A 115,343-nucleotide genomic window follows, 5' to 3' on the forward strand; every position below is an offset into this window, starting at 1 on the left:
TTTGGGGTCTGCATTCCACCTGTTTCATTACTTACTTGAGGCGTGACCGGACTCCGAAGAGTCTTTTCCATGAGGGCATGGGGTGTGAATCCCATGGGGGAGTCGGCTCCCCGTACTAAACGACCTTTTCAGGTCGCGCAAATTAGGTTCTTAGCAGTAGGGATGGGGGATGTAAACGCTTTATTTTGTTCTCAGTTCCCCGAAGAATTTTATCAAAAAGTCGAACAAAAGTTTTGGGTGCTGTGCAAACTTTTGTAAATGCTGCTTAAATCCTTATGGGGTAAAGGTTACAAGGATTTTTTTGTCTTGATACAGTGCCGTTTGTTTATGTCCGACCACTGATGAGCGATTAATCACTCAAAAGCATCATAGTCAAACGCCACTTTAATCTCTCTATTAATGAGGGAGACTCTGATGTGGTAAGGCGATCAAGAAATGGCTGCACCATCTTTTCTATATTTAGATTCTTGTTTTTAAGTTTTGATACTGTATAGTGGAAGATTTTAGGTCTGGCTGTACTAAAGCCCCACTTAGCCCACCTCTTCAAGTATTCGATTGAATTGAAGTTGTATTCCCGTGGTAGGATATAAAACCGTAAATCGCTTTTCCACAGAAGTTCTCTTAGAGAAGTTTGATCTGAAAAATATTGTTTTTGTTTATAAAAAGTAATTAGATCTTGGAAAAATTTAGTTAATTTCTCATCATTTTTGTATAGTAATACTCCACTGTTAATCTCGGCAAAAGCGTATGGTATTTGAGGTAAACTGGCTTTTGCCTGCAAAGCTTTGCGATAGCGCTCAACCCGGTTGTGTCCATGGCAAATAGCCAGATCAAATCTATTGAGAATATTAAAAATTTCCGATATATCGTCCAGGATATAGGTATCAGTATCTAGATAAAGTGTTTAATCGTAGGGCGTTTTAAGATAAGCTGATAACTTATCTGTCCTAATTTGATTTTTAGGGCTATTTGAATTTTCGATTTTCACAATATTGTCAAAAATATTGAACCTTGCCTCTTGAGGTGTATCCGTAAAAAGAGTTATATTTATTTCGGGGCAAAACCTTTTAACGCTTTTCGCCGATAGCTTAGCCTCGTCGATATATTTTTGCCCGACGGCTATATAAATTATGCCTTGTTTCATGGTTAAAAAACCTATTTTACAGTTTTAGCAAATTTAATAAATTGTTGTGTCAGCATATTTTAAAGACTTAATTTCATGATAATGTTCTTCTATGAAAGCCGCCAGAGATTTTTTCTCCTGAGAACTTAACATATCTTTCCAGCGACCATTACGGGTTTTATCTATCTTTATGGGGAATGAATGAGCGTAAGGGAATAGGTTAATTTGATTCTCAACTTTAGTCATTATCAAGTCCGGATTTTCTACAAACTTGCTATGCCATACCGAAACCGCAACATCAAAAATATTAGCATTTATCTCTATCGTTTGATACACTCTTAACCAGTAGTCAGCTAATACAGAAATATCTCCCCCAGGAAAAGTGCGGAATGCATTGTTTTAATCAGGATAGCCAGGGAAAATACAGCGCCAACATGACTGTGGCTCAGGAGGAAGGTAGTAATTAAGTCCATGCCTTGTATTATTGGCAATGAAAAGACGTTTAGTACTAGCTACTGTACTATAAATATCGCGACTTATGATAACTAAGTTTGCATCTGGAAATATGGCTTGCAAGAAAGGAAGCTTGTTCCAAAGATGAGGATTCTTATTGACAAAGCGCATATTTTTATTGCCCCCTTCTTCCACCAAAATTTTGGCAAATCCTTGCCTTACTTGCTCACAAATATTGTCTGTTGCATCACTGGACTTGAGGGGAGGACATTTGTGCCGTTTAGTAATTACGGCCGCCATATCGATTCCAGCCAAATCACACCATTCAGGCGTAAGTTCAAAATGTCTGTAGCGGGGATAAATTAAATTAGGATGCTCTCCCAAGCATTTAGCAAAAATACTAGTTCCACTACGAACAGTTCCTACAATAAAAACTGGACGCTTAAGAGGTGGCGCTTCGCGGAAATTCCAAGAAAACTTACGGAGTTTCCTGCTCAGTCTTTCTTTTAACTTATTCACCCGATTCGTGTTCATGATTTTTGTCACCTATTTTTGGGCATAATAATTAGTATAACTAAATTTTCTCTAGATCAGTCTGAGTCAACTTTTGAACAAGACTGCGATAAATTTATATAGCATTGATCAAAAATTTTCATGCTTTCCTCAATTAATTCGGAACTGATTTGTCGGTTTTGCGTTTGAGTGCTTTTCATAATTTTACCTGCTTTAATGTTAGATGATGGATCACCTACACCTCTACGACCTGTTGTCTTGAGCACCTCGTATTCTTCCGAAAAAGGGTGTTGTACATCAATAAAATCTTGTAATGCTTTAAATACCAACTCATTTTGACGACAAAGTTGATTATACGTGATAACTAGGTTGCGTTGTGTATTCCCGACCAATTGAGCATATTTTTCTAATGTTAATAAACGCTCAGTATAATAGTTGAATGCTGTTTTTTCAGGTATTTTGGGCAGTAGCTTAAGAATACTTGGTAGGGTATTTTGCGGTTCTCTAATTAAAAAAATTAAATAAACTTGGTCAGAACGCAAAATTTCGGGATTAATTATAAGATGATTGTGCAGGATTTTGTCTAAAATATATTTTTCAGAAATCTTAAATTTGCGAAGACTAAAATGGACTTCCGCTATTAACTCGTTAAAATTCTCTTCTGATGAATACTGAATCCAAGTCTCACCAAAACCTAAAATTTCAGGATTGGTATTTAGGATATGGGTGAGTAAGGATGAGCCAGAACGCATGTGACTCAACAGGAAAAGCTTGAGTGGAGGTTGTCTAACTGTCCATGAATAATAATGATATGCGACTCTTCTAGCAGATTTGCCGAGGAGAGTACGTAACCCTCCCAAATTACTGAATGTTTTTAATGGCGTATCACGGTTCACATAATTGCTGCTCTATTGAGATCTAAATTCTATTTCACTTGACCGAGGCAGATTCAGTCAATATATTTTAAAATATCTTTACATAGAACGTTTCAGTCTCTTGAATGAGGGATGAAACAGGAAAACATCTCTCTTCTTCTCCTATCCATTTTACAAATTGGTGTAAAAAAATTGATATCTATTCGATTTTACTCTCAACTGGAATTTTGATATGGATCAAAAAGGCTCTGGGCGAATAGATTCAATCTTACCATCCAAGGCAGCCGTCATCACCCGATACAAGCGGGCGACTTCATGATTCAGGTTAAATTCTGTTTCCACCTTTTCTCTTCCGGCGGCGCCGAATTGAGTGCGTAGCTGAGGCTCAGTGAGTAATGTTTTAATTCGGTTAGCCAAGGTGATAACATCTCCTGGAGGTACAATATAACCACTTACGCCATTCTCCACCAACTCACTCACCCCCGCAATTTGGGTGGTGACGACAGGAACACCCGCCGCCATAGCTTCCATCAGGGAAACGGGGACACCTTCGGCGAAGCTGGGGAGGACGAATACATCGGTTTCCTGCATGTATTCCCTGACTTCAGCTTGAGACTTATAGCCCACAAATTTTACAATATCATTCAATTCTAGCCCTGCTGTCATCTTTTCCAGTTCTTCCCGGTCTTCACCGTCGCCAACAACGGTTAAGATAATCTCAGGATGGGAAGATTTTAACGCCGCCAGACTTTCGAGGAGGATGGGTAAACCTTTAGCGGCGGAGAGTCGCCCCACATACAGCAGTCGTTTACCGGGTTGGTTATGGGACACTAGATTAAATAAAGCGGGGTCAACACCGCAGTGGACGATGTGCAGGCGATTCCAGGTGTCGGTAGGGGCAAACAGCATCCCTTGACTGCGACAGAAATGACTGATACAGATAACAAAGAGCGATCGCTTAATTTTCTCATCAATCCGCCAACGGTAGGGTTCAAAAAAGATGTAGGGACCATGCATGGTGAAGCTGAATGTAAAACCCCCCAGTTCCGCCGCTAGCATGGCTACGGTGCAGCAAGAATCAGCGATGTGGTTATGCAGGTGTTGAATTTGCTTTGCCTGAATCTGTCGTGCCAGAATACCGGCTTCGGCAAAGTAAAATAACTGATAGAGTGTACCGCGTAAACCCGGTTGGTTCGTAGACCATGCCAAGGCTAAGGCTTTCAAATAACGTCCGGGTGATGTAAATAGGAGAATTAAGTGCGACAACACCAAAGTGATGGGATTGGGCGGTAGAATATAGAACGTTTGTTCGCGTTCAGTCTTTTGTTCTGGACCAACGATATGTTCATCACCAGGGCGGCGAACCGAGAAGGTGTAGACCTCTATACCTTTTTGCCGCAAGACAGCGACTTCACGTTGAATAAATGTATCCGTTGCTCTTGGATACATTCCGGTTAAATAAGCGATTCGCATCAATTTAACTCCTCAATCACTGGGGGTGTCTGATGCGGTACAGTTCCTAATTCCATTGGGCTAAAACTGCGGTCAAGGGCGGTATCTAGGGAGTATCTAGGTGTCCAGTTTAACTGGTGTTTGGCGCGAGTATTACTATAGCGTAACGGCTTAAACCGAGCTTGGAGTTTAGCAGGGACTAAGATACCTGGGAGTTTGGCTTTTCCGTTGAGGAGATAGCTGTTAATCGCCCATGCGGTGTTGGCAATTAGCTGCATCACTGTCCAGTTTACCGGGATAGTTCGGGGCGGAGAGTCCATGCGTTTGATTAACTGATGGGCATAAGTTTGCTGGCTAGGTAAATCATCATCCACAATATTAATCGTTTCACCGATGACCTGATCCGACTGGGCAGCCGCGACAATCGCTTCAACACAGTTTTCTACATACGTCAAGGGGATTGTGGCATGATTACCAATCCGAAGCCAGAGCTTGTCGCCAAGTTGAGCGCCGAGATGGGCATTCCAGAGATTATCCCGTCCGTAAACCATACCGGGACGGAGAATCGTCACCTGTCCACCCTGGTTCTGGGCAAAATCGCGGTACAGTTGTTCTTGCATCAACTTCGTCTGAGCATAACCATCTCGCCGGGATGGATTCGACTCAATGGGAGACTCTTCATCAATTATGTCACCGGAATGGATATGTAGGTAGTCGAAAACCGAGAACGTGCTAATCCCAATCAGACGTCGCCGATTCGCCTTCACCATGGCTTCGAGTAAATTCTTTGTGGTTGATACCGTTCCCTCCAACTGCGTCTGGAAATCCCCAGCCTTCACCGCCGCCAGATGAATCACCCCATCTATCGTGTCTAGAACGTCAACCAGTCCCTGCTGTTGGCGTAAATCGACACCAACTAACTCTAGGGCTGGGTGATTCGACCAAGGCAGAGGGGTTTGGGTGCTGCTAGGTCGCACCACGGCACGGACGTGATGTCCCTGTCGTAAGGCTTGTGCTACGACATATTGTCCCAGAAAACCGGATGCACCGGTGACAAGTAACTTCATAGGTGGCTGTTGGTTCGTTCCGTTCGTAGTAGGGGCTTTAGCCTTAATTTTTCACTGGAATCTTCACTAGCTTAATCCAATTCAAGAATAACCTTAGGCAAGCCCCCGTCCACCAAACCGGGCGGGTTTAATCACATCTGGGTGCACTCTGAAAAGATAGTTGTGAAACTCGCCCCTACACAACCTCCTACTCTCCCACTCAAAACTTACCTGCCAATGCATCGCCGTTTATTTCGCCCAAGGCATCGGCGCCATCGGTGCAAAGGAGGATGAAATCTTATAAGCAGAACCTGTATCTAGAGCATTATGAATCGCCAGGACAATTTCATTCACATGCAGCGAAAATTGAGCCGATAGGCGACAGGGACGTTTTTCCCTGACAGCAGCAGCGAGTTCAGCCACGCCCCGACAAAAGTCCATTTGCTGGGAACCCCGATAGCGATATCGAGTGGCTTTCCCGACAAGAGGATACTTTCGTTTCCAAGGGCTGATGAACATCGTCCGCCTGATGCTGATTCTCCGTTTAATATAAACAGGAGAGCTATAGTACCAACAATCCTTGGTACAAAGTATGCCCTCATCCCCGACTATCTCCAAGGAGTGGTCATGAGGAGCAACGATACCACAGGTTAACCGAGCGACCACCCCTGAGGCAAATTTGATACAAGCCACGGAAAAATCCGGTGCTTCCACCGCTAAGGGGACATCCGTCTCTTTATCTGGGATTAAGCAGGATGAGAACGCTGTAACGGTTTGCGCTGGTCCAAAAAATGCGGCTAACCATGTGACATAATAACCCGCATGTTCTAACGTACAACCAACTTCAAACTCATCTTTATAGGGCCAAGGGATGCCCGATTCACTCGACCATTTTCTGTAGGGCATCTTGTGAACCAATCCATCGTCCATTTCCGCATACACTAATCGTACCCGTCCGATCGCCTTTTCTCGCAGGGCTTTCCAAATCGTTTGGGCGGTTTCTCCTAGGAGGTTACAGGGGGCTGAGGATATATACAAGCCCCGTTTCTCGGCTAAGTCTACCAGTTCCTCGGCTTGCGACAATTCCATTGCCAGAGGCTTTTCTGAATAGACGTGCTTCCCCGCCTCTAAACAAGCTTTTGATACGACAAAGTGGCTGCTGGGGTTGGTGAGATTAACCACTAACTCAACATTACTATCCTGAAGCAGTTCATCGAGGGTAGGATAGGTCGGCACGGAATGGTAAGCTGAAAATCGGGAAGCTCGGTCTTGATCCCGATCCATCACCCCCACCAGTTCCAGTTCAGGATGACCGGGAATGGTTTTCATATAATAATCGGCGACAAAGCCACATCCCACAATCGCGATTCGCATTAATTCTCTCCTCAATGCCTAAAGCCTAGTTAGCAGCCACAAGAACTCATAATCAATTGTAGGGGCAGGCGCGATCGCAGCAGCAGCAAGAGGAGGCGATTGAAATCGCTGCTACACAAATGTATGCGAAGCCTTCCCGAAGGGTAGTCCGCCAGGTAAGGACTGGGTTATAACGGGGGTAACTAATCCAGATTTAGTATCCTCATGCGTTTGTGACAACAAGACAATGCCAATTGAAACAGAAAGACGTTCCATAGATGTAACCATCTAATCACCTGTGCCTTGTCTCCTTAAACTGAATCGGTGTAATCAGTGGGACTAAAACCGCCACCCCCCCCAATCATTCCCATAAATCTGTGTAATCAGTGTTACTGACTTAAGCTTGGTGGGCAATGCCCACCCTACGGCATATAAATGGTTTTGGCGATCCAAAACGGCTTATTTCCCTGTTATTCTAACTAGGCTGGTGTTTTATATTCAATCAGCGTTGCTTGCTGACCCCGCCATCGTGTCAACCAGTATTTGATTTGTCCGATAACCTGGGGAAATTTAAACAGGACACAAAAAATAGCATACAGCCAAGCGTGGGAAGGTAGATCATCAAACTGGCTACGGCGATATCGATAGATGCGCCAGACTAAAACAAGATACCCCAGAAATAAGAGTAGACTCAGCCCCGATGTAAACCAGGCAAGTCCCAACGCCAACAGAGGCAGAAACAGTCCCCATATCCAACTACTCAAATTTTCCCGAATCATATACCGTTCCGGGGGATCACCATGCATCGCCGCACCTTCTGCTACTGCCCAGCCCCCACGCATAGAGCGCTTCCACCATTGACTAAACTTTAGCATTGCCGCATCATGAAGGGTCATATCGGCATCAATGCGGGCAATTTTCCAGCCCCGTTGACGCAGGCGGATACACATTTCCGGTTCTTCTCCGCCGATGAGGGATTCGTTGTAGCCGTTTACTTCTCGAATGGCACTAACCCGGATTAAGGCATCGCCGCCACAGGCTTTGGCTTCACCCACAGGCGTGTTCCATTCCATATCCGCGAGGCGGTTATAGATTGAGGCATCAGGGAATCGTTCCCGCCGTCGTCCACAGGCGATCGCTAATTTATGATCATTATCCAGGGTTTCGATGGCTTGTTCAATCCAACCGGGGATCAGTTCGCAGTCGCCGTCGATAAACTGGACATATTTGATATCGGGGAACTGTTCGATTAGGTATCTGAATCCCGTGTTGCGTCCCCGCGCCATGGTGAAGGGGCGTGACATGTCCAGGTTAATCACCTGAACACCTAGAGATTCAGCCGCTGCCACGCTGCCATCGGTGGAACCGGAGTCCACGTATATAATTGGTGTATCTTGGGGAAGGAGTGCGATCGCGGACTTCAAGCAGCGAATCAGTCGTTCTCCTTCATTTCTGCCAATGGTGACTACCCCTATGCGGGTCATACTTCTTAACTTCAGTAGCTTTTCAATTGACTTAATTAACTTCTATTCTAGAGGGGTAATTTGTCCTTTGGTGTTCCTTCGGCGTTCAAGAAATGTTTCGGTGTAAGGGCAAAATGATATCATCGTCCCCCCCGATAACGGCATTGGAACGAATCCTTATTCTTGAACTGTTCATGGAATTACAGGGAAAATAACCTCAATGAAAATTATTCCGACTAAAATTCCCGAAGTCTTGATTATCGAACCCCGCGTCTTTAGTGATGACCGTGGTTTTTTCTTGGAAAGCTACAATCACAAAGCTTTTGCGGCAACAGCCAACATCACGGCTGAGTTCGTCATGGATGGTCATTCCCGTTCTGGGCAAAACGTCCTACGAGGACTACATTATCAGATCCAGCAACCTCAGGGAAAGCTGGTGCGCGTGGTTGTTGGCGAAATACTGGATGTAGCCGCCGATATCCGCAAAGGTTCTCCTACCTTTGGACAATGGGTAAGCTGTTCATTGAGTGCTGAAAATAAGCGCCAGCTTTGGATACCAGAAGGATTTGCCCATGGATTCTACGTGGTGTCACAGGTAGCCGAGGTATTGTACAAAACTACCGATTACTACGCCCCGCAGCACGAGCGAACCTTACTCTGGAATGATCCCGACTTGGCAATTGACTGGCAACTCACTACTGAGCCAATGTTATCGGCAAAAGACCAAGCCGGTCAACCTTTGAAAACAGCAGAGGTTTACCCATGACACGCATCTTACTCACCGGTATGGCTGGACAACTGGGGAGTGAACTCCAACACACCTTAGCCCCCTTGGGGGAGGTGATTGGTGTTGACCGCCAGGGGTTGGATTTGACACAACCGGATCAAATTCGTCAGGTTATTGAGGACATTAAGCCTAATCTGATTGTAAATGCCGCCGCTTACACAGCCGTAGACAAAGCCGAAAGCGAACCTGAACTGGCAAATACGATTAATGGAACCGCTCCCACGATTATGGCAGAAACCGCCCAAAAGTTGGGATCTGGTTTAATTCACGTTTCTACCGATTATGTCTTTGATGGGCGCAAAAATACACCCTATACTGAAGCCGATACAGCCAATCCCTTAAACGCCTATGGGAAATCGAAGCTCTTAGGAGAAACCGGAGTACAACAGGCGTGCGATCGCGCTGTTATCATTAGAACAGCTTGGGTTTATGGGGTTCACGGTAAGGGTAACTTCGTTAAGACCATGTTAAGAGTCGGGGCACAACGGGAAGAACTGCGAGTGGTTGTGGATCAAGTGGGGACGCCAACCTGGACAGGGGACTTAGCCCGTGCGATCGCGCAGTTGGTTCCCCACCTCAACTCGAAGTCTGTGACAGGTATCTATCACTATACCAATAGTGGTGCGATTAGTTGGTATGATTTTGCTGTAGCTATATTTGAGGAAGCTCGACAACTGGGCTTTCCCTTAAACGTGCAGCAAGTTGTGCCGATTAATACCTCAGAATATCCCATCCCTACTCCCCGTCCCGCCTATACTGTACTCTCTAGCAAGAAAATATCCGCCATTTTAGGGACTCATCCCCCCCATTGGCGCACAGCATTGCGGCAAATGCTCAAACAACTCTACGCTCACCGATAATGTCTGATCAGCTTAATCCAACCCGTCGTGGCAATACAACCCAGTTGACAAAGGACAACTCACTCTTAAACTATGCTCTGATTACCGGTCCTGGACGTTCGGGGACAACGTGGCTAGGTCAGATGATGAACACCTACGACCATTGTGTGTATAAATATGAACCCTTTGGTCGCTCAAAACGGTACAAAGATTGGCGAAGTGATTTAGAGTCAGCCGACGTTGAGGAATTACGTCGCCGCTTTGCGTCTCTGTGTTCTAATTTTGACCATGACGTTGATTTACCCCCATTTACCGCCAAGAGTTTTCGCTGGCAAAATCCCCAACTTTTACATCTGCTGTATGGTTTGGGAAACCGTGTCGAAGCCCTGAAGCCTCTCTATCACTGGTATGGTCAAACTAAACTCACTTCAGAGACTCCCATCCTGATTAAGGATGTGAATTTCCCCACCCCCCTCTTACCCCGCCTGTGTGAGGTGCTACAACCTAAGTTGATTGGGATGATCCGTAATCCCTTTGGCAGAATTGCGTCTGCGCTTAAGGGGAAAGAACTCAGTCAGTTGAACCAGCGCTCCCAATCCGAGAAAATAGCAGGGATGCGGCGGTCAATTGATGCCGTTGGGGGTAATTTCTTGGCTGAGTATCGCGATCGCTTGCAGGAAATGTCAGATATTCAGTTAGATGCCGTGATCTGGCGTATCCAAGTTGAACCCTTGGTTGAGTATACTCGCTCTTATGACCAGGGATTAGTCGTTGTCTATGAAGATTTATGTAATGATCCCCAGGGCAAAATTACAGAAATCTTTGACTTCGTGGGCTGGGAACTCGGTCAATCCACTCGCGACTTCATCAATGAATCAACCGCTGGCGAACGCCAGTTATCTGATAAATCTAAGGCATATTTTAGTGTCTACCGCGATCCTCGCACCAGTATGTCCAAGTGGAAAACCCAGCTTACCGATGAACAACAAGCCGATATTGCTTCCGTGATTCGCGATTCACCCTTAAAAGAGCTTTGGTCAGATCTACCCCTTTGAACTGAGACTCTAAGGATATAATTTTAGGTGGAATGGCAATACAGTTCTTTCATTCGTTTGTAGTGGGCACTTTAGTGCCGCCAGCGCTTCAGCGCTGACTACAAACTGCGCTCACTTGGGGTTTAAGTTTCAGAAATTTATGTCCCGGCGATAATCCAGCCAATCTCAACAACTTCTAATGAAAGCACTAATTCTTTCCGGCGGAAAAGGAACGCGACTACGCCCCCTGACCTATACAGGGGCAAAACAACTCGTCCCCGTTGCAAATAAACCCATTTTGTGGTATGGAATTGAAGCAATCGTCGCCGCAGGGATTACCGATATTGGGATTATTATCAGCCCAGAAACCGGAGAAGAAGTGAAGACCAAAACCGGAACGGGCGATCGCTTTGGGGCTAAGATTACTTATATCCTCCAGGATAAACCAGCGGGATTGGCACATGCGGTCAAAATTGCTCAACCGTTTCTAGGAGATTCACCGTTTTTAATGTATCTGGGTGATAACCTGGTACAAAGTGACTTGAGCTTATTTATTGAACGCTTTCACGAACGACAGCTAGATGCCTTAATCCTGTTGTGTACCGTCCCTAATCCCACCGCATTTGGCGTGGCTAAGGTAGATGAGGAAGGGCGAGTCTTGCAGTTGGTGGAAAAGCCCAAGGTTCCGCCCTCGAATTTGGCACTGGTGGGGATTTATCTATTTTCTAACACAGTTCACCATGCGATCGCGAATATTAAACCCTCGGCTAGAGGAGAGTTGGAAATTACCGATGCGATCCAATATCTGATTGACCAACCGAAGCAGGTGGAGTCGTTCCAGTTACAGGGTTGGTGGCTGGATACAGGGAAAAAAGATGACTTGTTGGAAGCCAATCGGGTTATTTTGGATACCCTGTTAGAAACCGCTGTCCAAGGCGAGGTTGATGAAAATAGTCAGGTGATTGGGCGGGTCAAGATTGGTCAGGGTTCCCAGGTGGTTAACTGTACGATTCGTGGACCGGTGACGATTGGCAGTGATTGTCATCTGGAAAACTGTTTTATCGGTCCATACAGTAGTGTAGCTGACCAGGTGACGCTGGTTGATACGGACTTAGAGCATAGTGTGATTTTACAGGGGGCGAAGGTGATTGGCGTACAGCAGCGGATAGTCGATAGTGTGATTGGACAACGGGCAAAGTTGAGTGTAGCGCCACGGCGTCCCAAGGCGTTGCGGTTTATGATTGGCGATGACTCTCAAATAGAATTGGTTTGATAACCTTAGTCGCCCAAAAACACCTGGGGTGAACCTGTAGGGGCGACCTGACTTTTCACAAAGTCTAGAACCCTGATTCGGGGCGGGTTTAGTCACATATCTTGTGGAACCGAAAAGATAGTCGTGAAACCCGCCCCTACACACGAGAGGCGTCATGTCATTGAGGGAAGCTAAGGGTCAAAACTTACCTTCCTTCGTTGCACCACATACCTTCAAAAGTAAGGTAGGGGCGACCCGCTTGCACTAATTAACAACTCCAGCTACTGAATGGGTTCGGGTCGCCCTCTCCTCAACCCTCTGTGACAAAAAGTGTTTCTTAGGAGTCAAGGGTTAACAGTTGAGCTATTTATCCTCTAAAATTGGAAAGAGTATAGGATAGACTGGTTACCCTACCCGACTGTTAAGTGAATTGAGCTACAGCCTTCCACCATAAAGCCAACAGTGTAGTCATAACCCAACCCACCTTCAGCGTTCTATGTGTATTACTGCTCAAAGCAAATCCTGTTCATAAACGAAAGTCATCCGTAGGGGCGCACCGACGTGCGCCCTTCCCCATCCCCGGCAATTCATGTAAATAGGCTCTAATCTAAAAAATATTTATACAGATGATTGACTATCTTTCCAAAGTTTTATATGTCCTAACGGGAAGCCGAAAAAGCCTTGTATTCCTCTTACTAATATTTATCTTCACCTCAATTATCGAAGCCTTTGGTATCGGCTTAGTTGGACCATTCTTCAGCCTAGCGTCTAACCCAGAATCGATTCAGAGTATTACTGTACTCGACTGGGCTTATCGAAAGTCAGGAGTTGAATCGGCTCAACAATTTATTCCCATCGTCGGATTTATAATTATTGCAATTTTTTGTATTCAATCCATATTATATTTCCTTGCTCAAACCTATATCTATAGATACACACATCAACAAAAAAGCCGATTGATATCTCGGTTACTCAAAGCTTATTTAGATGCTCCCTATACATTTTACTTAAAACAAAATACAGCGAACATCATCAAAAATATTATTAGCGAAACGAATATGTTTACTCAAGGATGTTTGTTGGCGCTACTCCTTTTTATGACAAACGGCATTGTTGTCGGAGTTTTAGTGGGGTTAATGGCTTATAGCAGCCCCCTACTTCTAGTGATGATTTTGGCGATTTTAGTGCCGACATTTTTATTGTTCAATAAGTTGGGACATAGATTTAAACGGTGGGGAAAAACTCAATCGGAAACTCAGAGAGAAATGATTCGCACGATCAATCATGGTCTCGGCGGATTGAAAGAAACCAGGGTAATCGGGTGTGAAGTGTATTTTGAAAATCAAATAGACAGGCAAGCTCGTCAATATGCGAGGGCGGCTACTTTATCCCAAGCATCAAGTATATTACCGAACATTTTTATTAAAACCAGCTTAATTGTATTTGTCGTTCTCTTTGTTTCTCTGTTTCACATCTTTTTCACTGAGAGTGAGCAAGATTTGACTGCTGTAATGGGAGTATTTGCTGTGGCTGCAGTGCGCTTAATTCCAGCATCAAGTCAGTTCATTAGTTCAATGGCGCAAATGCGAACCTCTAGCCATGCGCTAGATATGCTCTACTTGGATCTCAAGGAGATAGAAAAACGAGAAGTCCACAATAGTTTAGAGAGTTTAAACGGTTTAACAGCGAAGGGATTAGTTGATCGGAGAAATAAAGATAGGAACCTGTTAAGTTTCGCGAATCAAATCGACCTGATTGATGTAACCTATCGTTATCCGGAGGCTTCCGATCCGTCTCTTGACCAGATTTCTTTTAAAATTAAGAAAGGGGAATCAATTGCCTTAATTGGTAAGTCGGGAGCGGGAAAGACGACGTTAGTGGATGTGATATTAGGGCTTTTGGAGCTAGAGAGTGGAGATATTAAAGTGGATGGTGTATCCATCTACGAGAATCTGCGCTCTTGGCAAAATCTTGTCGGCTATATTCCCCAGTCTATTTTTCTGACTGATGATACAATCGAACGGAATATTGCCTTTGGTGTCCCTGATGATCAGATTGACGAGGGGCGATTGTATAAGGCGATCGCAGCGGCACAGATTGAGGAATTGATTGAGCAGTTACCCGATGGGATAAAGACGGGGGTAGGTGAACGGGGGGTACGCTTATCCGGGGGACAACGCCAACGGATAGGGATTGCTAGGGCTATTTATCATGAACGGGAAATTTTGGTACTGGACGAAGCGACGGCGGCATTGGATAATGAAACAGAGAGTCGGGTGACAGCGGCGATTAACGCTCTGGCGGGGACGAAAACCCTGATTGTGATTGCTCATCGCCTGTCTACGGTTGAGAACTGCGATCGCGTTTATATGTTGGAGAAAGGAAGAGTGGTGAAGTCGGGTAGTTATCAGGAAGTGGTTTTGGAAACATAAAAAAGCAGTATGAATATTTATATTATTAGGACTAAATAGAATGCTGAATAATACGGGTAATATAATTTTTTATAGAGCCTATACTCAATATGAAAATCTGGGTGATATTATAATTCACAAGACACTGATAAGAAGACTAAGAAACTACGGTAGCCTTATTATAGATGATATTGGAGTGCCAGACTGGTATTGCCAAGAATTAGGTCTGGAATCTGAAGAACGTGCTAGCCAGTACGGTTACAATGGTACACAAGAAGAAGACTTTTGGCGCTTCATGTTGCTGGTAAACTTGAAGTCAATAATAAAATTGAATTTCAAGAAGATGTATTTTGTCCTGAGTCCTGGGAATGATGCTATGGGCTGGGGACGTTGGAAATCAGCTAAACGAGTATTGTATTCATTTTGGCTAGCCACTCTTGAAGTCCGCATCGTGCGATTTGGAGTTTCTATTGGTCCTTTTACACGCCAGAGAGAGCTTGTAGAGAAATTAAGCTCTAAGTTTATGTATTTTTATTCGGTTAGAGACAGCATTTCTAGGAATTATGCTAAATCAATTGGTATAAATAATGTGTATTTATTTCCTGACCTGGCTTGGCTCATGGAAAAACCAGCTAGCCATAATTTGATCAGGAATAGTGGAGAAGAAGATTATGTTATTTTTAGTTTTAGAAGCCTACCCATATCTAAAAAGGACTTAACAAAATCAGACTTTAGCACCCCGGAATCTTTATGCTCTGTATTGGATGAAATAGTTAAATTAGTGTGTGGTCAATGGTCAAAAAAGCTAATAATCTCTTATCAAGTAACTCGAGACCACGACTTTTGTAAAGAACTTGCTGATAGATATACCAATTTGGCTGATGTCGTTTTCATCGAAAAGCAAATAGATAGCCAATCCATGTATGATTTGTATTCCCGTGCGTTGATGGTTTTTAGTAATCGACTCCATGTGCTGATGTTTGCCATGGCTTGCGGTTCGCTACCTGTTGCGGTTGTGGATGCAGCGGTTCAACATAAAGTTACTGGTATATTTTCCGACGTTGGTTTAATGCAGTTAGTCATAGACATAGGCAAAGGAACCTCAGCAGTTGAGAGTTTACCAGGAATTGTGGATGAGGCTGATAAGATAAAAGAAAAGATGGCTTCATGTTATAAAAATAGACGTCAGGAGGGTGAAGATCTGCTACAGAAGGTTATGACAGGGAAAATTCAGTGAAGTTAGCCAACCAATAGGCATCTTCCTGTAAGGAGTTTGACAATTTATTTATAGTAACTGATAGGGAATATCGTTTGATGACACTGCCAAATTTTTTTATCATTGGTGCGCCAAGTTCAGGAACAACTTCGCTTTACTATTATATAAAGCAGCATCCTCAAGTTTTCATGTGTTCTGTTAAAGAACCTCATTTTTTATCCTTTGGTGATAAGGAATTTAAATTGATCGCAAGTGATGAGTATGAGCAGCGGAAATATAAAATAGATACATTAGAAAAGTATGAGGCACTTTTCCAGGAAGTGTCCGATGAAATAGCAATAGGGGAAGCCTCAACCTCTTATTTGTGGTACAGTTCGAGTATCCCAGCTCAGATAAAGCAGCTTGTACCTCATGCCAAAATAATTGCTCTACTACGAGATCCAGTTAGTAGAGCTTATTCAAATTATATAAGATCTCTAAAGGTCAACATCGAACCAATTACTAATTTTGCAGAGGCACTTAAACAAGAGCCTCTTCGGATTGAAAATAATTCCTCACCTAGTTGTATCTATAAAAGCAAAGGATTTTATTATGAGCATCTAAAGCATTATTTTGAAGTTTTTGATAAAGATAAGATAATGATATGCCTTTATGATGATTTAAAAGATAAACCTGAAAGATTAATGGAAAATATATTTAGATTTTTAGGTGTTGATAGTACATTTAATCCCAATATTTCCGAAAAGAAAAATGCTTCTTTCCTTCCCAAAAATAGTTTATTTAAAAAATTCATTGATACACCGAATCCATTGAAGTCAATTCTTAAGCCACTTATCCCTGAAAATATGCGAGAATTAGCTGTTACAAATTTAAGAAGGTGGAATAAAATAAAACCAAGCCTTGAGCCTGAAATTCATAAACAATTATTACAAGAGTATTACGAAGATATTTTAAAGTTGCAGTCTCTTATCGAGAGAGACTTGACTCCATGGTTAAAAAGCGACTAAATCTAGCTAGCTAGCAATCTAAAATCCATTATATGGTAGTAATAAAGAGCAATACAGCACTTTTCACGTTTATAGAATACAAAATTGTATCCGTTTGCATTTCAGCTCAATCATGGTCTGTAGTCTACTAACTTGAAAATCGTTGTAATTGGGTAACCTTTAGCGGCTTGTTCATTAGGCGAATCTGAATCAAACGATCTTTTTTTGTGTATGTCTCAACCCGTAGATTTACTCCTAATTACCTGGAACCGCCGGGAGTATGTGGAAAAAACCCTATCTAACCTGTTAGCTGACCCATCAGATTTTCGTTTGTATTGCTGGGACAATGCATCTCAGGATGGTACAGCCGATTTAATTGCTTCGATTAATGATCCGCGTGTCGTCAAACGCCACTTCAACCAGGAAAATGTTGCTCAGTATGAACCTTGTATTTGGTTCTTTGAAGCAGCAACCAGTGATGTCATTGGTAAGGTTGATGATGATATCCTCTTACCTGCTGGTTGGACAGAGCGAATCGCACCCATGATCCGCAAAGATCCACAATTTGGTATGCTAGGCTGCTGGATTTTCATGCCTGAAGACTGGAATGAGTTTCTTGCCCAGCAAAACATTGTTGAACTGTCAGGTGAACGGGTGTTCCGATGTGTCATGATTCAGGGACAGTCGTTTCTAGCTCGAAAGGATTACTTGCTGCGTTACCAGAACCAAGCCAAAACGGGTATCCCGATTAACCGAGTTGCCATGTCACTTGATGGTTTAGTCAGTGGATATCCTGTTCCCCTCCTCTATGCTCATAACATGGATGATCCGCGATCGCCCATGAATGTTAAAACCAAAGCGGGTCGTCTGGGAAGCGATTCAGCCCTAAGTGCCAGGGCGCTCAAGTTTGAGTCCGCTGAAGCGTTTGGGCAATGGATTGCCGCTGATGCCCTGCATCGTCAAACTGTTCCCTTTGAGCAGCAGATTAAGTGGATGCGGCTTAAGCAGGATAAGACTGTGATGGGAAAGATCAAATGTAAGCTATGGAAATTATTATTTAAGCCCAAAATAAAGCAGTAAGAACACTAAGCAGTATAGAACCCTCAACTAGGCTGGTTAAGATGCCAGTGACTTCACCCTTAGAGCTAGAGTAGAGGAAGTATTCCTGCTCTTGGTTCAACGTTCAATTACCGTTTCTCCAACGCTAGACCTTATGACTCCCCAAGCCCAACTAGCCATGCTTGCCTGGATACCTCTTGTCTTGTACCTGTTTATTCGGTTTCCAGTATACAAGGCAGTTGCAATTGGTTTCATTGGCGCTTGGTTATTTCTGCCTCAGAGAGCCGGATTTTCATTTCCCGGCTTCCCAGACTATGATCGGGTGTCAGCCGCGAGTTATTGCATTTTACTAGCTACTTGCATTTTTGATGTGGGACGCTTCCAGTCGTTTAAACTGGGTTGGCTTGACCTACCCATGCTCATCTGGTGTGTCTGCCCTCTCGCTTCATCCCTGAGCAATGGTTTAGGTCTTTATGATGGTCTTTCATCTACTCTTGCTGAAACTGTCAAGTGGGGATTTCCCTACTTTCTAGGGCGAATCTACTTTAACAACCTCAAAGGTTTGCGTCTATTGGCGATCGCCATCTTTGTGGGTGGGATAGTTTATGTTCCATTATGCCTGTATGAAATCCGCATGAGTCCCCAGTTACACATCATGGTATATGGCTACTTCCCCCATAGTTTTGCCCAAACTATGCGTTATGGAGGATTTAGACCGCAAGTGTTTATGCAGCATGGTTTGGCAGTGGGCGTATGGATGATGGCAGCGACTTTAGTCGGGATTTGGTTGTGGCAAACTGGGGTAATTAAGCAACTCTGGGGAATACCCATGCGTTGGCTTGTACCTGTGTTGCTGATTACTTTTATATTGTGTAAATCTACGGGAGCTTGGTTTCTAGGTGTTTTTGGGCTGATTATCTTGTTGGCTGCCAAATGGCTCCGCACTGCCCTGCCTTTGTTGCTCCTGATTGGGGGTATCTTCTTCTACCAATACTATGTGGCAACTGGACTGTTTACGACACAACAGCAGGATCAGATTATTTCCTTTATAACCGAAGTAACTAATGAAGAGCGAGCTGGCTCCTTAGAAACCCGATTTGACGCAGAACAACTTTTGGGAGAGCGGGCACGGCAACAGATAATTTTTGGCTGGGGTGGATGGAACCGAAACCGTGTGTATGAATATAACAGTTTTGGAGAACGTAGAGATGTCGCTCCCACCGACAGTTTATGGATTATCACATTTGGCACTAAGGGTTTAGTCGGAATATTCAGTTTAACTACAGCACTGTTACTACCTGTAGTAGTGTTATGCGGCTGGCGTTATCCGGCTTATTTGTGGTTTAATCCTAAAGTAGCACCAGCAGTGGCAGTAGGTTTAGTTATAACTCTGTATATGGCTGATAATCTGACCAATAACATGTTCAATCCAGTCTTTCCACTTGCTAGTGGAGGAATAGCTGGGCTGGTACTGCAAGGGACTGAAATTCCCACTAAGGTTAGGAGTTCTCGTGCATCAGCAACGAAGCGTACTCTGGCTAAATCCAGAAAACACCTGTATGATTAACCTGTTCAAAGTTTATTTGTGAAAGGTGTGTTAATGATTCGTTTAGTTATAAGGGTTGAGTTGAGATAACTTATTGAAGGTAAAAATAAAACAAATTTACTATGGCAATGACAACAAAACTTACTTTTGTCGCTGTAGTCCACAGCTATTAATATATTTTTAATTCAAAATTCCCACGATGAAGCCTAATTACGTTTTAATTGTAGGACAGGGTCGATCCGGAACCAACTGGTTACTTGATCTGCTGGATCTTAGCCCCTACACTCATTGTCGCAATGAACCGAATGAGCTAGACGCTTCTCCTCTGGCTCAACTTCCCTCACCCTTTGCGCGTCAACCTCTAGGTGATTCCTTCCCCCAGGAGTGGGATCAAGCGGTTGCGTTAACTTCATTAAGAATGGGCGATCGCGACAGAATCGCCACTCATCCCAAATCCTATATCTACGAACCCGTGCGTCGGTTAGGCGGCGCCTTAGTGCTGGGTAAACGCCGAGTGCGTCGGCTGCTTTCTCCGGCGTTCCCCAGTCTCGGACAATCAGAATGGTCAATCCCCTGGTGGTTTGCCCAAACCAATGCGCTCAAGCAAGCCACGACCATCTTAAAGCTAAATAGTACCCTAGCGTGGGCTGAGTGGGTGCTACTCAACCGAGTTGGTGCTTTAGTCATTCACATTGTACGGCATCCTGGAGGATATATGAACTCCTGGCAGAAGCGATGTGTGGCGGGTTTGGGACTTGACCCTGTAAATGTAAAAAAGGATAACGATGAACGCCTCAGACAGGTTGTAGAAAGTGACCCCCAGTGGGCGGAACTTTTTGGTAATATAGACACCATGCCTATTGAAGAGTCGGAATTGTGGTATTGGCGCTACATTCACGAAACCCTTTACCAGGTTGGTCATGAACGCCCCAATTACATGCGGCTGATTTATGAGGACTTGGTTGCTGATCCTGTACAAGTCATGAAGACTATCTATGAAAAATGCAATTTGCCGTGGACAACCGAAATAGAGAGAGAAATATCTAACAGTGCGTCCCGTTCAAAATCAATTGCCACAGCATGGCATAAAAAGTTACAGCCAGAACAGGTAGAATTAGTCAGGCGGATTCTCAATGGTAGCTTTATGGCTCAATGGTGGGAGGAATAGGATTTACATCTAAAATTCTTTCCTTCAAGTGATAATACCTAATTTATGGGAAACTCCCTTCAACACGTCTTTAAAAAACTCATAGTACATCTGCCCAATCTGTGACCAAGCAAAACGTCGTTCAACCAGTTCCCGTCGCCCACTAATATCTTCAGGGTTGTTAAGCTTTAGCGCCTGATGAATACCAGCAATCACCTGCGCTTCTTCAGTCGTATCGACTAATACCGATGTTTCCTCTAACATCCACTGAGTTACCGCACTCTCATGAGTCACAATTGGCAATCCTGTCGCCAACGCCTCAATATACACATTCCCAAACGGTTCATCCAGACTCAAATGTAACACCAAATCAGCCGCCCGATAAAGGTCAGGCATTTTCTCACGGGGCAGTTTTTTCCAGTGAAACCGCCCCGCCATCAGTTGCTGACCCAAGTTATTCACTTTTTCCCGTTCTGGACCATCACCACAGACAACCAGATGTAAATCTTCAATCTGGGACACCGCCCGAATTCCCTCAACCACTCGCTTAGAGGGAATCAACGCACTCACCATCAGCACCACCGGAACGTCCCTGGGTAACCCCAATGCTTCTCGTTCCACCTGACCCGGTGAAAATTGCTCTGGATTAACCCCATTGGGAATTAATCGGCAAAACCACCGATCCTTATTTCGCTCAAAATACTCGGGATTCGTACAAACCAATCCATCGCAGCCAAAGAAACGATACTCCCGTCGGTTAGCATACGCTGGATAATCCCCATTTTGGGTAACAAATACGTGAGCAGGTCGGCGTTTCCCCCCCCTTGTCCGCAGAAACCAATTTAGAAACGGATAGCTACAGGTTACCGTCAAATCAAAATCACTAGGTCGATACCGCCGACTTAATCCCGGTAGAAACGTGAATTCTTCATAAACATACTCCGTGCGAAATAGAGGAACCTGGGGCAAATTCTCGAAGCGTTCGCGGGGGATGTTGTCGATATGCACAAAGGTATAGGGTTGATGATCCCGCCCTTCCCCCGACCCAAACAGGGTAACGCTTACCCCTTCAAGTTGTGCCAGTTCCCTAGCAATGGATTCAAACGCCACTTCCGCACCCCGCACCACACGGTGCAAGCCGGGTAGGACAAAAGCGATACGCATGGGTTGGTTATCATTGGTCATTGGTCATTTGTGAATCAGGAATTTCCCGCGATCGCGATTCTAGTAGTGCAAGCTGATACTCGTTTCTCGCTAGCGCTTCCACGCTTCTGTTAGGGATGAAAGAAGCACCTGTGGAAGCCATGTAGGGGCAACCCGCTTGCACATCTGTGTCAACTTAAGCTCAACCCCTCACCCCCAGCCCCTCTCCCAACCCCCCTCGTTCCCCCCTACAAGAGGGGGGAGGACTAAGGATGTTTCACTTTTGTTGCACGGGAGAGGGGAGCAAGAGAATCCGGTTCCCCTTCTCCCCACGGTCCGAAGTTGGGGTTAGGGGATGAGGGGGAAATGTCGAGGAGTAGATAGACACAGCTTAAAACCTTGCCAGCATTGCTTTTCTACCTTAAGTTGACACCAATACCGACTTACATCAATCAACAACTGGAGTAATACTCATCCGAGGTGAATTATACTATTTAATAAGGTATTTGTCTCCTCTTGGCTTAAGGGCACGACAATGTCGTACCCCTACAAAATAAAACTATAATAGCCCCCGAATGTTAAATACCCCCATCTTCCTCTGACAGGACTCAAGTAGATTATTCCCAAATCTATGAACGCCAAAACTTCTCCCCCCCTATTTATCTCAATCCTCAATTACCGCACACCCAAGCTAGCCATAGAATGTTTAGAGTCTCTCGTCAGTGAAGTCCAAGCCCTACCCGGTACTCGTGTCATCGTAGCGGATAATGATTCTGGCGATGGTTCAGTCGAACAAATAAGCGCGGCGATTGAAACCCACAATTGGGGTGACTGGGCGTCGGTTCTCCCCCTGGATCATAATGGAGGCTGTGCCTTTGGCAACAACGCGGCGATTCGTCTGGGATTAGAATCCGATAATCCTCCCGACTACATTCTCTTACTCAACCCCGATACCATCGTTAAACCCGGTGCGTTGCAGGTGCTAATCAACTTTATGAATGAGCATCCGGATGCAGGAATGGCGGGTAGCCGCTTAGAACTCCCCGATGGTACACCCCTGCTTTCTGCCTTTCGCTTTCACACCATCCTGAGTGAACTGGATAGAGGCTGGCGCTTAGGTATCTTATCAAAACTGTTAGATAAATGGATTGTAGCACCTCCCATGTCAGAAACCACCTGTCAAATCGATTGGGTGGGGGGGGCGAGTATGATTGTGCGGCGCGAGGTGTTTGAACAGATTGGTTTGCTTGATGAAGGGTATTTCTTGTATTACGAAGAAGTAGACTTTTGCCTGCGGGCGCGAAAAGCGGGTTGGACCTGTTGGTATGTCCCTGAGAGTGTGATTATCCATATCGTGGGACAAAGTACGGGCGTAACAACTCCCACAGACAGTCCCAAACGCCTTCCCCAGTACATGTTTGATTCCCGGCGACGCTATTTCCTAAAAAATCACGGTTGGCTGTATACGGCGCTAGCGGATATGGCTTGGTTGTCTGGATACGCAGTGTGGCGAGTGCGTCGTGTCTTGCAAGGAAAACCGGATCGAGACCCGCCCCAGTTACTCAGTGATTCGATTCAAAATAGTGTGTTTTTTAAAGCCAAGTTAGACCAAATTGGCAAATTTTGAGGGTTAGATTTTTACTGCCAAGATTATCTTGGCGGTTAGAAACCGCAGCTACACAAACAAAACCTGCCTTCGCAGGTTAACTAGGGGAAGACTTTATTTACACGATTCATATTAAACTAGAGGTAGGTTGGGTCTCGTGCCTCGACCCAACAAGAACTCAATAGAAGTTAGTTGGGCAAGTCATACCAAATCCGGGTTAGCAACCCCCGTTATAAGCTAGTCCGCGTAGGCGGACTTTGTTTGTGTAGCTGCGACTTCTAGTCGCCAGGGCAAAAAAGGGGTTCCAAAGGCGGATTTGGTATCAGTTGGGTTTCACTTCGTTCAACCCAACCTACAAAAGTGAATACAAAACTTAACTATTACATACTCCCGGATGCATCCCTGGAGTCAATAAACTTATAAAATATGGACAAAAGGTATGGGAACAATAAACTGAGATGTATAATTCCCCGCTTGACGCACCTTATTCACAATCTCATCGCGATAATTCCAGGCGGTTAACAGGAAATAATCAGGGGGATTCTCCTGAGATTCTTCCTCAGAAATCACTTTAACATTTGACTTGGGTAAATATTTCCCCTGCTTCATCGGGGTACTATCCACACAGTATTTAATCTCTTTATCCGTTAATCCGATGAAATTCAACAACGTATTCCCCTTAGCCGTCGCCCCATAAGTATAAATCGTCCAGCCGCCATCCCTTAACCCCGTAATCAATCGACTTAACGTGTCCTTAATTCTCCAGGTATTCTCGACAAAATGCTTAAACGCTGAGGGGGTGAGTAAGAGATCCTCCTGAAGCGTATACTTCCCTACCGCTGAACTAATCTTATCATTGGCGCTGACTTTCTTGGCGACAAAAACAATCGACCCCCCATGGATAGGCGACATAATAATATCCACCAAATGCATATTATGAATCGCCAGCAGCGCTTTCATCGAGCGGATGGAATAGTAGAACATGTGTTCATGATAAATTTGGTCGAACTCATTGTTCTCTATCGTATTCAACAAATAGGCATTTTCAATCACAAAAAAGCCAGAGTCATCCAACATAAGTGTCACCCCCTTAAGCATCCGATGGGGGTCACAGTTATGGGCAAAGCAGTGACGCGCTAGAATAATATTAGGGTTACCAAATTGATCTTTGAGTTTGACCGATGATTCTTCATTGAAAAAGTCGCAAACCGTCTCAATCCCTTTCTGATTCGCAATTTCACTAATTTCCTGAGCTGGATCAATGCCAACCACTTTAGCCACATTGGGTTTAATATGGTCTAAAAATAAACCCACATTACTACCAATCTCTAAGGCAAAGGAATTACTGGTTAAATAATTATTTTTGAATAAGAACGACTGAAGAAAATCATAATGGCGGGACAGCAATGTAGACGAAGGCGTTACATAGAAATAATCTTTATAGAGGGCTTCTTCATCCAAGCAGTCTCGCAACTGGACATTGCCGCAGTTATCACAAATATCTAGAACTAGGGGATAAGAGTCCTGGACCTGTTCGGGCGATTTTTTCAGGGAGTTTGCAGGGGGTGAGGTTCCCAAATCCAGGAGTATGGATACCTCGGCTGAACAAATCCGACAATTCATAAAATTTTACGTCCTATCAATCTACTATGTATTGTACTCGACTTTATGATGTTGCTAGTATTAGCGGTAGAATTCATTAACATCTAACCCATGTCTAGCGTAGAGCCAGATTGGAGCCGAGAAAAGCTTAGCTGTTGGTGGGATCCCCGTAACCAACTACTCAAATCTATCCGCAATTATCAAAAGTGGCAAGCGAGGGGAGGTATTCTGGGTGCATTAATCCGCCGATTCTATGTCCTACCGTATCGCTTCTGGAGTGTAGTAACCGGTAGCGAAATCCCCCTAAACTGCCAAATTGGTGGGGGGCTACTCCTGGTACATCCCAATGGTATAGTCATTAACCCATCAGCATCGATCAGACCGAATTGCAGTATTATGCATCAGGTGACGATTGTCAGGAATGTCAAAATTGGTGCACATGTCTTTATCGGAGCTGGCGCAAAAATAGTTCGTGAGGTGAGTATTGGTGACTATGCGAAAATTGGTGCGAATGCGGTGGTTCTCTATGATGTGCCAGCAGGCGCCACAGCCGTCGGAGTACCTGCTAGAATTATAAATCTTCCCCAGTCGGAAACTTTACCGACTTCTCAGTTGGAAACCTCTATCTCTGAGAAAGCTTAACAACGATCGCACTATCCCTATTCCCCAGAGTTCCAGACACAGCGAGGTTTTCGGGTCATGTTCACCAATCCACCATGGCTGATTATCGTGGAAATAATCCTATTGGCGATCGCACTCTCCCTTCTTGTCCCCATCGGGATGCTGTTCATCGAGTGTTTCGCCGCCCTCTTCCCACCGCGTCAACACCCAGAAGCCCCCCCAGACTCCCCTCCCCCCATAACCGTGCTAATTCCCGCCCACAACGAAGCTTCTGGAATTAGCACAACCCTAAAAACAATAGCACCCCAGCTAACCGACCAAGACCAACTGGTGGTTATTGCCGATAATTGTACCGATGAAACCGCCGCGATCGCACGTCAATTAGACGCAACGGTAATCGAACGCCAAGACACGGAACACCAAGGCAAGGGATATGCCCTAGACTATGGCATAAAGTACCTAGCCACCGACCCACCCGATATCGTGGTACTGGTGGATGCTGACTGTATCGTACATGAAGGCGCGATCGCGAAACTCGCTCAACGTGCTAATACGTCCAAAAGACCCACCCAAGCTATTTACCTGTTGGAACAACCCCCCAACCCCAAACCCAAGGATACCATTTCCGCCCTATCGTTTCGGGTGAAAAACTTAGTTCGTCCCCGTGGATTAGCGCGACTGGGATTCCCCTGCTTATTAATGGGTACGGGGATGGCGTTCCCTTGGTCAGTCATTCACCAAGCGCCCCTGGCGAGTAATAATATAGTCGAGGATATGCAGCTTGGCATCGATTTAGCCATAGCTGGACATTCTCCAGTATTTTGTTTAGACGCTAGAGTAACCGGGTGTCTCCCCCAGCAGCAGGAAGCCGCCAAAACCCAACGCACCCGTTGGGAACATGGACACTTACAAACCTTACTCACCCAAGTCCCGCGACTCCTTGCCCAGTCTGTGTTTCAGCGACGGGTTGACTTGTTCGCGATCGCTCTTGATTTAGTTGTACCACCCCTTTCCCTATTAGTCATGATTTGGGTAGCGGCGATGGGGGGAACATTATTAGCAGCCATTGTGGGAGTATCTTGGATACCAGCGATTTTTGTGGGGTTAGAAGGACTATTAATTCTACTATCAATTATTGGGGCATGGGCTAAGTTTTGCCGTGAGGATATACCTGCACAGACGCTTTTAACTGTACCCTTTTATATTTTGTGGAAGATTCCCCTGTATTTGGCGTTTCTAGTCAAACCTGAGAATAAGTGGATTAGAACAGAACGAGATGCAGTGGATGTTCCAGAATCTTGATGGTTTCCCAATCTACCTGTGTAGAGACGCGCCATGGCGCGTCTCTACAATGTGTGGGGAATGCCCTTAACTCAACGCTTCTACATACTGATGAGGATAGGGATGGCGTTTCCCTAGTCCGTCATTCGCCAAGCACTCCTGGCAAATAATAATATAGTGAAGGTATAGGGTAAAAATCAATGAATGTGTCTTTAACTCCAGAACTAGAACAATTTATTCAACGTCAGATTGATACAGGAAAATACAATTCACCAGAGGAAGTAATTATTAGAGGTATCCAGTTATTAGCAATTATGGAACGTTTCGATCAAGGAAGCGTTGAAGTATTACAACCAACAAAACCCAAAACGGAATGGATGCCTGGTTTTTTTGAAGAAGTGATTGGAGGTTGGGTAGGAGAACCGCTAGTCCGCGAACCGCAGGGAGAGTATGAGACAAGGGAGACGCTATTTTGACCTACCTGCTTGATACGAATGTTTGTATTCGCTTGTTAAATAATACAAGTCCAGCGGTTACGACACGCCTAGCAGCGGAAAAACCCGAAACCATTTATTTGTGTACTGTCGTACAGATTGAGCTAGTTTATGGAGCCTATCGCAGCAGTAATCCTGAACGAAATTTAGTGACACTAGAACGATTTTTCATTCAATTTTCAATTTTACCTTTAGATGAAAAATCTGCCCAAGTTGCCGGACAGATTCGCGCCCAATTAGCGGCTTTGGGTACACCAATTGGTCCCTATGATGTACAAATTGCAGCTATTGCACTAGCGAATGATTTAATCTTGGTAACCCACAATACGGGCGAATTCAGTCGGGTGAATGGACTACGAATTGAGGATTGGGAAGGGGTGGGGTGAAAATAATCCAAGAGACGCGCCATGGCGCGTCTCTTCAATGTGTGGGGAAAACCCCTAACTCAACGCTTCCAGATAATCCCGCACCCGATTCCGCCGCTTGGGTTGGCGCAACTTCTGCAACGCCTTCGCCTCAATTTGCCGCACTCGTTCGCGAGACAGTTCCAGCGCCCGCCCAATCTCAGCCAAGGAATAGGGATGTCCATCGCCCAAACCAAACCGCATACAAATCACATCCCGTTCGCGACTGGTCAAATCAGCTAGGAGTTGCTGTAAATCCCGCTGTAAAGCCTCGCGCATCAATACGTCTTCTGGGGAGGTTTCCTCGGTTTCCAGTAAATCACCCAGTTCTGTATCCTTCTCCTTCCCGACTTTAATCTCCAAGGAAACCGATCGCGGAACTCGCATCAGCACTTCCCGTACCTGCGGCGCATCCATTTCCAACTCTTTGGCGATATCCTCAATCGTGGCTGTACGTCCTCGTTCCTGAGAAATCTTCCGCTGGGCTTTCTTAATCTTATTCAGCTTTTCGGTAATATGAACCGGTAAGCGAATCGTCCGACTTTGAGTCGCGATCGCACGAGTAATTCCCTGACGAATCCACCAATAGGCATAGGTACTAAACCGATACCCCTTAGTCGGATCAAACTTCTCAACTGCCCGTTCTAATCCTAAAGTTCCTTCCTGAATCAAATCTAGCAGTTCTAAACCGCGATTTTGATACTTCTTCGCCACCGACACCACCAGGCGCAGGTTGGCTTTAATCATGTGTTCCTTCGCCTGCAACCCTTGGGCTTGAACCTGTTCCAGTTCCTTAACCGTCAGTTCCGCTAAATCCGCCCAGCGCCGTTTCCCCGCCACCAGACTTGGCTTCAGGGTAGCCACATCCACCCCAGCAGTTGTCGCCCAGCGTTCTAAGGAGGGACGATGTCCTAACTGAGAGGCTAAACGGTCATGGGTTTCGATTAAATGAACGAAATGCTCAATAACTGGCTCCTCTGGTGTGGCGAACTTGACGCGCAAGTCCAGTAGTCGCATATAGCGCTGAACTTTTTGAGCTTCTGAGACTTCCTCATCTCGTCTCAATAAACGAACCCGACCGATTTCTTGAAGATATAGCCGCACCAAATCTGTGGTACGGCGGTTGGCACTTTTAGCAAAGCTAGTCGTGTCGATGTCCTCTTCAATATCTGGATCAACGAAATCATCCACAGGATTTTCTATATCGCCGTGGGTATCATGCAAATCCAGGCTGTAGGTAGGTTGGTCGTGGTCGAATTCGGTGTCGGTAAAAGGAGTGGCTGGCATAGTGATCTCTTAGATTACGACCGATAACGACACTTGATCGAAGTGTGTCATCACTTATTACTAGAATTCCCACCCTTGATGACCGGATAACAGCGTTTTTCGTTTTTCTCAGCGATAAGGGTTACCTGTTTTGCCAGGAAACCCTTACTAAGATTTACTGCTAACGCATCGCCACAGTTTCCGTTTTTACAGAATTCTCAGCATTTTGGGCTTAAACTCTGTCTTAGGTTAGATGACTGGGCTTCTCCTCTAGCAGATAGTATACGCGATACCCTTTTGGGGAATGAGTGACCTTAGTCAAAGGCTGTATTAATCTACATCACCCATCAGACGGATTCCAGAAAGATTATTGAGACTTGTTTGGGAAACCGTTTTTTGACCAGGGTATCATCCGCGAAAACTGGATGGATAGCATGGGGTTATACCGCTAACTCCATCTCTTTCTATTCCATTGTATAGAACAGGCGATAGGAAGTAGGTAACAATTTATATTTTGAACCCGTTTGTTGGGTGTCCGGTGTCGGCTATGGGGTGTCGGGAAAGGAACAATTGAACCTCTCTTGCTCCCCTCTCCCACCCCCGTGCAAAAAAAGCTCCCGCATCCTCTGGCTTCCCCCGTGCAAAAAAAGCTCCCGCATCCCCTGGTCTCCCCCGTGCCAAAAAAGCGAAGCATCCTATGGCTTCCCCCTTAAAAAGGGGGACGGGAGGGGGATCGAAAAGGGGGACGGAAGGGGGATCTCAAGGGGGACGGGAGGGGGATATCAAGGGGGACGGAAGGGGGAACCAAAGCCCTTAGAGTTCGCACGTCTGGAAAGGGCGCACGTCGGTGCGCCCCTACGGAATACCGCTGATTTTCAAAACGTCACTCAGGGTAGGACAGTATGTTGGTAAACCGAATGTCTGGGGATTTACTGGGTTTTGATAGGTGAAATGGCGATAGTTGAGGCAAAATCGATCCCACGCCGCCATCTGAATCCGGAATAAGATAATTAATAGATTCGCTAGTCCAATCGATAAGGGGACTCGAAGATAAATTTTTTTACCCAAATAAGTACAGACTTCTTCTACCGCCTGATTCACGGTGAGGCGCGGATTTCCTAAGACTAAACGATTTGTCGATAATACGTCACCCGTGTTCGCTGTCAACTCCTGACTCGGAGGATGATTAACCAGATAGCACACTACCTGAGCGATATCCTGGGCGTGCATAAAGTGGAAACTCCCATCGGCTTTGAACCAACGAATTAAGTCCATCCATTTGACTACATCCTTAATTCCTGATGAAATATGGGAGTAAGGTTTACGCTCATCTCCCCCCAATACCAACGTGGGAAACACTGTAGTAATTTTAGGCGCGATCGCTAATTTTGAGAGCTGCTGTAAACAGTCATATTTGGAACGGATATAGTCGGTTCCCAGTTGACCGGCTTGTTTGAGTAACTGGTTTTGCTGATTGAGAATGCTAGCAGTGGAAAAATAAATGACTTGTTCACAACGTTGTGTATTCAGCAAATCCAGCAACCGCAGGGTTTTGACTACATTAATATCAAAAACTTCCTGTACTCCTCCCCAAGCGGTTGCTGCCAAAATAGCTACATCTACAGTTTTAAGCAAATCGCCAAACTGATCAATCTGCCGTAAATCAGCTTGACAAATTGTAATACCCGGACGAGCATGGTAGTCAAATCCTAATTTATCTGGATTTCTGACCAATAAATACAACTCGTGATCCGTTTGTTGAATTAAAGTTTCGGCGACATACTGACCGATACAACCACTAGCACCGGTCATGAAGATTCGCTTGGGAGCCATTTGATTTTAGATCTTGAATATCCTAATCCTAGCTCAACCGATATTACATTATGTAAATATTAGGCTTGTCGTAAGGGCATTGGTCCCTAGATTCCTTTGGGTAACATGGGTCAACCCAACTGACAATCTATTCCACGATTTTAGCTGTATGATCCACCTAAATTTGTGTCAGGGGCAGATTGAGTCGCATCTGGGTGATGGACGAAACGACAATAGTGAAATCCTACCTCTACATTTGGATAGGGCGGGTTTTGAATAAACTTTATCATCAATAGCGACACGAAAGCCCATAAACCCGCCCCTACAGACGCGCAATGTCCGACAGACGTAGGGGTTCTCGCATTCGTTTCCAGATTTATCGGTTTTCTGTCAACATACCAGCACGAAGGCTTCGCCCAATCCCCTGTTCCCCAATCTCATTACGCACGAACGGTGAGCAATTGATCAACTTGTTTGGCTGTTTCAAAGAAGAACCTGACGTTATCTTCTGGGGTTCCCGGTAATACACCATGACCCAAATTAAAGATATGACCTCTGTTTCCAGCTTTACGAATCGTATCCAAAATGCGATCGCGGATAAAATCCTGTGACCCAAATAACACGCCAGGGTCCATGTTACCCTGAACGTTCATTTTATAGCCTAACCGCTGTCGCGCTTCTGCCATATCCACCGTCCAGTCTACGCTGATAATATCCACACCGGATTTACCCATGCGCTCTAATATACCTGCACTCCCACTGATATATAAAATCAGAGGCGTATCTGGATGGGTGGCTTTCACCTGCTCAACCACTCGCTGCTGATAGGGTAAGGCAAAGGTATCGTAGTCTTGGGGACTCAGTTGACCCGCCCAGGAATCGAACAGTTGCACGACTTGGGCGCCATTATCAATTTGATAACGTACATAAACTGCGATCGCGTCGGCTATTTTACCCAGAAACTCATGCAGCATGGCAGGTTGGGAAAATGCCATCCCTTTAATAATCGAGTAATTTTTGGAACTTTTCCCCTCAATCGCATAAGCGGCTAACGTCCAAGGCGCACCGACAAAGCCTAATACAGCGGCTTCGTTACCGACTTCCCGGCGCAGCGCTTGTAAAATCTCCCCGACAAATGTTAATTTTTCTAACTCTAAGGGATGAAGCCCGTCAATTTGTGCTTGGGAGCGAATCGGCGGATCAATAATTGGTCCTTTGCTTTCGATAATATCAAAAGGAATACCGATTCCGGGTAGGGGAGTGAGGATATCAGAAAATAGAATCACCCCATCCGGACGAAACGCCTTCCAGGGTTGGAGGGAAATTTCAATAGCAATTTCGGGAATTTCCGAGCGTTCCCGGAAACTGGGATACTTATCGCGTAAATCCCGATAGGCTTTCATATATCGACCCGCCTGTCGCATCATCCACACCGGCGGACGTTCTAATTCTTCACCACGAGCGGCTCGTAATAAATAAGGAACCTGGGTTAACCCAGTCATCAAAATACCTCCGATGTAGGAAACTCGTTTTCGATGCATTTGTTAGCTTACCATTCCGGGCTGACGATTATTTATTAATTTTTCCAACATAATGTTCCCTGATCCCCATCCAGTTCAACCCAGCGTCCCACAGGCAAAGCCGCGTTGACACCATCGTGACCAAAGGGAAAATCGGAGACAATGGGGATATCTAGATCACTTAAGCGATCGCGTAATACCTTTTCAACCGTCCAACTTGACACATTCTGGGGGGGATAGCAGCGGCTAAACCGTCCCAAGGCAATCCCCTTAACCTTTTGAAACATGCCACTCATCCGCCATTGAGTCAACAGGCGGTCAATTCGATAAGGCGCTTCAGTCACGTCCTCTAACGCCAGAATCGCCCCATCCAACGGTGGTAGAATCGGCGTACTCAGTAAATGGGTTGCCACAGTCAGATTCCCTGGCAAAAGCCACCCCCTCACCTTACCCCCGCCCCAACCCTTCCCAGTTAAGGGGGACACAGAGCGTCCTTCTACACAGTCAAATAAGCGATTTAGCGACCATTCCGGTTCACTGGCTAATGTGGTTAAGACTGGACCATGAACACTGCCAATTCCCACCCCAGCTAGACTCCACAAGAGACAGGTAATATCGGAAAAGCCAATCAGCCATTTTTGGATAGGAGATTTTGGCTCAAGACTCCCCTGTTCCCCAAGCAGGGCGGGTTTAGTCAAGTTATCGGTTTCTTGAGTAGCGTTATCGGTCAAACCCGCCCCTACAACCTGGGGTGATATTACCGGGGAAGTCCACGTCCAGTCTTCCAGAAGACGAGCGCTACCATAGCCACCTCGGGTACAAAGAATCCCCTGACATTCTGGGTCATACCAAGCGGCGGCTAACTGCTGGCGTCGTTGGTTATCTGTACCCGCCAGGTAACCATCCCTAGCATCCCAATTCGCTGGTAATTCAACTCGATAACCTCGACGACGCCAAATTTCCACTCCCTGATGGAATGCGTCAACCTCTCTTAACGCACCACTCGGAGCAATCACCCGTAGCAAATCGCCCGATTGTAAGGGATAGAGCTGATTTATATTCACCAAATTTACCTCACGGTAGAGACGTAGCATACTACGTCTCTACACATCACCATCATCGCCATCATCACCATCTACTAATACCGTTACTCCCCCTCTAACTCAACCGCGCCGTGCATTCAAGAATCAACTTTTGGTTAACTAAAGAATAGGGTTGAATTTCCAACGCCCTACGAAAGGCTGTAATTGCCCCTTGATAGTCTCCCAACGCCGCATGGCACAATCCCAAACCATGCAGCGCCCCAAAATGAATAGGATTAAGTTGGATAACCTGCTGACAATCGTCTCTTGAGTTTTGATACTGTTTAAGTACGTAGTAAAGAACGGCTCGTCGATTCCACGCTTCGGCAAAATCAGGTTGCTCTCTAATAATCTGGGTCAGCAGCGCTTCAGCTTGGGCTGCTTCCCCACGTTCTAATAAAATCTGTGTTCGTTCCAGCCGTTCCATACCGGAGATTCCCTTTTGATAGAACCAGATACGCCATAGTGCTTCGGTTGCCTGCTTGCGGACATTTTCGTCAGGGTTTTTTAAGTCCTCCAGTAAGGAATTGATGGATGATTCACTCATATCTTGTCCTCTTATCTAGTATGTAACGGATTACTCAGATTGATACCCACTACCTTATTTTCCCGCCAAAATTTGAATAGAGTCCAGATTATTGCGAGTAAAGATTCCATAAACTTTACGGATGTACCAGTCTTATGACTGCATTTTGTAAAATGGGCAGACTGATACTAAGTTCGCTTACTGTGCTGGTTTTTTGCGGGAAACATAGCTAGGAGAGTCATTCTAGCTGTTCCACTCCAGCAAGGATGTTGAACAAACTAGAATTCAAGCAGTCAGTCCAACTCCCACAAGGGAATGTGTCTCCGCCGCTAGGAGGTTATATGAGTCCTTCTGTGAATCGGTCTTCCGACTCACCCAAGTCTTCTGGTGAAAATCTGCCAGAAGCATCCAGTGTGCAACCGCCACACCCAGCCCCGCCCAATGGCAATTCTCAAAACGTGACTAACTCATCTACTACAACGGATTCAACCGGGACAATGCCATCAGATGTCCAACGACAACAACCTATTCCTCCGCCCAGTGAACCCATGCAGTACCGAGCAATCGGTCTGATTCGGGGAAAATATATGCCCTCTGCTGAGCAATTGACACGGGGTACTCTACTCGCAGATGACGGTACCTTAATTGATGCCGTCTTACTTGGTCGGGTCATGAGTTTGGTGAAAAATCATCTTGATTTAGCTCTATCCCATCTTTGGGTAGTTTATCCTCGCACGAGACAACAAGACGGAAATTTGCACGTCCAAATTGTCGGTGTTTGGGAACCTGAAACACTCAATCAAAATCAAACAACGGCTTCGGAATCAACCGACTCGCCACCGGAAGAGTCAACCCCTGAGGCGCAAACGTCTCCAGATAATTCTCAACCTGAACCAACAGAGCAATTACCAGAAGGTTATTTTTCAATTCGGGGTCAAGTCATTTACCAGTCGCGGGAGAATGAAGACGTTATTGTCAAAATCAAACAGTCTCCCCGTAAAGAGTCAGAGAAAACCAAATTTTTCAAGCTTCAGCTCAAGGGATTGCTTGGGGAAAAGGTGATTAATCACTTTTGGGATTTGCACGTCAAACTGCATACCAATACCCTGATGATTGAGGAAGGCAATGATATTGGTATGGTTCATGCACCCAAAAGGCGATCCAATAAGAATTTTCGCCCACGCCAAGGGTCAAGACCTAAAAAGAGTTCTCCCCGTCGTGGTGCAGGCGAAACAACAGGAACAGGAACCTCACTCAAGCGTTCAGAACCCTTATCCAAACCGGTTCAACGTAGGGACAAGCCAGGTAAAGGTAATTCCTAAGAGCGATTCCTGATAGGCATTGAGCAGGATTCCGCCGCCTATTCTATGCTTCTACCTCATTGGTGAAGTGGTAGTTAGCGGCGGTTATAGGACGTTAAACCTGTAAAGTGCTAATATAACAAAGGACAAATGACAGATGACAGATGACGCCAATCCCACGACCTTCAGTCGTGGGATTGGCTTAATCTATAGTTATTTGAGCGCCCCAGCGATCTTGAGGCAGAAAGGAACGATCCATGGGAATGGATGCCACGGGTTCGGTGAGAGTAAATTCTCCCCTTTCAATCCATTGCTTTAATTCCAAAGCAACTTGCCGTGAGAGAAATAGACTTGCCAAGGGCGCCGTCCGCACAGATTTGCCGTCAATGGTAATGCGCCCCTGCTTCAGTTGAGCATAGCTGACTAATCCAAAGGTGGGACGAACGCGACGGGGGATCGAGAAATCAACCACTGGGGCGACAATCTCTTGATCCGACACGGCACAATGCTGAACAACCTCTTCACTCAAGACAGGTAAGGGTACACCAACGCCCAACATCAGAGACGGACCATAATTTTTAAAGTAGCAACCCCGTACCCACTTGGGATTCATCTGCTTGGCATCCCCAATTAATGCTAATGTAGCGGCAGGACCAATGGGCGTGTGATTGGGAAGGCGTTTCTGCAGGGGAAAATGTTGAGTCCCTTCCCAAGCGATGTAACCAATACCCCCACCCAAGAAAATTTTCGTGCCAATTCCAATCAATTTGAGTTCAGGATCGTTAAGGAGTGGGGAAATAGCTCCAGGATTGGAATAGACTGCATTACTCAGTCTGGGCTGGAGCGGACCTAGATAAGTGTACAAGAGGCGATCGCCCCCATTGACGCCGACGATAAAGTTTTGATACAGATTGCGCGGATTGTAGAGATAGAACTGGTTAATCGTTTCGCGAGTAATCGTCGTATCACAAGAGACTCTAGGATAACAGTCTGTTACCTGTCCAATCGCTCGTAACTGCACCGATTTACCAGCAATCAAGTCTTCAATCACATGGGAACCACCCCGTTCCCTAGATTCCTCAACCTCTGGCAGATCTCCCATATCGGTAGAGTCCACGACTTGAGTCGCGCCCAAATACAAATCCACTGCACCAAAGCCAGCATAAGCAGGTACACCATCTAACCAACATTTACGAATCTTAATCGGGGGGTCTGTGTGACCTAAATTAATAATCGCGCCAGAGGACTCCATCGGCTCAAATGTACCTGTGGTAATCACATCGACGTTCTTAGCCGCCTGAGTAACACCTATCTCGGCGACTCGCGCTTTTAATTCCTCGACCGTCCAGACGACTGCACGACGATGGTGAATTTTGTCATTGATGTCAGCTAGGGTTCGCACAATCAACAGTTGTCATTGGTCATTGGTCATTCTTCATTTGTAAGGGTTTGAGGAATATTTACAAAATTTAACAGAGTTCGGTTTATTTCCATCAACCTACTTAGGGGCTCTTTTCACTATTATCGTTTTTTTCCCGCTCTAATGTTACTCAACCTGCCCTGATGGGTTGACAAGTCGAGAATTGGGCGTAGAGACGTAGCTACGTCTCTACATTGCGTCTTCTGCTTCCCCGGCTCCCCCGGCTCTCCCGGCTCCCCCTGCTCCCCCGGCTCCCCCGGCTCCCCCGGCTCCCCCTGCTCCCCCGGCTTCCCCGGCTCCCCCTACTCCCCCGGCTTCCCCGGCTCCCCCGGCTCCCCCGGCTTCCCCGGCTCCCCCGGCTCCCCCTGCTTTCCCTGCTCCCCCATCCCTTAGGGTATCAGCAGTGGGAGAAACAGCAAAGGTTGTTGCTACAGGTTGAGCATCCTTGTGACTCGGATGATGCCATTGGTCAAGAATATCTTTGACTAGAACCTCCTTGAGCCAAACCTGAGCCACTACCGTTAGGGGAAGCGCTAAGAATAATCCTAAAAATCCAAAGAAGGTCACGAAAAATAACTGGGCGAGCAAAGTTATGGCGGGTAGCAGGGATACCTGCTGCGCCATAACTAAGGGCGTGAGTAAATTAGTTTCAACCTGCTGAATCACAATATACAGAATCAATACAGCCAAGGCTTTCCAGGGCGAATCCAGCAGCGCGATCGCTATCGGTGGGATCACACTCAACGCGGGTCCAATATTGGGAATAAATGTCAAAATTCCAGCTAACGTAGCTTGTGCCAGTGCCAGGGGAACCCTTAACAGCAGTAAGCCGAAAAAACTCAACAAAGAAATAACTGCCATATTAAACAGAATACCCGCTAGCCATCCTCGTAACGATTCATTACACCGTTGCAAAATCTCATCTACTCGACGCCGATAAAATGATGGAAAAATGCGAACAAAACTTTTCCGATAAGGGTTAGGATCGGCAAGGAGCATCAGTGTTAAAATCAGGACAAGCAAACTATTAAGCAGAACACCCAAAGCATTATTAAAAAATGTGACTCCACCCCCTAATACACGATTAATTAAGGGAGGAAGCTGTTGCAGCAACTGGTTAATATCTGGGATATACTGATCGAGCAATCCCGATGAAATATCCGCTTCTATGGCTTCTATCCACTCACCTAATTGTTCGATACCCTGGGGAACCAACTCACTCAGTTGTAGAAATTGCTCGGCAAAAGGAGGTACAATTAGGAAGTAAAATACGACCAAAACACACAGTAACAGAAAAAGCGATAGCAGAACCGCGAAAAAACGCTGCATTCCAGAGCGTTGGAATCTTCCCACCAAAATATTCAAGGCATTAGATATCACAATTGCAGCAAATATAAGCATTAAAATCTGCCTAATTTGCCACAAAATAAATAGTGAAATAATAAAGGCAAGTATACCAATCCATTTACCCAGACTCACTGCCCTACCTCCACGTTACTCTGGTTTGATCATGCTGGAATTCCCCAACTCCCTCATCTGCCCCATCTCCCCTATCTACCCTATCTACTTTATTATCAATACAGACTGAAACAAAAAACAACTTTTGCCATGCTGCACTAGAACACCAGTTCCATAAATGTAATACAAATGTCTGTAAAGTACTTTTTTCTATCCGATGGCTGGACTGTGGGACGAGTTTGGGAGTTTGGAGGACTCTGGAATGTTAATGCTTGGCGACGGGAACCCGAAATCATCCGTCTAAACCTTTGCATCCTGGAACAGGGGGAAAAGTTATGGCTATATCGGGTTGAGGATGCGGTACTGATGGTAGAAGTTAAACCGACACCGGAAGCCTCACCCCAATCCGCAAAAACCATTGGTCAAGTCGTCCTCAAACGTTTGATGAGTGCTGAACAAGTGATTGAGCGATTGACCACCGCGCCGAGTGTTTTGAATCTCTCCTCAGAAACTGACGATTCTTGATTAGCGATTGGATAGAGACGTAGCATGCTACGTCTCTACGTTGGGGCAGGCACTGTTGAGCAAGCGCGTTGGGTCACAACTCAAAACTTCCCCTTGGCTTGCAATCGTTTCTAACAAAAGTTACACTTCTTTAAAGTCAACTGACTCGCCTAGCACTTATGGAACATAGAGGTTAACCTCAAAAAGTAATCGGTTCATTCCTCTAGGCGGGTAAGATCAATTTCTAATATCTTGATTCAAAAGAAGCGTCAAAGTAGAAACTCTATCTCTAGGAGGAGCGTAGTCGATGGGACTACCGTGGTATCGAGTACATACAGTCGTCCTGAATGATCCAGGGCGTCTGATTGCTGTGCATCTGATGCACACTGCCCTTGTGGCAGGCTGGGCTGGTTCGATGGCTTTGTACGAACTAGCAATATTTGATCCGAGTGATCCAGTCCTCAATCCCATGTGGCGTCAAGGAATGTTCGTGATGCCGTTCATGGCGCGTTTAGGGGTCACTGACTCTTGGCGGGGTTGGAGCATTACTGGGGAAACAGCGACAGATGTCGGCTATTGGTCCTTTGAAGGTGTCGCGGCGGCTCATATTGTTCTGGCAGGTCTGTTGTTCTTAGCAGCCTGCTGGCATTGGGTTTACTGGGATTTAGAACTGTTTAGAGATCCCCGCACCGGCGAACCGGCGTTGGATTTGCCGAAAATGTTTGGCATTCACCTGTTCTTGTCGGGTCTTCTCTGCTTTGGCTTTGGTGCATTTCACCTGACTGGGCTTTTTGGTCCGGGAATGTGGGTATCTGATCCTTATGGTCTAACGGGTAGCGTTCAACCTGTAGCCCCAGCGTGGGGTCCTGAAGGATTTAACCCCTTTAACCCAGGCGGTATCGTGGCTCACCATATCGCTGCAGGTATTGTCGGAATTATTGCTGGACTTTTTCACTTAACAGTTCGACCCCCAGAGCGACTTTTCAAAGCGCTGCGGATGGGGAATATCGAAACAGTACTCTCTAGCAGTATTGCCGCTGTATTCTTTGCAGCGTTCGTCGTGGCGGGTACGATGTGGTACGGTTCTGCGGCTACACCGATTGAACTGTTCGGTCCAACCCGTTACCAATGGGATCAAAGCTATTTCCAGGAAGAAATTGATCGCCGTGTGGAACTGGCGATGGCAGACGGAGCCAGCCGCTCAGAGGCGTGGAATCAGATTCCGGAGAAGCTGGCGTTCTACAACTATATCGGCAACTCTCCAGCTAAGGGCGGTTTGTTCCGCACCGGTCCAATGGACAAGGGTGATGGTATTGCCCAAGCTTGGTTGGGTCATCCGGTATTCACCGATGGCGAAGGTCGGGAATTGACGGTGCGCCGTATGCCTAACTTCTTTGAAACCTTCCCGGTCGTTTTGACCGACGCCAATGGCGTTGTTCGTGCGGATATTCCATTCCGGCGGGCTGAGTCGAAATATAGCTTTGAGCAAACAGGTGTCACGGCTAAATTCTACGGTGGTCTTTTGGATGGTCAAACCATTGAAGAACCAGCGGTTGTCAAGCAGTATGCCCGGAAAGCTCAACTGGGTGAGCCGTTTGAATTTGATCGCGAAACCTTAAACTCTGACGGGGTGTTCCGTACTAGTCCACGGGGTTGGTTCACCTTCGGTCATGCGGTTTTTGCTCTGTTGTTCTTCTTTGGTCATATATGGCATGGTTCCCGGACTCTGTTCCGAGATGTATTTGCTGGGGTTGATCCTGACCTAGACGAGCAAGTCGAATTCGGTCTGTTCCAGAAAGTGGGTGATAAGACCACTCGGAAAAAAGAAGCCGTGTAAAACAGCAAGACTTCGTTAATCGGTAGAGGGCAAAAGAAAAAGTACTTTTTCTTTTGCCTCTTTCGCTATTGTGGTTGATCGATATAATAATATTCCCTCGTCTTCAGACAGGGGAGTGTCAATGAGCAAGTTAAACTGGTAGTACAGTAGATAATTGGGTAAGTTGTGACATGGAAAGCCTCATTTATACATTTTTCTTGATTTGCGCTCTTGGCGTTCTGTTTTTTGCTATCGCCTTCCGGGAACCGCCTCGGATTGAAAAGTAGCGATGGCGGCGCTGTTCTCCCTCTGAGCAAGCGTTCTCGTCTCCCTGATGATGAGCGAATTTTATCAGTTCTATAGGATACCCTGAGCCGAATACGGTCTATCTGATTACTTTTGCCGATAGGGATTCGAGTCGGAGGAAATTAGATAGACCCGTATCGGCTCAACTTTCTGTATTTAACTGGATTCGGCGAGAAGTCCCGCGCTGTACTTTTATGTAAGCGTCGGGATGAACGAAGGGAGAGAAAAAACTGATTTTTATAAACTTATGCTTTTCACGCATTACCATCAATTACTTGCATGTGTTAGAATAAAGTAGATAGGCTAGAACTCTAGCCAAAAAACCGCCCGCGAAAACCAAGCTGCACAAAAACATTATTCTGCCTTGGAAGGGCGGCTGCGCGGGTTCTCCTAATGGGAGATAAAGGTTAGATAACTAACCAGAGATGCTGAGTAAGACCGATATACTTTCGGGTATTGAGGCATCGGCGGACGAGACGCGAAGCCTGCATCATAATCTTCGATTTGATGTAGGTAGTTCACCCAGTCTCTAAAGACTTGCTACTATGCGATGCCCCTATTGTCAGCACACCGACAGCCGCGTTTTGGAGTCTCGTTCAACAGAAGCAGGACAAAGTGTTCGGCGTCGTCGGGAGTGTTTGCTTTGTAAACATCGCTTCACGACTTATGAGCGGATTGAATTTGTACCGATTACTGTCCTGAAGCGGGATGGCAAGCGGGAGTCCTTTGACCGTTCTAAGTTGTTACGGGGAATGGTTCGGGCTTGTGAAAAAACAGGAATTTCCCAACGACGTCTGGAAGCGATAGTCGATGAGATTGAAGCTGAAGTTCAGCAGCACTATGGACGGGAGGTCACCAGTAATGAAGTGGGTGAGTTAGTCCTGCGCTACCTGCGACACGAGAGTGAAGTGGCGTATGTCCGGTTTGCCTCAGTTTATCGAAAGTTTCAGGGCATTCGGGATTTTATCGAAACCCTAGAGCATCTCAGAAATGATGCTGAACTAGACAACCCAGGGATGCCGCCTGTACCACCAGCTATCCCGAAGGATTCTGATGATTCGGAGACATCAGCCTCCCTGGTTACTCCCGCGTCAGAGGAGCAACAGGTTTTACGGTGAGAGGCGCTAAACCCTTATCAGATAGAGGTTTTATCATTTTAGGCTACCCGTATATCCGATTTCATGAAGTTTTGTGTACTTCTAGATCTCAACAGGGCGCTCCAGATTGAGTTATAATTACCTGTCTGGACTTTATTAAATCTTTTAAAATAAGGTTAGGTTGAGACAAAGCAATGTAGGTGTAGGTGGCACAATACCGACGTGCGAGTACATCGACAGGAGGCATAGTCATTACGGAGATTAAACAAGGAAACACAACGCACATGCTCAGTCAGAAAACAAATACAATAGATATTGGCTTCACTCACGACGATTTTGCCGCCCTCCTCGACAAGTACGATTATCACTTTAGCCCTGGTGATATTGTCGCAGGTACAGTATTCAGTCTGGAGCCAAGAGGCGCTCTGATTGACATTGGTGCTAAAACCGCCGCTTATATTCCCATACAGGAGATGTCAATTAATCGGGTTGACGCCCCGGAAGAAGTATTGCAGTCAAATGAAACGCGAGAATTTTTCATTTTGACTGACGAGAATGAAGATGGACAGCTCACCCTTTCCATTCGGCGCATTGAGTATATGCGGGCTTGGGAGCGGGTACGGCAGCTTCAAGCGGAAGATGCGACAGTTCGTTCTTTGGTTTTTGCCACAAACCGAGGTGGGGCGCTGGTTCGCATTGAAGGACTACGGGGTTTTATTCCCGGTTCCCATATTAGTACTCGCAAACCGAAGGAAGATTTAGTGGGCGAAGAACTGCCGCTAAAATTCTTAGAGGTAGACGAAGACCGAAACCGTCTGGTTCTCTCTCACCGTCGCGCTTTGGTTGAACGCAAGATGAACCGCTTAGAAGTCGGTGAAGTCGTCGTGGGTTCGGTACGGGGTATTAAGCCTTACGGTGCATTCATTGATATTGGTGGTGTGAGCGGATTGCTACACATTTCGGAAATTTCTCATGATCATATTGACACGCCTCACAGTGTCTTTAATGTCAATGATGAATTGAAAGTGATGATCATTGACTTGGATGCTGAACGCGGTCGGATTTCTCTGTCCACGAAGCAGTTGGAACCTGAACCGGGAGATATGATCAATAATCGGGATCGAGTCTACGAGAAGGCAGAAGAAATGGCTCAGAAGTATCGGGAGAAGATGCTGGCACAACAGCAAGGCACTAATCCTGAATCTCCAGAGCCAGAGTATGAAGTTGAAGAAGAAGAGTTTGTATCAGCGACGGAAGAGTAATCTCGGCGTAAGGACAGATTTATCTAGTTGTGGGGGGAGAGGGGGAGCAATAAGACCCACGCCATAGTTTTTAATTTGGCGTTGGGATACACTGGACTTCCCCACCTCTTTTTTTTTAACTGTACTTTTGCAGGACTTCAACGGTTTTCTGTCCGGTTTTTGCCCAACTAAATTGGCGGGCGCGTTGGAGTCCGAGGGTGCTAAGGCGCGATCGCAGTTGGGTGTCGGTGGCGATAGAGTCCATAGCCGCCGCGAGTTCTGAGGTGTTGTAAGGGTTCACTAGGATAGCCGCATCACCTGCGACTTCTGGGAGGGCGGAGAGGTTAGAGGTGATTACCGGAGTACCACAAGCCATGGCTTCTAGAACCGGGAGTCCAAAGCCTTCCCAGAGACTGGGAAAGATAAGTGCGATCGCGCTGTTGAGAAGTATGGGTAGTTGGTTGTAGGGAACATAGTTGAGAAATTTGATTTGATGGCTTAAGCCGAGGTGGTTGGCTTGGGATTGAAGTTTAGGGGTGTAACGTTGATCACTTGACCCAGCAATCCACAGTTCATAGTCGCCGCAGTTGGGAAGTGTGGCAAAGGCGTCGATTAGTCGGTGTAGGTTTTTATAGGGGTCATGACGTCCGATGTAGAGGAAGTAGGGGTTGGGGTGGGCTGATGTTGCTTCGTGGGGCTTTTTGGGAAACGCAGAGGGGCGCAGAGGTTGGCGCAGAGGGACGCAGAGGGGGTGAAAGTGGTTGGTGTCGTAAGCTAGGGGAATGGGTGTGATTTTGGTGGCGGGGATGGGGTAATAGTCGGTAATGTCTCTGGCGGTGGCTGTGGAGTTACAAATAATGTGTTGGGCTTGGTTGAGGATTTGGGGGATGTAGTAACGGAAGTAGGGGGTGAGGGGGGAGTTAGGTTTGGGAAAGCGTAGTGGGATTAGGTCATGAACCATGACGACATAGCGACAATTGGTATTAAGGGGGGCTTCGGGGATGGGAGAAAAGAGGAGGGGGGAGTTTAAGCTGTGGTAGAGGCGGGGAAGTTGGAGTTGAGTCCATAAAAGGCGACGGAAGTGTCCTTTTGTTCCTTGGGCGGGGCTGAGATTGGCGGGAACAGGGTAGCGGATAAAGTCAGAGGCGAGGGGGAAGTGCTTTGAGGCGATGGGTGAAATGAGGAGGGTGGGATTCAGGGGTTTTAAGTAGGGGAATAGGTTAGCCGCATACGTGGCGATGCCAGTGGGTTGGGAAAATAGAATGGAGAGGTTGATTAAAAGGGGGGAAGACAAGGTTGAATAAGCGATTGAGGAATTCATGAACTGAGTAGAGATTTATAGGCGTTTAGGGTTTCCTGTGCCGTTCTTTCCCAAGAGAATAATTTAGCTCTTTCTTTGCCCTTTTGAATTAATTTCTGGCATAATTGGGTGTCACTGATGATTTTTAAGATAGCGTCGGCTAACTGTATGGGGTCGTTGGGATCAATGAGAAGGGCAGCATCTCCAGCGACTTCGGGGAGAGATGAGGTATTGGAAGTAACGACGGGTGCTCCTAGGCTCATGGCTTCGAGAACCGGAAGACCAAAGCCTTCGTAGTGGGAGGGATAGACAAAGACATCAGCTTTAGAGTAGAAAAGGGCAACACGTTCGTCTGAGAGGTAGTCAAGATGATGGATATGGTGATTCCAGGGAGAGTTCTCCATGGCAGCAAATATGGGTTTATGATGCCAGCCTTTTTGACCGATGAGGATTAGATGATGCTCGATTTTATGTTTTTGTTTGAGGTAGTTAAAAGCAGCAATTAGAGTAGTAATATTTTTTCTCGGTTCTATGGTGCTGACAAAGAGGATATAGGGGTAGGAGAAGTCGTAGTTAACAGATGGGTTAGAGGGAACAAATACATCAGAAGCGTAGCGGCTGGCTAGGGGCGTGACGTGGATGCGGTCGGGATTTACGTTGAGATATTCAATAATATCATTTTTGGAACTTTCGGAGATTGTGATCACTAAATCTGTCCAAGTTAGACATTTTTTTACGCGCTTTGAGTAGGTCTTAACTACGGAATCAATATAATCAGGATATTTAAGAAAAGTCAGGTCATAAATTGTCAGTACTTTTAGACTATTCGGATAAGGAAAAACGGTATAGTTAGTCCCATGTATAATCGTGGGTGAGTCAAGGTGATGTTCTAGATGGCTTGAAAAAAGTCTAGGAAAGTAATCGAGAATAACGTTAGTAAATTTAACGGGTAAAGGTAGGAAATAGCGGTTTGAATAGCGAGAAAGCGAGTTGGGAAAGTCTCGGCGGAGGCGTAGCCAGTTTCTGAGTCCAGGTTGGTATATTAATGCAAGTTGAAAGTTTTCTTGGTATTGGAGAGGATAAAGATAATGAATTAGATTGGCTACGTAAAAACTGATACCACTGGGCTTAATGGAAAAAGGAGTAACATCAATTCCAATGCGATACATAAATGATAATCAACTTACTTTATTTAATTATTTTCAGGTCAAATACCTAGTACACAATCAAGCTTATTCTTCTGATTTCTTGTTTGAAATAGCCTGCCTTAATTCAATCTGTTGTTTGAGTAAACTTATTTCTTGAATAAGAAGTAAATTTAATTTTTCTTGTTTATTGACTTTGATTATTAAACGATAAAGATATATAAAAACACACACAAATAAACCTCCAAATAGTATAATAAATGGAAACTCAACCCCGACTATATGAGCTAAATATACTACAAGTTTAGGAGCAAAAACAAATGTCCCCGGAAATATAGCTAAGGAAGAAAGCAGCAACAAATCGTATAAATCTATCGTATTTTTAATGGTTTTTTTAAGCAATAAAAACAGATAGAGTATCATAAAGATTAGTACAAATACAACCGTCTGAGGTGTGGGACTATAAGTCATAGGTTTGTTTAAAAATCGTTTTCTTCATCAAGAATTGCTAGGAATATGGGATAAAATATTTATATATGTCGTCCCATTCTCACTAAAATCAAGTATCCAATCACTCTGATCATATAAAAAAAGGATTTTATCCCAGTAATAGAACTAAAGCCTTGCTCTCTTGAACGCATATTTACAGCAACTTCCCGTACACTAAGACCCCGTTCAAGGGCTACAGCCAATGAAATCGGTTCGGGAAAATCATGGGGGTATTCAGTGCTGAATAATTGAATTACTTTTCTATCCATCATCCTTAATCCACTGGTGGGATCTGTGATTTTATACTGAAAAAGCCATTGAATTACTCCGCTAATAATTCTAATTCCTATTCGGCGTTTCCAGGTTGATTTAAATTCTTTTTTCCTTAAAAAGCGAGAACCAATAATTAAGTTAGCGGGTGAATTCAGGTAGCTTTCTATTAAACAGTAAACTTGGCTAGGAGGATGTTGACCGTCGCCATCAACCTGAACACAAAGTTCATAATTGTGTTGTAGAGCATATTTTATCCCTGTTTGTACAGCACCACCAATTCCTAAGTTAGTTAATAGCTTCACACAGGGAGACAACTGACTCGCTACCGCATAAGTATTATCTTGAGAACCATCATCAATAACCAGGGTATCGTAGCCAAGATTTAATTTTTGGATTTCACGGAGGAGCTTACCTACATTATTTCCTTCGTTGTAACAGGGAATAATTAAGATCGTACTCGGATGGGTCATGGTTACACTTATAATTATTGTACAGAGGTGCCGTGGCACATCTCTACATTGATTTTCACCGCTAACGGTAGTTACACCAATCGACGCTCTAGAATGAACTAGAGGACAACAACTGATGCCAATAATTCTTGAGCAAAAGCCAATAGATAAACAAAACTCTGCGGGGTAAGTTCTCCATCTTGGTGCGGGGTGTTCCTAACACCGCTCGAATCCCTTGTAACCAGAGTCCAGATCCCATTTTTAGCTTCTGTAAAAAAAAGAGTTGAATCAGCTTGCGGCGACGGTGTTTTAACTCCTCCCATCCTCGTCTTCCCTGGGGACTAAAGCTGGTTAAGGTTTCTGAATCATCCAGTTCAATTTTATTTTGACGATGTAATTGACTCCCGGCTAAAGGGGCGACAATAAAGATAGCTACCTCGTCGAGTCCAGCCTGAACCATTGCCCGTAAATAATTACAAGATAATTCATAATCAGCTACCGTCTCGGCGGGATGACCCACTAAAAGACAGGCTTGAGTATAAATTCCATGACGATGGCAGGCTTCAATTAAAGCTAAACCATGAGCATGGTTAAAGGGTTTACCAATTGCTTTGAGGACAGCCGGACTACCGGATTCAGGGCTAATGGAAATGTAACGACATCCAGCTTGAGCATAAAGGGGAATTTGCTCTAATTTTACGGTTTCCGCTTTGGTTCCACTGACAAAATGGAAAAATATCCCGGCTTGGCGTTCAATCAGGAGTTGACATATTTGATTCCATCGCGCAGGTTTGACGGTTGGGTTGAGATCCTCAACTTGGAAATGGCGGACATTAAATCGATCGCGCAGCACGATCATTTCTGTCACTACTTCCTCAGCCGTGCGATCGCGCCATTGCTGGTTATTGGTTTCGGGAACCACGCAGAAGTCACACGGATAGGGACAACCCCGTGATGTGAGTATCGGGAGGAAGCGTCTGGTTTTCGGTCCATGGGAATAGGGAATCGACCAATAATTATTTAAATGGAATAAATCCCAGGCGGGAATCGGATAGGTGGGATGCTTTTCCACGTTTCGCCGCAAGGTATGACTAGGGGGTGGATTTGACACCAGCACGTTTTCTGGAACCGGAACCGTTTGGCGATCCTGTAAGTAGGCGCTAATTTCATGCCAATTCCAGTAGATTTCACCACACACAAGTGCATCCACACCCGCATTAAAGAAGTCCTCAGCCAATTGAGAAACTGCATAAGCGGTAACGGCTTGGGAATTTTCCAATACCGCGATCGCACTTTGAGGGTGAGATTGGCGCAAGTCCCGAATAATCGCCAGAATTTCCTGATGAGACATGACTGAAATCGCGTAAATTATTACTAGATCGGCTGGCTCAATCTCAGGAGTATCAAGAAACTTCGTGAAAGGCTCACCTTGCAGGTAATGATCGCGCCGGGATTCTAGGGTAGTAGGCGAACTCCCAAACAAGTCAATGACACAGATATGATGTCCTTGTTCCCTCAAAAATGCTGCCACAACTGCCAATTCTAGGGGCATATAGGGGACTCCAGAACCCAAGAAATCCCCTTTTTGTACCGCCAGTCGTGGAGAAATTAACGTGATTTTCATATTAATCAAGGACTGGATAATGACTGGTTCTTTCCCGTTCCTGTTTCCAGCTATACTCTTGCTGTCCGGTTATTTGCTGAATCAGCCATTGAGCCGCACCGTAGCCAATATCCATCGCATCTAACGTGCCAATATAGTTAAAGGAACCTTGACGACCGATGGTACGAAAATTAGAGAAGTGATCCAGTTGATTAAGAATCTCGTCTAAGACAGGCTCAAACCCTGACTTATAGACAGGATAGGACGAAGGGAGGCGGATGACCCGTTGATCGAGTATGGAAAATCCCGTATAACCCATATCTTTTAACCCCTGCTTAACTAGGGCAATTAAGTCACTGTCACAACGTTGACTCATGGCTCTACTTTTTGAACCCATCACCTCACAACAAATAATACTACCCCCTGGAGTCATCTGTGGATCAAAGGATTCCTGTTCGCTGAGTCGATGAAACACGATGTTTGGATCGGGAACAAACACCCAAGACTCGTCTAACAAGCTCGGTTGGTCTATCTTTAAAAATACCAGGATCAGGTCGTTGAGCTGAATAATCTCCTGCATCCGAGCCGTTGTCGTTGGCTCAAGCGCATCACCCATGAGTTCGGTGAGTTTGAGGAGGGGGAGTGTAGACACCACCCAGTCATCTGGGTTCACCGGAAACTGTTGAACCGATCCGGTGACGCGATCGCGATAACGAATCCTTCGGATGGTATTATTTTCCACAGTAAGGTGACACACTTCCTGATTCAGCCGATACTCACCTTGGTGGCTGGTTTGAGTCGCGATCGCTTGCCACAGTTTTTGCAGTCCGCCTTTAGGATAGCGAAATTCTAAGGCTTCAAAATTACTCGATTGGCTAATTTTTAGCGATCGCTTAACCAATTCCGTTAGGGATGGGGTTTGCACTCGTCCCTGAGACAGTTTGACATCTAATTGGGCTGGATCATCCCATAGTTTTAGCGCAATCGGTTTGAACAAGGCGTCATAGAGTTTTGTCCCTACCCGCCCCTGCAAATCAGCTTCAAAGGTTAGGGGACGCTTCTTGTTAACCACAGAACCAATCTGAGCCAATCCATAGTCCCAAACCATTGCCGAAAATGAGGCTAACCCATACACCTGAATTAGTGAAAACGGTGAGGGGGGATAAGGTAGAAAGTAACCGCCCATAAAAATACTACTTTTCTTGGGGCGAGTCAACCAATCTTCAGGAGACAAAAGGCGTTCGACTCGCTTCATCAAGTCTTGATTAAGCGTAAAAATTTTATGGGGACCTAAGTCATGAAAGCCGTTTCCTGACCAATGAATGGTTTGGGCGAGTCCTCCCAAACTCGACCCCCGTTCAAGCAGAACAAAAGAGGCGTTGCTATCTTGGGTTAAACCGTGAGCTAGGGCTAGCCCAGCAGGTCCACCGCCGAGGATATAAACTGTCATGGTTTAACTCGCGCCAGAGCCGTGGTTTGACTGGCATAATAAGGGAGCGGAATCTGTTGAATAAACCGGGGGGTGAGTTGTTTCAACATCTGGCTCAAGGGAATTTTATATAGGATTGCCATATCTTCCAAATAGCCAAATTGTAACGTTTGCCAATAGGGTTGAAAATGGAACACCTGAAAACCCGTGCGTTGGCAAATCGTATTGAGAGTTTGGCGGGTAAAGTGATGCAGATGGACGGAAATAATCCACCAAAATCGACGACCTGCTAATTTTGCCTGCCAAGTGCCAATATCGGGATAATTAATCAGCAGAATTCCTCCTAGTTTGAGTAATGTTTGAATTTGCTCAAGTGCAGCTTTTGGATGGGTCAGATGTTCGATCACATCCCAAAGGCATACTAGGTCAAATGATGCCGATTCAAAGGGATGATTGTCCAGAGTTCCCTGTTCTATCTTCAGTCCGCGTTTTCTCCCTTGTTCGACTAAAAACTGTGAGGGTTCTAATCCCACAGCATTGTAACCAAACCGTTGAGCGGCTTCCAAGAACGCTCCCCCAGCCGTACCAATATCCAGAACCGTTGCGCCTTTTGCCGGAATCCGAGAACCCAGGGATAATAAGGTTCGATAAAAGCTTTCGACGCGCATCGGATACTGACTATCATGTCCCGATTCTTCAGATAGCAAATACCCTTGTAAAATAACCGGATCAGGAAAACGGGGAGTTTCATAAATCATGCCACAGTTTTCACATTCAACCAGCCGTTGAGTCCCCGGAACACCTGAGGCGGCGCCGTAAAGTTTCTGGGGATCTTGAATATCTATCCAGGGTTCATACTTAACCTTGTTTTGATTGGAGTCACAAACCGGACAGAGAACTTCAATTTTCATACCTTATGATTTGTTCTGGTTCAGTCAACTTGGCTAACGTCTTTGGCGATAACATCTCTATTTCTGAGAAGGTGGCGGGGTAAATTGCCACGAAATAGGCATTTCTGGGTCTGGGGTTCCCGCAAATCCCATATTAATCGGATAAACATCGACCTGATAACGTTCTGAGCAAGGAAGCAGCGTGAATGACTGATCTGGACTAACAGTTGTTGCCATTCTTTTTCCCGTTGAGGGACAACTTGCGGCAACTATATAACGTTGGTTATGGATTTTTATGACTTGTTTTTGATGGTTATAGCTGTTAACCTTTAAGGAACAGATAAGACTCTGGCAATTCTCCTCTAACTCTATCTTTTTTATGTGCATTTTTTCAAAGTTCCAAAACCCTGTATAGTGAACGATTATTTGTCCATAGACTACAGATATTAATATAGGTAGAATACACACATAGACTAAACGTTGAGGAAAAAAGCGACGACTTGAAGGTAAAAGAGTTGGGTAAAAGTGCCATGGTCCTGCTACTAATGCCAGACACCAGGTTACTAACATCATGTTGCGAACCACCCCATATTTTAAATGCGGACTGCCAAACAGCGGACTTCCCAGATAGGCAACTGTTAAGATTAATCCAGTAATTAAAGGAATTACAAAACTTCCTTTTTTTAGTAGAGTTTTAATATTTTTTTTATATCCAGAAAAGATTAATAGAGTAAAAATGGTTGGTATGGCATAGATTAAAAATGGTACTTGTAATAAAAAAGGCATTTTAAAAACATCAAATTTAAACCCAAAAATCAATGGGTTTATTTCGTAGTTTTGATTAAAACTAAAAAAGTTTGGATCGATAAAGACTTGAACAAATTTAACGGGGAAAACATCCGGGTAAGTTTTATACATTTCTTTTAAAACAGGATGATTATCTCTCAATCCAAAATAGAGTAGGGTTATCGCTTTTTGATGAGTAATAATTTGGCTGGTTAAAAAAGTTACTAAGGAGGATAAACCTAAAACAATACTATATTTGATTAGCTGCAAATAATTAACCCTAGACTTTATTTTTTGTAGTGTTGCTATAGGAGACATCAGCGCTAACAATAATAACCAAGTTCCTATACCTAATAGTAAAGCAATTCCTTCAAATGAACGAATTTGCACTAGGAGTCCTAGGGAAAAACCCAAAAGACTAAACCCAAATAATAGTTTTCTATAATGTCGTTTTTTATAGCTGTCTTCAATATAAAAAATTAATAGCATACAAGACATGCCCATCAGCGTAGCTGGGAAATGAGACCAAGGAATATCTGAAAACGATACAAAGTTACTTGAAAATATTACAGTTAGAGTGTAAATAAAAGCAATTAAGTTTGCCGTTTTAATTTTTGAATTTATAGATAAAGTTCCATAGGTTTCTTTTGCTTGATTTAAGGCATAATACATTAAAAAATTAGCTGAAAAAAAAAGACTAAAGTCGTTAAGATAAATGAGAAGCGATTAAGTAAGACTAGAGAATTTTTTGGATCTGTCGAAAAAAGCTTCGTTACAAGAACGCCTAAAGTTATATAGCCAGATCCCACAAGACCATTTTCTATTGAACCCGACGCTTTTCCTGCCAAAACGTCTTGAAGTGCCTTTAAAAAAACACTTTGATCCCACCAACTCAGTTGCACAATCTCTCCTTGACCAGAATCAGGTAGGATTAGGACAATTAGCAAAAGTAATACGGCAAAAACTAATGTAGTATTGATTTTCATTGCTTTAACCCGATTTTATCGAATTTTACAGATATTTGACTACAATCTGCAAATTATAGGGATTGTCCGAATTTTCTGGAAACATAAGAGCTTTTATAATTTATAACGTAGTCCAATAGCTCTCAATTAGTATGTTTGAGGAGGAACAACATCCATGGGAATTAATGGATGATTGGTGTTTTTATCATTAAACCAAGCTACATCCTCTTGAACCATAGTTAGAATAAGTTGATATTTTCCAGGAGTTGGAGGTGTACGGACAATTGCATTTACGGCAAAGAAATCTTCGGGTGAAACATCCCAAGGTAAACTTGTGCGATCGCCATCTCCATCAAACTCAGCTAACTTGCCATTAACATCTATCCAACGATAAGAGAAATTCGTTTTATGCTTACCTTCTTGAGTCCATATAAAATTACTTTTGTTTTCAACTAAAGCTACTATTTTTATAGATGAGCTTGTATAAACAGGATTTGAGGGAATATCGAGAACAGTTATACCATGAGAAAATAATTTTTTGAGTGGAAATTGAATTGTAGCAGAGGTGAACTTGTTTGAAAAACTGGTAATTTCTTGTACAGCATACTTGGGAATCAGACTATCATTTTTTTTTCCTACATTGGGAGAGATCATACAAAGTCTTCCTTGAATATTTTTACTAGCTATATCAAGCCAATGTAAAATCCTTGCTGTATCCATCGGTTCAGTAGTCGTTCCATAGTTTGGTGGCTGATTCCCAGAGTAGCCATTAACAACTGGTACATTAGCTTCAATACCAGCCCACATTGCTGTTAACTGATCTGCCCAAAAAGGTCTTGCCGGATTCAACGATACATAGGCAAAATCGCAGTTAGTCTGCATTAAGTCCCGAAGTTCTGCAACTTCTTCTATCCAGGGAGCTTTTTCATAGTTAGGTAGGTTTAAAACAATTTGCTCTGACACGCTGACAAGGCAAATAACACTTACTATCAGCAAACGCAAATATTTGCTATTTACTAATGCCTTTAAAAGAGAATCTGCATTTAATAAAACTGCAATAAATAAATAAAAATAAGCAATAGTCCATATTCGACTCACTGCTCTAATAACAGAAGATCCAGGTACAACTTCATAAATAATTCGCCATAAAGATAATCCAAAAGGTAAACGTAATGAAAAACAGAATATTATAATAAAAACAATCAGACAGATTTTAATTATTTTATATGTTTGAATAGTTAATAAAGACTTTAACCGGAGGATTGTGTATATAGATAGTCCAGTCAAAATAATCAATGTCAAGCCGGCGAATAAATGATGTTCATGTTGCATGGGTAAATCACGGGAAACCCAACCTAGCAAGGATGACCACAGACTACCTGGTGGAACAGAAAACCAGGAAGAAAGTCGTGGAATCATTGTATCTACATCTGAATAAGATCTTCCTCCTAAAACTAACTTGGCTTTCAAATAAGGGAATAAGGTAAAAACTGTTAATGCTAACCAGCCCAAAGTAATGCCAATAGCTTGTTTATGACTCTTTTTCCAGTAAGTTATAAAACGATGTCTGGCTTCGGATTCTAGTTTATAAGCTATGCCCAAAAATATGGGTAAGCTAAACATTAAAAACCATCCTAAATAAATCCCCGACAGAATTTGTAAATAAGTGAGTAAGAGTAGTAAAGCCAGCCGTTTTGAGGTCGGCTTTTTCATAAAATTTAATGCGGTTAGGAAAACCAAAGGCGTAAAAAACTGGGGAAGTAACTGCTGATGCCCAATTTTGACAATTCGAGGCATACTGAAGGCAAATAGGAAACCCCCTAAAGCACTGAGTCCATGACCTACGTTGAATTTTTGCATCAGGAAAGCAAAACTAACAAAATTAGCAATACAGACGGCAATCATCCATAACTGGAATGCAATATCTGATGAAAAAAATGCTCTAAATAGCCAATATATGGGGGCTGAACCAAAAAGATTTTCAGAAAAAGCCAATACTTCTTTGTATGGAAAAAAGAATGTGGGTGACCATACATCCCCACTATAGTCACTGTTAACTAGCAGTTGAAAAGAATGCTCTAAAAAATAATTATTAAGTCTTGTGTCTCCCGGGTCAGTTTGCATCAACGAAAAGCCACTGACAAGCGTCGGCTGGAATGCTATCCAAACTCCTATGCCACATAAAACAATGTATGGAAATAATGATTGTAACTTGAAAAAATAGTTTTTCATAAAAATCAAGATAACTTTCTCTACGCAAGAAATTGTCAATAAGATGTAATCTCTGCAAATGACTTATTAAATAAGTTAATCACCTTCCCAAATTATTTCACCAATAGGTTATACTTTATAATGCAATAAATAGCCCATATACCATCTCTCCATCCTATTTTTTTCCCTTCCTTATAGGTACGACCATAATAGGATATGCCAACTTCGTAAATACGACAATTCATTTTCGCCACCTTTGCCGTTATTTCGGGTTCAAAGCCAAATCGATTTTCTTGGATTTTGATGGATTGAACAATCTCTCGTCGAAATGCCTTATAGCAAGTTTCCATATCGCTTAAATTGATATTCGTGAGCATATTCGACAAGGTGGTTAGAAACTTGTTGCCTACCATGTGCCAATAATACACGACTCGGTGAGGTCTACCTCCTTGAAAGCGTGAGCCAAAAACGACATCGGCTTTATCCTTAAGGATAGGATCGATCATGAGCGGATATTCGTGAGGATCGTATTCTAAATCAGCATCTTGAACAATTACAATGTCTCCCGTTGCAGCGGCAAATCCGCTCCGTAAAGCGGCTCCTTTGCCTTGATTTTTTCGATGGTAAATGACACGATTAACCTGATCTTCTAGTCTTGATTGTAGGAGTTCTCGTGTACCGTCTTTTGAACAGTCGTCAACTATGATAATTTCAACATCTCTCATGGGAGATGCTTTTACTGCTTCAACCACTTGACCAATCGTTCCTATTTCGTTATAGCAAGGTATGATAACGGATAGTTTCATTTTAAAATAGTTACTCCTTTTTCGTTACAGTACAGAAATTATTCATTCCAAACTGGAAATATTTGTGTTGAAAATTTTGGAATCCAATTTCACCTATCAATATTTTTTCAAGAGACTTGCGAGTATAGTATCTTTTATGATCTCTGATTTCTGCTTCACTGACTATCTTTAGTCGATAAGCTAAAAACTCTAGTATAGGTTGAGACCAGATAGATGGAACTGTAATTATAAGCTTACCTCTAGGAACAAGTATTCGATAAATTTCTTGTAAAATTTCCTTTTCATATTCAATATGTTCCAAAACGGCAAGCATTGTAATTATATCAAAACTTGAATTATCAAAAGGCAAATAATTATTAAGTTTTAGTTGCTTTGTTGTAATATTGCCAGATTGATAAACCTGAACTTTAAAATCTACACCTACTCCATATTTTATATGACTAGATATAGACCTTAAAAAAGTAGCTGATACACCACAACCAACATCTAGTAGAATAGAATTTCGAGGAATATGGGGTTTCACTCTTCTTAATCTCATCCATCGCAGCAGTGGTTCTAATAAAGGTTCTTTTATTTTTTTCATTGCTTGAATCCTATTTTTTTATTTTAAATAACTAATTGATTTACCGCTATAGTGAAAATCAATAAAATGAAAATAAAAATACCAACTCATTCATAGATCTCTAAATAGCTAATTCTAAACAGTAGTCCTTTCCCTGTCAATTCTTCTAATCTTTCTACAATCCAACTATGGCATGATACGACATTACATCTAGTGTCGAAAATTATTATGCCAACTATAAAGCTATATGCCATTTGGTTCGGTACAGTTTATTAATTTTAGTTATAGCAGTCATTTTTAGGAATTATACTTAAATAATCACAATCTATCTTAGACCAAACATAGTGGCTTTTCACAAAGCGTTGCCCTTGTAATCCCAACTGATAGCTGACGGAGTTTTGAATCATGCCTAAAGCCACGATAAATTCATCTTTATTCTTATACCAAAGTCCCCCTTGCGCCCGCCTACACTGTCCGACTAAAACATCACATCGCCCATTAACTAAAACCGGCTTACCTACCGCCCAAGCTTCCAACAAAACCAGAGAAAGACTTTCATAAGGCGATGGCATGACTAGAATATCACAAGCCGCGATCGCATCCCACTTGGTTTGCTCATCCACAAACCCCAAGGCGAGGATATCGGGATGCTGGGGAATCGGCATAGCTGGCTTTCCTAGTAAGACTAACTTTCTGGGTTTTGTTTCCTGCGATCGCAACTCCATGAAATAACCAAACAACTCCTCGCATCCCTTAGACGGATCGATTCTGCCAATATACAACAAAAATGGCTCATCAATCTTATAGTTGTGCCGAAACGCTGCTGCACTATAAACATCGGGGGGTTCTACCGCCACTCCCACAATTGGTCCTTCACACTTAGCATTGGGAAAGCGTGCTTGTATCAAATCCCGTTCTTCTGGCGTATTGAAGATAAACCCACGGGGTTTTTCAAATAACCTGTCCCACATACTCAGATATAGCGTCCACTCATTATGAGCTAAAGGCGCTAAATACGCTTTTTGAGCCACCCAGGGTAAGATAAAATAAGTCGTCGCATATAAATACGTGAAAAAGATAAACGCATCATACTCATCTTGATACGCTTTAACATAGTTTATCAGGTCAGGTGACCAGGGTCCTTGAGCTTGCATCCAAGCTTCCTGCTCCTTTAGCGAGACGGTTTTGAGCCGAGAATAAATGTTATCAGATAACCTATTGAAACTAGCGATATCTCTAGGTTTTGCTACCGGAAAACGCCGCACGTTTACACCCAAAACTTCTGACACTCCTGGTGAGTAGTAATTCTGCCAAGTCATATAGTCCAAAGCACAAGTTGTTAGGATTTCTAAATCCCAATACTGAGACATCCTTTGGGCAATCTGAAGACAGAGGGATTCTGCACCCCCATTAACCTCCAATCCGCAACGTTGAACAACAAAGGCAACTTTAGGCATTATTCTAGCTGGTCTTCAGGATAACTTCGATATAAAAAAGCAGGCTTTTTCTTCCCGGCTTTTTGCTGGTTGAGCGCCCGCACAAAAATATATTGTCCCAAATCCAGTTCTCGATGTTTCAAAAAACTTTTTAATTGTGCGACTGAGCCGTAATGATTGGCAGAATTTTCATGAACATCAGCCGTAAACATTGAGTCTATTGTAAACCCCATATAATTAAGTAACAAATACAACTCGTGCTTATTATATTCGCGATTGTGTCTGCCATAATAACCATAACCTGAATAGGGGTCATAAATATTAGCGCCAGCAATCATTTTACTGACATTTTCCAAGCGACTGACATTGGGAGTTGTCAATATTAGCACCCCATTGGGTTTTAATACTCGTTTTATTTCCTGGATGACGGCGACAGGATCTATGAGTAAGTGTTCGATGATTTCACAGAATAAAACAGCGTCAAATTCGCCATCTTTAAAGGGAAATTTATCACATTCTATATTAAAGTGAAATGATTTAAATTCTGTTGAACATTCTTTGCCCATGTGAAAATCTTTGTAGTTTACTTTTTGAACAATGTAATCTGTGATATGAGAACCAAAATAGTTGGCTAAGACTAATTCGAGTTGAGTAAATCTTTTGAGCAGCAGAGTGGTGAAATAGGGGTTAGCGCCTAATTCTAAGCACTTACCCGATACATCCCTGACTAACCCGTAGGTATAGACAAATCGTCGAAAATCTTGCTCGCAGTAATTCGCCATTTCTTGAGGAGGAGCATCAGCGACTAAAACCGACCTTAAATAATCCCGGAGTTCTGCTTCACTCACTCCTTCAGGTAGGGGTAATTCGGGGTTCAAAGGAAATAATTTATTTGGTGCACCATTCAATTTTATTTTAAGTTTATCTTTGATTTTTTTTCCATATCGAATAATTTTATTCATTTTTTTGCTTTAAAAGTTTTCTAGGTTTGTACATAGATTGAGGATGTTTTGATTAACTATAGCCTGTAGGAAACTATCTCGTCTTTTTTGTTGAGCGTTGAGTACAGTCTTTCGCAATCTCCAATCTTTGACCAGTAACTTGGCTAAAGCAGCAACCTGAACCAGATCATCCTTGGTGGTAAACAGAATGCCGGCTTCGCCCAATGTTTCCGGGACAGCACTACTTTTATATGCCAAAACCGGAACATCAAACCACATGGCTTCCACTAATGGCACACCAAACCCTTCATGTTCACTCATCGACCAGAATAGGTGTGCCGTTCGGTAAAAGGCTAACAATTGAGTCTCACTAACTAACCCTGAAACTACAACATAATCGTTTAAACCGAGTTCTTGTATTCTATCCAGAAGGTGACAGTAATACGGATCATTGGCATCTCCCCATCCAGCCAGAATTAGCCTCGCCTGTTGATCCATCGTCAGGTAATGGTAGAATGATTCTACCAGATGAGTCTGGCATTTATTGGGGGTAATACGACCCACAAAAAGTAAATTGGATTTGCCATCCTGTAATTGCTCCATCAACGTAGCATCGGCAGGCATATCCCATTTGCTTGGGTTTACGGCGATGGGTAAAACTCCGGGTTGATGAAACCCAACTGCTGCGAGTTCCGCTGCATTATAGGCAGAATCACCTACGGATAAGGGAAAGGATTGAGCCAATTGCTTTAGTTCAGCACGTCCTTTTTCCAGCAGTTGTGCAAATTCGGGTCTATAGGGGCGAAAAAACTCCGCTGGCGTGATATTATGATAGATTAAGCACTTAGAACCCGGATGCGCGATCGCATAGTCGGTGAGTTCTGAGCCAATCGAATGGTGGTAGATGATCCCAGCTTGCTCACTAATGTCATTTGGCTTAAATAATTTGGCTTCATGGGCAACTCGCTCATCAATATAGCGGACAAAAATATCGGATTGATAACCACAGCGACGCAGATAATCTCGAATAGTTAATGCATGATTTGAGATGGCATCCCCGTATGCTAAATTAGGTAGAAGTTGATGGATTTCCTTTAGCTTTCCGCGTCTTGTCGGCTGTAGATGCTGTTTGACGGGTGTATGGGTTTCGCTGCAGGTAACCGAGCTTTTGTCAGGGTTCACCCAACCCTTCACAACCTTCGAGAACAAGCTCCATGTAGGGAAACATCTGGTGAGATTCTTCACTCCGCTATCGCTGGGTTCAAAATGACAGACTCTCACCGGGCGAAGTGTAGATAATCCCAGAGCGACTTGATAACGTTCAATCACTTTATCCCATACAGCATTTTCTTTGGCATAAGCTTGACCCCTAGTCCCATAGCTTAACAATTCTTCCTCTGCCATTTGATCAACTTTGGCAAATAATTCTGCCCATTCTCCCTCACTCCCCGCTAACCAACCCCCTTGACTGACTTCCACCGCCATCGCTGTGGCTAAACAGTCTCTATTCGCCGCCACAGGTTTCCCGTAAAACCAGGCTTCCATGATTACACGGGAGAAGCTTTCATTACGGCTGGGTTGAAATAATCCGATACAGTGGGTGAGTAATGCGGCTTTTTCCGGCTCATCCACTACACCCAAATCAATCACACCTTGTTCTGAGTGATCAAATGATTGATTACCTGAACCAGCCAGGACTAATTTTAGGAGCGAATTCGGATAATTCTGTTTGAATCTGAGATAAGACTTGACTAAAAAATGCGTGTTTTTCGTGGGATCACGACGCCCTAAGCAAAGAATAAAGCGTTCTGGGTATTCTTTGTCTTTCCTATTGGTTAAAGGCTCATCCTGACTAACTTCTATCCCTTCCCCAACGACTACATTTTTGGGAATAATCCCGGCACCGTATAACCGTCTCGCCAGTTGAGCCTCACCGTCGCTATTGAATAATAAACCCTTTACCTGATGAAAAATAGTCGCAATTTCTGGCAGATAAGCATAAACCTCATCATGTAAACAGGGCTGCAAAAACGCTTTACTGGACACAATAGGCAGTCCGTTTAAAATTATTCCATAAAGATAAGGAATAAATAGAAACCCTTGATAGCTTTGGGATTTTCTGGACAAATAATTCAGCAACTTGGGGGAATTAATATTTTCCGAGGCGAAAATAGCTGATTCCCCAGATTTAACCGGATTAACCCCTGGTTTAAGGTAGCAAGGGGGTAAACTTAGCATAACGCGATTAACCTGATCAAACGCTGCGCGATCGCGACGGCTCACCGGAAACCGCCGAATGAGTAACCCAGACTCCCGACTAATTCCTGCTTTAAGATGGTTCACAGCCCAGTCATCATGAAAGGAACGACAGCAGGTGGTTAGCACTTCAATTTTATGACCCCGACGCGCCAAACGGGTAGCTATTTGCCACGCTTGTTGCTCGGCTCCTCCTGTTAAATTCTTACCAAACCAAGGTGTTACGATAGCCAGGGGTTTCATGGTTTGTACCCAATCACTGCATAATCTTGTGAACCATAGAAATACTCATTAAAACGTTCTGCCACTTGAGAACCACTCAGTTCAAACGATTCGTCATAAGGATGGAGGTTGATAATGTCTACTTGTGCCAATCCGCCGTGTTCTAGCATAAATTTCACCAAAGCACTCGGTAAGGGTTTGAGATGACTGGGATCAAGGTAGAAATTATGCGTTCCCACTAAAACATTTTGAGGATTTGGGGTTTCAAAGAGGACTAACCCTCCTGACTTTAATACTCTTACACTTTCCTCAATCACATTCATTAATACAGGAAAAGGTAAATGCTCAATCAAGTGAAACCCTGTCACCGCACCCAGGCTACCATCAGGTTGAGATTGTAGATAAGTTAATGCATCCCCTTCGATAACATCAAGCTCTCTAGTTTTACACTGATCCAGCATAATCTGATTAATATCTAAACCCTGTGCCACATATCCCGCATCTCGCAGCAACTCTAACCATTCCCCACGCCCACATCCTATATCCAAAATCGGCGAGTCTTGGCTGCCAATTTTAGCTTCAGCCATTCGGGGTAGGTAAACCTTTAATCGATCCAGAATTTCCTCTCGACTCCCACGAAACTGGTCTTCAAATGCGACATAAAACGCATCGAATAACCCTTTCTCTTCATTGACCAAAGCTTGCAATTGATCTGGATTAAAAGGTTCATGCAACCGAATCTTTGCCTCATCTAAAAAGGAGTTGATCAGTTGTTTGTGTCGATTCAAATCATTCTGGAGATAAGTACAGTTTTGGATATTAGTATTGAGTTGAGCGTGAAAATCAGCGACTTGCTCACTCAACTGTTGATTCAGCGCTAGAGACTCTCTCAAGGCTTGAATTAACGATAAATTTACGGCACGTTGCTCCTTAAACAGAAAGGCATACATTTTTAATATAAACCCCTGTAATCGTCTGCTGAGGGTAAAGGGAAAACGATTAAATTTTTCCGGAAATTCGGTGCGAACTTGAGACTTAGATTCAGCGTTATTCAGTAATGCTTGTATTTGGTGAATAAGTAAAGGATTGATGCATTTTTTCGGCGGATAATTTGTGCCAACATATTTTTCTTTTCCCAACGGTTGATTCTGGCGTCTTGCCACCTCCTCCCGGACTTTTTCCATTAATTCATCAACATCAATTTCTGGGTTGCTGGCTTCAATCATACTCACTAATCAGGGAAGGAACTCGAGTAATTTTTGGGTTGACGATTTAAGCTTAGGGGGTCAGACAAAAGACGGCATCAGCTTTGACTTGGACATCGGCTTGCAAATCGACGACGCCTTCACAATGATTCCCATTGCTCACTTCAAACACAACTAAATCATCAATCCAGTCATAACTCAACCCTTCTTGGGAATGAACCCCTACGGTTACGGTATAAATCCCCTTATGTAAGTTACAGGGAAGTTGAAATTCTACAGTCAACTTTTGTCCCCTGTCAAGCTGGGGTAATTGACAGTTCAATCCTTGAGTATTCGTGCCATAGATAACCAACCCCATTAAGTTTCTAATGGAAATACCGATCACCAGATCAGACAGCTTTGCATTAACGGCTAACTTCACCTGAATCTTAAACAGAGAACCCGTTTCTATTGTCTCTACTTGGCGGTTATAGATATTGATAATCTTAACCTCATTGATTACTGCGATTTGATTCCCATGTCTATGTTCGTGTAATCCAGGTAAGGTGCGGTTTAATGAAGTTTCCGGTTGGCAATCATTGAACTCCAGCCTTTCTCTAGGCGAAAGAATCTCTTGATAATTGCGGGGGTTGTCTGAACTCAATAGCGCCGTATAATGATTAATAACTTCTTTGGGCTGACCCACATCAATGATTGAACCATAATTCATCAAGGCAGCACGAGTACAAAGCATTTTAACGCTGGCTGAATCGTGGGAAACAAAAAGAATGGTGACGCCTTGCTCTTTAAGCTGGCGAATTCGTTTCATACAACGCGCTTGGAAACGGGCATCACCAACAGCTAAGGCTTCGTCTACGATTAATATCGTGGGATCAATATTTGCTACCACAGCAAAGGCTAGGCGAACCACCATGCCACTAGAATAGGTTTTGACCGGTTGATCTAGAAAATCACCGATATCAGCAAAAGCCGCAATGCTATCAAACTTTGCTGCTATTTCTTCCCGACTTAAGCCGAGAATTTGACCATTAAAAAAGACATTTTGTCGTCCGGTAAACTCGGGGTTGAACCCACTTCCGAGTTCCAGCAAAGCGGAAACTAGACCATTAACCCACACATCACCTGTCGTTGGTGTCAGCGTTCCAGCTATGATCTGTAGCAGGGTACTTTTCCCTGAACCATTTTGCCCCACAATGCCCAGAGTCTCCCCTGGGGCAACTTCCAGGTTAATATCACGCAATGCCCAAAACTCTTGGGCGCGGCTCTTTCCTGGCAGTACTATTTCTTTGAGTCTATCGAGGGGACGGTCATAGCGCTTATAGCACTTGGAGACATTTGTCAATGAAATCGCTATCTCACTCATCACACCAGTACGGTTTTAGCAACCTCTAGAGGACATCAGCTCACGCTAATCGCGTCGCTGTTCAATTCACACACCACACTAAAACAGTATCAAATAAACTTACCTAGCGCACCTCGCTAAGTCTTTGGAGCATGTCAGAACACAAAATGTTCTTGGAGGTTGGGTAGAGCGTAAGCGTTACCCAGCCGACAAAGGTAATATGCTCCTATGGTCTTGCCATTACTGACCCCGGCTTACCCTGTGCAGTTCCAACATCTTTAGGAATTACCATAGATTCTGCTTAGGGTTATTGGCATCCTCGATAAGCATTTGGGCAGTGCCTCCACCCTTGATATACCGTAGGGTGGGCATTGCCCACCAGCATACCAGTCAGTACCATTCTACTTTGGGTAATACCAAATCCGGGTTAGCCACCCCCTTTATAAGCTAGTCCGCGCAGGCGGACGCAAGGCAAGTGTAGCTGCGACTTCTAGTCGCCAGGGCAAAAAAGGGGTTCTTTTTGAAAAAAGGCTGAGCCAATTATCTCTCTTAAAGTTATCTGGTATCCTGCAAAACCTTGTTTAACTGAATACCCAAAGGTCTTTTATCTAAACTAACTCCCAAATTTATCGGTGTGAAGCACCGTGATGTTTTAATTTGCAGTGAAATATTAGAACCTGTTTTTAATTGAGAAATATTCAATCTTTCCTGATACTCACCTGGAGAGTCAATCAGACGTTGGTCGTAAGCAATCCTTTGACCTTCTTGTTCTAAATTGAAATCAATGGTCAGAGGACGCCTTTGAGCATCGGCATGATGGACAATATAATTGAGCATGAGATAATTTCCAGTGACTGTATAGGTTTCTTTAAACAGACCGCTAGTCTGGTGATCGCTGTATTCAGCAGGTTTGTAACAGAAAAACTGTGATTGGAAAGGAAGTTTACCATAGCTAGTTTTTACTTCATAAATCGCTCCGACGACTAGGGCTGTTGTCATTGCTATAAGGAAATAACACCAAGCTTTAGGCAACGGTATAAGCCGGATTGTCGGGGAAATTGATTTTTCGGGTTGTTCATCTACATTTGATGATCCTATCAAGATAAACAGTAAGAAAAGCAGGTTAGGTATCAACAGGGAATGACCATAGATATTTCCCGAAAATAGTCCCACTATCAGTACTGTGATAATTTCCGTGGATCGATTTCTTAGGTACAGACCTTGGCAAAGAAATAAAGAACAAAAAACAACGAACCCAACCAGACCCGTTTCTACGAGAATTTGCAGAAAATAGTTATGGGCATTTTCTCCATTATATGTCGCAAAGAAATCAGACTTGCTAAACTCAGCAATTGAACTTTGGCGATAAAAAATGCCTTTACCTAAACCCACAATGGGATAGTGGCTATACATTAACAGATTGGAACGAAATATTTCTGGTCGCTGACTTAGAGCAGTGTTGAAGTCTTCAAACGATTGAGATTGTAACACTGAATAAAGTCGGCTGAATAAGCCTCTGTTATCCCAGTGAATACTTAAATAAGCTGTTCCTAAAACCAGAATAAACCCCAAGAAAACTGTTGTCAGTTTACCTCGGTTTTTAGTCCGTAAAACAAAAAACAAATAACTAATAACGACAATACCTAACATGACGATCGCAAAGCGAGAAGCACTAACAACGACTCCAGCAACCGCCAGTAATGAAAAAGCCCCGGCTATCCATTTAATCAGGACATTAGTGCTGCTCAAATAATAGAGTCCCCCCATAACAGCGGCTAGGGCAAATCCTCCATAAGCGTGAATATCGGGGAGAAAGCTGTTGACACCCAGCGCGACACCGTCTCGGTTGTAGCCAAGTCCCGTTAACTTTGACCACAGCGCATAACCTAAGATGATAGTTGTCGCGATAGCCAGAGGTATTAAGAGGCTTTGTTTTAACTGTGACGGAGTGCGGATTAGGTTGAGTAACCTGATGCTGAGTGTAATCGCAGCGGTAAAAATAACTAAGTCTCTGAGCGGAAAATAGTCATCATGAAAGCTGAGGTAGCGGATATTAGCAAGATTGTATAAAAATCCTTTAACAGAGTAGGGAGATACAGACTGATAGAGATTGCGAGATATAGCGATCGCGACTGTTATAATGATAACAAGGTGAAAAGCAATTAGCAATAATTCAAGTATCCTAGCTTGATCCCAGTCTGTATTCCGATCAATTTTTAATCGCTTGGTAAAAACATATAGAATAAATAGCCCGAATAAAACCCCAATCACACAATCTAGGCTCAAACTATCTGCCATGGGAATGGCAATATTAAATAGGGCTTGAGTTTGATGAAAAACACCGGCTGTAAAGGGAAGTAAAAATACTAAAATACCGATACCATAAAGAGGATGAACCACCGTTGATATTAATATGCCTAAAAATAGGACTACATTAAGCCAAGGTAATGCGTTATGAGCGTTTAAAGAAACTTGGATAATGAAGCAACTAATCAGAAAAATCGTTGAAGCGAAAAAGTGAAGTTTTATTACTTTAGTCATCAGCGAATATACATTGAAATTAAGTATTATATATTACCGATTTCCTGTTCCATTACTGACTGTTTACAGACAGGGTAATCTTCCAGAACAGTAATACAATGTTGAGCGGTTTTCCAGAGACACTCAGGAGGTAAGCTAGCCGTAGTCGCGTCTAAGAGAGTCGCGATCGCTTTTTGCTGGGATAAGGGTGCTGGTGGTTGACTGGAAACTGCTAAAATTTTGGGGTGAGCGGTGGGTATGACTTGTTCTGTAGCACAGACTAAAGATTCATGTAATTTCTCGCCGGGACGCAATCCGGTAATCTTAATTGGGATATCCAGTTCTGGAATGAAACCCGCTAACTGGATCATTTGTTGTGCCAGGTCTAAGATTTTCACCGGTTGACCCATATCCAAAATTAGGGTTTGACCGGATTGTCCCACAGCAAGGCTTTGGATGACCAGTTGAGAGGCTTCGGGAGTGGTCATGAAATAACGGGTCATATTGGCATCAGTGACGGTAACAGGACCGCCTCTGGCAATTTGTGCCTGGAAAATGGGAATAACACTACCACGACTTCCCAAAACGTTGCCAAAGCGCACCACAAGAAAGCGGGTTTGGCTTTTGGCGGCGCACGCTTTAACCAGGAGTTCAGCTAAGCGCTTGCTTAAGCCCATAAAGTTACAGGGATCAACAGCTTTGTCGGTAGAAATGAGGACAAAGGTATCTACACCCTGTTGTTCCGCCAGTTGTGCCAGGTGAGCCGACGCTAGAGCATTGTTTTCCAGGGCTTCAGTGGGGTTATGCTGCATTAAGGGGACATGTTTATGAGCCGCCGCATGGAAGACAATTTGAGGTTGCCAGGTTTGGAAAATGGTCTGGATACGACGTTGATGGCGGATATCGGCAATGATTGGTGTCGCTTTCAGGTTAGGGAAGTCGCGGCGTAGTTCTTGCTCAATGTTGAAAATACTATTTTCCCCGCGTCCGAGTAATAGCAGGTGGTGGGGTTCGAGACGGGCAATCTGGCGACAGATTTCTGAGCCAATCGTACCGCCTGCACCCGTAACCAGAACCGTGCGCTGATAGACTTGCGATCGCGCTGAGGGAAATTGGTGATTAAATTCATTGGCAAAGTCCAGTTTAATCTCTGGGCGTCCCAGGATATCCTGAATTTGGATGGGTCTAGCTTGGGGGGTTAGGGAGCGATCGCACAACAGTTCTGCCTGTCCCGGTAATACTTTCAGCTTCAAGGCGCTACCCTGGGCGAGATCCACCAATTTACGGATTTGGGATGCCTTAGCCGAGGGCATAGAAATTAGCACTTCATCGGCGTTGAGGCGTTGGGCAATGGGTACAAGTTGGGATGTCGCACCGAGAACGGGTATACCCTCCACTTTACGTCCCATCTTCGTCGGATCATCATCCAGAAAGCCAAGAATTTCTAAGTTAAGCTGGCGATTTTGGTTGACTTCCTGGACAATTTGTGATCCCGCCCGCCCCGCACCGACTAATATTACCCGCTGGGGCTCTTTAGGTGAAGCCGTGCGATCGCGTGGGTGGTAAAGGACAAATCGACGACGGGCGTAGCGCAGGGCAATCATCCCCATCACACAAAAACTCCAGTCAATCACAGCCACACCCAAGGGAATTCCCGAAAAGGAGCTAAAACGGGGAATCAGTAAGCGAGTGATGACTAGAAGTAGTAAGGAATATAGGGTGATGGACTGACAAAGGGTGGTGGCATCTTTCAGTCCAAACAGACGCCAGACTTGCCTGTACAGACCAAACGTGGCGTGAAACAGCAAACGCCCTGGAATCGCCAAGAGGGGAAGCATCCAAGCCAGGGTTTGGTGAGAAGCGGGAATATGACCGTCAAAACGGAACCAGAAAGCAAGGCTACAAGCTGACCAAGCTACAAATCCATCGAGTCCGAGTTGTCCCAATCGATATGCGGAAGGAAAGAGCCTTTTTTGGGGCATGAACGGCACCTCTAAGGCAATACTGGCTGCAACAACATAGGATACATTGGCTTTAACGTCCTGGCTAGGATCACTTTTGTTCCCAATCGACCAGAATGTCAGTCGCTCAAAACGTTCGTAGTGGGAACTTTAGTTCCCTAAGCGTAGCTACTTTTTCTGGGAGAACTCATCCTTAAGGCGTCTGGCTTGATCGCGGATAATGGCAGCAAGGATGGCAACCATGAAACTAGCGATCGCAGCCAGTACAGCAATTTGTACTAGGGAGCGAGTCGGTTCGACTTTGGATTCGCTTAAGAGTTGGATAGAAATGATTTGAGAGGTAAACTCAGCTAGATTCTCCTGAGCCGGTTCGAGATACTGTTTGTCAAATTCTAGGGCGGCGATGTGAGCTAGAACTCCTGCTCGTTGTGTCTCTAGCGCCTCCAGCCTGAGAGTGGTTCTAATCCGTTCGGGATCGATACCATTGGAGTCACGAACTTGAGCAATTTGTTGTTCGAGCTGTTCGAGAACCTGTTGCTGTTTGCTGATTTCCAACTCGATGCTGAAGAGACTATTCGCGATCGCTTGACCCAATGTGGCTTGAAACTCCTGCTGGAGAAGGGTAGAGACTTGGGTGCCAGCTTCAGTGATAAAACGGGTATCTGGCGATCGCACGGTGATGTCAATCTGCTGGGTTTCGGCGTTATAGTTGGGTTGGACCTCAGTTTCGTCGATTTTGTCGTAGTGATTCTCCAATAGTTTCACCGTTTGGTTACTGGCTTGCTGGATATCAACGCCAGGGATACCGGACACGGAGATAGGAACCGGGGTGACTGACAGGGTGAGCTGTTTCTGGTATTGTTTGGGCATTAGTAGGGAGAGAGCGATCGCGATCGCTGAGAGTCCCAAAGTTCCCCATGCCATAAACCTCCAGTTGCGGCGGAAAAACTGAATAATATCGAGTAAGGAAATTTCATCTTCATCCTCAATGGTTCTCAGTTCTGTGTTTTGCATCAATTTTGTTTACCTCCTACACCAATGATCATGACCACAACTAGCATACAGCGACGAGCTGTAGCACCATGAGATTGAATTCAATAGTGGATATCAATCCAACCTTTCTAGACTTAACTGGGAAAATCAGCAACCCTAGTATCATTGTTGATGTGGTGGGTTGGGGGTATGGGGTTCTACTAGCGTGACCCAGCTAAAATCGTAGAATAGGTTGTAGGTTGGGTTGGCGCATGTTACCCAACAGAATTTAGGGCTAAAGCTCTTACTACTGGCGTGACCAAGTTGACCCATAAGAAGGCTTTGCGTCCCTACGGTTTCCAGGCGTAAGGTTAATCCCTCAAATCTAGATCAGGCAAGCCAATGGAAGAACTACTAGAGTTGAAAGGTTTACTCCTCAAAGGTGATATTTCTGGGGCATTAGTCATTGTTGAAGAATTGGAGGAAATGAGCAGAGACGACAAAATCAATAATATTCGTAGCGACGCCAAGATTTTGCTCCTCCATTTAATCAAACAACAAGCTGAAGACCGCACTACCCGCTCTTGGGATGTCTCTATTCGGAATTGTACCCTAGAGATACAGAGCAAAAATAAACGACGCAAAGCAGGCGGTTATTATCTTAAACCGGAGGAATTGCGCCTCGCCCTAGAAGAAGCCTATGAACAAGCCCTCAATGGCGCATCTCTCGAAGTCGCTGAAGGACTTTATGCTCCAGAAACGTTAGGGAACATGATTGACCGCAACAGTATTATTGATAGCGCCATGACCCTCATTTTACCTAACTCAGACCCATCGAATTAGGTTGTATGCCCTACAGTTAATTTACCCTCGAAAATCTTCAACCAGACTTGGGCATTACAATTCAAGAACGGCTTGGACTTTTTGCCACCGTGCCAGAATGGGTAGGGGCGGGTTTAGTTACATCTGGGTCATTGGAAAGGATAGTCGTAAAACCCGCCCCTACAGACGGTTGGATCACCCGCCCTCTCCTTTACGATCTAGCTCCTCCTTTACTAAGGAAAACATGAGGTTCGTAGTAGGAACTAAAGTTCGGCGCCAGCTTACACGAGCTACTTTTCTGGGGAAAACTCATGGTGGAGACGTCTGGCTTGATTGCTGATAATCGCAGCGAGGATGGCAACCATGAAACTGGCGATCGCATCCAGTACTATTATTTGTACTAGGGAGCGGTTCTAATCTGTTGGGGATCGATGCTGTTGGGGTCGCGAACTTGAGCAATTGGTTGGTTTAACGGTTCGAGAATCTGTTGCGGCTGGTTGATTTCCAGCTTGATGCGGCATAGACTATGAGCGATCGCGTGACCTAATGGGGCTGGAAAGTCCTGCTGGAGGAGGGTAGAGACTTAGGAGGCGGCTTAAGCGATAAAACGGGTATCGGGCGATCGCACGGTGATGTTGATTTGCTGCGTTTGGGTGTTATAGTTTGGTTTAACCTCAATCTCGTAGATTTTGTCGTAATGATTCTTCAACAGTTTCACCGTTTTATGACTGGCTTGATAGATATCGATACCAGGGATACCGGAGACGGAGATGGGAACTGGGGTGACTGACAGGGTGACCTGTTTCTGGTATTGTTTGGGTTGGAGTAGGGAGAGGGCGATCGCGATTAAACTTAAGTTTGTTAAACCGATAAATTTCCATCTTCCGCTGACAAAACCGAACAACGTCTACCAGGAACATTTCATCGTCCTCCTGGATTAGCCTATTTTCTGGAGTTAGCACAAAAAATTGATTTTATGTTCGCATTTTAATAAAACTCTGTTTTTAGATGTAGAATACAGCTCTATATAAATGGATTTGGCAATTTTTAGCTAAAACCATTCAGCAGTTTCGAGGTTGACTCTGGATTGGAATTGAAAAGGTAATGTTTCACAATAAGACAATTTTAATTACAGGTGGTACGGGTTCTTTTGGCAAAAGATGTGTTAAAAGCCTATTAGAAAGATTTCATCTCAAAAAAATTATTGTCTATTCGCGAGATGAGTTGAAACAATATGAGATGGCTCAAGAATTTGACTCACCGGTGATGCGCTATTTTATCGGTGATGTGCGCGATCGCGACCGTCTACACCTAGCGATGCGGGGTGTGGATTATGTGATTCATGCTGCTGCTCTCAAGCATATTCCTATCGCTGAGTTCAATCCGATGGAATGTATTAAGACTAACATTCACGGGGCGAATAATGTGATAGATGTTGCCTTAGAACAGGAAGTCGAGAAGGTGATTGCTTTATCAACGGACAAAGCCGTGAATCCGATTAATCTCTATGGGGCAACTAAGCTAGCAGCGGATAAATTATTTGTTGCGGCTAATAACATTGTTGGTCCGCTGAAAACGCGGTTTTCGGTAGTACGTTATGGTAATGTAGTGGGTTCTAGGGGTTCAGTTGTGCCGTTCTTTCAAAAACTGATTCGGGAAGGAGCAATGGAATTACCCATTACCGATCCCCGCATGACTCGTTTTTGGATTACACTTCAGCAAGGTGTTGATCTCGTTCTCAAAAGTTTTGAACGAATGCAAGGAGGCGAAATATTTGTCCCCAAGATTCCTTCCATGAAAATTACTGACTTGGCTGAGGCACTAGCACCCGGAATGCCGATGAAGATTATTGGGATTCGACCGGGGGAAAAACTACATGAAGTGATGTGTCCATCTGAAATGGCGTCCTTGACGTTGGAGTTTGCCGATCATTATGTTGTCATGCCTTCAACAGGATTTGTACATAACTTTGATTTTACTTGTAACGGTTTTGGGGAAAAGGGATGGCTGGTTCCTGATGAATTTGAGTATAGATCTGACACAAATACGGAATGGCTCACAACGAATCAGCTATTGGACATACTCAAACAATGAATCAGTGGATTCCTTACGGGCGACAGGATATCAATCAGTCGGATATTGATGCAGTTGTGGCAGTCTTGAAATCGGACTGGATCACTCAGGGTCCATCAATAGAGCGGTTTGAGCAGGCTGTGGCTAATTACTGTGGCGCGAAATATGCCGTTGCTGTTTCCAGTGCTACAGCAGCCTTGCATATTGCTTGTCTAGCCGTGGGTTTAGGCAAAGGGGATAGTCTTTGGACTTCACCGAATACGTTTGTGGCATCTGCTAACTGTGGCTTGTACTGCGGCGCTGATGTTGATTTTGTGGATATTGATCCGCGCACTTATAACTTGAGTGTGAATGAATTAGAGGGTAAACTAGTTGGGGCAGCTCAGCAGGGACGTCTGCCTAAGGTGGTAGTTCCCGTCCATTTTGCGGGACAATCCTGTGAGATGGAGCGAATTGCAGTGCTGTCACAACATTATGGGTTTAAAATTATCGAGGATGCCTCCCATGCTATTGGAGGACGCTATCTACAGCAACCAATTGGTTCCTGCACCTTTTCGGATATGGCGGTGTTTAGCTTTCATCCAGTGAAAATTATCACCACAGGTGAGGGGGGTATGGTACTGACTAATCAGAGAGATTTATATGAGAAGCTAATTCGTCTGAGAACTCATGGGATTACTCGCAACCCCGACCTAATGCAAGGCGAGTCTCACGGATCGTGGTATTATCAGCAGTTAGAGTTGGGCTTCAACTATCGTATGACTGATATCCAAGCCGCTTTAGGCTTTAGTCAGCTAAAGCGCTTAGATAAATTTGTTGAACGTCGTGGGTTGCTAGCTGAACGTTACAATTTGCTACTTAAAGACTTACCGTTAACGTTGCCTGGAAAAAGTCCAGATAGTAGTTCCAGTTGGCATCTCTATGTGATTCGGTTACATTTAGATAAAGTTAATAAAACTCATCCGCAGATTTTTGAGGAACTCCGTGAAAGAGGAATTGGTGTAAATCTGCACTATATTCCAGTCCACATACAGCCTTACTACCAGCAAATAGGATTTGGTTGGGGTAACTTTCCCCAAGTAGAACGCTATTACCAGGAAGCTATTAGCTTACCTTTATACTATGGCTTGAGCCAGATAGACCAAGAAAAAGTAGCAACAAAGCTGAAAGAGATTATGCTATGAAAATAGTTGCGATCATTCAAGCCCGCATGGGTTCCACTCGTTTACCGGGGAAAGTAATGAGGCAGCTTAGTGACAAGACTGTTTTGGCACATGTAATTCAGCGCGTTCAAGCTTGCTCTTTAGTCAAACAAGTGATTGTAGCTACAACCACATCTACAGCTGATGATGTTATCATATCAGAATCAGTAAAATGTGGGGTAAATTGGTTTCGGGGTAGTGAAGACAATGTTCTGGAGCGGTACTATCTAGCTGCCAAAGAGTACAAAGCTAATGTGGTTGTCAGGGTAACGTCTGACTGCCCTCTATTTGACACTGAACTTCTCACTCAGATGCTGAATGACTTCAAAAGAAAAACTGGGCAAGGTATGAAGATAGATTACTTAAGCAATACTTTGAATCGTAGCTATCCCTATGGTTTAGATGCTGAAATTTTTACTTTTGCTGCTTTAGAGCAGGCGTTTAGAGAAGCACGTCAACCTTATGAGAAAGAACACGTCACTCCCTACATCTACCAACATCCTAATTTGTTTTCTTTGCATAAGCAAGTTGGCGAAAAAGATTTATCCGCTTTTAGGTGGACATTAGATACTGAGGAGGATTGGAGACTAATATCAAAAATTTACAGTTATTGTTATAAAAAATCTAAAATGTTTACGACTGATGAAATTTTGCATATTTTAGAAATAAATCCAGAGTTAGCAAAGATAAATGCTCACGTGAAGCAGAAAAGCCTACAAAGCTAAAGTCATCTTCTATTTATTTAATTGTAAAAGCTAGGCTCTTATAGATAGATTTATTAATTACAGTAAAAAAATACTTGTAGCGGACAAATTTATATCTCATAGCCATGAATGAAGTGAATCGACGACAGAAGACAGAACAGGAATCATTTTGGGAAGGTAGTTTCGGAAACGAATATACGACAAGAAATCAAATTCTACCAAGAGAACGTCAGAGTTTTTTTTCTCATATTTTTAAAAAAACCTATGGTGTTATAAGTATCTGTGAATTGGGAGCCAACAAAGGTCACAATCTTCAAGCAATTGCTAACATAAGTCCTAATTTCAAACTGACTGGAGTCGAGTTGAATGAGAAAGCATTTGCCGAACTAGATAAAATTCCATATCTCAAAGCTGAACATGTATCTATTCAGGAATTTGAACCAGCTCAAAAGTTTGATTTAGTTTTTACATGCGGTGTTCTCATCCACATCCACCCGAATGAAATACCCCTAATTTATCAAAAAATTTACGAAATTTCATCGCGCTATATCCTTATAAACGAATACTACAATCCAGTTCCTGTGGAAATTAATTATCGGGGCTATTCAAGCAAGTTATTTAAGCGAGATTTTGCCGGCGAGTTTGTTGAACAGTATAGTGGTAAACTTTTAGTAGTAGATTATGGTTTTCTTTGGCAGCGGTTACATCCTGCATGGGATAATACAAGTTGGTTTCTGCTAGAAAAAATTGTTTAAGCTTGACTAAGGAGATTCAGTAAATGATTCGGTACTGCAATCGCTGTGTAATGCCGGAAACGAAACCCGATTTGTTCATTGATGAGGAGGGAGTATGTAGTGCTTGCAGTTCTTTTGAGAAACGCCAAATTATTAACTGGAAAACTCGCAAGCAAGAACTATTGGATATCTTGGAGCGTTACCGCTCCAAAGATGGCAGCAACTACGATTGTATTATCCCTGTCAGTGGTGGTAAGGACAGTCACTTTCAGACAATCAAAATGCTTGAGCTAGGGATGAATCCCCTATGTGTCACAGCGACAACTGATAAATTGTCGGATATCGGACAGCGCAATATTGAGAATCTGAAAAATCTTGGTGTAGACTACCTTGAAATAACAATGAATCCAAGAGTGCGTCGTCAGCTTAATCGTCTGGCACTAACTCAAGTGGGCGATATTTCCTGGCCCGAACATGTGACGATTTTTACTATACCGATTCGTATCGCTGTACAATTTAACATTCCGCTAATCATCTGGGGAGAAAACTCGCAAAATGAATATGGGGGTCCTGCTGCTGCTATGGAGAATAATATTCTCACGCGGCGATGGTTGGAAGAATTTGGGGGGCTTTTAGGGCTAAGGGTGTCTGATTTAGTCGGACACGATGGAATTGAACCCAAACACCTAATCCAGTATAGTTACCCCTCGGATGCTGACTTACAACGAGTGGGGGTGACAGGACTATTTTTAGGTTACTACCTGCCGTGGGATGGTTATCATAATGCTCTTTATGCCCAAGCCCATGGTTTTGAAACTTACCACAAAACAGTTGAAGGTTCACTAGTTAACTACGAAAACTTAGACAACTACCAAACCGGAATTCATGATTACTTCAAGTTTTTAAAGTATGGCTTTGGACGAGCTACAGATCTTGCTTGCCTACACATCCGACGCGGACGGTTATCCAGAGGGGAAGCTGTCAAACTGGTAAAGATGCATGATGGTAAATTTCCTTGGGTCTATTTAGGATATCCTCTAGAGGAGATTCTCAAAGATATCGACATGACAGTTGAGGAATTTGTCAAGGTTTGTGATCGCTTTACTAACAAGAAGTTGTTTGTATGCGATAGCCGAGGAAATTTGGTAAAAGATAGACAAGGTAATCTCACCCTGAAATATTACGATAATCTTTTACGTGCCGAGTCTACATTGGCTTCAGACTGGCAACTGACAGTCAATTCTGCTACAGTTTTGCCATGATATCCATGAAAAAAGTGGCAATTGCTAATTATGGGATGGGCAATTTAGATTCAGTTGCCCGTGCAGTCACAGTATGTGGAGGTGAGGCACAGATCACCCACAATGTCCATGATTTTGAGGTTGCCCACTACATCATCTTACCTGGAGTAGGTGCGTTTTCTAGGGGGATACAAAATCTTCGCAATTGTGGTCTAGAAGAGGTACTACGGGAACAAGTGCTTGGTCAAGGTATCCCTTTGCTGGGAATTTGTCTAGGTATGCAACTTTTGGCTAGTAAAGGTTGGGAGGGAGGAGAAACAGAAGGTCTAGGCTGGATTGAGGGAGAGGTGAAGCGGCTGGAACCTAATCAATCAGATGTTCGCATTCCTCATGTAGGCTGGAATGAAGTTGTGTTAGCGCAATCCTCACCTCTGTTTCAGGACATTCCCTCTGGTACAGATTTTTACTTTGTCCACAGCTATCACTTTTCCTGTCATGTTCAGCAGAACGTAATTGCCTACACTCCGTACTGTGGTGGTTTTGTTTCGGCGATCAGCAGGGATAATATCCTAGGGGTTCAGTTTCATCCCGAAAAAAGCCAGCGGCTAGGGCTACAAGTGATCAAAAATTTTCTAGCGCTATAGGCAGTCAATATGCTAAAAGTTCGTGTAATGCCGACTTTGCTGTTCAAAAACTTTGGCTTAGTCAAGGGAATCCAATTCAATAGCTGGCGACGGGTAGGAAGTGTGATGCAGGCTGTAAAGGTTTATAATATGCGAGAGGTGGATGAGCTAGTTTTCTTTGACATTGGTGCCACTCTTGAGGGTCGTAATCCTGATTTTGAAACGATTGATGAGATTGCTGATGAGTGCTTTATGCCTCTAACCGTGGGTGGTGGAGTCACAGGAATTGAAGATGTTCGGCGACTGTTGCAAGTTGGTGCCGATAAAGTTGCCATTAATACAGCAGTCTTATTAAAACCAGAGTTAATTCTATTAGCTGCCCAAGAATTTGGCTCCCAGTGTGTGGTAGTATCCATAGATGCAAAAAGACAACTTGATGGTACTTATGAAGTCTTTACCCATGCAGGAACACAGTCTACTGGTAAAGATCCTGTAGCCTTGGCTAAGGAAATTGAAGCTCTAGGTGCAGGTGAAATCTTACTAACCTCAATTGACTGTGATGGAATGATGACAGGTTATGACCTTGAGCTAATTAAAAGTGTTAGCTATGCTGTTTCCATACCTGTGATTGCATCGGGTGGAGCAGGAACCTACGACCATCTGGCTTTGGCATTAGTTGAGGGGGGCGCATCCGCTGTTGCTGGAGCCAGTATGTTCCACTTTACACAGCAAACACCCTTGGAAGCCAAGCATTTTTTGAACGAACAAGGTATAAACGTGAGATTATAATTCAATCCTAGCTGCGAAAATCCGTGAATATAGCTATTCGTGCAGATGCTTCTACTCAAATTGGAACAGGTCACCTGATGCGCTGTTTAGCGATAGCCCAAGCTTGGCAAGAGGTTGAGGAGCCAGTAATTTTGGTGATGGCTACCCTAACTCCAGCTTTGGAAACTCGCTTAAAGCTTGAGAGTCTGGAGGTTATTCACCTGTCAATTCAGCCCGGAAGTACTGACGACGCCAGGGCAACAGTAGCTGTGGTAAAAGGATTAGGTATCAACTGGGTGGTTGTGGATGGCTATCACTTCGGGACTGAGTATCAGCAAATTCTCAAAAAAGCTGGGTTAAGTCTGCTGTTCCTTGATGATTATGGACACGCGGAGCATTATTGGGCTGATATTGTGTTAAATCAAAATGTTTATGCTGATGAATTTCTGTACGTGAACCGAGAGCCTTACACCCAATTGCTGCTGGGAACTCGCTATGCACTGTTGCGACAGGAGTTTTGGCAGTGGCAGGGATGGCAGCGAGTCATATCGCCAGTAGCGAACAAGATTTTGGTAACACTAGGAGGTGGAGATGCGGATAATGTGACGCTCAAGGTCATTCAAGCCTTAAAAATGATCGAGACAGAGATACTAGAAGTGGTAGTTGTGGTAGGTGGCAGTAATCCGCACTATGAGCAGTTACAATTAGCCATTGATCTATCACGGGGTTCTATGCGCTTAGAAAAAAATGTGACAAATATGCCTGAATTGATGGCTTGGGCAGATGTAGGGGTTGTTGCTGGGGGAAGCACCTCGTGGGAATTAGCTTTTATGGGTCTGCCCAGTATAGTTCTGATTCTAGCCGATAACCAACGACCGATCGCTGAAACACTCGGTGAAATGGGAGTAGCTGTCAATTTAGGATGGCATGAAGATGTTTCTGTTACTGACATAGCCCAGGCGATGAAGCGATTACTACTGTCATCGGGGATGCGAGCAGAAATGGCTCGATGTGGACAGGAATTAATAGATGGTGAAGGAACTGCCAGAGTTTTGATGCATTTGCAAAATAAACCTCTGAGATTAAGACCAGTACGCCAAGAAGATTGTAAATTGCTGTGGGAATGGGCAAATGATCCCGAAGTAAGAGCTGCTTCGTTTTCGTCAGAACCCATACCTTGGGAAAAACATTTACAGTGGTTTTCTAATAAGTTTAATGACTCGAATTGTTATATCTTTATCATCCTAGATAATCAGGACGAAGCAATAGGACAAGTGCGATTTCAGAGGCAGGATAGAAATCAGGCAGAGATGAGTATTAGTTTAGACAAAAACAAACGTTGCTCTGGTTATGGTAGCCGTATTATAGATATAGCAACGAAGGAAATTTTTACCCGCACATCCCTACAAGTTGTCTATGCATTTATAAAGCAGACTAATGAAATTTCAATCGGAGCATTTGAGAAAGCATCTTTTAAAAAAAATGGGACAAAAACCATCAAGGGTAATGTTGCTATACATTATGTTATGTTTAAAAGTTTAGAGTAATACAAGAATTTTTTGTAATACTAATTAATTATATTATCAATGATAGAATTTTGTATATTTTCTTGTTTAACTCTTTAATAAGATATGCAAGAACTCAATATATTTGGTAGAAAAATAGGCAGGGCGTATCCTCCTTTTGTGATTGCTGAAATGTCCGGTAATCACAATCAGTCTCTAGGACGAGCGCTAGAAATTGTTGAGTATGCCGCCCAGTCTGGAGTGTACGCTCTAAAACTTCAGACCTATACGGCTGATACGATGACGCTGGATATTGATCATGGTGAGTTTTACATAGATGACCCTAATAGCCTATGGCACGGTAACTCTTTATACAAGCTATACCAGAAGGCTTACACTCCTTGGGAGTGGCATCAACCAATTTTTGACCGTTGTCGGGAATTAGGAATCATTGGCTTCAGTACTCCCTTTGATGCTACAGCCGTTGATTTTCTCGAATCCTTAGACGTACCTTGTTACAAAATTGCCTCCTTTGAAAATACTGATCTACCCCTGATTCGTAGGGTTGCCAGTACGGGCAAGCCTATGATAATTTCTACTGGCATGGCAACGATAGCAGAGTTAGATGAGACAGTCCGGACAGCAAGGGAGGCTGGGTGTAAAGACTTAGTGCTGCTAAAATGCACTAGCACCTATCCAGCCACGCCAGAGGATACCAATTTGCTGACAATTCCCCATTTGCAGGAACTGTTTAGTGTACAGGTGGGTTTATCTGACCACACAAGGGGAATTGGCGTTGCCGTTGCCAGTGTTGTTTTGGGTGCTACAGTTATTGAAAAGCATTTCACCCTAAGTAGGGCTGATGGAGGTGTAGATTCAGCATTTTCAATGGAACCGGAAGAAATGCAGCAACTCGTGATAGAGTCGGAAAGAGCTTGGCAATCACTAGGGAGGATACAGTATGGTGCGACAGTAGCTGAGAAGGAGTCATTAAAATTTAGGCGATCGCTCTACATTACCAAAGATATGAAAGCAGGAGATTTTTTGACAGAAGACAACTTTAAATCCGTTCGTCCTGGATCGGGATTAGCCCCTCAGTACTATGAATTATTGCTAGGAAAACCTGTTAAAAAGGATGTCAAGATGGGAACACCTGTTAGTTGGAACATCCTTCTCTAGAAAGATGGTTTTTGAGAGTTAGTAAATTGGGTAATATGGCTATGTTTCGTGAAGATGTAGGTGACAGTATTTTTATAGCTACTCCTAAGATTTGGTGAAATGTTAATTTTGGGAATTTCTGCTATTAGAGCGTAAGGAAAGTTAAATCAATTGATTTCTCATCAAAGGTAGGTTATATAGAAATGAAAAAAAAAATAAATGGAAATGTATTAGTTTACACACGCCCACGGTTAAATATTTTTCTTAAAAAAGTAGCCAATCATTTATTTGATAGAGAAATTATTGCTTTTAGTGATTTTCCGGGCTTAGAAAAAATTAATCTGATGAATACTTTTTATAAATACTATAAGTTAAACACTACAGAGCAACATATAACAACACACGATATGTGCCAAATTATTACACGTTGTCGTGTTTTAAGACTACTACCAACTCAACAAGCTGAAAGAATGGTACATGCGATGTATCAGGTAATAACAGAACTAATAGAAAAATATAATCCAAGTTATTTTATGTCGCAGTCCGTTGATAATTATATTCTAGACATTTTTTATCGAGTCTGTGAGAGACATGGGGTGTTTACTATTATGCTATGTGGTGGAAGTATACCTAATACTATTATTGTTACTAGATATGGTGAGAAGAATAAAGTGAGAACCCCGACGGAAGCCGAAATTGACTCTGCTTTAAAAATATTGTTAGACGATAATCACAGAATTACTTACTCACAAAAATTCTATGGATATTCCTTTTTTGATCACTTTAGGAATTTTGTTCAATGGTGGTTAAAGTATTTAGTCTTTAAAATTTTAAGTTGGGTAAAAGCAGATCCATTAAACTATAGATATTTAGCCGCATTTTTTCATACTCTAGATCAGGGTCAAACTGATTTATCTAATTATCAGGGAATTGATTTATTTGAAAGTGACTGGGAATATAGATTAGGGAAGGCATCACCAAAGCCATCATTATTTATTCCTCTTGCTTATGTTCCAGAAATGACAGTAGACTATTGGCTAAAAGACCTAACTTTTTTAAGGTATGAAGAATTTATAATAAACTTATGTAAAAAGCTTAGCTGTCAATACCTTTTAGTCATCAAGGAGCATTGGGCTATGCTAGGAATCCGCCGAACTGAATTCTATCAAAAATTAAAGTCAATACCTAACCTCATTTTAGTACCCGCCGATGTCAATAGTCGTACTGTCATGAAGCATTTGGATATAGTTCTTGTAGGAGCTGGTACAGCAGGAATAGAAGCAGCCATAAGAGGAAAACGTGTAATTACTATGTGTACTCCTTACTATTATTTAAATGGGTATTACTTGTGTTTAAATAAAGCTGAACAAATTGAGGAACTTCCAAAATATTTAGAATCGTTTATACCCCCACCAATAACAAAAAATTCTCAACAAAATTTAGTTCACAGTCTATTGGAATCGACTATAAGCGGAAGTATATTACTAAACTCACAATTGAATACCGAAGAGAATATACAAACTACGAGTGAAAGCCTCAAGGAATACTTACTGACATTAGGAAAAAACTAAAACCAGGATTTATCTCTACAAATTCCTAAAGTTTTATATAGCCTAGATTAACGGCAGAGAAAGCGCTCAACACTCTGTCTAAATTATTGATTTAAAAAAAATCTCTGTAACCTAGTCTAGGGCAAGGTTACGAGTAGTGCAATCGCCTTTGTGGGTAAAAGCTATCCTTTACTGGCAGTACCATTGTAAGTTATGTATAATATTACAGTTGAGTAGCGTAATATTTGGTGAAGCGCATATATTTTTACTACATAGTTATGCTTCTTTCTGGGTTGATAGGCTTAGTAAAGATATCTGTATATGCAAAACTTCTTACTCCAATAGAATTCGGATACTATTCTCTATCCTTACTACTTTCCACTTATGGCATGTATATTTGTAGTTGCGGTCTATACGAAGGTTCAATGGGACTTTTTCCCAGATGGTATGGTGAAGGTCGCAGTAAAGATGTGGAATCTAGTCGTAACAAGATTGCTGGCTTTACCGTAATCTCTAGTTTAGCGCTATCAATTTGCATAGGAATTCTCCTAGCCAGTAACATTTTGCCAGATATGTCTACGGGTATAGCCATTTTGATGGCAGGATTGTTTGCTGGCGTATCGACTTTATTTTTACTTTTACTTGCTGATATTCGCAGTCGCCTAATGACCTTTGAATTCGGCATTATTATGTTTTTGCGTTCTATCTTGAGTATTTTTTTAGGGACTCTACTAGCGCGTAAGTACGGATATGTGGGAATCTTAGGTTCAGAAATCTTTATTACTGGATTTATTACAGCTATCATAGCTCGACATACGATTCATAATTTTTCCTGGAATTTCTCTGAATTTTTAGCATTAAAGCCAATTTTTAGGGTTGGTTTACCTTTAATGCTAAACGGATTTGTGACTAGTGCAGCTTCCAATATAGATAGATTTTTTGTGATAAGCAAATGGGGGAGTACGATATTTGGGTATTATTCGTTTGCAATGATTCTAGCAACAGGTGCTTCACTGATTCAATCCATACTGTATCAACAGATAAGTCCAGAAATATTATATCGCATCGGACGAGGCGATTCTCCAAATAAGTTACTCGCTAACCTCAACCGTTTTATAATAATAATATTTGTTTTTTTGGTTTTATTTGGGTATCCTTTTGCTGTAATGATTAAGTGGTTAATATATAATTACTTTCCAGAATATTTGCCAGCTTATTCAATGATTCCGATAATCTATGTGGGAGCATCAGTAATAATCGTTAGCCATTATGAATATTTCATTGTTGCAGTTGGCAAGACAGAATATTTGCTTGTCTTAAATATTTTTGTAGTCACAGTTGTTTTATTGTTATCAGTCTTATGCTCATTTTTGGAATTATCATTAATAAGTTTTGCTAGTATTTATGTAATAGGAAGAATTCTGTATTTCATTTCTACTTTTTTACTGTCCAGATGGGCTGTAAACAAACTTTGCGCTTAGGCTAAAGTTTTAGAAATATGCATGTAAGCGTTAACAAATATGCTCTGTTATGATTTCAAAGCTCACATCTGTTAATTTATTAGTAGCCTCGTGCATTTTTTACTTAATACTTATTGTTACTACTTATGAAGCAAATTTTCCTGAACATGCACACATTTATACAGGCTACTCAACTTACTTCCGCGCTTTTTTAATTATTTTGGCAGCTATTTTTGTAGTAATAAAGATGAAGTTTGTTAAAGACGGATTGATATTTGTATTCAGTATTTATACAGGCGTAGGGCTTTTAACGGGGGCAATTATAAATACTGAACACAACCTTATAATTCGTCATCTATTTGCGGCATGTTTTATGATTTTAATGTACTGGTGTGGCAGGATAATGACTATCGATAGAAGGGTATTTAATAAAATTATACAAGTGGCAGCATGGGCTATATTAGCTGCTTATGCTATAGTATTCTTTAAAATTCAACCTTTATTAGAATATAATCAGGTAGGATTTTCATCAGGTCCTCTACTGTTGTCACAAGCGGTTGGACTTACCAGAGGATTGCCATTACTATATATTCCGTCTTTCTTGCTTATTTTACTTGGTAGAAAACGGGGTGTTATTCTAGGGTCAATTCTAATGTTTATATTATCGATAGTATTTTTAAATAAAAAATATTCTATTTCACAATCGGTTAAAATATTACTTATACCGTTTTTGATAGTCCTTGTTTTTGTTGTGGCATTTGTTATTTATCTATTCAAAGATGTTCTGATTGATTTGTTGCCTTTTACTGCGGGAACCATGGAGAGATTTGCACGTTTTTTTGAGGGGAATGCGACAATTTCTTTTCTCTTAAGTGCCAGAGATGCAGAGGCAAAAGGTGTTTTAGATACACTTAGTAAAGTTCCCTCTGGAATGGGTTTGCTTATTGGAGCAGGATTTGGTTCAACTTATGAACTTGAATATTTTTCGCCTTATTTACAGTCTAGGCAAAGCTATATTCTACTTCAGCCCGATGTGGTGTTTAATTATTTTTTAATGCACTCTGGCTTTCCTGCTGCGTTTTTAGTGATTCTATTTTTGCTATATAGAATTTTAATGTTATATAGCAAATTAGGAAATTCTAGTCTCCACCAGGATATATATTTATTCCTGATTACTTACTCCTTAGATATGTCGCTCAGCTTTGTACCAAACAACCCTCTGTTTTGGATACTTCTTGGTTATACTTTCTCAGTAAGCAATATAAATCGAAAAACCAAAAAATGCCACCATAATAATTGTATAATAAAATAATCAAAGTTAACATTTTATTAAGAAACATAATTTTAAAAGACCTAGTGCTTTAATGGAATAAATCTTGGTTACTATTCAAATTTAAACTGATAAGTTCATATATTTTTTTATTTCCTCACTTATCAGACTAAATATGCAATAATAATATTAGTTTAGTACAGTTAAAGAATAGCTGAACTGAAATTAATGCTTGTTACTGGCTCGTCTGGACTAATTGGCTCAGAAGTTGTCTCCTACTTTTTTATCAAAAATCGAGCAAAATTTAAAAGGATGGAATGTTACTATATCTTTATTATAAATAATTGAACAACTGGTTTATTCTTGGAAATAAATACTAAACAATTAACAAAAAAACCAATGGCTAAGGTAGTCGTTCTAACAGAGATATTTTTTCCTGAACAGACATCAACTGGATATTTACTGACAAAAATCGCTATGGGTTTAGCAGAAGAGTATGATGTCCAGGTAATAACTGGTATACCGACTAATTTTGGGCAAAAAATTAACCATGATAAATACGAAGTTGTCAATGGAGTTGAAATTTTTCGGTGTCATAGTACAAATTTTAACAAAAACCATATACTGGGACGTTTGATAAACTCACTAAGTAGCTCAGCAGCAATTCTATTAAAGTGTTTGATCAGGTGCAAATCTACTGATGTTGTGCTAGTAGTAACTAATCCTCCATTTTTACCATTCATTGCCTTACTTTTGAAAGTCGTAAAAGGATGTAATTTTGTTCTTCTCATGCATGATATTTATCCGGAAGCTTTGGTGGCTATGCAAATATTGACTCCTTCATCAATTCTAGTTAAAGCTTGGCTGTTAATTAACCGAGTTTTGTACAGCCAAGCGTATAAAATTATTACTCTAGGTAGAGATATGAACAAACTATTAAAACCGAAAGTATACGGTAATTATCAAAAAATTTATTGCATACCTAACTGGGCAGATAATGAAACCATTAGTTCAACAGAAAAGGGAGAAAATGAACTGTTGAAAAAATTGGATATTACAGACTACTTTGTTGTTCTTTATGCAGGAAACATGGGAAGAACTCATGGCGTTGAATATATTGCTAAAGCGGCTGAAATACTTAATAAAGATAACCACATTCACTTTATTTTTCTGGGTTTTGGAGCAAAAAAAATATGGCTAGAAAATTATATCAATAGCCAAAAACTAAATAACCTTAGCCTTATCTCCCTCTATGACCGTCCTCGCTCTGAGCAAATAGTTTCCCTTAATGCATGTGATGTTGCTATTATTTCCTTTCTGAAAGGAATGGCTGGTATTTCTGTTCCTAGTCGAATGTATAACCACATGGCAGCAGGTAAGCCGATTATTGCCTTAACTGATGATTGGTCAGAACTAGCAGAAGTAATTCGGGAAGAAGAAATTGGATGGATAGTTAAACCTGGCGATGTAGAAGGTTTATTAGACACAATTAAATTAGCAGCAGCCCATCCTGAATTGTGTGCTGAGATGGGAGCTAGAGCAGAAATCGCTGCCAAAACTAAATATACATTTGCTCAGGCAGACAAAAAATATAAAGAACTCTTTAGAGAAGTATTTGATACCTTTATTAAGGAAACAAGAAATTGAATGCTATTTTAATTACTGGAGCAACTGGATTTATTGGTGGATGTCTAGTTCCTCTCCTAACCAAACAAAACATGCACATTGTCGCGGCAGTTCGTGAAAAGCAAAACAAACTATCATCCAATATTACTCATGTAAATGTTGGCAATATTGATGGATCAACCCGATGGGGACAAGCTCTTACAGATATTGACACTGTAATTCACCTAGCAGCACGCGCCCATATCTTGCATGATAAAGCCCCCAACCCAGAAGAAGAATTTTTGAAGGCTAACGTACAGGGTACAGCTAACCTTGTCAAACAATCAATTGCCGCAGGAGTAAATCACTTTATCTTTATCAGCTCCATCGGCGCAATGGCAACCCTAAGCGACCATCTCCTCACGGAAACCTCCCCTTGCCAACCCGACGCTCCTTACGGACGCAGCAAACTCCAAGCCGAACAAGCCTTAATCGATCTTGCCAGCCAAAGCAACATGACCTGGACTATTCTACGCCCTACCTTAGTCTACGGTTCTGGCAACCCTGGCAACATGGAACGCCTAATTAAACTCATTAATCGAGGCTTACCCTTACCCTTTGGTCTCGTTAAAAACCGCCGTAGCCTTATCTACGTCGGTAATCTCGTTGATGCGATCGCGACTTGCCTAACTCACCCCAACGCCAAAAACCAAACCTTCCTGGTTAGCGATGGTCAAGATCTCTCCACACCCGAACTAATCCGTAAGATAGCCTACCACTTAGAACGCCCTTGTCACCTCCTCCCAGTACCACCCAGCCTGCTCAAAATGGCAGGTCATCTAGGAGATACCATCGAACAATTCACTAAACGCCCCCTACCTCTGAATACTTCAACCATTGACCGCCTGCTAGGTTCCCTCGTCGTTGACAGCAGCCACATCCGAAACACCCTAAACTGGCAACCACCCTACACCGTTGACGAAGGGCTCTCAAAAACCTTGCGCTGATGTATAATCTTCGCGGTCAAAAACTGAGCTTTTGTAATGCAGAGCTTAGTGAAATACAGCGTAACATCTGGTGAGATTCTTCACTCCGCTATCGCTCCTTTCAGAATGACAAATTTGACCGTGCGAAGTATACCTCTCTAACGGAACTCACCAGAAACCAATAGGTCATATAGTAGGAAAAGTGTGTGTGAGAAGTTTAATAGACAAGCATGTTAACTGTTCTTGCGGCTGCCAGTGTTCTGGCGAGTATCCTCCTGACTAATCTGATTAAACGACGCTTCAGCAACCACTTACTGGACATTCCCAACGATCGCAGTTCCCATACCCAACCCACTCCCCGTGGTGGTGGCTTGGGTTTCATCCTGGCGTTTGCCATAACGGGGTTAATTGCCTCTGTATTCGCCAGTTATTTCCCTCAACTCCTATCCCACCCCCTAATTAACCCCAACCCAGCTTTGCTGTGGCTTATCCTCACCCCCCTAGCCATCATTGGCATCATTGATGACCGCCAAGGGCTTCCCGCCAGAATACGCTACCTGGTGCATCTGTCTGTCGCCAGTCTCGCGATCGCGTGTTTCGGTTCCTTCCCCCTACCCTGGCTCCCTAACTTCGGTATAGTGGGTCAAATGCTCGCGATCGCACTCACCCTAATTGGCATCACCGCCCTAATTAACTTCTACAACTTTATGGATGGTTTAGATGGTCTAGTTGCCAGCGTTACCGCCCTCCAGATGGCATTTCTAGCACTCTACCTCAACCAACCCCTATTCTGGCTGCTTGTCGCCGCCCTCCTGGGTTTTCTCTGGTGGAATTGGTCGCCGGCGAAAATCTTTATGGGCGATGCAGGTAGCACCGTCTTGGGAGCCAGTGTCGCCATCGCCCTGCTCAATACCAATAACCCCGTACAAGCCTGGTCTGCTCTCGCCGTGACACTCCCACTAACCGCTGATGCCATCTACACCCTGATCCGTCGCCTCATCCGCCAAGAAAACATCTTTAAGGGGCATCGTAGCCATCTTTACCAGCGGCTTCAGCAATCCGGTTGGACTCATCGCCAAGTCGCTCTCACCTACCTAATTGCCACCAGTATGATTGTCTTATTAATCACCACTCTTGGTACTTTGGGGAGTTGGTTCAGTTTAATCGGCGTACTGATAGAGCTCGCGATCGCGGAAATGTATCTCCAGGCGACAAGGGCGATCGTTTAGCTGACTTTTCACGCTATGTGGCGCAATGAAGGAAGGTATGTTTTGACCCTTCACAACCCTTGAGGGCATGTCGCGATCGCGAAACCTTGCTTCCCAGTATAATGTCGGCAAAATCATTGTCCTCAGTCGAATGGCACGCTGATTAAGGCTGGTGGGCAATGCCAAACATACGGTCTATCTCGCGATCGCGAAACCTTGCTCCCCAGTATACTGTCGGCAACATCATTGTCCTAGGTCATCCTCACTCAAAGCATCTGGATCAATCCCCAACGCCCGCAACCGTTCTGCCAACCGCTCACTTCGCTGACGCTCCTGCTCTAACTGCATTTCCAATTGGTCAGCCCGTTGTTGTTCCTGCTGTGCTTGCTCGGCGGGTGTAGGTATCCACCGATTAGTCCCATCATACCAACGTAGCCACAATCCTGTAATCTCCTCAAAAACCCCTTGCCAAATGCCTAGCCCTAACTTTAGTTCTTCCAACCACAGCCGCTGATTTTGTAGCGATAACTCCTGATAACGAGTACCCGATAAACAAAAAGCTCTAAACTGATTGACATACCGATCAAACACCACATAATAAGGAATACGCAAAATTCGCTCGTAGACCTCCCACTTCGTCTGCGGTTGGTTCACCTCCCGCAATGTCTGCCCCAAATCTTCCGGTGTTGTACCGGGGGAAAGCAACTCAACCACTAGCAAAGGCGTAACCCCCTCCTGCCAAATCACATAACTCCAGCGCAAATCCTGTTGCTGGGTAAATCGGCGCACCCCAAGAACGACAAACCAATCAGGACGCTTGTACCAACGCGGATGACGCGGATCATAGTAAAGGTTCAAGTCACTGGCGACAAACACTTGATCGATAGGCTGATTCGGGGGTTGGCAAGTTTGACTGAGCAAGTCAGCCTGCAATCGGTGAAACTCATCGGGCAAGCCAGGTTCCTCCACCTCTTCACTGGGTAGATCATACATGGTGGGTAGAGTTTCCTGAGGGGGGCGGGGGGGATCAGTTTGATACATAAGCGGTGGTGCGTTCAAACGTTTTGGCAAAGGAAACAGGTCGTACCAATTCTCTATGGTATAATTATGCGCCCTGTCCGACGAGAGCATGTCATCTTAAGTCGAAAGGCACGCTCAAAGCTGGTGGGCAGTGCCCACCCTACGGTATATCCTGACTTTTCACTTTTTTTTTGCACGGAAGGGGGAGAATTCAAAGCCTTCTCTCTCTAACCCCCCTTTATACCCCCCTTTCAAAGGGGGGCAAGGAGGGATGGAGAGAGGTTTGGAGAGAGGTTTTCCAGATCCCGTGAAAGTTACCCATTAGAATTAGCGATGGGATAATTGATCCTGAGAATCCAGATTAACTGCTATGCCATCTCAAACCCTAAAATACGCTTACTTTCCCGGTTGTGTCGCCCAAGGCGCTTGCCGAGAATTGTACCAATCAACCGCCGCCCTGACTCAAGCCTTGGGTATTGAACTGATTGAACTGAAAAAAGCTTCCTGTTGCGGTTCTGGCACATTTAAGGAAGATTCCCGATTGCTGGAAGATACCGTAAATGCCCGTAATATTGCCTTGGCGGAGGAACTCAATCTACCCCTGTTGACCCATTGCAGCACCTGTCAGGGGGTTATTGGTCATGTTGATGAACGCTTGAAGGAATTTCAACAGACTGATCCGGGCTATATTGATCAAGTTAATGGCTTACTGAAAAAAGAGGGCTGTTCTCCTTATAAGGGGAACAGCGAAGTCAAGCATTTGCTGTGGGCGTTAGTAGCCGATTATGGACTAGACGCCATACGAGAACGGGTTACCCGAAAATTAAGCGGGTTAAAATGTGCCGCCTTCTACGGCTGTTATTTGCTCAGAGGGCAGACCACAATCCCTTATGACAACCCGTTTCACCCCGAATCGATGGAAAATGTATTCCGAGCAGTTGGGGCAACTCCTGTCTATTATCGCGGGCGAACCCAGTGTTGTGGTTGGCCCATTGCCAGTTATGCGACCGAGCAATCGTTCCAAATGGCGGGGAAACATATCCAAGAAGCAATTGACGCTGGGGCAGATTGTATGGTAACACCTTGCCCATTGTGCCACCTTAATCTTGACTCTCGTCAACCGGAAGTGGAAAAGGTAATTGAGCGTAAGCTGGGATTACCGGTGTTACATTTACCGCAATTAGTCGCCTTGGCGCTCGGTATTCCACCAAAGGAGTTGGGGTTGAGTAAGCATATTGTGTCCACACGACCTGTTTTAGAGAAATTGGGCTTATAATCCATTCCCCTACCCGATCCTCGACTTGTTGAAGGTTGGGGATCTAATAACCCGCAATGCGATCGCGGTTGAGAATAAGGTGCGTTACGCAAGCGCTTTCACACGATGGCGGCGTGGCACACCTAAAATGGTGGATTAGTATTGTAGGGGCGCACGGTGTGCGCCCAATTTCACCGTCAAATCTATTCCACAATTTTAGCTGTGTCAGTCCACTACTGACGTGGCACATCTAATTTGATGGATGAGAACTGTCCCACACCCCGTGCGCCCGATTTAACCTGAAAATTTATAACCCGATCGCGCCTCTGCATTCAAGCCCCACCCTCAACAAAACTTGGGCTTCCTCGCTGTCGTCTGATGAATGGGGATGAGGTATGGTAGAAACAAGCACAGGCAAAAGCCATCCCCAATCCGGCGTCTAATACCAAATCCGGGTTGATTACCCCCTTTCTAGTCCCCGTAGACGGACTTTATGGGAGCATGTCAGGTTTGACAGAATGTTCACGCTCTCGCTGCGCTTGTTGGGTTTCGTTTGGTTGGGTTTCGTTCCTCAACCCAACCTACAGCTTTATAATTCAGTCCGCGCAGGCGGACGCAAGGGCCAGTGTAGCTGTGACTTCCTCCTCGCCAGGATACCTTTACTGTATGGATATTTTAATCGTTGAAGACGAAGCGGAAATCGCCAAACTCATCCAACTCACCCTAGAACGGGAAGGATTTACCTGCTACTCCTGTCGCGATGGACTAGCCGCCTTACAAGCATTCCAAACCCAGCAACCGGATGTGATTATTCTGGACTTAATGCTACCCGGATTGGATGGACTGGAGGTTTGCGCCCGAATTCGCCAAAAACCGGGACCCAAAGACCCCTATATTCTAATGCTGACGGCGAAGGGAGAGGAAATTGACCGCGTAATTGGTCTATCAACAGGTGCCGATGATTACCTAGTCAAACCCTTTAGTCCTACCGAACTGGTGGCTAGAGTCCGGGCGTTATTGCGGCGTAGTTTGCGTCACGGCGGACAGTCCCTCGTCTACCGTACCCAACATTTTACAGTAGATGTGGATCAACATACTGCTAGTCGCCAACTGGATTCTGAGGAATCAGAACCCCTGGATTTAACCACGTTAGAATTTAATCTGTTAGCCACCTTTATCAGTCAACCCGGTCGAGTTTGGAATCGGACTCAACTGATTGATAAGCTTTGGGGGAATGACTTCTTTGGTGATGAACGGGTGGTTGATACCCATGTCGCCCGATTGCGGAAAAAAATAGAACCTGATCCGAGTAATCCTACTTTTGTTAAAACCGTTATCGGCGTTGGTTATAAATTTGAAGATAGCCCGTAGGGGTTTGGTCACCAAACCCCTCTTATATAAATTTATGGTGTTGTTAAGTAGACCAAGCGGGTTGCCCCTACAGTAATCATGAGTAAAACCAGTTTACGCCACCGCCAATCCTTACCCTTAGTCTCGCGCCTGTTTCTCTCCCACTTGTTGGTGATGATTGTCGGCGTAGGTTCCCTGTTAATTATCAGTAAAGTATCTTCGCCGCGCTTCTTTATTTTGCATCTACAACAACTAGAAGGCAAAGGAGTCATCTTTCGCGTTGCCCGTACCTCCCTATTACAAGGATTTCAAACCGCCTGGAATCGCGGCACGTTTTGGTCGGTTATCGTTGGCACAACGGCGGCTGGAGGACTTAGTTACTGGTTGTCTCGTCGCATTGTCAAACCCCTGACTCAAATCGAAGACATTACTCAACAATTTGCGGCGGGTAAGCTAGATGAACGACTTCCGCCTAGTGAAATTCCTGAAATTAATCAACTCGCCACCAGTTTTAATCAGATGGCGGTGAGTTTAGAAGATGTGGAACAGCGGCGGCGAGATTTAGTCAGTGATTTGACTCATGAACTGCGAACCCCTCTGACGGTACTGCGAGGTTATTTAGAAGAACTTGCCACACACCGGATGGAAGCAACGCCTGCAATGTATCAGCAGTTGGCAAAAGAAACGCGACGGTTGGAACGGTTAATTAACGATTTACAGGAACTCTCGAAAGCCGAAGCAGGTTATCTGCCCATAAAAGTTGAACCTGTGAATGTGCGTCCCCTGCTAGAATCGCTAGTGCAAAAGTTTGGGGATCAGGTGTTGGAAGAAGGTCCTGTTTTGCATTTAGATTGTCCAGAAAAATTGCCTCGGGTATTGGCAGATAGTGACCGATTGGAACAAGTATTGGTGAATCTTTTAGGCAATGCGATTCGACATACTCCAACGGGTACGATTACCGTTCGGGTATGGGTAAAACGGGATGGACGAAAAGGTATTATTTCTCGGTTATGGATTGCGGTAACCGATACGGGTATGGGTATTGCCCCAGAGCATGTCCCTCATGTGTTTGAACGGTTCTGGCGGGCGGAAAAGTCGCGCAATCCGAATACCGGGGGAACGGGGATAGGGTTAGCTATCTCGAAGCGGTTGGTGGAATTGCAAGGGGGTGAGATTGAGGTAGAAAGTCAGCTAGGGGTTGGCAGTACGTTTCGGTTTTATCTGCCTTTAGCATAAGTTGTCCTAAAAAGCAATACTAGGGCGCGATCGCGAAGGGGCGGGTGATCCTCTGATCCGCTTGCATCCGGGCAGTTTGATGCTGGGAACCATTGGTAAACAACAGCCCAGGGAAAGTGCAGGGATTTATACCCCAATCCTGATAAAATTATTTTATCTTGACAAAAGTTTAATCGAAACAGTATTATCTGGACTAGGTACGAATCAGTTAACGAATTTTTCCCATTGGGCAAGGCTACATAAAACCAAATTATACCGGAAATAAAAAATGAAAATAAGCAAGAGTTTTATCGAAAACTGGCAACAAGGAAAGGGAGAAAAAAAAGAAAAATTATCTCATCCAAGTGAGCCGTTTATCTATCAATTGATGAAACAAGGCAAACAACTCTCCCAACTTGTTGCCCGCTCATGGATGGGAGATGAGATTGCGCTACAACTCAAGAACATTTTAATTGATCCTCGAGGAGATGATGGCTCGGCTGACGGTAAATTAAAACAGTTGTTAGGCGATGACGGAACGGGAGAGTTCCGAGAACTGCTGCTTTCGATTTTTCATGACTATGAGTTACCTATATTTAATGAGTACGAATTAACGAAAGTATATAGTTTTTCTATAAGCTGGGAAACGTGGGAAGGTTCTCTCGATGATATAAAGCAGCCGTGGATAGATCAAGGACAAGGCAAGAACTTTTACTTTAATATTGTTATACCCTATCCGCCACGACCTGAGTTAGGGGAATCAACAATTACTTTAGGACAATTAGAAGATTGGGTGGCTCAAGATGTTACAGACGAACAGGGCAACCTGCTCATAGGTGAACACGACGGGAAAACCTATACCGTTTTTCCTCCTTATCCTTATATACCACCAACATCATGCTAGATCTTCGCTTGGTTTAACGAAACAAACAGTCTGTAGAGAGGTAGCCAGCTACCTCTTTAGCCATTAAAAAGTAAAGCGATTGGTGAAAATTGATTTATTTAGAGTAAAAATTGTATGAATTTAAAATAAACAAAATGGGGTTGAATTGGTTTTAGGATTAAAGTAGGCACTATTTTCCAGCAGATTAAAGCCATTTATTTGTGGATAAAATGTTGAAAAAGCCAAAATTTAAAGCTCATTATTTAGTAAAAAATGTCGAAAAAGAAACAGTTTTTTTCTTATCAGAAAGAGGCTCATTTTGGATTCACGACAACCTATGTAAACGGCTAAGCCCTTGGCTGGATGGAAATTATACTCTTGAGGATATCGTTGATAAAATTCAACAAGAATTATTACCAGAAGATGCATCATTAGAAGAAGCTGTTACCTTTTTTCAGGATGTTCTCAATGTCAGTATTAAAGGTCGCTATGCCCTGATGCAAATGGCTGAGAAGGGCTACATTGTAGAAAGCAATGATCCCCTGCCCTCTGATTTAACCATCTTCTGCGACCATTTGCAGATCGATCCCCAGGAAGCCTACCGTCGTTTACAAAGGACGAAAGTAGCGGTAAAAAGCTTTGGGGATAATCTGCCAACATCGGAATTCATTTCCACTCTGGAATCCCTGGGCATTCAAGTTTCTGAAGACGGCGATATCGAAGTCATTTTAACCAATGACTACCTCCAAGAAGAACTAGATAGTTTAAATCAAAAAGCCTTAGAGCGATCGCGCCCTTGGATGCTGGTTAAACCTGTGGGGACAATCCTTTGGCTAGGTCCCCTATTTTATCCTAGAAAAACTGGGTGCTGGGACTGTCTAGCGCAACGATTGCGAGGGAACAGACCCGTTGCCGAGTTTATCCAAAAACATCATGATATTTCCCATGGCTTAATCCCGCCACTTGGCTCCCTTCCCGCCACCTTACAAACGGGGTTGGGAATGGCAGCAACTGAACTGTTTAAATGGATTGTCCAGGGAGAGAATAAACGATTAGAAGGCGTGTTAGTCACCCATGATACTCTCTCTCTAGAAACCCAAAATCATCCTCTAGTTAAGCGTCCCCAATGTCCCAGTTGTGGTGTAATCTTAAATCGGTTTCAGGGCAAACCCTTGCCCATTGTCCTGGGACACCGCAAAAAAACATTCATCATAGACGGCGGACATCGTTGTTGTTCTCCCGAAGAAACCCTGAGAAACCATCAACACCAGATTAGTCCCCTAACCGGAATAGTACGAGAACTCCGCAAACTCGACCAAGGGTCAGATGGTTTGATCCATACCTATTTGGCTCGGCATCATTTTGCCACAATGTTTGATGATTTGAACGCCTTACGCCAAAATATTGGAGGTAGAAGTGCAGGGAAAGGTCGAACCGATATCCAAGCCCGGGCAAGTGCGTTTGGCGAAGCGATTGAACGGTATTCTGGCGTGTTTCAAGGAGACGAAATCCGGCAAACATCTAGTTACCAAAAACTGGGAGATAAAGCGATTCATCCCAATGCCTGTATGAATTTTAGCCAACAGCAATACGACAACCGCCAGGAATGGAATCAGCGCTGTTCGGGTTGGTTTCAAAGGGTTCCAGAACCCTTTGACGAAGAACGAGAAATTGAGTGGACTCCAGTTTGGTCATTAACCAATCAAGGGTTTAAATATCTGCCCACGGCTTACTGTTATTATGGCTATCCTAAACCGGAAAAACCCGATTGTTGGGCGGACTCAAATGGCTGTGCCGCTGGGAATACGATAGAAGAAGCGATTTTGCAAGGGTTTATGGAGTTGGTGGAGCGGGATTGTGTCGCCTTGTGGTGGTACAACCAGATCAATAGACCCCAGGTTAATTTAGACAGTTTCCATCAGCCTTATTTTAACCAGCTTCAGGAGTATTACCAAACCCTGCATCGTGAACTCTGGGTTCTGGATATTACCAATGATCTGGGTATTCCCACTTTTGCCGCTATTACTCGCCGCCTAGATAGGGAAGTCGAAGATATTGTTTTAGGTTACGGTGCTCATTTTGACCCGACGCTGGCGATTCAAAGAGCCTTAACCGAACTTAACCAAATCCTACCTGGGGTTTTAGCGGCGAATCCTGATGGCAGTACCCAGTATCCGGCGGCGGCTGATCCTTTGGCTGTAAACTGGTGGAAAACGGCGACAATAGAAAATCAGTCTTATCTAGTTCCTGATCAACAAGTGGCGGCAAAAGTATGGCTGGATTATCCCCACATTAGCAGTGATGATCTGCTAGAGGATATTATCACCTGTCAGAAAATTGTAGAGCAACAGGGTATGGAAATGCTGGTACTGGATCAAACTCGTCCTGATATCGGACTCAAAGTTGTCAAAGTGATTGTTCCAGGAATGCGCCACTGGTGGAAACGCTTAGGTTCAGGACGACTTTATCAGGTTCCTGTGCAATTGGGTTGGTTACCAGAACCGCTTCCGGAAAATCAGCTTAACCCTTTTCCGATGTGGATGTAATGTAAATTACCGATAGAGGCTTATGTTTAACGGATATAAAATCGTTGATGTCGATTCTCATATAACCGAACCCCCAGATATGTGGGCGAAGTACCTGGAACCTGCATTTAAAAGCTTTGCACCTTCCCCGGACATGAAAATTAAGGGTGAAGCTATTATTAATAAGATATCGGATCAGTTTCGCCGCGAAGCGACACAGCAAATGATGGAGACGCATCCGATGGCTGTACTCAATGGTTTTGACTCAGAATCTCATGTCCGAGCCATGAAACAGATGGGGGTTGATGTCTCGTTTGTGTACCCAAACTCCGGACTGTGGGTTTTTGGAGTTGATACGATGAAACCACAACTGGCTGGAGCTTTTACCCGCGCCTATAATAATTGGTTACGAGATTTTTGTAGTTATGATCCGCAAATTCTTCAAGGTGTGGGAGCGATCAATCTTCATGCTCCTGAAGCCATGGTATCAGAACTCGATCTCATCGCCAAGTTTGGCTGGAAAGCTGTCTTTTTGCACCCCACCCCAATCAAGGGGCGACTGTTAAGTGATCCCGCCTACGAGCCGTTTTGGACGAAATGTGAAGAATTAGGAATAGCTGTCGGTTTACATGGGGCGGCTCATAGTCGCCTGTCGGTGACGGGAGTCGATCGATTTAACACGGAATTTGCCATACACGCCTGCTCTCATCCTATGGAACAGATGATGGCAATGTTGGCTCTGATTGAAGGTGGCGTGTTAGAGCGCCATCCTCATCTCAAAGTAGGGTTTCTAGAGTCAGGTTGTGGTTGGCTCCCCTACTGGCTATGGCGACTGGATGAAGAATATGAGAACCTGCACTGGGAGGTACAAGATAATGTGAAGATGAAGCCATCGGAGTATTTTCGTCGCCAGTGCTTTGTGGCGATGGAGCCTTCTGAACCTTATCTGGATTGGGTGATTCAGTCTATCGGCTCCGACAACCTGCTGTTTGGTACGGATTACCCTCATGTAGATCATCAGATGGACATTGTGGAGAAAATGCTGGTGCTGGAGGAGCGACTATCCCAGAAAACCCTCAAGAAGATCCTCTGGGATAACCCCGTTCGGTTTTACGGACTAGAATAAGAAAATCTGTATAACTACAGGTGAGGGTGCGTTAAGCTGTTGCTGACGCACCTTATTTTATAACGTCTATATTGTCCCTTAACAAGCACACATCGGCTGAAATTATCACTCACAATGAATACCCTAACTGGTTACCAAATTATCGCCCAACTCTACGAAAGCGCTAATTCCTTAGTTTATCGAGCTATCCGCGATCGCGCTCGTCAACCCTTGATTCTTAAGATTCTTAAAGCCGATTATCCCACTCCAGAAGAATTGACCCGATATAAACAAGAATATGAAATTACCCGTTCTCTGAATCAGCCCGGTGTGGTGAAAGCCTATGACTTACAGCGATATCAGAATAGTCTCGTCATGCTCTTGGAGGATTTTGGCGGTGACTCCTTAAAGTTATTGATGAGAGAGCGCCAGTTTCCACTAGACGAATTCTTGACTATTGCCATTAAGATAGCTGAGAGTTTGGGCGCGATTCATGCTGCTAATATCATCCACAAGGATATTAACCCCTCTAATATTGTTTATAACCCCAAAACGGGACAGATCAAAATTATCGATTTTGGGATTTCTACGATTTTATCGCAAGAGAACCCCACAATCCGTAATGCCGATCACTTAGAGGGAACGTTAACCTATATTTCTCCGGAGCAAACCGGGAGAATGAACCGATCCATTGATTACCGCACAGATTTTTATTCCCTGGGTGTTACGTTCTATGAACTGCTGACTCATCAACTCCCCTTTGAAAAAAAGGATGCCATGGAATTGGTACATTGTCATATTGCTAAGCAACCAGTACCACCCGATCTTCTGGACAGGGGAACGGGTGTACAGGGGAGCACAGGTGCAGGGAAAATACCGAAAGCGGTTTCAGATATTGTCATGAAACTGATGGCAAAAACGGCAGAGGAGCGCTATCAAAGTGCCTGGGGACTAAAAGCCGATTTAGAAACCTGTTGGCATCAACTACGAACGAGCGGTGAAATTTCCCAGTTTTCTCTCGGTCAACAGGATATTTCCGATAAGTTTCAAATCCCGCAAAAACTCTATGGTAGGGAGGCGGAAATTCACCAACTTTTAGACACCTTTGAGCGAGTCAGTCAAGGGGCGACTGAGTTGATCCTGGTGGCGGGTTATTCCGGTATCGGTAAGTCAGCGTTAGTGCATGAAGTGCAAAAGCCGATTGTCCGACAGCGAGGCTATTTTATTTCCGGTAAGTTTGACCAGTTTAAACGCAATATTCCCTATGCTTCTTTGATTCAAGCGTTTCAGGAATTAATTCGCCAGCTTTTGACAGAAAGTGAAACCCAAATTAAAACCTGGAAGCAGAAGCTGTTAGATGCCCTAGGGAGTAATGGTCAAGTGATCATTGATGTCATTCCTGAAGTCGAACGGATTATTGGCAAACAACCGTCAGTGCCTCAGTTAGGTGCAACAGAATCCCAAACCCGTTTTAACTTAGTTTTTCAAAATTTTATTGGCGTTTTTACGAACAAAGAACACCCTCTGGTTATTTTTCTCGATGATTTACAGTGGTCAGATTCAGCCTCATTGAAGCTAATTGAGTTGCTGATCAATGACCCGGATAGCCAATATCTCTTGATGATTGGTGCCTATCGAGATAATGAAGTGAGTTCCACTCATCCGCTGATGGTGATCTGGGAAAAGATCAAAAAAATGGGGGCAAAAGTAAGTATTCTTACCCTTTCTCCTTTACAGGTTGCTCATGTCAACCAGTTGATTAGCGACACCCTTAACTGCTTGCCCAAACGGTCAATACCTCTGGCTGAGATACTGGCAAATAAAACCAACGGCAATCCATTTTTCTTAACGCAGTTACTTAAGTCTCTATACCATAAAAAATTATTTTCTTATGAGTTAATTCGGGATTGCTGGCAGTGGGATATTGAGCAAATTCGCGGCGTGGAGATAACGGATAATGTTGTTGAATTAATGATTGAGAAAATTAAAACCTTTGATGATCCTACGCAAACGGTATTGAAGTTAGCCGCCTGTATTGGCAATAAATTTAATTTAGGTGTTCTCTCTATTGTCCATAGAAAATCATTGTCAGAAACAGCAAAAGATCTTTGGGCAGCCGTTCAGGAAGGCTTGATTGTGCCTCTAAGTAAGGAGTACAAAATTCCTCTGCTTTGGCAAGACAATCATGAGTTGAATAGAGAGTATGAAGACTTATCTGCTATCCGCTACCCGGATATATCCTCCATCTCTTATAAATTTTTGCATGACCGAGTTCAACAAGCCGCTTATGCATTGATTCCAGAAGCCCAGAAAAAAGCAGTTCATTTAGAAGTGGGTAAATTATTGCTGGAGAATACCAAGCGAGAGGACTTAGAAGAAAAGATTTTTGATATCGTTAATTCATTAAATATCGGTGCTGAGTTGATTCATAATCAGGCAGAACGGAATAATTTAGCCCAATTAAATTTAATGGCTGGAAAAAAAGCCAAGGCGGCGGCGGCTTATGAGTCGGCTTTAAGTTATTTAGAGATGGGGCGAGGACTGCTCGCAGCCGATAGCTGGACGAATTACTATGACTTAACGTTGGCACTTTATATAGAAACAATGGAAGCGAAAGTCGTTAATACCCAGTTTGAAGCCGCCCAAAAGCTTTCTAGGATTGTGCTGCAACAAGCCAAAACACTTCTCGATCAAGTTAAGGTGTATGAGCTAATCATTCAATCCTATCATGCTCAACTTCAGTTGCAGTCCGAGATAGATACAGCGCTTGAAGTTTTGGCAAAACTGGGAATACGTTTGCCCAAAGAACCAAGCCAACAGATGATTCAAGATGAACAGAGAGCCATAGAATTACTATTAGCTAATAGGCAGATTGAAGACTTAGTAAATCTACCAGAGATGACCGATCCCGATAAACTTGCCGCCATAGGAATTTTAATCGTTGTCACCGATGCTGTAATTATTACCAAACCTCTATTGTATCCGCTGATAACCTTAACATCAGTCAAGCTCTGTATTGAATATGGCAATTCTCCTTTAGCGGCTGGTGTCTATATTTTCTATGCTCAGCTTCTCTGTGGCGCGATGAAAGATATTGATACTGGATATCGGTTTGGGCAATTGTCCTTAAGCTTGTTGGAAAAATTTAATGTTCGAGAACTTAAAGCACTAATCATCCATTACAGTAATGGATTTGTGCGCCATTGGCAAGATTCGTTTCGGGCAATAGAACTTGAACAAATGCAGGAAGGCGTTCATATCGCCCTAGAAGTGGGTGACCTAACCAGCGCTTGTTATAATGCCGTCAGCTATTGTCTATTTGCCATATTTTCGGGTAGGAATTTAGCAGAGTATGAATCTAAATATATCGAGTATCATGATTTGATTGTTAGACTCAAACAAAACTATTCTATCTATTACATCAAAGCCTCGATCAAAATTGGCTTAGGCTTTTTAGAAGAAGACAAACGTAAATGGGGAACCATTTTAAGCCCTTCCCATCAAGAGGATGAGGCTTTATTGCAAGAATGGATTCAGAGTGAGAATCACTGGCTAATTTTTATTACCTGTTTAGCAAAAACCGTTTTGTTTTATGGCTTCAATCAATACAATCAGGCATTAAAAGCGGCAGAACAGGGTGACCCTTATGGCGAAAGTTCATCCGCCTATTTAGTTTATCCTCAACATATTTTCTACTATTCTCTGACGATTTTGGCGCTTTGTCTTCAATCTGACGAATCGGCAAAACAAGAAAAACTGAAAAAAGTTTTATCCAATCAAGCCCAGTTAAAAAAATGGGCGGAACAGGCTCCAGCTAACTATCATCACAAATACGAACTCGTGGAAGCGGAAAAAGCGCGAGTTTTGGGTCAACAAATCCTAGCCATGGAGCGTTATGATTGTGCGATTCGTGGTGCTAGGGAACAAGGGTTCATCCACGAAGAAGCCATCGCTTATGAACGCGCGGCGGAGTTCTATTTCTCCCTAGGTAGAGACGAGATAGGTCAACTCTACCTGAAAAATGCCCACCATTGTTATACGCGCTGGGGGGCTAAGGCTAAAGTCAAAGCCTTGGAAGCAGAATATCCGCAAATTTTAGTCGGTTCAACCCATCGAACTGATGGTAAAGGGATTAGCACCCGAATTTCTACATCGGGGGGTGATGCTCAAGCCTTGGATTTGTCAACGGTGATGAAAGCCTCGCAAACCCTTACCAGTGAAATTGTGCTGGATAATTTACTCGCCAAACTAATGAACATTGCGATTGAAAATGCAGGCGCACAAAAAGGGTTTCTGATTTTACAATCCCAAATTGAGCCAGGAACTAAGCAAGGGAAATGGGTAATTGAAGCCGAAGGTGTAGTGGATTCACAAGCTCTTAATATTTTGCGATCGCGTCCTGTAGATGCTGTTAATCCTGACACCCAGTTACCCCTGCTGTCAACCGCTATCATCAATTACGTGATTCACACTCAGGATAATGTTGTCTTAAATGACGCCACTCATGAAGGACAATTTACCCGTGATCCCTATATTGTCGCCACTCACCCCAAATCCATTCTCTGTACACCCCTACTCAATCAAGGCAAACTTACAGGTATTCTTTACTTAGAAAATAACCTTACCACCGACGCCTTTACACCAGAGCGAGTCGAAACCTTAAAAATTCTGTCCGCCCAAGCCGCTATCTCCATCGAAAATTCCCGCCTCTATCAACAACTAGAAGCCTATAGCCGCAATCTAGAAATTAAAGTTGATGAGAGAACCGAGGAACTCAAAGAGAAAAACCAGGAACTCTCAGCCACACTGAAAAAACTCAAAGCCACTCAAGATCAAATTATCGCCCAAGAAAAACTCGCCTCCCTCGGCGCGTTAACCGCAGGGATTGCCCATGAAATTAAAAATCCCTTAAACTTTGTCAATAACTTCGCTGAACTTTCTGCTGAGTTAGCCGAAGAACTCTTAGAAGAACTCGATAGTCAAAAAGAACGATTAGACCCGGAAAGCACTGAATATATTCAAGAAATTCTCACTGACTTAGGACAAAACGTTAAAAAAATTAACAAACATGGCAAACGCGCCGACAATATCGTGCGCGGTATGCTGATGCACTCACGGGGTCAAAGTAGCGAACGACAACTCGTCGATATCAACTCACTTCTGGCAGAATATGTTAATTTAGCCTATCACGGTATGCGTGCCAAAGATTCCTCATTCAACATTACCGTTGAAACCCACTATGACCCCAGCATCGGTCAGATTAATATTGTGCCGCAGAACATGAGTCGAGTGTTTCTTAATGTCATCAATAATGCCTGTTATGCTGCCCATGACAAGAAAAAAACCGTTGGCGCAGGATTTAGCCCCACACTCTCAGTTAAAACCAAAAATCTAGGAGATAAAGTCGAAATCCGTATCCGAGATAACGGCAATGGCATCCCCACTGAAATCCGAGATAAAATATTTAATCCTTTTTTTACCACCAAACCAACCGGTCAAGGAACGGGTTTGGGTTTATCCATGAGTCACGATATCATTGTGGGAGAGCATCAAGGGGAGATTCAGGTAGCAACCGAATTGGGCGAGTATAGCGAATTTACGCTTATTTTGCCCAGAAAATAGAGGGCGCAATGTTCCAGACGTGTCATGGCAAGTCTAGAAGGATGTACTGGGAAGCTCGTCGCCTCACTCCATAGAATCAGGTCGCATTCTAATTTTATCCCTTATGTCAACCCGTGTTTATTTAGAGGAATTAATCATGAAAGTCATGGTTGTCGATGATGAAGAAGATATCTTATTTTTATTCCGCCAACGATTTAGAAGAGAAATAAAAAAAGGTGAAATTGAGTTTAAATTTGCTTTTTCAGCACAGGAAGCCCTCGACTATCTAGAAAGTCAAGATAAAAACTGCATTATTTTGATTCTTTCCGATATTAATATGCCCGGAATGAATGGCTTAGAATTACTCAAGATAATCAAAACCAAATTTCCTCACTTAAAAGTTTTTATGATTACAGCTTACGGCGATGACGAAAACTATCGCCTTTCCCTAGAATACGGAGCCGATGATTATATTCATAAGCCCGTTGAATTTGACAAACTTAAAGAAAAAATATTTAATATATCCACAAATTAGCATACTAAACACTAATGCCAGCCAAAATACTGGTGGTCGATGATGAACCCGACTTAGAACCCCTAATTCGCCAAAAATTCAGAAAAAAGATTCGGCAAAAGGAACTCCAGTTTATTTTTGCCCGTAATGGTGTGGACGCTCTCGAAAAGCTTTCATCTGACTCCGATATTGATATGGTTTTAACCGATATTAATATGCCCCAAATGGATGGGCTCGCTTTGCTGATGAAACTGGCAGCGGACTATCCTGTGATTAAAGCTGTGATCCTGTCCGCCTATGGGGATATGGACAATATTAGAGCGGCGATGAACTTGGGGGCGTTTGACTTTCTTACCAAACCGATCAATTTTCAAGACTTAGAAATTACCACCTACAAAACTCTGCAACATGTCCAGCAGATCAAACAGGCGTTAGCCCAGGAAAATTATCTCAAACGTTTAGAAGCAGAAAACCTTCGCCTCAGTACTGAACTCGATATTACCCGACGACTGCAACAAATGCTTTTACCAACGGAGACAGAACTTCGTCAAATTCAGGGGCTGGATATTGCTGGGTATATGCAACCTGCTGATGAGGTAGGGGGAGACTACTACGACGTACTTGAACACAATGGCACAGTAAAAATTGGGATTGGCGATATCACCGGTCATGGGTTAGAAAGCGGTGTCCTTATGCTGATGGTACAAACCGCTGTGCGGACACTGCTAATAAATAACGAGACAAATGCGGTTAACTTCTTGAGTACCCTTAACCAAACGATTTACCAGAACCTGCAACGGATGGGCTGCGACAAGAACTTAAGCCTTGCCTTAATCGACTATCACCAAGGTGTTCTGACGGTTAGTGGACAACATGAACAAATGATTGTGCTACGCTCCAATGGTACGATTGAGCGAATTGATACGATTGATTTAGGCTTCCCGATTGGTTTGGCGGAGACTATTGCTGAGTTTGTGGCTGAAGCGACAGTACAGTTGTATCCAGGAGATGGAGTTGTCCTCTACACCGATGGGATTACTGAGGCTGAAGATATGAATGGGGTGCAATATGGTCTAGAACGGCTTTGTGAGGTTTTAAGAACCAACTGGCACAGCTCAGCGTGTGAGATTAGACAGGCGGTTATTGACCAAGTGTGGCAGCATATTGGAGAGCAGAAAGTCCATGATGATATTACCTTACTTATCCTTAAGCAGCAGTGATTGGTTATTGGTCATTTGTCCTTTGTCCTTTGTCCTTTGCCCTTAAAATTCTTGTACTCCGTTGGGGACGGGCGCGAGTGACATCAGGGTGAAAACCTTCCCGTTAATGGTAAAACCCGCCCCCCAGACGCTTCTTGCATCGCGTCTCTACAGTCCATCCTTATCAGGCAAAAACAATGCCAGCGAAAATACTGGTTGTCGATGATGAACCTGATTTAGAACTTCTAATCCGCCAGAAATTTAGAAAAAAGATCCGGCGTAAGGAACTCCAGTTTATTTTTGCCCGTAACGGTTTGGACGCCTTAGAAAAGCTGCAAACCCAGCCGGATATTGATATGGTTTTAACCGATATTAATATGCCCCAAATGGATGGGTTAACCTTACTCACGCGCCTCGCCCAAAACTATCCCACCACCAAAGCCGTTATTCTTTCTGCTTATGGGGATATGGAAAATATCCGCAAAGCTATGAATCTGGGGGCGTTTGACTTCCTGACTAAACCCATTGATTTCCAAGATTTAGAAATTACCACCCATAAAACCCTCCAGCATGTGCAACAGATTAAAGCCGCGCAACAGCAGGAGCGTTTGGCACAACGGGCGCAAGCTGACTTATTAGAAAATCTACGCCAAGAAGTGATTGAGCGCCAGCGAGTCCAAGAGGCGATGCGTGCGAGTGAGAGACAGTTGGCGCAATTTTTGGAAGCTGTACCTGTGGGTTTATTTGTAATTGATGCCAATGGTCAACCCTACTATGCTAACCAGACAGGACAGCAATTACTGGGAAAAGGAGTGGTATCCAAACACCCATCCGAACAACTCGCTGCAATTTATCACGTCTATCTGGCGGGAACAGAACAAGTCTATCCCAGTCATCGTGATCCAATTTTACGGGCGCTTATGGGTGAACAAGCGACGGTTGATGACATGGAAATCCGTCAGGGCGATAGGATTATCCCTTTGGAGGTTTGGGCAACTCCCATTTTTGATCACCAGGGTAATGTTATCTATGCTATTGCCGCTTTTCAAGATATCAGTCCCCACAAGCAAGCCGAAGCCGAACGGCTTCAGTTTACCCAAACCTTGGAACAAAAGCATGCGGCGTTGCAGCGCCTGGATCAACTCAAAGATGAGTTTTTAGCCAATACCTCCCATGAACTGCGTACCCCTCTCAATGGCATTATTGGTATTGCTGAATCCCTCATCGACGGGGCGGCTGGTCCTTTGTCTCAGGTGCAAATGGCGAATCTGGCAATGGTTGTTTCCAGTGGTAAGCGCCTCCAAAGTCTGATTAATGATATTTTGGATTTCGCCAAACTGAAAAACCACGATATCGAATTGCACCGCAAGTCTGTGGACTTTCGCCAAATCACCGAAGTGGTGCTTACCCTGTCTCGCCCCCTGATTAGGGGCAAATCTCTAGAGTTGAAAAATGAGATACCTGAAAATTTCCCCGGAATCGATGGAGACGAGAATCGGTTGCAACAAATTATGTACAATCTGGTGGGAAATGCGATTAAGTTTACCGAATCGGGTTCCGTTACAGTGTCAGCAACCCAGAAGCAGGATAGGGCAGAAGTGACGGTGGCTGATACAGGGATTGGTATTGCCCCGGATAAGTTTGAAGATATCTTTAAATCCTTTGAGCAACTTGACGCCTCTGTATCCCGTCCATACAGGGGTACAGGATTGGGATTAAGTATTACTAAACAACTCATTGAACTCCACGGAGGAACCATTCGCGTTGAATCAGAATTGGGTCAAGGTTCGCGATTTATTTTCACACTTCCCATCAGTTCCCAACCGATTAAACCCTCATCAGAATACAGTACAGAAATCACCAAAGTGCGGGACTATAGCACCTTATTCCCCAGCGAACCTTTACCACGGGTTTCTAAAACTGGCGAATTCACGATTTTAGTTGTAGACGACGAACCGATTAATTTGCAGGTTGTTACCAATCACCTATCTGTCCACAATTATGCCATTGTTCAAGCAACCAATGGTATAGAGGCTTTAGCCAAAATTGAGCGGGGGTTTAAGCCGGATTTGGTGATTCTGGATATTATGATGCCCAGGATGTCGGGCTACGAAGTTTGCCAAAAAATCCGCCAACGCTTTCCTGCTAATGAAATGCCAATTATTATGTTGACAGCGAAGGAGCAAGTCTCGGATTTGGTGGAAGGCTTGAGTGTGGGGGCGAATGATTATTTAACTAAACCTATTTCTAAACATGAACTGATTGCCCGGATTAAAACCCATCTTTATCTGTCGAAAATTAATAGTGCTTACGGGCGCTTTGTCCCTCACGAATTCCTGCGTTTTTTGGGGTATGAAAGTATTGTGGATGTGCGGTTGGGGGATCAGGTTCAGCAGGAGATGTCAATTCTATTTGCGGATATTCGTAACTTTACCACGCTCTCGGAGAGTATGTCTCCTCAAGAGAACTTTAATTTTCTCAATTCTTATTTGAAACAAGTCGGACCGATTATCCGTAAACATCAGGGTTTTATTGATAAATACATTGGTGACGCAATCATGGCGCTGTTTCCCGCAACCGCCGATGATGGCTTACAAGCGGCGATTGAAATCCAGCAACAAGTGACACGCTATAATCGCGATCGCGAAAAGGCGGGTTATCCGGCGATTACCATTGGTATTGGCTTGCATACGGGTAGTTTGATGCTGGGGACGATTGGAGAACAGCAACGGATGGAAAGTACAGTGATTTCCGATACGGTTAACTTGGCGTCACGTCTAGAAGATTTGACTAAAGTCTATGGGGCATCGATTTTAATTAGTGGTTATACTTTATTTTGTCTAGAAGATCAAAATCAATATCACTATCGATTTATCGGTCAAGTGCAAGTTAAAGGCAAAAAGCATTTGGTTCCGGTCTTTGAAGTTTTTGATTCGGAACCTGATTTTGTAATTCAATTAAAAGAAAAAACGAAAACTAAATTTGAAGAAGGAATTGTTAGGTTTTATCAAAACAAAATTGATTTAGCCGTGGCAATTTTTCAAGATATTCTAGCCATTAATCATCACGATAGAGCGGCACTTAATTACCTTAGACTCTGTGAAATGACAAGACCAAAATAGCGTCATAGTGTTCGAGAAGCAACAGAGAGCGCATTCCCGAGTTAGAGAGGAATCAGTTCGGGGAAATTAACCAACAGTTGTTCATCTGTCAATTGATCGCCAAATTGAGCCGGCGAAAAGTGAACTTGAATGGCTCGCAAGCGTTCCTGATAATGGAGATTAATTAAAGCTTTGAGACCCTCTTCTAGTGCCTCTATATCCGCCAGATTGGTTTCTAGTTCCGGCACTTCCCCCTCAAATGCCATAGTAATCATCACAATTAAATTACGAGTGACCGGCAAAGATAGGGGTTCATCCTCCGATGAATATCCATTAAAGTCAGGCTCACTCAAATACCGTTGGGCAGAGTCGGTAAATAACTCACTCACATAATCTCCCGCCTCCCCTTCATTCCAAAATACATTCCCTTCATTAGCAGCCGATTGCCAATAGGTGTTGTACTGTAAGAGGTTTTGGCAAATATCGACCAGGCTTTCTCCCAGAACCCCCAAATCTCCATCGGATTCTACCGCATCTCGCGCCGCCTGATTGAGGACTCCCAATAACGGCGCGACTTCTTTGCCGGTTAAATGAACAAACAACCGACAGACGACTAAGCGGGTTTTGCCACTCAGTTTATTCAAGCGATCGCGCCAAGAACTCATGTACTTCTCCTCTACTTGCTCAGGATGGCAATCAATTATAGTCCTCAACGGAGCAAACAAACAGGAGTCACGTTTCTCGAAAAGGCGGCACCCAGATTCGAACTGGGGGTAAAGGCTTTGCAGGCCCCTGCCTTACCACTTGGCGATGCCGCCCGATTAGACGTAGCATGCTACGTCTCTACAATAGGGATTATAGCCTATCTCATGAGTATGTGTCTGTTTTGCGGTGGAATTCTTTTTGCCTTTGCAAGACGTTAAGTATTTTAGAGGAGTGAAGCTATTTTGTCCATTCCCCGCTAGGCTGAGAATAAGAGCTAACGCTACAGTGGCGATCGCTACCTCTATCCATGCTATTCAACCTGCTCAACCTGCCCTACTGGATTTTCTTAGGGATGGGAGTTCTCCTATTTCTCGTTGTGATTGTCTCCGGTGGCGGTGATGATGATTTTGATTTTGATGTAGATGCTGATGCGGACATCGATGTGGATACCGGTGGCGATTTTGCCATGGGATCAATGTTCGGTTTACTTGGTGTGGGTAAAGTTCCCCTAATTTTGCTCTTAGCAACCGACTGTAGTCTGGTGGGGCTTTTCGGTTGGATGATTAATGTGGCGATCGCAAATGTCACGGGTACGATTCCCACAGGTTTATTGGGCGGTGTCGTCGGCGGTACATCCCTGGTGCTAAGTTTATTCTGCGGTGGCTTAATTTCTCGACCCTTGGGCAAAATTTTCGCCGACTTTGGTGAAGATGCTAGTGGCGATCGCCTAATTGGTTGTCAGGGTACTGTCAGTTCCCGTTCAATTCCCCTGGAAAGTCAAGGCAAAATCGGTCAAGTTGATGTTCTTGATCCCAACGGTAATCTGGTTACGATTAATGCCACTTTGCCTCAATGGGCGAAAATAATTCCCAATCGAGGCAATTACGTTTTAGTTATTGAGCGACAACCGGAAAGCTATCGCGTGATTACCAAAGACAGTTCTGATCAACAGCAGTGGTTGTCCAATTCATCCCAGCTTAAGGATTCACCGTAACGGGTGAATACACAACCGTCTGTGTACGGTTTTGGCAAACTGTGATTTTTTTTACACAAACCCTCAATGTGTATAAGTTCCAGGCTTCAATAAAACCTATAGATTACTAATCGCCAACTACCATGTCACAACCATCTACGTCCTCAACCTCCCAGCCTGTCCCGGTATCATCTACCCTGGCACAACTGCCCAGTGGGATGCTCTTTTTCCCCGGTTTGATTGGCGCACTAATTTTATTGCTTCTCGTGGGCTTATGGTCCTACAAACTGATTTATAAAATTACCCCCAATAATGAAGCATTTGTCAGAACGGGCGGTTTGTTCGTTAAAAAGAAATCCGTTATTCTTTACGGCGGCTGTATCGTTTTGCCCGGATTTCATGAACTGACCCGTGTTCCATTACGCGAAATTTCTATTGATGTGGAACGGACAGGAAATCTAGCCGTTCGTACTCAAGACTATCTGCGGGCAAATATGCGGGCAACCTTTTATGTCTGTATCAATGCCGATAAAGACGATGTGTTAACCGCTGCGGCTCGACTCTCGAAACAAGGAAGGGTTTCGACTGAAGATATTAAAGAAGCCCTAGAAAAACGAGCAGATGATGCGATTAGAGCTGCTGCCAAGAAGCAGAGTTTAACGGAAATTGATTCTGATAAATTAGGGTTTGCTGATGAAGTATTGAATCTGATTCAGCCTGACCTAAAAAAAGTAGGGTTAACCCTGAATAATATCGCCATTTCTGAGATAGAAGAAAGCGATACCTACGATACAAATAACTTCTTCGATGCCCAAGGGGTACGCCTACGAACCGAAACCATTCAACGATCCATCCAACAAAAACGGGAAGTTGAACTGAGTACCCAGGTGAGAATTGAACAGCAGGAACTTGATGCCCAAAAGCAATCCCTGCGAATCGCCAGAGAAAAAGAAGACGCCACTCTGGCGCAACAACTGGAGGTGGAATCCCTAAAATCTCAGCGACAACGGGAAATTCAAGAAGCCAAAGACCGAGAAGCCGCCACCGTACAACGGACGAAAATTTTACAAGATAAATCCGTTGAAGAAGAAGAAATTCGCCGCAAACTCTCGGTTCAAGAAAACCAAATTCAAGCTGATATTACCCTAGAGGAACGGAATAAACAGCTAAAAGTCGCCCAAACATTGCAAAAACAGGAAGCCGAGATTGCCGAAATTACCCGTCAGCAAACCGTTGATTCCTCCCGCCTAGAAGCTCAAGTTCGGGTGGCTGAGGCTGAACGCTTATCACAAGTGGCGAAACAGGAAGCAGCGATTGCGATCGCGAATAAAGAACGGGAACGCTTTGTCTGTGAAGCCGAACGCGCCCAAGCGGAATCCGGTGTGGTTACGGCGACAGAGATTGAAAAAGCGGAACGGGAAAAACGCCTATCGCTGATTTCGGCGGAACAAGAGGCAGAAAAACGGCGGATCGCCGATCAGAACGTCGTTGAAATTGATGTATTCCGCCGTCGTCGTCAAGCGGAAATTGCGCGTCAAGCGGCAGAATTAGAAGCTGAATCCATTCGCACATTAGCCCAAGCGAATCGGGATAAAGCCCTTGCCGAAGCCGAAGGAAAACGGGCAGTCATTGAAGCCGAGAATACCTTGAGTGACTCGAAGTTAAGCGCCCAAGTGTTAACCACAATTTGGCCCGATTTGGTAGACAAACTGCCAGAAATTGCCAAAGCTTTAGCGCCACAGCCAGGAGTTTTAGGAGATACCCGAATTTTCGCGTTCCCAGGTATGAATGGCAGTAATGGTAATGGGAATGGGATGGGTGATATTAACAAACTATTACTCTCGACCAGTGGCTTATCGTTAATCAACACACTTCTGGATGAAGGGAAGCTGGGAACGTTAATTGGTCATGTGAGTCAGTTGATGCGGAATAATCCGAGCCAAAATGGAGGGAATGGCAACCCGACTCCGCCAGAGTTCTTAGCCGAATCGGAGATTCCATTAGTCAAGCGGCAAACCCCGCCATCCCCTCCCCCGTCCAAATCTCCCGGACAACGACAACCCTCTTCCCTATCCACGAAAGTTGTTGAACCGTCTCAGGTTAAGAGTGATCAGGCTTCCACGCCACCGGATCACGTCTCTGGGGCAAAGAGCAAGAGCGAAGATTCCAAAACCCGTCACAATTAAGGCAGGAACTCCAGAAGCAGGACTGTAGGGGCGGGTTTTACTGATAACGTTTTGCCACAAACCGATAACTTGACTCGCGCCCGCCCTTCTAGGGGATCAGAGGAGACATCAGACGATGAGCTTTCTAGAATTCCCTGTTAAGAGTTCCCTGTTAAGAGTTCTCTAACAAACACTAATACATAAGACATAAGACAAAATTTGATACCCTAGCTTAAATAGTCTTGGGAACGAATAGAGAAGCGTGGATATTCAAATTGGGCGAGGTAAGACAGCTCGCAGAGCCTACGGCATCGATGAAATCGCACTAGTCCCCGGACAACGGACGCTAGACCCTAATTTGGCAGACACCCGTTGGCGTTTGGGGAGCATTGAACGAGAAATTCCGATCATTGCCAGTGCGATGGACGGAGTAATCGATGTGCGAATGGCAGTTATGCTATCTCAGATAGGAGCCTTAGGGGTGCTTAACCTTGAAGGCATCCAAACCCGTTATGCTGACCCTGAGCCGATATTAGAGCAAATCACCTCCGTGGGTAAGTCAGAATTCGTTAATCTGATGCAGGATTTGTATGCCGAACCCATTAAACCGGAATTAATCAGCCAGCGAATTCGGGAAATCAAAGACCAAGGTGGGATTGCGGCTGTGAGTGCTACACCAGTAGGCGCGATGAAATACGGTGAAATTGTCGCCTCGGCGGGTGCTGATTTATTCTTCGTACAAGCAACCGTAGTGTCCACGGCTCACTTGTCGCCAGAGTCAGTCACCCCCCTAGATTTAGCCCAGTTCTGCCAGGATATGCCGATGCCCGTGATTTTGGGTAATTGTGTCACTTATGAAGTTGCTCTGAATTTAATGAAAGCTGGTGCGGCGGCTGTTTTAGTGGGAATTGGTCCTGGTGCGGCTTGTACCTCGCGGGGGGTTTTGGGTGTGGGAGTACCTCAGGCGACGGCGGTGGCTGATTGTGCCGCTGCTCGTGATGAGTATCATCAACAAACGGGTAACTATGTGCCAGTCATTGCTGATGGTGGGTTAATTACGGGAGGAGATATCTGTAAATGTATTGCTTGTGGTGCAGATGCGGTGATGATTGGCTCTCCTCTGGCTCGTGCCAAAGAAGCCCCAGGACGAGGGTTTCACTGGGGAATGGCAACCCCTAGCCCAGTTCTGCCCCGAGGAACGCGCATCCAAGTCGGGAGTACGGGAACATTACAGGAAATTCTCATTGGACCGGCGCAACTCGATGACGGCACTCACAATCTTTTAGGTGCCCTGAAAACCAGTATGGGAACCTTGGGCGCTAAGAACTTGAAAGAAATGCAGCAAGTGGAGGTTGTTATTGCGCCATCTCTGCTCACAGAAGGGAAAGTTTACCAGAAAGCGCAGCAGTTGGGAATGGGTAAATAAAACTTGTGGGTTGACGCCTCCCCCAAACCCCACTGATGTGAGTTAACATAGAGAAAGCGGAAGCTAAAAGTTTCCGTTCACTCCTCACACCACACTCCGCCCGGACTACGTTCGGGCGGTTCCTTTTGAGTATCAAGCTCCAATGCCACGATACATTGACATCTCAACTGATTAAATGTGACAATTTATGTCTAAATATATACTTTTCTGGCAGGAGAACGCTCAGTTTTCTCTGTGGTAAAATATCCAAGACAACGTAGAAACAGTACACGCAAGGATTTCCAGGCATGTCAACAGCCGTAGCAGTTACAGACGCCAGTTTTAAGCAAGACGTCCTAGACAGTGACGTTCCCGTTTTAGTGGATTTTTGGGCACCTTGGTGTGGTCCTTGTCGGATGGTCGCACCTGTGGTGGATGAAATTGCACAACAGTACGAAGGTCAGGTCAAGGTTGTGAAGCTCAACACTGACGAAAATCCCAATGTAGCCAGTCAGTACGGAATTCGCAGCATTCCTACCTTAATGATTTTTAAAGGAGGGCAGCGAGTCGATATGGTTGTGGGTGCAGTGCCAAAAACAACATTGGCAAATACTCTAGAAAAGTATCTCTAATCGATAATCGATTCAGCCTTAAGCCGAGTTGGGTTAAGGCTAGTTAAGCTTGCAGGCGCTATGAGTCGCTACAGCTACAAAAGCCTGTAAGCTCTATTCCAGTTCCATGTCTAGTCCCCCAAGTCAACATAAATATAAGTTTTTCTGAACTTTTATCGTAAATCCGGATGAGGAAATTGCCCCTTGTACTAGTAAATGTCTAAATCTATAGACTTTACTATGTCATGACTAGGATACCTATATCGCCTACACCCATCAAACGTGTTGTGGCGATCGCATCAGTCGTGGTTGGTTGTCTGGTGAGTCCGATCGCGACTCAATCTCAACCAATCAACTCAGCGAGTAATACTCCCTCGCTGCAAGACATGCTTGAGTTTAATCTCGATCTATCGGGTAGGGGGCGCCCTGGCGATCGCACCGGGGGCGCGAGTCGTAGTTTATGTGGGGCGGGTAAAACCGGAGAACCACTGTTCGCCCTGATTCCCGATACCAATTTGGGATTAACGGTAGAGGAACATCCCACATTCTGGTTTTATCTTCCCGATGGCGCGAATAAATTCCACTCGATGAAATTTGCCCTCTGGAGTGATCAGGGTGAAAAATTGTACGAAACTACCTATCGGGTGACAAACACCCTACCCGGCGTAATTAGCATCTCTTTACCGCCAACCACACCCGCGCTAAAGGAAAACCAATACTACAACTGGATTTTCACCGTTTACTGTGAAGATCCCCAACAGGCGACTGTTTCCACTGATCCTAAACGAGTCCGAGTTAGAGGTTCCATCCAACGTGTTCCCTTAACCCCTGAACTCAAACAAGGATTGGATAGTGTTGTGACACCACGCGATCGCGTGGTTATCTTTGCCCGGAATGGGATTTGGTTTGATTCTATCACCCTGATCGGCAATCTTCGCCGTACTCAAACAGCCAATCGCGCCCTGGCGGCGGATTGGACGAATCTGTTAGAGGACATTGAACTCGAGGCGATCGCATCCCAACCCATTACGGAATGCTGTAGTGCTTCTGCTAAGTAATTCCTAAATTTGTATAGGGGTTCTCAACTGAGCATTATCAATCACCATGTCCTCAAACTCAGGTTGCTTGTATTACATCATTCCCCAAAACCCCTATATCTAGTGAATGTGCATCATCCGATTGTACATATAGGATATCAGCGACTTGATTCGATCCTGTAAGACCCCGCTACACTATCTCGTTCGATCATGCGCTTTCCCACTTTGGCTGTTCTCCTGTGCTAGACAGGGAACAGCTTATCGCCCTCTCGGTTAATTTTAATACCATAGCCACTTGACCTTGAAAACAGTGTGCTATAAAGAAGTAGATTACATAGTTCCTAAATTAGTAAGTGGTGTATCACTAAATACTGTGGCTTTTTCGTCCAATGGTTTAGTATTTTGTTGTCATTGGAGAATATAGGTTAGTGGCTGACCCTAATTGAGTCATCCTGGCAAAGAGATTCCCGGTTGTGAATTTCTTTGAGGGGCATTTGTATTGAGCATTTGCCTAGGTTTACCTTAGCTAAAACCAATAACAGATACTGTAACCCTGAAAATGGGAGTGATATAGCCCAGGTTGATTATTCAGATACTATCGAGAATAATTCAACAGCAATAGTTTTGGTGTCTCTTGAAAATTCAACGTACTATTTGATCGCTGAGTAAGCGTATTGGGATTCGGTGTGGCTTCCGGTTAGGACTTACTATATGTAGGGTTGAGTGGCATCCTGTCGGTAAAGTCCTATACATCAGTTCTACTTATTCGACGGAGTTTTGTAGCCCCTATGATTAATTCTGCAATGAAAGGAGCAACCCTACTGTTGGCTACCTTACCCATTTTTGGTGCGACGGCAACTGGTATACCGCCAACTCAGGCAACATTAATCCATGCCGATGCAAATAAAACGGGCGTACCGATTGTTTCGCACCCTAACCCTAGCTCTCTATT

Annotated in this window: 95 protein-coding genes, 1 tRNA gene and 1 pseudogene (1 of these 97 running past the window's edge); 54 read left to right on the forward strand and 43 right to left on the reverse strand. The window is 43.9% G+C overall.

Annotation, left to right across the window (positions count from 1 at the left end; genetic code table 11):
• Positions 1–349 precede the first annotated feature (349 nt).
• The 9 genes and pseudogenes from RLO19_RS01925 to RLO19_RS01965 all read right to left on the reverse strand — a co-directional run.
• A pseudogene (locus tag RLO19_RS01925) lies at positions 350–889 on the reverse strand (hypothetical protein); the annotation flags it as partial.
• Between the two features lie 15 nt (positions 890–904).
• Entirely contained in the window at positions 905–1,144 is a 240-nt protein-coding gene (locus RLO19_RS01930; protein ID WP_446353349.1) for a hypothetical protein, read from the reverse strand.
• A 33-nt stretch (positions 1,145–1,177) separates the two neighbouring features.
• Entirely contained in the window at positions 1,178–1,459 is a 282-nt protein-coding gene (locus RLO19_RS01935) for a hypothetical protein (RefSeq protein ID WP_446353351.1), read from the reverse strand.
• A gap of 63 nt (positions 1,460–1,522) precedes the next feature.
• Positions 1,523–2,110: a sulfotransferase gene (locus RLO19_RS01940; protein ID WP_446353353.1), complete on the reverse strand. Its 588-nt coding sequence runs from the start codon at positions 2,108–2,110 to the stop codon at positions 1,523–1,525.
• Positions 2,111–2,166: 56 nt separating this feature from the next.
• Positions 2,167–2,985 (reverse strand): sulfotransferase family protein, encoded by an 819-nt coding sequence (locus RLO19_RS01945; protein WP_446353355.1) that lies wholly within the window; start codon positions 2,983–2,985, stop codon positions 2,167–2,169.
• Between the two features lie 216 nt (positions 2,986–3,201).
• On the reverse strand, positions 3,202–4,437 hold the full coding sequence (locus RLO19_RS01950) for a glycosyltransferase family 4 protein (RefSeq protein WP_446353357.1): 1,236 nt from the start codon (positions 4,435–4,437) through the stop codon (positions 3,202–3,204).
• Positions 4,437–5,483, reverse strand: a complete 1,047-nt coding sequence (locus RLO19_RS01955; protein ID WP_446353359.1) for an NAD-dependent epimerase/dehydratase family protein — start codon at positions 5,481–5,483, stop codon at positions 4,437–4,439. The genes RLO19_RS01950 and RLO19_RS01955 overlap by 1 nt, the downstream gene beginning before the upstream one ends.
• Before the next feature lie 228 nt (positions 5,484–5,711).
• A complete protein-coding gene (locus RLO19_RS01960) occupies positions 5,712–6,836 on the reverse strand; it encodes a Gfo/Idh/MocA family protein (RefSeq protein ID WP_446353361.1) in 1,125 nt (374 codons plus the stop codon).
• Positions 6,837–7,294: 458 nt separating this feature from the next.
• The gene (locus RLO19_RS01965) at positions 7,295–8,299 is read right to left on the reverse strand and encodes a glycosyltransferase family 2 protein (RefSeq protein ID WP_446353363.1); all 1,005 of its coding nucleotides are present in this window, start codon (positions 8,297–8,299) and stop codon (positions 7,295–7,297) included.
• 199 nt (positions 8,300–8,498) lie between these two features.
• Here RLO19_RS01965 and rfbC point away from each other — a divergent pair, with 199 nt between their 5' ends.
• The 10 genes from rfbC (at position 8,499) to RLO19_RS02015 (ending at position 20,576) form a co-directional block, all read left to right on the forward strand.
• A complete protein-coding gene (gene rfbC / locus RLO19_RS01970; protein WP_446353364.1) occupies positions 8,499–9,044 on the forward strand; it encodes a dTDP-4-dehydrorhamnose 3,5-epimerase in 546 nt (181 codons plus the stop codon).
• Entirely contained in the window at positions 9,041–9,925 is an 885-nt protein-coding gene (gene rfbD, locus RLO19_RS01975) for a dTDP-4-dehydrorhamnose reductase (RefSeq protein ID WP_446353366.1), read from the forward strand. Before rfbC ends, rfbD begins: the two co-directional genes overlap by 4 nt.
• A complete protein-coding gene (locus RLO19_RS01980; protein ID WP_446353368.1) occupies positions 9,925–10,959 on the forward strand; it encodes a sulfotransferase domain-containing protein in 1,035 nt (344 codons plus the stop codon). Before rfbD ends, RLO19_RS01980 begins: the two co-directional genes overlap by 1 nt.
• A gap of 178 nt (positions 10,960–11,137) precedes the next feature.
• Complete coding sequence (locus RLO19_RS01985) at positions 11,138–12,211, forward strand: glucose-1-phosphate thymidylyltransferase (protein WP_446353370.1); 1,074 nt, start codon at positions 11,138–11,140, stop codon at positions 12,209–12,211.
• Positions 12,212–12,816: 605 nt separating this feature from the next.
• Positions 12,817–14,622, forward strand: coding sequence for an ABC transporter ATP-binding protein (locus RLO19_RS01990; protein ID WP_446353372.1), 1,806 nt, complete (start codon positions 12,817–12,819; stop codon positions 14,620–14,622).
• 40 nt (positions 14,623–14,662) lie between these two features.
• The gene (locus RLO19_RS01995; protein ID WP_446353374.1) at positions 14,663–15,838 is read left to right on the forward strand and encodes a polysaccharide pyruvyl transferase family protein; all 1,176 of its coding nucleotides are present in this window, start codon (positions 14,663–14,665) and stop codon (positions 15,836–15,838) included.
• Positions 15,839–15,915: 77 nt separating this feature from the next.
• Positions 15,916–16,824: a sulfotransferase family protein gene (locus RLO19_RS02000; protein WP_446353376.1), complete on the forward strand. Its 909-nt coding sequence runs from the start codon at positions 15,916–15,918 to the stop codon at positions 16,822–16,824.
• Positions 16,825–17,034: 210 nt separating this feature from the next.
• Positions 17,035–17,883 (forward strand): glycosyltransferase family A protein, encoded by an 849-nt coding sequence (locus RLO19_RS02005; RefSeq protein ID WP_446353377.1) that lies wholly within the window; start codon positions 17,035–17,037, stop codon positions 17,881–17,883.
• A 91-nt stretch (positions 17,884–17,974) separates the two neighbouring features.
• Entirely contained in the window at positions 17,975–19,429 is a 1,455-nt protein-coding gene (locus RLO19_RS02010) for an O-antigen ligase domain-containing protein (RefSeq protein ID WP_446353379.1), read from the forward strand.
• Positions 19,430–19,607: 178 nt separating this feature from the next.
• A complete protein-coding gene (locus tag RLO19_RS02015) occupies positions 19,608–20,576 on the forward strand; it encodes a sulfotransferase (protein ID WP_446353381.1) in 969 nt (322 codons plus the stop codon).
• 24 nt (positions 20,577–20,600) lie between these two features.
• On the opposite strand, the gene RLO19_RS02020 is transcribed toward RLO19_RS02015, so the two are convergent.
• Both RLO19_RS02020 and RLO19_RS02025 read right to left on the reverse strand, forming a co-directional pair.
• Positions 20,601–21,740 carry a glycosyltransferase family 4 protein gene (locus RLO19_RS02020; RefSeq protein WP_446353383.1) on the reverse strand — a complete coding sequence of 380 codons (1,140 nt, stop codon included), beginning with the start codon at positions 21,738–21,740 and terminating at the stop codon, positions 20,601–20,603.
• On the reverse strand, positions 21,730–21,861 hold the full coding sequence (locus RLO19_RS02025) for a hypothetical protein (RefSeq protein ID WP_446353385.1): 132 nt from the start codon (positions 21,859–21,861) through the stop codon (positions 21,730–21,732). Before RLO19_RS02025 ends, RLO19_RS02020 begins: the two co-directional genes overlap by 11 nt.
• Before the next feature lie 468 nt (positions 21,862–22,329).
• Between RLO19_RS02025 and RLO19_RS02030 the strand changes: the two genes are divergently transcribed.
• Positions 22,330–23,325 (forward strand): glycosyltransferase family 2 protein, encoded by a 996-nt coding sequence (locus RLO19_RS02030; RefSeq protein ID WP_446353387.1) that lies wholly within the window; start codon positions 22,330–22,332, stop codon positions 23,323–23,325.
• A gap of 396 nt (positions 23,326–23,721) precedes the next feature.
• Here RLO19_RS02030 and RLO19_RS02035 read toward each other — a convergent pair whose 3' ends face one another.
• Positions 23,722–24,927 (reverse strand): class I SAM-dependent methyltransferase, encoded by a 1,206-nt coding sequence (locus tag RLO19_RS02035; RefSeq protein WP_446353389.1) that lies wholly within the window; start codon positions 24,925–24,927, stop codon positions 23,722–23,724.
• Between the two features lie 90 nt (positions 24,928–25,017).
• On the opposite strand from RLO19_RS02035, the gene RLO19_RS02040 reads away from it, so the two are divergent.
• From RLO19_RS02040 to vapC, 5 genes are read left to right on the forward strand one after another with little or no spacing between them, the layout of a single operon-like run.
• Positions 25,018–25,548 carry a serine O-acetyltransferase gene (locus RLO19_RS02040; protein WP_446353391.1) on the forward strand — a complete coding sequence of 177 codons (531 nt, stop codon included), beginning with the start codon at positions 25,018–25,020 and terminating at the stop codon, positions 25,546–25,548.
• A 57-nt stretch (positions 25,549–25,605) separates the two neighbouring features.
• Entirely contained in the window at positions 25,606–26,829 is a 1,224-nt protein-coding gene (locus RLO19_RS02045; protein WP_446353393.1) for a glycosyltransferase family 2 protein, read from the forward strand.
• A complete protein-coding gene (locus RLO19_RS02050) occupies positions 26,829–26,978 on the forward strand; it encodes a hypothetical protein (protein ID WP_446353395.1) in 150 nt (49 codons plus the stop codon). The genes RLO19_RS02045 and RLO19_RS02050 overlap by 1 nt, the downstream gene beginning before the upstream one ends.
• Positions 26,979–27,008: 30 nt before the next feature.
• A complete protein-coding gene (locus RLO19_RS02055; RefSeq protein ID WP_446353397.1) occupies positions 27,009–27,284 on the forward strand; it encodes a ribbon-helix-helix domain-containing protein in 276 nt (91 codons plus the stop codon).
• Complete coding sequence (vapC, locus tag RLO19_RS02060; protein ID WP_446353399.1) at positions 27,281–27,688, forward strand: type II toxin-antitoxin system tRNA(fMet)-specific endonuclease VapC; 408 nt, start codon at positions 27,281–27,283, stop codon at positions 27,686–27,688. Before RLO19_RS02055 ends, vapC begins: the two co-directional genes overlap by 4 nt.
• Before the next feature lie 54 nt (positions 27,689–27,742).
• Here the strand turns inward: vapC and sigC are convergent, their stop codons facing one another.
• The 5 genes from sigC to RLO19_RS02085 form a co-directional block, all read right to left on the reverse strand.
• Positions 27,743–28,993, reverse strand: a complete 1,251-nt coding sequence (gene sigC / locus RLO19_RS02065; RefSeq protein ID WP_446353401.1) for an RNA polymerase sigma factor SigC — start codon at positions 28,991–28,993, stop codon at positions 27,743–27,745.
• A gap of 834 nt (positions 28,994–29,827) precedes the next feature.
• Positions 29,828–30,805: an NAD-dependent epimerase/dehydratase family protein gene (locus RLO19_RS02070; protein WP_446353403.1), complete on the reverse strand. Its 978-nt coding sequence runs from the start codon at positions 30,803–30,805 to the stop codon at positions 29,828–29,830.
• Positions 30,806–31,224: 419 nt separating this feature from the next.
• On the reverse strand, positions 31,225–32,286 hold the full coding sequence (hemE, locus tag RLO19_RS02075) for a uroporphyrinogen decarboxylase (RefSeq protein WP_446353647.1): 1,062 nt from the start codon (positions 32,284–32,286) through the stop codon (positions 31,225–31,227).
• A 74-nt stretch (positions 32,287–32,360) separates the two neighbouring features.
• Positions 32,361–33,398, reverse strand: coding sequence for a S66 peptidase family protein (locus RLO19_RS02080; RefSeq protein ID WP_446353405.1), 1,038 nt, complete (start codon positions 33,396–33,398; stop codon positions 32,361–32,363).
• A 64-nt stretch (positions 33,399–33,462) separates the two neighbouring features.
• Complete coding sequence (locus RLO19_RS02085; RefSeq protein WP_446353407.1) at positions 33,463–33,933, reverse strand: tetratricopeptide repeat protein; 471 nt, start codon at positions 33,931–33,933, stop codon at positions 33,463–33,465.
• Between the two features lie 245 nt (positions 33,934–34,178).
• Here RLO19_RS02085 and RLO19_RS02090 point away from each other — a divergent pair, with 245 nt between their 5' ends.
• Entirely contained in the window at positions 34,179–35,234 is a 1,056-nt protein-coding gene (locus RLO19_RS02090) for a hypothetical protein (RefSeq protein ID WP_446353409.1), read from the forward strand.
• 181 nt (positions 35,235–35,415) lie between these two features.
• Here RLO19_RS02090 and RLO19_RS02095 read toward each other — a convergent pair whose 3' ends face one another.
• Positions 35,416–36,615 carry a homocysteine biosynthesis protein gene (locus tag RLO19_RS02095; RefSeq protein WP_446353411.1) on the reverse strand — a complete coding sequence of 400 codons (1,200 nt, stop codon included), beginning with the start codon at positions 36,613–36,615 and terminating at the stop codon, positions 35,416–35,418.
• A gap of 207 nt (positions 36,616–36,822) precedes the next feature.
• Entirely contained in the window at positions 36,823–38,112 is a 1,290-nt protein-coding gene (locus RLO19_RS02100) for an AI-2E family transporter (protein WP_446353414.1), read from the reverse strand.
• Between the two features lie 168 nt (positions 38,113–38,280).
• Here RLO19_RS02100 and RLO19_RS02105 point away from each other — a divergent pair, with 168 nt between their 5' ends.
• The 5 genes from RLO19_RS02105 (at position 38,281) to RLO19_RS02125 (ending at position 43,076) form a co-directional block, all read left to right on the forward strand.
• On the forward strand, positions 38,281–38,616 hold the full coding sequence (locus RLO19_RS02105; RefSeq protein WP_446339779.1) for a hypothetical protein: 336 nt from the start codon (positions 38,281–38,283) through the stop codon (positions 38,614–38,616).
• 286 nt (positions 38,617–38,902) lie between these two features.
• Positions 38,903–40,432, forward strand: coding sequence for a photosystem II chlorophyll-binding protein CP47 (gene psbB / locus RLO19_RS02110; protein WP_446353416.1), 1,530 nt, complete (start codon positions 38,903–38,905; stop codon positions 40,430–40,432).
• Between the two features lie 170 nt (positions 40,433–40,602).
• Positions 40,603–40,698, forward strand: a complete 96-nt coding sequence (locus RLO19_RS02115; RefSeq protein ID WP_446339777.1) for a photosystem II reaction center protein T — start codon at positions 40,603–40,605, stop codon at positions 40,696–40,698.
• Positions 40,699–41,262: 564 nt separating this feature from the next.
• Positions 41,263–41,835, forward strand: a complete 573-nt coding sequence (gene nrdR, locus RLO19_RS02120) for a transcriptional regulator NrdR (RefSeq protein WP_446339776.1) — start codon at positions 41,263–41,265, stop codon at positions 41,833–41,835.
• A 263-nt stretch (positions 41,836–42,098) separates the two neighbouring features.
• Entirely contained in the window at positions 42,099–43,076 is a 978-nt protein-coding gene (locus RLO19_RS02125) for a 30S ribosomal protein S1 (protein ID WP_446339827.1), read from the forward strand.
• A 115-nt stretch (positions 43,077–43,191) separates the two neighbouring features.
• Here the strand turns inward: RLO19_RS02125 and RLO19_RS02130 are convergent, their stop codons facing one another.
• The 20 genes from RLO19_RS02130 to RLO19_RS02225 form a co-directional block, all read right to left on the reverse strand.
• Positions 43,192–44,376, reverse strand: coding sequence for a glycosyltransferase family 4 protein (locus RLO19_RS02130; protein ID WP_446353418.1), 1,185 nt, complete (start codon positions 44,374–44,376; stop codon positions 43,192–43,194).
• Complete coding sequence (locus RLO19_RS02135; RefSeq protein WP_446353420.1) at positions 44,373–45,524, reverse strand: glycosyltransferase family 4 protein; 1,152 nt, start codon at positions 45,522–45,524, stop codon at positions 44,373–44,375. Before RLO19_RS02135 ends, RLO19_RS02130 begins: the two co-directional genes overlap by 4 nt.
• A gap of 63 nt (positions 45,525–45,587) precedes the next feature.
• Complete coding sequence (locus tag RLO19_RS02140) at positions 45,588–45,971, reverse strand: DUF2304 domain-containing protein (protein ID WP_446353422.1); 384 nt, start codon at positions 45,969–45,971, stop codon at positions 45,588–45,590.
• Between the two features lie 59 nt (positions 45,972–46,030).
• Positions 46,031–46,732, reverse strand: a complete 702-nt coding sequence (locus tag RLO19_RS02145; protein ID WP_446353423.1) for a glycosyltransferase family 2 protein — start codon at positions 46,730–46,732, stop codon at positions 46,031–46,033.
• An 88-nt stretch (positions 46,733–46,820) separates the two neighbouring features.
• Positions 46,821–48,335 (reverse strand): B12-binding domain-containing radical SAM protein, encoded by a 1,515-nt coding sequence (locus tag RLO19_RS02150; protein ID WP_446353425.1) that lies wholly within the window; start codon positions 48,333–48,335, stop codon positions 46,821–46,823.
• A gap of 1 nt (position 48,336) precedes the next feature.
• The gene (locus tag RLO19_RS02155; protein ID WP_446353427.1) at positions 48,337–49,764 is read right to left on the reverse strand and encodes a protoporphyrinogen/coproporphyrinogen oxidase; all 1,428 of its coding nucleotides are present in this window, start codon (positions 49,762–49,764) and stop codon (positions 48,337–48,339) included.
• Positions 49,761–50,654: a class I SAM-dependent methyltransferase gene (locus RLO19_RS02160; protein ID WP_446353428.1), complete on the reverse strand. Its 894-nt coding sequence runs from the start codon at positions 50,652–50,654 to the stop codon at positions 49,761–49,763. The genes RLO19_RS02155 and RLO19_RS02160 overlap by 4 nt, the downstream gene beginning before the upstream one ends.
• Positions 50,655–50,711: 57 nt before the next feature.
• Entirely contained in the window at positions 50,712–52,091 is a 1,380-nt protein-coding gene (locus RLO19_RS02165) for a hypothetical protein (RefSeq protein WP_446353430.1), read from the reverse strand.
• A complete protein-coding gene (locus tag RLO19_RS02170) occupies positions 52,091–52,405 on the reverse strand; it encodes a hypothetical protein (protein ID WP_446353431.1) in 315 nt (104 codons plus the stop codon). The genes RLO19_RS02165 and RLO19_RS02170 overlap by 1 nt, the downstream gene beginning before the upstream one ends.
• A gap of 126 nt (positions 52,406–52,531) precedes the next feature.
• Positions 52,532–54,616, reverse strand: coding sequence for a hypothetical protein (locus tag RLO19_RS02175; protein WP_446353432.1), 2,085 nt, complete (start codon positions 54,614–54,616; stop codon positions 52,532–52,534).
• Between the two features lie 92 nt (positions 54,617–54,708).
• Positions 54,709–55,401 (reverse strand): glycosyltransferase family 2 protein, encoded by a 693-nt coding sequence (locus RLO19_RS02180; protein WP_446353434.1) that lies wholly within the window; start codon positions 55,399–55,401, stop codon positions 54,709–54,711.
• Positions 55,402–55,411: 10 nt separating this feature from the next.
• Positions 55,412–55,984 (reverse strand): class I SAM-dependent methyltransferase, encoded by a 573-nt coding sequence (locus tag RLO19_RS02185; RefSeq protein WP_446353436.1) that lies wholly within the window; start codon positions 55,982–55,984, stop codon positions 55,412–55,414.
• 257 nt (positions 55,985–56,241) lie between these two features.
• Positions 56,242–57,420, reverse strand: coding sequence for a glycosyltransferase family 4 protein (locus RLO19_RS02190; protein WP_446353438.1), 1,179 nt, complete (start codon positions 57,418–57,420; stop codon positions 56,242–56,244).
• The gene (locus RLO19_RS02195; RefSeq protein WP_446353440.1) at positions 57,420–58,361 is read right to left on the reverse strand and encodes a class I SAM-dependent methyltransferase; all 942 of its coding nucleotides are present in this window, start codon (positions 58,359–58,361) and stop codon (positions 57,420–57,422) included. Before RLO19_RS02195 ends, RLO19_RS02190 begins: the two co-directional genes overlap by 1 nt.
• A gap of 9 nt (positions 58,362–58,370) precedes the next feature.
• Positions 58,371–60,839, reverse strand: a complete 2,469-nt coding sequence (locus RLO19_RS02200; RefSeq protein ID WP_446353442.1) for a glycosyltransferase family 4 protein — start codon at positions 60,837–60,839, stop codon at positions 58,371–58,373.
• Positions 60,836–62,044, reverse strand: coding sequence for a class I SAM-dependent methyltransferase (locus RLO19_RS02205; RefSeq protein ID WP_446353649.1), 1,209 nt, complete (start codon positions 62,042–62,044; stop codon positions 60,836–60,838). Before RLO19_RS02205 ends, RLO19_RS02200 begins: the two co-directional genes overlap by 4 nt.
• Positions 62,045–62,096: 52 nt before the next feature.
• Positions 62,097–63,386, reverse strand: coding sequence for an ABC transporter ATP-binding protein (locus tag RLO19_RS02210; protein WP_446353443.1), 1,290 nt, complete (start codon positions 63,384–63,386; stop codon positions 62,097–62,099).
• Between the two features lie 534 nt (positions 63,387–63,920).
• Positions 63,921–65,906, reverse strand: coding sequence for an O-antigen ligase family protein (locus RLO19_RS02215; RefSeq protein WP_446353445.1), 1,986 nt, complete (start codon positions 65,904–65,906; stop codon positions 63,921–63,923).
• Between the two features lie 26 nt (positions 65,907–65,932).
• Positions 65,933–67,867: a polysaccharide biosynthesis protein gene (locus RLO19_RS02220; protein WP_446353447.1), complete on the reverse strand. Its 1,935-nt coding sequence runs from the start codon at positions 67,865–67,867 to the stop codon at positions 65,933–65,935.
• Between the two features lie 147 nt (positions 67,868–68,014).
• Entirely contained in the window at positions 68,015–68,860 is an 846-nt protein-coding gene (locus RLO19_RS02225) for a hypothetical protein (RefSeq protein ID WP_446353449.1), read from the reverse strand.
• 360 nt (positions 68,861–69,220) lie between these two features.
• Between RLO19_RS02225 and RLO19_RS02230 the strand changes: the two genes are divergently transcribed.
• Positions 69,221–69,661, forward strand: a complete 441-nt coding sequence (locus RLO19_RS02230; protein WP_446353451.1) for a DUF29 family protein — start codon at positions 69,221–69,223, stop codon at positions 69,659–69,661.
• Between the two features lie 574 nt (positions 69,662–70,235).
• On the opposite strand, the gene RLO19_RS02235 is transcribed toward RLO19_RS02230, so the two are convergent.
• Complete coding sequence (locus RLO19_RS02235; protein ID WP_446353453.1) at positions 70,236–70,544, reverse strand: hypothetical protein; 309 nt, start codon at positions 70,542–70,544, stop codon at positions 70,236–70,238.
• Positions 70,545–70,744: 200 nt separating this feature from the next.
• Between RLO19_RS02235 and pseB the strand changes: the two genes are divergently transcribed.
• The 15 genes from pseB (at position 70,745) to RLO19_RS02310 (ending at position 87,748) form a co-directional block, all read left to right on the forward strand.
• Entirely contained in the window at positions 70,745–71,734 is a 990-nt protein-coding gene (gene pseB / locus RLO19_RS02240; protein WP_446353455.1) for a UDP-N-acetylglucosamine 4,6-dehydratase (inverting), read from the forward strand.
• The gene (gene pseC / locus RLO19_RS02245) at positions 71,731–72,897 is read left to right on the forward strand and encodes a UDP-4-amino-4,6-dideoxy-N-acetyl-beta-L-altrosamine transaminase (RefSeq protein WP_446353651.1); all 1,167 of its coding nucleotides are present in this window, start codon (positions 71,731–71,733) and stop codon (positions 72,895–72,897) included. Before pseB ends, pseC begins: the two co-directional genes overlap by 4 nt.
• Positions 72,894–73,640, forward strand: a complete 747-nt coding sequence (locus RLO19_RS02250) for a cytidylyltransferase domain-containing protein (RefSeq protein ID WP_446353457.1) — start codon at positions 72,894–72,896, stop codon at positions 73,638–73,640. The genes pseC and RLO19_RS02250 overlap by 4 nt, the downstream gene beginning before the upstream one ends.
• Positions 73,641–73,744: 104 nt before the next feature.
• Positions 73,745–74,374: a pseudaminic acid biosynthesis-associated methylase gene (locus RLO19_RS02255; protein ID WP_446353459.1), complete on the forward strand. Its 630-nt coding sequence runs from the start codon at positions 73,745–73,747 to the stop codon at positions 74,372–74,374.
• A gap of 23 nt (positions 74,375–74,397) precedes the next feature.
• Entirely contained in the window at positions 74,398–75,615 is a 1,218-nt protein-coding gene (locus RLO19_RS02260; protein ID WP_446353461.1) for an N-acetyl sugar amidotransferase, read from the forward strand.
• On the forward strand, positions 75,612–76,238 hold the full coding sequence (gene hisH, locus RLO19_RS02265; protein WP_446353463.1) for an imidazole glycerol phosphate synthase subunit HisH: 627 nt from the start codon (positions 75,612–75,614) through the stop codon (positions 76,236–76,238). Before RLO19_RS02260 ends, hisH begins: the two co-directional genes overlap by 4 nt.
• Positions 76,239–76,247: 9 nt before the next feature.
• Positions 76,248–77,006, forward strand: coding sequence for a glycosyl amidation-associated protein WbuZ (gene wbuZ, locus RLO19_RS02270; protein WP_446353465.1), 759 nt, complete (start codon positions 76,248–76,250; stop codon positions 77,004–77,006).
• A 23-nt stretch (positions 77,007–77,029) separates the two neighbouring features.
• Positions 77,030–78,532, forward strand: coding sequence for a UDP-2,4-diacetamido-2,4,6-trideoxy-beta-L-altropyranose hydrolase (pseG, locus tag RLO19_RS02275; RefSeq protein ID WP_446353466.1), 1,503 nt, complete (start codon positions 77,030–77,032; stop codon positions 78,530–78,532).
• 84 nt (positions 78,533–78,616) lie between these two features.
• The gene (pseI, locus tag RLO19_RS02280; RefSeq protein WP_446353468.1) at positions 78,617–79,669 is read left to right on the forward strand and encodes a pseudaminic acid synthase; all 1,053 of its coding nucleotides are present in this window, start codon (positions 78,617–78,619) and stop codon (positions 79,667–79,669) included.
• Between the two features lie 182 nt (positions 79,670–79,851).
• Positions 79,852–81,219, forward strand: coding sequence for a capsular polysaccharide export protein, LipB/KpsS family (locus tag RLO19_RS02285; protein WP_446353470.1), 1,368 nt, complete (start codon positions 79,852–79,854; stop codon positions 81,217–81,219).
• A 257-nt stretch (positions 81,220–81,476) separates the two neighbouring features.
• Complete coding sequence (locus RLO19_RS02290; RefSeq protein WP_446353472.1) at positions 81,477–82,679, forward strand: lipopolysaccharide biosynthesis protein; 1,203 nt, start codon at positions 81,477–81,479, stop codon at positions 82,677–82,679.
• A 49-nt stretch (positions 82,680–82,728) separates the two neighbouring features.
• Positions 82,729–83,970 (forward strand): hypothetical protein, encoded by a 1,242-nt coding sequence (locus RLO19_RS02295; RefSeq protein WP_446353473.1) that lies wholly within the window; start codon positions 82,729–82,731, stop codon positions 83,968–83,970.
• A gap of 357 nt (positions 83,971–84,327) precedes the next feature.
• Entirely contained in the window at positions 84,328–85,575 is a 1,248-nt protein-coding gene (locus tag RLO19_RS02300; protein WP_446353475.1) for a glycosyltransferase family 4 protein, read from the forward strand.
• Entirely contained in the window at positions 85,572–86,540 is a 969-nt protein-coding gene (locus tag RLO19_RS02305; RefSeq protein WP_446353477.1) for an NAD-dependent epimerase/dehydratase family protein, read from the forward strand. Before RLO19_RS02300 ends, RLO19_RS02305 begins: the two co-directional genes overlap by 4 nt.
• Before the next feature lie 209 nt (positions 86,541–86,749).
• Complete coding sequence (locus RLO19_RS02310; protein ID WP_446353479.1) at positions 86,750–87,748, forward strand: MraY family glycosyltransferase; 999 nt, start codon at positions 86,750–86,752, stop codon at positions 87,746–87,748.
• 222 nt (positions 87,749–87,970) lie between these two features.
• Here RLO19_RS02310 and RLO19_RS02315 read toward each other — a convergent pair whose 3' ends face one another.
• The gene (locus RLO19_RS02315; protein ID WP_446353481.1) at positions 87,971–88,768 is read right to left on the reverse strand and encodes a Uma2 family endonuclease; all 798 of its coding nucleotides are present in this window, start codon (positions 88,766–88,768) and stop codon (positions 87,971–87,973) included.
• 349 nt (positions 88,769–89,117) lie between these two features.
• Between RLO19_RS02315 and RLO19_RS02320 the strand changes: the two genes are divergently transcribed.
• The 10 genes from RLO19_RS02320 (at position 89,118) to RLO19_RS02365 (ending at position 107,516) form a co-directional block, all read left to right on the forward strand.
• Positions 89,118–90,023 carry a CoB--CoM heterodisulfide reductase iron-sulfur subunit B family protein gene (locus RLO19_RS02320; RefSeq protein WP_446353483.1) on the forward strand — a complete coding sequence of 302 codons (906 nt, stop codon included), beginning with the start codon at positions 89,118–89,120 and terminating at the stop codon, positions 90,021–90,023.
• 645 nt (positions 90,024–90,668) lie between these two features.
• Positions 90,669–91,373, forward strand: a complete 705-nt coding sequence (locus RLO19_RS02325; RefSeq protein WP_446353485.1) for a response regulator — start codon at positions 90,669–90,671, stop codon at positions 91,371–91,373.
• A 78-nt stretch (positions 91,374–91,451) separates the two neighbouring features.
• A complete protein-coding gene (locus RLO19_RS02330) occupies positions 91,452–92,588 on the forward strand; it encodes a sensor histidine kinase (RefSeq protein WP_446353486.1) in 1,137 nt (378 codons plus the stop codon).
• 268 nt (positions 92,589–92,856) lie between these two features.
• Positions 92,857–93,471 (forward strand): hypothetical protein, encoded by a 615-nt coding sequence (locus RLO19_RS02335; RefSeq protein ID WP_446353488.1) that lies wholly within the window; start codon positions 92,857–92,859, stop codon positions 93,469–93,471.
• A 209-nt stretch (positions 93,472–93,680) separates the two neighbouring features.
• A complete protein-coding gene (locus tag RLO19_RS02340) occupies positions 93,681–95,996 on the forward strand; it encodes a TOMM precursor leader peptide-binding protein (RefSeq protein ID WP_446353490.1) in 2,316 nt (771 codons plus the stop codon).
• A gap of 22 nt (positions 95,997–96,018) precedes the next feature.
• Positions 96,019–97,101: an amidohydrolase family protein gene (locus RLO19_RS02345; protein WP_446353492.1), complete on the forward strand. Its 1,083-nt coding sequence runs from the start codon at positions 96,019–96,021 to the stop codon at positions 97,099–97,101.
• Positions 97,102–97,215: 114 nt separating this feature from the next.
• Complete coding sequence (locus tag RLO19_RS02350; RefSeq protein WP_446353494.1) at positions 97,216–102,702, forward strand: trifunctional serine/threonine-protein kinase/ATP-binding protein/sensor histidine kinase; 5,487 nt, start codon at positions 97,216–97,218, stop codon at positions 102,700–102,702.
• A 136-nt stretch (positions 102,703–102,838) separates the two neighbouring features.
• On the forward strand, positions 102,839–103,216 hold the full coding sequence (locus RLO19_RS02355; protein WP_446353496.1) for a response regulator: 378 nt from the start codon (positions 102,839–102,841) through the stop codon (positions 103,214–103,216).
• A gap of 14 nt (positions 103,217–103,230) precedes the next feature.
• Positions 103,231–104,415, forward strand: coding sequence for a PP2C family protein-serine/threonine phosphatase (locus RLO19_RS02360; RefSeq protein ID WP_446353499.1), 1,185 nt, complete (start codon positions 103,231–103,233; stop codon positions 104,413–104,415).
• 176 nt (positions 104,416–104,591) lie between these two features.
• A complete protein-coding gene (locus RLO19_RS02365; RefSeq protein WP_446353501.1) occupies positions 104,592–107,516 on the forward strand; it encodes a response regulator in 2,925 nt (974 codons plus the stop codon).
• Between the two features lie 41 nt (positions 107,517–107,557).
• On the opposite strand, the gene RLO19_RS02370 is transcribed toward RLO19_RS02365, so the two are convergent.
• Together RLO19_RS02370 and RLO19_RS02375 are read right to left on the reverse strand one after the other, a co-directional pair.
• Entirely contained in the window at positions 107,558–108,160 is a 603-nt protein-coding gene (locus RLO19_RS02370) for a DUF1517 domain-containing protein (protein WP_446353503.1), read from the reverse strand.
• Positions 108,161–108,242: 82 nt separating this feature from the next.
• Positions 108,243–108,313, reverse strand: a tRNA-Cys gene (locus RLO19_RS02375).
• 194 nt (positions 108,314–108,507) lie between these two features.
• Here RLO19_RS02375 and RLO19_RS02380 point away from each other — a divergent pair.
• From RLO19_RS02380 to RLO19_RS02405, 6 genes are all read left to right on the forward strand, one after another.
• Positions 108,508–109,194, forward strand: a complete 687-nt coding sequence (locus RLO19_RS02380) for a DUF1449 domain-containing protein (protein WP_446353505.1) — start codon at positions 108,508–108,510, stop codon at positions 109,192–109,194.
• A 122-nt stretch (positions 109,195–109,316) separates the two neighbouring features.
• Positions 109,317–111,359, forward strand: a complete 2,043-nt coding sequence (locus RLO19_RS02385; protein ID WP_446353507.1) for a flotillin family protein — start codon at positions 109,317–109,319, stop codon at positions 111,357–111,359.
• Between the two features lie 241 nt (positions 111,360–111,600).
• Positions 111,601–112,764 carry a GuaB3 family IMP dehydrogenase-related protein gene (locus RLO19_RS02390; RefSeq protein ID WP_446353509.1) on the forward strand — a complete coding sequence of 388 codons (1,164 nt, stop codon included), beginning with the start codon at positions 111,601–111,603 and terminating at the stop codon, positions 112,762–112,764.
• A 287-nt stretch (positions 112,765–113,051) separates the two neighbouring features.
• Positions 113,052–113,375: a thioredoxin gene (gene trxA, locus RLO19_RS02395; protein WP_446336004.1), complete on the forward strand. Its 324-nt coding sequence runs from the start codon at positions 113,052–113,054 to the stop codon at positions 113,373–113,375.
• 224 nt (positions 113,376–113,599) lie between these two features.
• Entirely contained in the window at positions 113,600–114,412 is an 813-nt protein-coding gene (locus RLO19_RS02400) for a DUF928 domain-containing protein (RefSeq protein ID WP_446353511.1), read from the forward strand.
• A gap of 767 nt (positions 114,413–115,179) precedes the next feature.
• Positions 115,180–115,343: the 5' end (the start) of a CHAT domain-containing protein gene (locus RLO19_RS02405; RefSeq protein ID WP_446353513.1), read on the forward strand. 5,281 nt of this gene lie beyond the right edge of the window; only the first 164 of its 5,445 coding nucleotides appear in the window; it begins with the start codon at positions 115,180–115,182; its stop codon lies beyond the right edge, outside the window.

It is taken from the genome of Coleofasciculus sp. G2-EDA-02 (genome assembly GCF_040226375.1).
Lineage (GTDB): Bacteria > Cyanobacteriota > Cyanobacteriia > Cyanobacteriales > Coleofasciculaceae > Coleofasciculus.

What these genes read in the sequence shown, in the direction of transcription:
- RLO19_RS02170 (WP_446353431.1), bottom strand. Translation starts at nt 52,405, where the DNA reads ATGAAAATCAATACTACATTAGTTTTTGCCGTATTACTTTTGCTAATT.
- RLO19_RS01930 (WP_446353349.1), bottom strand. Translation starts at nt 1,144, where the DNA reads ATGAAACAAGGCATAATTTATATAGCCGTCGGGCAAAAATATATCGAC.
- RLO19_RS02300 (WP_446353475.1), top strand. Translation starts at nt 84,328, where the DNA reads ATGGCTAAGGTAGTCGTTCTAACAGAGATATTTTTTCCTGAACAGACA.
- RLO19_RS02035 (WP_446353389.1), bottom strand. Translation starts at nt 24,927, where the DNA reads ATGAATTGTCGGATTTGTTCAGCCGAGGTATCCATACTCCTGGATTTG.
- RLO19_RS02210 (WP_446353443.1), bottom strand. Translation starts at nt 63,386, where the DNA reads ATGAGTGAGATAGCGATTTCATTGACAAATGTCTCCAAGTGCTATAAG.
- RLO19_RS02020 (WP_446353383.1), bottom strand. Translation starts at nt 21,740, where the DNA reads ATGACCAATGATAACCAACCCATGCGTATCGCTTTTGTCCTACCCGGC.
- RLO19_RS02335 (WP_446353488.1), top strand. Translation starts at nt 92,857, where the DNA reads ATGAAAATAAGCAAGAGTTTTATCGAAAACTGGCAACAAGGAAAGGGA.
- RLO19_RS02230 (WP_446353451.1), top strand. Translation starts at nt 69,221, where the DNA reads ATGGAAGAACTACTAGAGTTGAAAGGTTTACTCCTCAAAGGTGATATT.
- RLO19_RS02400 (WP_446353511.1), top strand. Translation starts at nt 113,600, where the DNA reads ATGACTAGGATACCTATATCGCCTACACCCATCAAACGTGTTGTGGCG.
- RLO19_RS02355 (WP_446353496.1), top strand. Translation starts at nt 102,839, where the DNA reads ATGAAAGTCATGGTTGTCGATGATGAAGAAGATATCTTATTTTTATTC.
- RLO19_RS01960 (WP_446353361.1), bottom strand. Translation starts at nt 6,836, where the DNA reads ATGCGAATCGCGATTGTGGGATGTGGCTTTGTCGCCGATTATTATATG.
- pseI (WP_446353468.1), top strand. Translation starts at nt 78,617, where the DNA reads ATGCAAGAACTCAATATATTTGGTAGAAAAATAGGCAGGGCGTATCCT.
- RLO19_RS02200 (WP_446353442.1), bottom strand. Translation starts at nt 60,839, where the DNA reads ATGAAACCCCTGGCTATCGTAACACCTTGGTTTGGTAAGAATTTAACA.
- RLO19_RS02130 (WP_446353418.1), bottom strand. Translation starts at nt 44,376, where the DNA reads ATGAATTCCTCAATCGCTTATTCAACCTTGTCTTCCCCCCTTTTAATC.
- RLO19_RS02070 (WP_446353403.1), bottom strand. Translation starts at nt 30,805, where the DNA reads ATGGCTCCCAAGCGAATCTTCATGACCGGTGCTAGTGGTTGTATCGGT.
- RLO19_RS01950 (WP_446353357.1), bottom strand. Translation starts at nt 4,437, where the DNA reads ATGCGAATCGCTTATTTAACCGGAATGTATCCAAGAGCAACGGATACA.
- RLO19_RS02150 (WP_446353425.1), bottom strand. Translation starts at nt 48,335, where the DNA reads ATGAAAATCACGTTAATTTCTCCACGACTGGCGGTACAAAAAGGGGAT.
- RLO19_RS01980 (WP_446353368.1), top strand. Translation starts at nt 9,925, where the DNA reads ATGTCTGATCAGCTTAATCCAACCCGTCGTGGCAATACAACCCAGTTG.
- RLO19_RS01985 (WP_446353370.1), top strand. Translation starts at nt 11,138, where the DNA reads ATGAAAGCACTAATTCTTTCCGGCGGAAAAGGAACGCGACTACGCCCC.
- RLO19_RS02085 (WP_446353407.1), bottom strand. Translation starts at nt 33,933, where the DNA reads ATGAGTGAATCATCCATCAATTCCTTACTGGAGGACTTAAAAAACCCT.
- RLO19_RS02315 (WP_446353481.1), bottom strand. Translation starts at nt 88,768, where the DNA reads ATGTATCAAACTGATCCCCCCCGCCCCCCTCAGGAAACTCTACCCACC.
- RLO19_RS02080 (WP_446353405.1), bottom strand. Translation starts at nt 33,398, where the DNA reads ATGCTACGTCTCTACCGTGAGGTAAATTTGGTGAATATAAATCAGCTC.
- RLO19_RS02205 (WP_446353649.1), bottom strand. Translation starts at nt 62,044, where the DNA reads ATGATTGAAGCCAGCAACCCAGAAATTGATGTTGATGAATTAATGGAA.
- RLO19_RS02345 (WP_446353492.1), top strand. Translation starts at nt 96,019, where the DNA reads ATGTTTAACGGATATAAAATCGTTGATGTCGATTCTCATATAACCGAA.
- RLO19_RS02290 (WP_446353472.1), top strand. Translation starts at nt 81,477, where the DNA reads ATGCTTCTTTCTGGGTTGATAGGCTTAGTAAAGATATCTGTATATGCA.
- RLO19_RS02145 (WP_446353423.1), bottom strand. Translation starts at nt 46,732, where the DNA reads ATGACCCATCCGAGTACGATCTTAATTATTCCCTGTTACAACGAAGGA.
- hisH (WP_446353463.1), top strand. Translation starts at nt 75,612, where the DNA reads ATGATATCCATGAAAAAAGTGGCAATTGCTAATTATGGGATGGGCAAT.
- RLO19_RS02195 (WP_446353440.1), bottom strand. Translation starts at nt 58,361, where the DNA reads ATGAATAAAATTATTCGATATGGAAAAAAAATCAAAGATAAACTTAAA.
- pseB (WP_446353455.1), top strand. Translation starts at nt 70,745, where the DNA reads ATGTTTCACAATAAGACAATTTTAATTACAGGTGGTACGGGTTCTTTT.
- RLO19_RS01955 (WP_446353359.1), bottom strand. Translation starts at nt 5,483, where the DNA reads ATGAAGTTACTTGTCACCGGTGCATCCGGTTTTCTGGGACAATATGTC.
- RLO19_RS01965 (WP_446353363.1), bottom strand. Translation starts at nt 8,299, where the DNA reads ATGACCCGCATAGGGGTAGTCACCATTGGCAGAAATGAAGGAGAACGA.
- RLO19_RS02135 (WP_446353420.1), bottom strand. Translation starts at nt 45,524, where the DNA reads ATGTATCGCATTGGAATTGATGTTACTCCTTTTTCCATTAAGCCCAGT.
- RLO19_RS02090 (WP_446353409.1), top strand. Translation starts at nt 34,179, where the DNA reads ATGTTGAACAAACTAGAATTCAAGCAGTCAGTCCAACTCCCACAAGGG.
- RLO19_RS02045 (WP_446353393.1), top strand. Translation starts at nt 25,606, where the DNA reads ATGTTCACCAATCCACCATGGCTGATTATCGTGGAAATAATCCTATTG.
- RLO19_RS02370 (WP_446353503.1), bottom strand. Translation starts at nt 108,160, where the DNA reads ATGAGTTCTTGGCGCGATCGCTTGAATAAACTGAGTGGCAAAACCCGC.
- RLO19_RS02165 (WP_446353430.1), bottom strand. Translation starts at nt 52,091, where the DNA reads ATGTATTATGCCTTAAATCAAGCAAAAGAAACCTATGGAACTTTATCT.
- RLO19_RS02030 (WP_446353387.1), top strand. Translation starts at nt 22,330, where the DNA reads ATGAACGCCAAAACTTCTCCCCCCCTATTTATCTCAATCCTCAATTAC.
- RLO19_RS02350 (WP_446353494.1), top strand. Translation starts at nt 97,216, where the DNA reads ATGAATACCCTAACTGGTTACCAAATTATCGCCCAACTCTACGAAAGC.
- RLO19_RS02005 (WP_446353377.1), top strand. Translation starts at nt 17,035, where the DNA reads ATGTCTCAACCCGTAGATTTACTCCTAATTACCTGGAACCGCCGGGAG.
- RLO19_RS02310 (WP_446353479.1), top strand. Translation starts at nt 86,750, where the DNA reads ATGTTAACTGTTCTTGCGGCTGCCAGTGTTCTGGCGAGTATCCTCCTG.
- trxA (WP_446336004.1), top strand. Translation starts at nt 113,052, where the DNA reads ATGTCAACAGCCGTAGCAGTTACAGACGCCAGTTTTAAGCAAGACGTC.
- RLO19_RS02250 (WP_446353457.1), top strand. Translation starts at nt 72,894, where the DNA reads ATGAAAATAGTTGCGATCATTCAAGCCCGCATGGGTTCCACTCGTTTA.
- sigC (WP_446353401.1), bottom strand. Translation starts at nt 28,993, where the DNA reads ATGCCAGCCACTCCTTTTACCGACACCGAATTCGACCACGACCAACCT.
- RLO19_RS02225 (WP_446353449.1), bottom strand. Translation starts at nt 68,860, where the DNA reads ATGCAAAACACAGAACTGAGAACCATTGAGGATGAAGATGAAATTTCC.
- RLO19_RS02125 (WP_446339827.1), top strand. Translation starts at nt 42,099, where the DNA reads ATGCTCAGTCAGAAAACAAATACAATAGATATTGGCTTCACTCACGAC.
- RLO19_RS02055 (WP_446353397.1), top strand. Translation starts at nt 27,009, where the DNA reads ATGAATGTGTCTTTAACTCCAGAACTAGAACAATTTATTCAACGTCAG.
- RLO19_RS02255 (WP_446353459.1), top strand. Translation starts at nt 73,745, where the DNA reads ATGAATGAAGTGAATCGACGACAGAAGACAGAACAGGAATCATTTTGG.
- RLO19_RS02285 (WP_446353470.1), top strand. Translation starts at nt 79,852, where the DNA reads ATGAAAAAAAAAATAAATGGAAATGTATTAGTTTACACACGCCCACGG.
- RLO19_RS02360 (WP_446353499.1), top strand. Translation starts at nt 103,231, where the DNA reads ATGCCAGCCAAAATACTGGTGGTCGATGATGAACCCGACTTAGAACCC.
- nrdR (WP_446339776.1), top strand. Translation starts at nt 41,263, where the DNA reads ATGCGATGCCCCTATTGTCAGCACACCGACAGCCGCGTTTTGGAGTCT.
- RLO19_RS02025 (WP_446353385.1), bottom strand. Translation starts at nt 21,861, where the DNA reads ATGGCTTCCACAGGTGCTTCTTTCATCCCTAACAGAAGCGTGGAAGCG.
- RLO19_RS02320 (WP_446353483.1), top strand. Translation starts at nt 89,118, where the DNA reads ATGCCATCTCAAACCCTAAAATACGCTTACTTTCCCGGTTGTGTCGCC.
- RLO19_RS01990 (WP_446353372.1), top strand. Translation starts at nt 12,817, where the DNA reads ATGATTGACTATCTTTCCAAAGTTTTATATGTCCTAACGGGAAGCCGA.
- RLO19_RS02175 (WP_446353432.1), bottom strand. Translation starts at nt 54,616, where the DNA reads ATGAAAAACTATTTTTTCAAGTTACAATCATTATTTCCATACATTGTT.
- RLO19_RS02215 (WP_446353445.1), bottom strand. Translation starts at nt 65,906, where the DNA reads ATGACTAAAGTAATAAAACTTCACTTTTTCGCTTCAACGATTTTTCTG.
- RLO19_RS02015 (WP_446353381.1), top strand. Translation starts at nt 19,608, where the DNA reads ATGAAGCCTAATTACGTTTTAATTGTAGGACAGGGTCGATCCGGAACC.
- RLO19_RS02185 (WP_446353436.1), bottom strand. Translation starts at nt 55,984, where the DNA reads ATGAAAAAAATAAAAGAACCTTTATTAGAACCACTGCTGCGATGGATG.
- RLO19_RS02260 (WP_446353461.1), top strand. Translation starts at nt 74,398, where the DNA reads ATGATTCGGTACTGCAATCGCTGTGTAATGCCGGAAACGAAACCCGAT.
- RLO19_RS02295 (WP_446353473.1), top strand. Translation starts at nt 82,729, where the DNA reads ATGATTTCAAAGCTCACATCTGTTAATTTATTAGTAGCCTCGTGCATT.
- RLO19_RS02115 (WP_446339777.1), top strand. Translation starts at nt 40,603, where the DNA reads ATGGAAAGCCTCATTTATACATTTTTCTTGATTTGCGCTCTTGGCGTT.
- RLO19_RS02040 (WP_446353391.1), top strand. Translation starts at nt 25,018, where the DNA reads ATGTCTAGCGTAGAGCCAGATTGGAGCCGAGAAAAGCTTAGCTGTTGG.
- RLO19_RS02050 (WP_446353395.1), top strand. Translation starts at nt 26,829, where the DNA reads ATGGTTTCCCAATCTACCTGTGTAGAGACGCGCCATGGCGCGTCTCTA.
- RLO19_RS02385 (WP_446353507.1), top strand. Translation starts at nt 109,317, where the DNA reads ATGTCACAACCATCTACGTCCTCAACCTCCCAGCCTGTCCCGGTATCA.
- RLO19_RS02180 (WP_446353434.1), bottom strand. Translation starts at nt 55,401, where the DNA reads ATGAAACTATCCGTTATCATACCTTGCTATAACGAAATAGGAACGATT.
- RLO19_RS02220 (WP_446353447.1), bottom strand. Translation starts at nt 67,867, where the DNA reads ATGCCCCAAAAAAGGCTCTTTCCTTCCGCATATCGATTGGGACAACTC.
- RLO19_RS02000 (WP_446353376.1), top strand. Translation starts at nt 15,916, where the DNA reads ATGACACTGCCAAATTTTTTTATCATTGGTGCGCCAAGTTCAGGAACA.
- RLO19_RS02340 (WP_446353490.1), top strand. Translation starts at nt 93,681, where the DNA reads ATGTTGAAAAAGCCAAAATTTAAAGCTCATTATTTAGTAAAAAATGTC.
- RLO19_RS01995 (WP_446353374.1), top strand. Translation starts at nt 14,663, where the DNA reads ATGCTGAATAATACGGGTAATATAATTTTTTATAGAGCCTATACTCAA.
- RLO19_RS02325 (WP_446353485.1), top strand. Translation starts at nt 90,669, where the DNA reads ATGGATATTTTAATCGTTGAAGACGAAGCGGAAATCGCCAAACTCATC.
- RLO19_RS02365 (WP_446353501.1), top strand. Translation starts at nt 104,592, where the DNA reads ATGCCAGCGAAAATACTGGTTGTCGATGATGAACCTGATTTAGAACTT.
- RLO19_RS01940 (WP_446353353.1), bottom strand. Translation starts at nt 2,110, where the DNA reads ATGAACACGAATCGGGTGAATAAGTTAAAAGAAAGACTGAGCAGGAAA.
- RLO19_RS02105 (WP_446339779.1), top strand. Translation starts at nt 38,281, where the DNA reads ATGTCTGTAAAGTACTTTTTTCTATCCGATGGCTGGACTGTGGGACGA.
- RLO19_RS02380 (WP_446353505.1), top strand. Translation starts at nt 108,508, where the DNA reads ATGCTATTCAACCTGCTCAACCTGCCCTACTGGATTTTCTTAGGGATG.
- hemE (WP_446353647.1), bottom strand. Translation starts at nt 32,286, where the DNA reads ATGACTGGGTTAACCCAGGTTCCTTATTTATTACGAGCCGCTCGTGGT.
- psbB (WP_446353416.1), top strand. Translation starts at nt 38,903, where the DNA reads ATGGGACTACCGTGGTATCGAGTACATACAGTCGTCCTGAATGATCCA.
- pseC (WP_446353651.1), top strand. Translation starts at nt 71,731, where the DNA reads ATGAATCAGTGGATTCCTTACGGGCGACAGGATATCAATCAGTCGGAT.
- RLO19_RS02160 (WP_446353428.1), bottom strand. Translation starts at nt 50,654, where the DNA reads ATGAAAATTGAAGTTCTCTGTCCGGTTTGTGACTCCAATCAAAACAAG.
- RLO19_RS02140 (WP_446353422.1), bottom strand. Translation starts at nt 45,971, where the DNA reads ATGACTTATAGTCCCACACCTCAGACGGTTGTATTTGTACTAATCTTT.
- RLO19_RS02190 (WP_446353438.1), bottom strand. Translation starts at nt 57,420, where the DNA reads ATGCCTAAAGTTGCCTTTGTTGTTCAACGTTGCGGATTGGAGGTTAAT.
- RLO19_RS02330 (WP_446353486.1), top strand. Translation starts at nt 91,452, where the DNA reads ATGAGTAAAACCAGTTTACGCCACCGCCAATCCTTACCCTTAGTCTCG.
- rfbD (WP_446353366.1), top strand. Translation starts at nt 9,041, where the DNA reads ATGACACGCATCTTACTCACCGGTATGGCTGGACAACTGGGGAGTGAA.
- rfbC (WP_446353364.1), top strand. Translation starts at nt 8,499, where the DNA reads ATGAAAATTATTCCGACTAAAATTCCCGAAGTCTTGATTATCGAACCC.
- RLO19_RS02155 (WP_446353427.1), bottom strand. Translation starts at nt 49,764, where the DNA reads ATGACAGTTTATATCCTCGGCGGTGGACCTGCTGGGCTAGCCCTAGCT.
- wbuZ (WP_446353465.1), top strand. Translation starts at nt 76,248, where the DNA reads ATGCTAAAAGTTCGTGTAATGCCGACTTTGCTGTTCAAAAACTTTGGC.